We start from the raw sequence: 112,629 nt of genomic DNA on the forward strand, positions 1-112,629 counted from the left end.
GGCACGCCAGCTGGTCGAACATGGTGATGCCCCACATGTCGGCGCCGGTCAGCGGCTTCGGATTGAAGGACAGGTCCGAGGCCGGTTGCGTCGGCGAGGCGTGATCGCCCTCGAGCGCGCCGCCGGGTGCCGGCACGTCCTTAACCGGAATGATCGGCTCGCCGGTGCGGCGGTCGAGCACGTAGAGATCGCCTTGCTTGGTCGGCCCGACCAGCGCCGGCACGACGCCGTTCGCCGTGGTGATGTCGACCAGCGACGGTTGCGCCGGCACGTCCATATCCCACAGATCGTGATGCACGGTCTGCCGCACCCAGCGCAATTGCCCAGTGTTGAGGTCGAGCGCGGTGATCGAGGAGGAGAATTTCTCGACATTGGCGCTGCGGCCCATGCCGAGCTGGTCCGGCGTCTGGTTCCCGAGCGGCACATAGATGAGCCCGAGCTTCTCGTCGGCGCTCGCGGTCGACCACATGTTGGGCGAGTTGTGGGTGTAGGTCTGCCCGGCGGGCAGCGGCGTCGACACATCCGGATTGCCGGAATCCCAGTTCCACAACAGCGCGCCGGTGTCGACGTCGAAGGCGCGGATGACGCCGGACGGCTCCTCGGTCGAGTAATTGTCGTTGACCGCGCCGCCGACGATGATCTTGCCGCCGACGATCAGCGGCGCCGATGTCGAATAATAATAGCCCGACTTCGGATAGGGCATGTTGGCCATAAGGTTCAGCGTGCCGCCTTCGGCGAAGGACGGACACACCTGCCCGTTCGCGGCGTCGAGCGCGATCAGCCGGGCGTCCGACGTCGGCAGGTAGATGCGCGCGGCGCAAGGCTGGCCGGCAGCGATCTTGGCGTCGGCATAATAGGACACGCCCCGGCAGGTCTGGTGCTGGCGGTTGGGGTCGAGCTTGATCTTCGGGTCGTAGCGCCACTTCTCCTTGCCGCTCGCGGCATCGATGGCGATGGCGAAATTATGCGGCGTGCAGATGAACAGCGCGTCGCCGATCTTCAGCGGGGTCACCTGATAGGTCGTCTCGCCGATATCGTCGGGGCCCTTCACGTCGCCGGTGCGGTAGGTCCAGGCCGGCTGCAGCTTGGCGACATTGTCGGGCGTGATCTGGTCGAGCGGCGAATAGCGCTGGCCGAAAGGGGTGCGGCCGTAGAAGTGCCACTCACCGGCCGGCATGTCGCCGCCGAGATTGGCCGCCGCCGCCACCTTTTCGGTGCCGAGCGTGCCGCCAATGTCGTAAGGATCGGCGGTCATCGAATAGCCGGCGACCGCAAGCGAGGCGAGCACGGCCAGGATCAGCAGCGCGCGTCCGTCCGGCCCGCGCAGACCTTGCCTTGCCCATGGCGTCAAAAGCCACAAGGCGACGAGCACGATGACGCCGCCGCGCGGACCGAGCTGCCACCAGTCGAAGCCGATTTCCCAGACCGCCCAGCATAGCGTGGCCAGCACGAACAGCGCGTAGAGCCAGAGCGAGGTCGACCTGCGCCTGAAAAGCAGCCAGGCGGTGATCAGGAAGACCAGGCCGGCGATCAGGTAATACCAACTGCCGCCCAGCGCGATGAGCCAGACACCGCCGCCGCCGAGAATGAGACCGATGAGGAAGAGGACAAGGGAGGTGATGGTGACAGCCAAGACGGTGCTCCTTCGACTGTTGCGCCTTTGCGGCCGCTCTCAGGCGACGGCGAGCCGTCCCTGCCCTGCCGGCAGCTTTCCCTCACCCGCTCCGGCTGTCAAGTTGGGGCCAGACACGCGAAACTAGAACAAAACGTAGACAGTTCTGGTCTTTCGCTCCCGAATCACTACATTCGGGGTCGATGTCGGGCTTTTCCGAAGACATGCCTTTTTTCGATGAACCGAATGCGCGGCCCGCTGCGGCCCCATCCGGCATAGCCGCGCGCGCCATGGCGGCGCGCAGCGGGCAGAACGGCGTGCCCGATTATCTCAAGGGCCTGAACCCGGAGCAGCGGCTCGCGGTCGAGACGACCGAAGGCCCGGTTCTGGTGCTGGCCGGCGCAGGCACCGGCAAGACGCGGGTGCTCACCACCCGCATCGCCCACATCCTTGCCACCGGCAGGGCCTTCCCCTCGCAGATCCTGGCCGTCACCTTCACCAACAAGGCCGCGCGCGAAATGAAGCAGCGCATCGGCATCCTGATCGGTGAAGGCAATGTCGAGGGCATGCCCTGGCTCGGCACCTTCCACTCGATCGGCGTGAAGTTGCTTCGCCGCCACGCCGAGCTGGCCGGGCTGAAGTCGGATTTCACCATTCTCGACACCGACGACGTGGTGCGGCTGATCAAGCAGCTGATCCAGGCCGAAGGGCTGGACGACAAGCGCTGGCCGGCCAAGACCTTCGCCCAGATGCTCGACAACTGGAAGAACAAGGGCCTTGGCCCCGACGAAATCGCGGAAGGCGATGCGCGCAGCTTCGGCAACGGCAAGGGCCGCCAGCTCTACAAGGCCTACCAGGAACGGCTGCAGACGCTGAACTCCTGCGACTTCGGTGACCTGCTCTACCATCCGATCCGCATCTTCCGCGCCTATCCGGACGTGCTGAAGGAATACCACCGCAAGTTCAAATACATACTGGTCGACGAATACCAGGACACCAACACCGCGCAGTATATGTGGCTGCGGCTTCTGGCGCAGAGGCCGCAATCCTCCCCCCTTGAGGGGGAGGTGCCCGCGAAGCGGGCGGAGGGGGTCGCCGCAGAAGGCACCGCCCAGTCATCGAACTCCACGGCGTCGAGCACTGCCGCGAGGACCCCACCCGACCGGGCTTCGCCCGGCCACCCTCCCCTCAAGGGGGAGGGAAACCGGCGCTCGTCCCCCATCAACATCTGCTGCGTCGGCGACGACGACCAGTCGATCTATGGCTGGCGCGGCGCCGAGGTCGACAACATCCTGCGCTTCGACAAGGATTTCCCCGGGGCCACCATCATTCGGCTGGAACGCAACTATCGCTCCACCGCGCATATATTGGGCGCCGCCTCCCACCTCATCGCCCACAATGAGGGCCGCTTCGGCAAGACGCTGTTCACCGACCGCGATGACCCCGAGGACGACAAGGTTCACGTCCACGCCGCCTGGGACTCGGAGGAAGAGGCCAGGGCCATCGGCGACGCGATCGAGGCTTACCAGCGGCAGAAGCATAATCTCAACGACATGGCGATCCTGGTGCGCGCCTCCTTCCAGATGCGCGCATTCGAAGACCGCTTCATCACGCTGGGCTTGAACTACCGCGTCATCGGCGGCCCGCGCTTCTACGAGCGCCTGGAAATCCGCGACGCGCTTGCCTTCTTCCGTGTCGTCGCCAATGGCGGAGACGACCTCGCCTTCGAACGCATCGTCAACGTGCCGAAGCGCGGGCTTGGCGAAGCCACCATCCGCCAGATCCACGACACGGCGCGGGCCATGCGCATCCCGATGCTGGAAGCGGCCGCGACGCTTGCCGAAAGCGACGAGCTGAAGCCGAAGCCGCGCGCCGCATTGCGTGAGGTCGCGGCCAATTTCGAGCGCTGGCAGAAGGCGCTGGAAAGCACCCCGCACACCGAACTCGCCGAGACCATTCTCGAGGAGAGTGGCTACACTGATATGTGGAAGAACGACCGTTCGGCGGAGGCGCCCGGGCGGCTGGAAAACCTCAAGGAGCTGATCCGCTCCATGGAGGAGTACGAATCGCTGCGCGCCTTCCTCGAGCATGTCGCGCTGGTGATGGAAGCCGAGCAGGGCGAATCGCAAGATGCGGTCTCGATCATGACGCTGCATTCGGCCAAGGGTCTCGAATTCGAGACCGTCTTCCTGCCCGGCTGGGAGGAAGGCCTGTTCCCGCATCAGCGGGCGCTGGACGAAGGCGGCCGTTCCGGCCTAGAGGAAGAGCGCCGGCTCGCCTATGTCGGCCTGACGCGGGCGAAGAAAAACCTGCATATCTGGTTCGTCTCCAACCGCCAGATTCACGGCCTGTGGCAATCGACCATTCCGTCGCGCTTCGTCGACGAATTGCCCGAAACCCATATCGATATCGCCGACAGCGGCAACAGCTACGGCGGCTACGGCAATCCCTATGGCGGCGGATCATTCGCCTCAGGCCGCGGCGGCGGCCGGCAGAACCCCTACGGCGCCTCGCGCTTCGACAATATCGGCGCCAAGGACCAGGGCAGCTTCTCCAACACCTATGCTACGCCCGGCTGGCAGCGCGCGCAGGCGAACCGCACCGAGGCGACCGACCGCAACTGGGGCACGCGTTCGGGCCATCAGGTCGAGCGCATCGGCTATGGCGAGACCGATAGCGGCTATGGGGCCGGCCGCACCAGCGTGAAAGGCCGCACCATCGAGGGCGAGCTGGTCGCCAAATCCGTTGCCGACACGCCATCCGCCTTCAATGTCGGCGACCGCGTCTTCCACCAGAAATTCGGCAACGGCAACATCGCCGCCATCGACGGCAACAAGCTCACCATCGACTTCGACAAGGCCGGCCAGAAACGCGTGCTGGACGGGTTTGTCGCGCCGGTTTAACCGGCCTCCTCACCTGTACCTTGCCTGGTTCCATTTGTGGCCGAGCAGCGACAGGATGATGATCAGCCCGTTGAAGAACTGGACGTAGAAGCCGCTCAGGCCCGCCGCGACAACCCCGGTCTGGATGAACGACACGGTGACCGCACCGATCGCGCCGCCAACCACCGTGCCGATGCCGCCCCAGGTCGGCGTGCCGCCGACGAACACCGAGGCCAGCACCGGCAACAGATAGCCGTCGCCCGCCGTCGGCCACCAGGTGAAATTGATCATCACCGAGAAGGTGCCGGCGATCGCTGCGCCAATCCCGACGAAGACGAACACTTTCACCCGAACCCATTTGACGTCGATGCCCATCTGCCTTGCGCTGTCAGGATTGTCGCCGACCACCTTCACCTGCGCGCCGAAGCGGTGGCGGTTGTAGAGCAGCGCCGAGAAGACGACGAAGGCGATCGCCCAGAAGATCTGCACGGGGATGCCCCAGAGCTGGCTGGAGAAGATCGCGTAGGCCGAGCTGTCGGCAAGACCGGTCAGCGCCGTCGACTTGCCTTCGTTGATGATCTGGATCAGCCCGCGCAGCAGGAAATTCATGCCGAGCGTGGCGATCAGCGACGACAGCCCGCCATAGACGACCAGCGAGCCGACCAGGAAGCCGAGCAGCGTGCCGGTAACGAGCGCCGCCGCAATGCCGAGGAACGGATCGTAGCCGGCCTGCACCACCAGCGCGAAGACCCAGGAGGCGAAGCCCATCGTCGCTGGGAACGACAGGTCGATCTCCCCGCAGGTGACGACGAAGACCAGCGGCACCACCACGAACAGCGCGACGGGAAGCGTCGTCAGCACGGAACTATAGAGGTACCAGGTGGTGAAGACGGTCGGGTTGGCGATGATGAACACCGACATCATGACGATGAACACGGCAAGGGTGCCCAGCGATGCGCGATTGTCAATGACGAAGCCGCGCAGCCAGTGGTTGGACGGATGGCTCCATTCCTTGGCTGGCTTTTTGGCTACCTGGCCGCTTGTTCTTCCCAGAGGAGTCTGCAGATCGGGTTCCATCGCCTTGCTCATCACGCTCTCTGCTCCGCATCGTCGTGCAGCCCCGGCAACCCGCCGGGATGCGCCACGTCTTCCATGAAGTTGATGAGATCCTCGGCCGACTTGACTTCGGTGCGGTCGGCCGTCAGCGCCACCTTGCCGCGGTCGAGCACGACGAAGCGGTCGGCGATATCGAAGACATGGTGGATGTTGTGGCCGATGAACAGGATCGAGCGGCCGCTCGCCCGGACCTGGCGCACGAAATGGAAGACCTTGGCGGTCTCGGTCAGCGACAGCGCCGTCGTCGGCTCGTCGAGGATGATCAGCTCCGCCTGCTTGTAGATGGCGCGCGCGATCGCGACGCCCTGGCGCTCGCCGCCCGAAAGCTGGCCGACAATCGAATGCGGCGTGAACACTTTTGAGGTGAAGCCGATCTCGCGCATCAGCCGGGTCGCCTCCTCGATCTCCTTATTGACCTTCAGCCAGCCCATGAAGCTGGTGAGCTCGCGGCCCATAAAGATGTTGCGCACGATCGTCTGCTGCACGGCCAGCGCCCGGTCCTGGAACACGGTCTCGATGCCGGCGTCGCGCGAGCGCGCCGCGCTCCATCCGCTGACCGGCTTGCCGCGCACCAGGATCTCGCCGCTGGTCGGCTTGACCACGCCGGACAGGATCTTGATCAACGTCGACTTGCCGGCGCCGTTGTCGCCGATCAGGCCGACCACCTCGCCGCGGTCGACGCTGAGGTCGACGCCGCCGAGCGCATAGACCTGGCCATAGGATTTCTTGATGTCGCGCAGTTCGATGATGCGTTCGCTCATGCGATCCTCGCTGGAATTGTCTGTCTGCCGGTCATCTCGCCGGCCGGGCAATAATCCCGGCCGGCGGCTTGGGAGGTCAACGCAATGCCTGCTTGGCCAGCTCGGAGACAATCTCGTAATTCTGCGGCGTGACGAAGCCGGCGCCAGTGTCGACATTCATCGGCGCCAACCCCAGCACCACTTGCTGGCAGAGGCTGAGGATCGGCAGGTAGCCCTGCAGGAATGGCTGCTGGTCGGCCGTCAGCTGGACCCAGCCGCCCTTGAAGCCTTCGACGATCTGCGGACTGGTGTCGAAGCCGAAATTGAAGATCTCGCCCGGCTTCCTGCCTGCCGCCTGCATATAGGTCGCGACATTGCCGAGCATCTGGCCGCCGGGATAGCCGACCGCCTTGACGTCGGGGTGGTTGAGCAGTGCCGCCGTGATCACCGGAATGGCGAGGTTCGGATCGGACGCCCATTCGCCGCTCGGTGGCGAGGACAACTGGATCACCTCGACGCCCGCCTCCTTTAGGGCCGCGACAGTGCCGCGCTCGCGCGCGCCGCGGTTCTCGTTCTCGAACGGACCGATCATGATCGCCTTGTCACCCGCCTTGAGCTTGCCGAGCTTGAACGCCTCGGCGCCGAGCGCGCGGCCCTGCTGCTCCTGCTGCGCGCCGACATAGCCGCCGCCGAACGCCGCCACCACCTTCGGCACCGGAACGTTCTGGTACATCATCTTGATGCCGTCCTTATGCGCCTGTTCGGCCAGCGGCATGATCGCGGCATCGCCCGGATGGCCCATCATGGCGATGCCCTGCGGCTTGACCGCGACCGCCTCGCGCAATTGCTGCACCATCTTCTCGACGTCCCATTGCGAGAAGATGTAGTCGACCTTCGGCCCGAGATCGGCGGCCGCCTGCTTGGCGCCATTATAGACGATGGTGCCGAAGGCATCGCCCTCGGCGCCGCCAACGAAGAAGCGGATATGCACGTCCTTGCACCATTGCGCGTCCAGCGCTTGTGCCGGCAAGGTGGAGATCGAGGCGCAGAGCGCCGTGGCAGCCGCCACGACGGTCGAGCGCAGAACAGTCCTTCTGGTCGTCATGCTCATGCACGTTCCTCCCTTTTGATCCCTCGCATCGGAGGGTTTTCGACAATGGCTCGGCGCGGCGCGCCGCAGTGCTGGCCGGCTCCTCCCGCCGGCCAATCCTCAATTTGGCCTCAAGCCGGATTTGGCAGGTAGCTGGACCCTCCCCGGCATTGCTTCAGATAGTCGAGCGCACGCGCCTGTCCGGTGATCTCAAGGTCGCCGCGATAGACCGGATCGTGCCAGCCCTCGATGTCGATGGCGCCCTTGTAGCCGGCCAGCCGCAACTCGCTGATCACCCGCGTCCAGTCGCTGTCGCCGAAGCCCGGCGTGCGCATCTGCACAAAAGGCAGACGCCCGAACACACCATGCTCGCGGATGACGTCCCAGCGCACGGTCGCGTCCTTGCCGTGGACGTGGAAGATGCGCGGCGCCCATTTGCGGATCTGCGGTATCGGTTCGATGAGATAAACGAGCTGGTGGCAAGGTTCCCATTCAAGGCCGAGATTATCGTCCGGCAACTCGTTGAACATCAGCTCCCAGGCGTCCGGGTTATGCGCGATATTCCAGTCGCCGCTCGCCCAGTTGCCGTCCATGGCGCAGTTCTCGAAGGCGATGCGCACGCCCTTGTCGGCGGCGCGTTTCGCCAACGGCCCCCAGACCTCGCGGAAGCGTGGGAGGCTGTCGGTCAGCTTCTTGCCGCGGATGCGGCCGGTGAAGCCGCTGACCACGGACGTCCCAAACAGATGCGCATTGTCGATCACCGTCTCCCAAGCCGCCAGCACACCGCGATCGACCTCTCCATTCTCGAGCGGATTGCCGAACACGCCGATCGACGACACGGTGACGTCGGCATCGCCGATCGCTTCGCGGATTTCGCCAGCCAGGCGCTTCAGGTCCTTGCCGCCCAGCGTCTGCCAGAAGAAAGGCTGGATGCTTTCGAAGCCGAGCGGCAGGATCTGCCTGACATAGGCGGCCGGGTCGTCGAGATTGGCCCGCACCATGGTGCCGATCCTGATGTCGAGAAGCGGGTTTGGCATCATTGTGCTTCCTTGGCGATTGCCACGCGCCGCCCGCTCTCCGCGCTCTCGATCGCGCCGAAGACCATGGCCAGGCTTTTGATGTTGTCGGCGCCGCGCGTCTCCGGCTCGGCGCCGGTCTCGATCGCGTGCATGAAATCCTGGATGATGCCGAGATGGCCGCCGACGCGGTCGGTCGGATCGAGCGGCGGCACTTCGATCGGCATCGTCTTGTCGATGATGCCGTCGCGGCCGGACGCAACCACCTCCGCCTTGAGCCCCTCATGGCCGTCCCACAGCACGCTGCCGCGCTCGGCGACGATGCGCCAGCTGCCTTCCCAACTGGTGCGAAAACCGTCCGCGCACCAGGAGCCGGCATAGGTGAACACCTTGCCGCCGCCGAGGTCGAAGACCGCGCTCGCCGATGAGCCCTGCCGGTACCAGGAATTGGCCGGCTCCCATTCCTGGCAGTAGACGCTGGCCGGTTCGCCGGCGACCATGTAGCGCGCGGCGTCGAAGGTGTGGATCGCCATGTCGAGCAGCAGCACGTGGCGCATCTCCTCGCGAAAGCCGCCGAAATGCGGCGCGACGAAGAAGTCGGAATGGATGCTGGTCGGCTTGCCGATGGCGCCGGAGTCGAGGAACCGCCTGATGCGCCTGACATCGGCGACATAGCGCCGGTTCTGGACGACGGCATGGACGAGCCTGGCCTTGCGCGCCGCTTCGACGATGGCGCGCGCATTGTCCGGGCTGTCGGCCAGCGGCTTTTCGGTGAGCAAATGGCAATGATGGGCAAAGGCAGAAAGCGCGACCTCGCGGCGGGCCGCCGGGACCACGACATCGAATACGGCATCGGGCTTCGTCTCATCGAGAACGGCGTCGAGGCTGGTGCCGATCACTGCATTGGAGAGCCCGTACTCGCGCGCCCTCGCTTGCGCCCGGTCGGCATCGAGATCGACAAGACCGGCAATGGCAAGCCCGTCGATCCGCCTTGCGGCATCGAGCCAATGCTTGCTCATGGCTCCGCACCCGACCAGGACGACCTTCATCATCCAGCGCTCCTCCTCGGCTCGGCCCCTCCAGGCCGAGTGTCACGGCGTCCACGGCATCACCGTAAACGTATTTCCGTAAACGTTTACGAGAACACACCCGATGGCGTAGAATGTCAATCGGCTGCTTGTCGAAAATTATACCGAAGCCTTGGCCTGAGCGGCAGCCGGTGCTAGCCAAGGCAGGGGAGAATCGTCCTTGGCGTCCAGCATTCACGACCTTGCGCGTCACCTGAACATCTCGATCGGCACCGTGTCGCGGGCGCTGAACGGCCGCGCCGACGTCAATGCCGACACACGCCAGCGCGTGCTGGAAGCCGCAAGAGAGCTGAACTATTCGCCCAACCAGTCCGGCCGAAGCCTCAGGCAAGGCGCCACCCGCTCAATCGCCTTCATGCTGCAGCCGCATCCGGGCGACCAGGAATATGGCGAGCCCTTCTTCATCCCGTTTTTGACCGGCTTGCAGGCGCGGCTCGCCGAAAGCGGGCTCGACCTGATCGTGGTGATGGGCGCGCCTGGCGACTACCAGCAGGAGCGCCTGCGCCGCGTCGTCGAGACCCGCCGCGCCGACGCCGTGGTGCTGGCGTGGACGCGGCGCGAGGACGAACGCATCGACTACCTGACCGAGCGAGGCTTTCCCTTCGCAACGCTCGGCCGCAGTCGCTCGGGCGACAGCTCCTACCCTTCCCTCGATCTCGATTTCGAGAAGGCGGGCAGCGATGCGGTCGACCGGCTGGTCGCGCGCGGCCACCGCCGCATTGCCGCCATCCGCCCTTCGCTTGATCTCAACTTCGGCTACCTGTTCCTCGACGGCTATCGCAAGGCGCTGAAGCGGCACGGCATCGAGGTTGACCCCGGCTTGATCGCCGACGGCTTCATCAATGAGGCCGGCGGCTATCAGGTGACGCCGCGCGTCATGCTGTCGAAGGACAGGCCGACGGCCATCATCTTCAACAATGACGCCATGGCGCTCGGCGGCTGCAAGGCACTGGCCGAGATGGGCATCCGGCCCGGCCACGACATCGCCGTGACCGTCATCGTCGACACGCCGCTCTGCCGCTATTTCTCGCCGGCGCTGACAGCCTTCCGTCCCTCGCTGGAGCCGATGGGCCGGAGGCTGGCCGAGATGCTGCTCGCCTCCCTTCCCGCCTTCGCCGGTCCCGAAGGCACACGCATCATCCACGAGGTTTGGCCGCTGGAGCTGGTCGTTCGGGAGAGCGATTGAGCGGAGGCGCTTTCCCTTCTCCCCTTGCGGGAGAAGGTGTCGCCGAAGGCGACGGATGAGGGGTGTTCCAGATGGCACCCGCGTCACACTCCGCTGGAACACCCCTCATCCGTCTCGGCGCTACGCGCCGATCCACCTTCTCCCACAAGGGGAGAAGGAAACTGTCACGCAACCATCACGTTCACGTCCTAGACCGCTCGACGGCTAGGGCTGGCCGCATCGTCGATGCCGCGCCCTTTTGAGCCAATGGCCGCTCTGCTCGTCAAGAAGGGGATATCGATGAAACACCTCAACCGAACCGTCGCGCTCGGCGCGGCGCTTGCCCTGTTCACCGGCATGACGCCGGCGCTTGCCGACAGCGTCGCCTATGTCAACAAGGGGTTGGTCGGCGTCGGCCGCATTCCGGCGAGCCAGAAGGACAAGTTCGGCGAGACTTTCGGTTCGGGTTCCGGCATGGCGATCGACGCCAAGTCCTGGGCGCGCGACGGCGCGGGCTACAAGGGGTCGCTCTGGCTGCTGCCGGATCGCGGCTACAATGTTGTCGGCACCACCGATTATCGCCCGCGCCTCAACACGGTCTCGATCGAGCTGACCCCGACCGCTCCCGGCGCGGCGCCCGCCGTCGGACAGGAACAGACCGGCGTCAAAGCGACGCTCGCCGACACGATGCTCTTGACCGACGACAAGGGCGCCCATGCCACCGGCCTCGATCCGCTGAACGGCGTGCGCGAAGCTGCCGGCGATATGCCAATCCTGCCGCAGGCCGAAAACGGCAAGCTGGCGCTGGACGACGAAGCGATCGTGCGCCTGCCCGACGGCACGATGTTCATCTCCGACGAATATGGTCCCAACATCTACCGCTTCTCGGCCGAAGGCCGCTTGATGTCGGCGACGCAGCCGCCCGCGGCGCTGGTGCCGATGCGCCACGGCAAGCCGAACTTCGCTTCCGACAATTCCGGCCCGGGCGCCGCCGAACCTGATCCGAAGGATCCCGAGACCGGCCGCCAGAACAACCAGGGCCTCGAAGGCATGTCAATGACGCCGGACGGCAAGTTCCTGATTGCCGTGCTGCAGTCGGCGCCCCGCCAGGACGGCGGCGATTCCGGCTCGACGCGCCAGAACACCCGCGCGCTGGTCTATGACGCCTCCGACCTTGCCCATCTCAAGCTGGCGCATGAATATGTCGTGGCGCTGCCGATCTTCAAGGATGCCAAAGGCAAGACCAAGGTGGCCGCGCAGAGCGAGATCGTCGCGGTGTCCGACAAGAGCTTCCTGATGCTGGCGCGCGACTCTGGCAACGGCCAGGGTCTCAAGGGCGACGAGTCGGTCTACCGCAAGATCGAGATCGTCGATCTCTCCGCAGCTACCGACATCGCCAACGGCCCGTTCGACGCCGCCGACAAGCCGGTCGCGCCGAAGGGCGTGCTCGACCCGTCGGTGACGCCGGCCAAGCTGACCTCCTTCATCGACATCAACGACAAGGGCGAGCTTGGCCGCTTCGGCCTGCACAATGGCGCGCCGAACGACAGGAACAACCTGTCGGAGAAGTGGGAAGCAATGTCGCTGGTTTCCGGGCTCGATCCGAAGCTGCCCGACGACTATTTCCTGTTCGTCGCCAACGACAACGATTTCCTGACTCAGGATGGGTTCCAGGTCGGCGCTTCGTACAAGGCCGACGACGGCGCCGATGTCGACACCACATTCCTGGTCTATCAGGTCACCCTGCCCGGACTGTCTGGGAACAGCCTCGCCGCGAACTAGTTCTGCTTCGGTCATATGCCCGAGCGGCATGCGGCCGAGCGCGGAAGGGATGCATGAGCATCAGGCCTGCGATAGCATCGCGGGCCTGATTCATTTTCGGTGCTGCCATGGATGACGAAAAGCCCGCCCGCCGGCGGACTCACGACCTGACCAGCGGCCCTATCCCGCGCACGCTGCTGTTGTTCGCCCTGCCCGTGCTGGGCTCCAACGTGCTGCAGTCGCTCAACGGTTCCATCAATGCGGTCTGGGTCGGCCGCTTCCTCGGCGAGGCCGCGCTGACGGCGACCTCCAACGCCAATCTGGTGCTGTTCCTCATCCTCGGCACCGTCTTCGGCATCGGCATGGCGGCGACCATCCTGGTGGCGCAATCGGTCGGCGCCCGCGACCTGCCCGAGGCGAAGCGCATTGTCGGCACCAGCGCCACCTTCTTCTTCCTCGTCTCGGTCGTGTTCGCCGTCTGCGGCTGGATCTGGGTCGACGCCATCCTGACCGGGCTCGGCACGCCGGGCGATGCCTTGCCTTTGGCGCGCGCCTATTTGCGCATCATCTTCGTCGCCGTGCCGATGATGAACCTTTTATCCTTCGTCATGACCGTGCTGCGCGGCGCCGGCGACTCGCGGACCCCGTTCGTCTTCATGGCGCTGGCGGTCGTGCTCGACGTCGTGCTCAATCCGCTGCTGATCCGCGGTATCGGCCCCTTCCCCGAGCTCGGCATCGCCGGCTCGGCGACATCGACGCTGATAGGCCAGACGGTCAGCGTGATTGCCATCCTGATCGTGCTTTATGTGCGCAAACACCCGCTGCGGCTGGCGGGCAGCGATCTCGCCTTGCTTCGGCCGGATCCGGCGCTGCTGCGCATCGTCGTCTTCAAGGGCATCCCGATGGGCCTGCAGATGATCGTCATCTCGGCCGCCGCGCTCACCGTGATGGGCATCGTCAACTCCTATGGATCGCAGGTTGCGGCCGCTTACGGCATCGCCGCGCAGCTCTGGACCTATATCCAGATGCCGGCTCTCGCGATCGGCGCCGCCGTCTCCTCGATGGCCGCGCAGAATGTCGGCGCCGGGCGCTGGGACCGCATCGGCAAGGTCGCGGCCTCAGGCATCGGCTTCAACCTGGTGCTGACCGGCGCGCTGGTGGCGCTGCTTTTCGTCTTCGACCGCGCCGTGCTCGGCCTTTTCCTCAGCAACGACAGCACCGCGATCGATATTGCCGCTCATATCAACAGGGTGGCGTCCTGGTCGTTCATCCTGTTCGGCATCACGATCGTGCTCTTCGCCACGGTGCGCGCCACCGGCGCCGTCATGCCGCCGCTCATCATCCTGATCATCTCGGTGTTGATCATTCGCACCGGCTTTGCCTATTCCATGCGCAGCGTCATCGGCCAGGAGGCGCTGTGGTGGAGCTTTCCGGCGGGCTCGATCGCCTCGCTGGTGCTCGCCGCCGCCTATTACCGTTTCGGCCGCTGGCGCACGATGCATATGATCGAGGACCGGCCGGCGGCCGGCGAGCCGCCCGACACCGGCCTCGGCGTGCCCCGCCAGCGCGCGCAGCTCCTGCCGGAGACGCCGAACGGCTAAATCCGTAACGACGGAAAAGGGTGAATACTCCTACCGCGCGTATTTGGCGCCGAAGCCAAGCGCTACCAAGGAGAAGACGACGATCATGCCGGCAAAGGCCAGGCTTGCCACAGTGGCGTTGGCCAAGCTCGACAAGACGCCGATGCCGATCACCGGCAGTGCGTTGCCGCAGAAACAGCAGATGAAGAAGGCCGAGACCATCTCGGCGCGGCGGTCGGCCGGCGCGATCTGATTCACCACCTGCAACCCACCGCGATAGCCGAGCGCCGCCGCTGCGCCGCAGACCGCCGTCGCGGCGATCATCAGCGCCATCGAAGCATAGACCTGCGCGGCGACGACCAACGCCACGGCCGGGATCATCAGCGCCAGCGCCGCAAGCATGGTGGAGCGGGCGGACAGCCATGCGGTGCCGACAATGGTCACTGCTGCGACGATCGACAGCTCGAAGAACAGGCCACCGGCCTCGGCGTGATTGGCGACATGCAGCTGCTGTGCCAGGATGCTGGGCGCCAGCGCCGCGTAGAGACCGACCAACGCCATCGCGCCGAAGCCGGTCACGGCAGGGGCCACGAATTGCGCGCGGATATTGTCGGGCACCGAGAGCCTCGGCCGCAGCGAGACGTCCGAGAAGCGTCCGCGATTGGAGACCGTCTCCTGCGTGCGCCAGATCAGCACGGTGACCAGCGCAAGCAGCGCCAGATAGACCGCAAATGTCAGCCTGAGCGGCCAAGGCGCATATTGGGCGAGCAGCCCTGCCATGAGCGCGCCGACCCCGAGACCGATGAAGTTGGTGCTGGTGGCGATGACGGCGGCGCGCGACTTGTCCTTGCCTTCGATCAGCTCGGCAAGCCAGGCGGTGCCCGCCCCCGCGCCGACGCCGATGCCGAGGCCGCTCAGAATGCGGGCAATGTCGAGCCAGGCGAGGTTTTTGGCGAAGAGGAAAAACAGCGCGCTGACCACGGCAACACCCATCGCGGCGAGCGCGGCAGGGCGGCGGCCGACGACATCGGACACCCGGCCGAAAAACAGCAGCGCCGCCAGATTGCCGACGACGTAGACGGCATAGACCAGCGTCAGCGTGACCTGCGAGAAGCCGAAGGCTTGCTTGTAGATCACGTAAAGCGGGGTCAGCGCGGTGCTGCCGGCAAAAAGTGCTGCGATCATGGCGGCGACGGCGGTCATCGCGGCGCCCCCGCCAAGCTCATGGTCACGCGTCATGGTTTGAGCGTAGCTGGTCATGGCGATCTCCAGGGTTGCAAGCCCAACGCCTATATAATGGCGCTGTTCCAGCTACCGGACGCCCTGCTGACAATCCTGACAGGATGGTCTTGGGCGAAATCCTCGCGTAGCTTTGTCAGCCGACGAGGAGGAACCATGGGGAAGGGACGGGTCGAGGCATTCACCGATGGCGTCGTCGCCATCATCATCACCATCATGGTGCTGGAGCTGAAAGTGCCGCAAGGCGAGGATTTCTCAACGCTTGTGCCGCTGTGGCCGGTCTTCTTCTGCTATGTGCTGTCCTTCATCAATGTCGGCATCTACTGGAACAATCTGCACAACATGTTCCACACCGTGCAGCGCGTCGATGGACGCGTGCTGTGGGCCAATCTGAACCTCTTGTTCTGGCTGTCGCTGATGCCGGTGACCACCGCATTCATGGGAGAGAACCACTTCGCGCCTGCGCCGGTCGCCGTGTATGGCGTGGATCTCGCCCTCTGCGCCGTCGCCTACACCATCCTGGTCGTGAAGCTGCGCCATCTGCACGGCGCCGACACGACTTTTGCCAAAGCTATCGGGCGGGACAGGAAGGGCAAGATCTCGCTGACGCTCTACATCGCCGCAGTCCTGCTCAGCTTCATCAACCAGTGGATCAGCGTGGCGATCTACGTGCTTGTAGCGACCATCTGGTTTGTACCCGATAAACGCTTCGAGAGACTGATCGAAAAATAGAATTTACTTCCGCATCGCCTTCAGCTTTTCCGCCACTGAGGCGGCAAGGTCGGCATAGCGTTCCTCCAGGCGCTCGGCTGCCTTGATGATCGGGAAGTCGTGGCCGAACTTCTCCAGCGCCAGCCGCAGCTTCTCGGCGAAATCCGCCTGCTTCTCCAGCGCCGCAAACAGTGTTTTCACCTGCGCCTCGCTGATGTCGGGATTGGCAAGCATCTCCGGCACCTCGCGACTCATCTGATCGCCGTCGGCGGTTTGCTCCTTCAGAATTTCGATCCAGTCGCTCAAATGTCGAACTCCTTTTCAGGACAACATGCGCGGCAGGCGCCGCCATGGTCAACCCGTTGCGGCTGTCGCCGTCAACCCATTGCGGCCATCACCGTCTCGTTGCGGCTGTCGCGGTGGGCGGACGAACCAGCCTTGCCTCGGCCGCGCCCGGCGTTAAGTTCGACCCTGACCGAACAAGGATGGAAATCATGACCAGCGACACCGAAATCCAGACCGCACTGCCCGCTTTCGCCGCTGGCAATGTCGCCGTCATCACCGGCGGCGCCAGCGGCATCGGCCTTGCCGCCGCGAAACGGTACGCGGCGATGGGCATGAAAGTGGTGCTTGCCGACATCGGCGGCATGCGCCTCGACCAGGCGAAGCAGGCGGTTGCCGCGATCGCCGGCGAGGATGCCGTCCTCCCAATCCCGACAGATGTTTCCAAGGCGGAAGAAGTCGATCGGCTGGCGGACCTCGCTTACGGCGCCTTCGGTGCGGTGTCGGTGCTGATGAACAATGCCGGCGTCGGCAACAATCCGGGCAAGCCCTGGGAGAACCGCGACGCTTGGAAGCGGCTGCTGGACATCAATTTCTGGGGCGTCGTGCACGGCGTCGAGGCCTTCGCCCCGCGCATGCTTGCCGCCGGAAGGCCGGGTCTCATCATCAACACCGGCTCCAAGCAGGGCATCACCACGCCGCCCGGCAATCTCGCCTACAACGTCTCCAAGGCCGGCGTGAAGACTTTTACCGAAGGGCTGGCGCATGCGCTGCGCAACGAGCCTGGCGCGAAAGTGTCGGCGCATCTGCTGATCCCCGGTTTCACCTATACCGGCCTGACCGAAGGCGCGACGGAAAAGCCTGCCGGCGCCTGGACCGGCGAGCAGGTGATCGACTTCATGCTGACATCCCTGATGGACGACGACTTCTACATACTGTGCCCCGACAACGAAGTGACGCGGCCGATCGACGAAAAGCGGATGGCCTGGGCGATGGGAGACATCATCGAAAACCGCCCTGCCCTGTCGCGCTGGCATCCCGATCACAAGGATGCCTTCGCGGCCTTCATGAACCGCTGACGGCCCTCTCAAGCCGCGGCTTTCTTCTTGGAGGCGTTCTTCCCGGCCGCGGTCTTCTTTGTGGCCGCGCCGGCGGTCTTCGGCGCATGCTTGGTACCGTTCTTTCCGGCGACCGCCTTCTTGGCTGCCTTTTCGGCGATCTCGCTGTCATGCCGTTTTGCCGCCGCCTCGCATTTCGAGCGGATCTCCTCGACCTCGGATTCCGTCAGGTGTTCGATGCCGATGAAATGATTATGGGCGCGGCTGACCCTGATCAGTTCGTCCAGCTTGGCCTGGATCGCAGCGCCGTCGCGATTTTGCGTGTTCTGGATCAGGAACACCATCAGGAAGGTGATGATGGTGGTGCCGGTGTTGATGACCAGTTGCCAGGTATCCGAGAATCCGAAGAGCGGTCCACTCAACGCCCATACAACCACGATCGCCACACAGATGGCGAAGGTGGGCGGCAGGCCCGCCAGATGTGCCACCTGGTTGGCTATCCGCGTAAAAACTTTCTCGATCATGCAAGTCCCTCGAACCGTGGATGTGCTGGCATTTGCGAAGAAACAGGCTGCCGCCCGCTCCGGTTCCGCGGGATCGAATTTTCGTGCCGACATGTGCACGCAATCGGCTACACGCAGAAAGCGCAGTTTCGCGAAAAAACACCTTATCCGTTTGTTTGCAATAGTGCCGGTGCAGGCCGAAAGCCTGTTCCTTCCGCTTCACGGCGGTTTACCTCCAGCCCCTTCCGCTGCGCCACCCCCGCATGGCGGAAGGGGCGTTTATTTGCGAGAGTGGAAGGGATCGGTCAGACAGCGCCGGTCATGTGCTCGACGGCGTTCTGCCCGTGTCAATGAGCGTTTCTTCCCATCGGTCGAGAAAGGCTTCGATCGGCATGGCCTGCATGTCGGGGATTGCGCTCGCCAGTTTCTCGGGCGCCCAGTCCCACCAGGCGAGGGCTTCGATGCGCGCCGCGACTGCGGCGGAGAACCGCGCGCGCAGCGGCCTTGCCGGAACGCCTGCGACCATCGTGTAGGGCGCGACGTCATGCGTCACCACGGCATTGGCGCCGATGACGGCGCCGTTGCCGATCGCGACGCCCGGCATGATGACCGCGCCATGGCCGATCCAGACATCGTGGCCGACACTGACCGATTTTGCCTGCCGGCGCGCACGAAATTCGGTGTCGACGCCCAGCCAGCGGAAATACTCGTTCGGCCGGTAGCTGACCTTGTGCTGCGTCAGCCGCTCGATCGGATGCTCGAGCGCATTGATGCGGCTGTTGGCGGCGACCGAGCAGAATTTGCCGATCGTCGTGTAGATCGCCTCGCAATGGCGTTCGAAATAGGAAAAGTCGCCGACGCTCACCTCGCGCAGGATCACCCGCTCGCCGATCGAGGCATAGCGGCCGAGCTTGCATCCCTTCAGTTCCGCGGTCGGATGGATGCGCGGCTCGGCGTCCTTGAGGATGAGGTTTTCAGGACGATCCATGAAGCGGCTTTACGCCGGCGGGGGATTGCCCGCAAGCGTGACCTGTCCCCGGCAAGCCTGTCGGAGCCTATTGCGGCTTGCCTTTGGCCCACACCACGTTCTGGCCGTAAAGCGGCACGGTCGTGACCGACATCTTCGCCGAGCCGTTCTGCACCTGGCGCGAATGCGACAGATAGATCAGCGTCTCGTTCTTCTTGTCGTAGATGCGGTTCACCACCTGCTTCTTCCAGATCAGGCTGAGGCCTTGCTTGAACACCTCCTCGCCGCCCTCGCCCATGTCGATGTCGCCGATGGTGATCGGCCCGGTCTGGCGGCAGGAGATCGAGGAATCGGAGGGGTCCTCGAACCAGTTGCCTTTGTGCAGCCGGTCGATGATGCTGCGGTCGAAATAGGCGACATGGCAAGTGACGCCGTCGACCTTCGGATCCTTGATAGCGTCGACCATGATGTCGTTGCCGACCCAGTCCACACCCACTTTACCCACTTCGTCAGCCATGGCCGCGCCGGCGCTCAGGGCAAGACAGGCGGCGAACAAGCCGATCAGTTTTCGCAAGGAAGCCTCCTCGGTTCAGGTTTGCCGATGTCAGGTGGGACAGGATCGTGGCGTTTGCAAGCCGATCGGCCTGCCTGGCCGCTTGCGGCAACGCGACATCTTTGCGCGCCCGGCGCCGACCCGTTAAGACTGTCGCCAAACTGGCATCTGGCCAAAGCAATGGCGACGGACATTCACTGATGATGCGTTCCATCCTGATCGGCATTCTCGTCCTGATGGCGGCGGGCATCGGCTGGCTGACATTCGACTGGTACCGGGGCCATTATGGCGGCGCGCCCTTCGGCGCGCCCTTCACGCTGGTCGACCAGAAAGGCGCGCCGATCACCGAATCCACCTTCAGGGGCCACCCCAGCGTGGTGTTCTTCGGCTTCACCCACTGCCCGGAAGTCTGCCCGACGACCTTGTTCGAGCTGGCCGGCTGGCTGAAGACGATGGGCGACAGCGGCAAGAACCTCAACGCCTATTTCGTCACCGTCGATCCGGAGCGCGACACGCCGGAGACAATGAACACCTATGTCAGCAACTTCTCCGACCGCATCACCGGCATCACCGGCGATCCGGACAAGGTGCACGCCATGGCCAAGGCCTTCGGCATCTACTGGAAGAAGGTCGACACCGGCGACGGCGACTACACGATGGACCACACGGCCTCGGTGCTGCTGCTCAATGCCAAGGGCGATTTCGCCGGCACCATCGCCTATGGCGAGAGCGCCGACACCGCGATAGCCAAGCTGAAGCGGCTGGCTGCCGGCGGCCAAACATGATCCCGAACCGAAGGTCAGCGAACGCAAAAAGTGGGAACCGATTTTCGGAAAAGATCATGTTCGGACAAGAATCTTTCTGATGGGGCAAACCAGACTCCATCTTACCGCCAACAAGCTCGAGGCCGACCGCATCTTCGCGGCGCTGGACGCAGCGTTCGAGGATGACGGCCTGCCGATCGCCGTGCTGGAGCTCGACGAGGAAAAAGATATCCACGAAGTGTCGCTCTATGCCGATGGCGAGGTCGATCCCGTCGAGGCGCGGGTCAGGGATATCCTCGCCGGTCTCGGCCTGCCGAAGCTTGTCGAGCGCGAGGTCCTTCCCGACGTGGACTGGGTATCGCGCTCGCTGGAAGGCCTGAAGCCGGTCCGCGCCGGCCGCTTCTTCGTCCACGGCTCGCACGACCGGGCCAAGCGCCGCAGCGGCGATCTCGCTATCGAGATCGAGGCGGGTCTGGCATTCGGCACCGGCCATCACGGCACCACTGCCGGCTGCCTCGAAGTGCTGGAACAGGTGGTGCTGCGCGAGCGGCCGCGCAATGCGCTCGACCTCGGCACCGGCAGCGCGGTGCTCGCGATTGCGCTGGCCAAGCTCGCGCATATCCCGGTGCTGGCGACCGACATCGATCCGGTCGCCGTCCGCGTCGCCGCCGCCAATGCCCGCCTCAACCACGTCAAGGCGTTGGTCGAGACGGTGACGGCGCCCGGCTTCCATCATCCGATCTTCGCCAGGCGCGCGCCTTTCGACCTCATCGTCGCCAACATCCTGGCCCGGCCGCTGATGCGGCTGGCGCCCGAAATGGCCAAACACATCAGGCTCGGCGGCTCGCTGGTGCTCTCCGGCATCCTCGACCGCCAGCGCGACGCGGTGATCTCGGCCTATGTCGGCCAAGCCTTCCGCTACGTGCGTACCTTGCATCGCGAGGGCTGGGTGACCATCCACCTCAAGCGCTGAGGCCGGATTGCATCCAGCCGATCTGGCCCTGCCGAAATCGATTCCGGTTTTCAAGATCATGCGCTACGGTCGCCGCAAGCCATTCGAGGGAGCCAGAAATGTTCCAGACCTTTGATTCCGCTGGTGATCCGGCCGTCGGCAAGCCGCGTGTGGCGCTGCTGCGGCAATGGCTGGCCGAGAATGGCCTGGATGGCTTCATGGTGCCGCGCGCGGACGAGCACCAGGGCGAATATGTCGCCGACCGCTCGGCGCGGCTGAAGTGGCTAACCGGCTTTTCCGGTTCGGCCGGGGTCGCGTTCGTGCTGCGTGACCGCGCCTTCATCTTCGTCGATGGCCGCTACACGCTGCAGGTGCGGAGCGAGGTCGATCTTTCGATCTTCGCCGTCGAAAGCCTCATCGACAATCCGCCAGCCTCCTGGATCAAGGACAATCTCGGCAAGGGCGCAAGGCTCGGCTTCGACCCCTGGCTGCACACGATCGGTGAGATCAAGGCGCTGAAGGCATCGGCCGAGCAATCCGGCGCGACATTGGTGCCGCTCGACAAGAATCCCATCGACATCATCTGGAAGGACCAGCCGGAACCGCCGCGCGCGCCCGTCGAGATCCATCCGCAAAATCTTGCCGGAGAGCTGGCGAAGGACAAGCTCAAGCGGCTGGCAGGCGCGATCGAAAAGGATGGCGCCACCCATGCGGTGCTGACCGATCCTTCCTCGATTGCCTGGGCCTTCAACATCCGTGGCGGCGACGTGCCGCATACGCCGCTGGCGCTCGGCTTTGCCATCCTCGCCGCCGACGGCAAGCATCAGCTGTTCATGGACCAACGCAAATTCCCGCGCCAGGTCGCGGCCTATCTCACCCAGCTCGCCGACCTGCATGATCCAGGTGAATTCGAAGCCGCGATCATTGAGCTCGCCAAGGGCGGCGCGAAAATCGCGCTGGATCCGGTTCTGGCGGCGGAGAAGCTCCGCATGCTGGTCGAGGGCAATGGCGGCGCGGTCATCCTGGCCGCCGACCCGGCGCGTATTCCGCGCGCGACCAAGAACCAGGCCGAGATCGCCGGCAGCCGCGCGGCGCATCGCCGCGACGGTGCCGCGGTCGCTAGGCTGCTGTGCTGGCTCGATCGCCAGAAGCCCGGCACGCTGGACGAAATCGTCGTCGTCACCAAGCTTGAGGAGGTGCGCCGCCAGACCGGAGAAGAAACGCAGATGCCGCTGCGCGACGTCTCCTTCGACACGATTTCCGGCGCGGGCCCGAACGGCGCGATCATGCACTACCGCGTATCGCGCGCCACCAGCCGCAAGCTTGAGAGCGGCGAGCTGTTCCTGCTCGATTCCGGCGGGCAGTATCAGGACGGCACGACCGACATCACCCGCACCGTGCCGATCGGCCAGCCGACCGAGGAGATGCGCGAGCGCTTCACCCTGGTGCTGAAGGGCATGATCGCCATCTCGACGCTGCGTTTCCCCGCCGGCACGCGCGGTTCGGAGATCGACGCCGTTGCCCGCGTGGCGCTATGGAAGCATGGCTGCGACTTCGCCCACGGAACCGGCCACGGCGTCGGCTCCTACCTTGCCGTGCATGAAGGGCCGCAGCGCATCGCCCGTACCGGCACCGAAAAGCTGCTGGCCGGCATGATGCTGTCCAACGAGCCGGGCTATTACAAGGAAGGCGCCTACGGCATCCGCATCGAGAACCTGATCCTGGTCACGCCGGCGGAGCAGATCGAAGGCGGCGACATCGCGATGCACGGCTTCGAAACGCTGACGCTGGCGCCGATCGACAAGCGGCTCATCCGCACCGATCTGCTGCACCGGGACGAGTTGCAGTGGCTCGACCGCTATCATGCCCGGGTGCTGACCGAGATCGGCCCGATGGTCGACGGCGAAACGCTGGCCTGGCTGGAAAAAGCTACAGCGCCGCTGCCGCACGATGCCAAGATCTGAGATAAGCATCTTTTTCCCCGTTCACGAGGAGAAATGCCCGGTTCACCCTCCGTAGCCGCAGCGAAGGATGGGCAGGGCAATGAGAGGCAGCGCCGACGATCCGAAACGATCGCGCTGGCAGAGGCCCTACCCAACGAATTGGCGCGCGACGATCAGCACCGCCGCGCCAGCCAAAAATATCGCCATCAGGCCGCTGCGCAGCGATACCAGCACAGTGACGATCAGCGCCGCCCATTCGGCCGGTCCGGCATGCAGCAGTTCCGGCGCGACGAGCGTCGTCAGCACGGCGGCCGGCACGGCGTTGAGGCCGGCCTCGACGCGCGGATGGATCGTCTCGAAGCGCGAGATGACGAGGTGGCCGCCGACCCGGGTCAGATAGGTGGCGACGGCGCCGGCAAGGATGATCCAGAAGGTCGTGCTCATGGCCGCTTGCCCACGCCGCTGTGATGCGGCGGCAGGATCACCGCCAGGAGGATGCCGGCGACCGCGCCGATCGAGACATGCCAGGGCGAGCCGACGGTTCGATAAGCGATGATCGAGGCGACGGCGCTGGCCGCGACGACAGGGCCCCAGAGCGGCCGCTTGCGGAAGCCAAGCACCAGGCCGAGGAAATAAATCGGCAAAAGGAAATCGATGCCCAGCGCATGCGTGTCGGGGATCATCTTGCCGAACACCGCGCCCAATCCGCTTTCGATCACCCAGAACACATAGACCGGCAAGCCGAGCCCCAGGTACCAGACGAAGCCGACGGGACGGCCGGACTCGGCCCTTGCCTCGGCGATGGCGAATTGCGGGTCGGTCAGGATGAAATAGCCGGCGGCCTGCTGCAGCAGCGGCCAATGCGCGATGCGCCTGCCGATGCCGGCCGAATAAAGCACATGGCGGAAATTTACCGCGAAGATCGACAGCACGATCAACCACGGCGCGACATGCTGGCCGAACAGCTCGATGCCGACCATCTGGCTCGCGCCGCCGTAGATCATGGCGCTCATCAGGAACGCCTCGATCACCGAGAAACCATTGTCGACAGCGATCGCGCCGAACAGGATCGCGAACGGCGCCGAGGCGACGACGACCGGCATCGAAAGCCGCACGCCGTCCCAGAAATCGCTGCCGGTCCCGCTCTCAGAGATTGCTTCCGCTGCCATGCGCCGCTCCTCGTGCATGTCGCCCAGAAGTGCGCAGCGGTTCTGGGACAACGAACTGCATCAACAAAAAGACTAAAGCGCGTCGCCTGGATTCGTTCAGCGCGACGCGCTTTAAGAGCGGCTTCATTTAGGGAGCGTCGTCTCCAATGTCACACCAATTCGCTTGACCCAGCGATCAGCGGAACTGATCGCGGGGGTTAGGCCTTGACGGCCGTCCCCTGGATCGCCCTGCCCCAGTCGAGCAGCGGCTTGGCGCCAAGCGTGAAGTCGACGAGATCATCGATCAGCGCCGGCGAATGGATCGTCGCCGGATCGATGTCGTGCCGGACCACGAAATGCCGGCTCCGCACCGCCTGGGCGAGATCCTCGTCACTGACATCCTCGAAACCGCGCGGCGCCCGCTTTAGGCGGTCTTCTGCATCGAGCTCCAGGCCGGCCTTCTTGAGCGATGCGACCATGGCGCGGAACGCGGCCGGCCTGGTCACGATCGCTTTGCGCATCGCCTGCAGCAGTTCAGGCGCCGGCTGCCACCAGGCGACACCGGCAAAGCAGCGCTCAAGTCCGATATGCACATAGAAGACGCCCTGGTCCATCTTGGTGCCGTCGGGCGACAGGATCGCAGACAGATGCCGGTTGTAGGGTCGCTTGTCCTTTGAGAAGCGTACGTCGCGATTGATGCGGAAAAGCGACCTCTTGCGGTCGCCGCGCAAGCCGAGCTTGGCCGCTTCGAAACGCTCTGTGAGCGTCTCGACGAGATCGCAGAACGGCCCATGCAACTCGCTGTCGAAGAGGTCGCGGTTCTCCTGGAACCACTCGCGGCTCTGGTGGAAGTCGAGCGCCTTCAGGAACGGAATGGCCTTCTGCCCGAACCCCTTGAACGCGCCCGCCATCAGCCGCCCCTGCCGATGCGCTGCAGCCAGGTATCCTCGTCGATCACCTCGATGCCGAGATCGCTCGCAACTTTCAGCTTCGCGCCGGCGCCCGGACCCGCCACCACAAGGTCGGTCTTGGCCGAAACCGAGCCCGCCACCTTGGCGCCGAGCCGCTCCGCCATCGCCTTGGCTTCCGAACGCGTCATCTTTTCCAGCGAGCCGGTGAACACAACCGTCTTGCCGGAGACTTCGCTGCCGGCTGAGATTTCCACGACATAGGGTTTCGGATGAACCTGCGCGAGCAAGGCGTCCAGCACGTCGTCATTGCGCTCATTGCCGAAGAAGTCACGCAACGCGTTGATCACCGTGTCGCCGATGCCGTTGATCGATGGGAAGACGCTGTGCGGATCCTCCGCTTTGGCCGTTTCCTTGCCGATGCGGATCAGTTCCTCGATGGTCGAGAACTGGCGGGCAAGCACGGCGGCCGTCGTCTCGCCGATATGGCGGATGCCGAGCGCGAAGATGAAGCGGTCGAGCTCCGGTTCGCGGCGCGCGTCGATGGCGGCGAACAATTTGTCGAGGCCTTCATAGTTGCGCTCCTCGACGCTGCGCACGTTCTTGCGCGCCTTGCCCGAGGCTTCCTCGCGCAGCCTCGCCTGCTCTTCGCGCCGGCCCGCCAGCGCCTTGGTGACGGCCGGGCGGCGATCCTTCAGCGTGAAGATATCGGCGGCGGTCTTCACCAGCCCCGAATTGAAGAATAGGTCGATGTTCTCCGCGCCGAGGCCTTCGATATCGAGCGCACCGCGCGACACGAAGTGGCGCAGTCCTTCGACCGCCTGCGCGGCGCAGATCAGTTCACCGGTGCAGCGCCGCCGCGAATCCTCCTTGCCCGTCTTCTCGTTGATCTCGCGCGTCGCCGGCGAGCCGCAGACCGGGCAGGTATGCGGGAATTCGTAAGGCACGGCATTGGCCGGCCGCTTGTCGATGACGACGCTGACGATCTGCGGGATGACATCCCCTGCCCGCTGGATCACCACCGTGTCGCCGATGCGCACGTCGATGCCGTCCCGGATGGGCTGGCCGTTGCTGTCGAAGCCTTTGATGTAGTCTTCGTTGTGCAGCGTGACGTTCTCGACCACCACGCCCCCGACCGTGACCGGCGCAAGCCGCGCCACCGGGGCCAGCGTGCCGGTGCGGCCGACCTGGATGTCGATCCTCTCGACCGTCGTCATCGCCTGCTCGGCGGGGAATTTGTGGGCGACCGCCCAGCGCGGCTCGCCGGTCACGAAACCCCAGCGGCGCTGCAGCTCAAGCTGGTCGACCTTGTAGACGACGCCGTCTATGTCGTAGCCGAGCGAGGAGCGCTGCTCCTCGATCCGGTGGTAGTGCGCGATAAGTTCGTCGATCGATTTCGCCCGCACCATCAGCGGGCTGACCTTGAAGCCCCATTCCTTGAACTTCTGCACGGAATCGAACTGCGTCGGCGCGGGGTCCGCTGTCGTGTAGCCCCAGGCATAGGCAAAGAACTTCAGATTGCGGCTGGCGGTGACCGACGGATCCTTCTGGCGCAGCGAGCCGGCCGCCGTGTTGCGCGGATTGACGTAATCCTGGCCGCCGACAGCCGCCGAGCGCTGTTTCAGCGCTTCGAATTCGGCATAAGTCATGTACACCTCGCCGCGGATCTCGATGATTTCCGGCCAGCCCGAACCCTGCAACTTCTTCGGAATGTCGGCGATGGTTTTCAGATTGGCGGTGATATCCTCGCCGACGGCGCCGTCGCCGCGCGTCGCGCCCTGCACGAACACGCCGTTCTCGTAGCGCAGCGAAGCCGACAGCCCGTCGATCTTCGGCTCGGCCGTGAAGGCGATGTCGAGGTCCTTGTCGCGGTCGAAGAAACGCCGGCCGCGCTCGATGAAATCGGCGACGTCCTGATCGGTATAGGCCTTGGCCAGGCTGAGCATCGGCACCGCGTGCCGCACCTTGGCAAAGCCTTCTGCCGGCGGAGCGCCGACCCGGCGCGACGGCGAATCCTCGCGTACGAGATCGGGAAAGCGCTCTTCGATAGCGAGGTTGCGTCTTGCCAGCGCGTCATATTCGGCGTCCGAGATCGTCGGCGCGTCCTCGGTGTGATAGCGCCGGTCGTGATCGGCGATCTCCGCCGCGAGCCGCTTCAGCTCCTCCGCGGCCTCGCCTTCGCTCAGCGATTCGACTGGTTTTTCCGACATGAAACGCGGTCCTCGAATTATGGCGGGCCACTATAAATCAGGATTCGCTGCGAGGGAGTCGGATTGCGAAGAAATCATTGCTGAACAGCGGGATGCAGCCATCTGCTGACTCAGCCTGCCAGCGTCCGGAAATCTTAAGCTGCCGCAGTGTTCTCGCGCAGCAACCTCTCGGCAGCGGCGCGCGCTTCATCGGTGATGACGGCGCCGGCCAGCATGCGCGCGATTTCTTCCTGGCGCGCGGCGCGGTCCATTTCGGCGATCCCGGTGGCGACACGGTCCTTGCCGCCGGATTTCGAGATCAGGAAATGCGTCGCGGCGCGTGCCGCAACCTGCGGCGCATGCGTAACCGAAAGCACCTGCACCCGCTTCGACAGCCGCGCCAGCCGCTGGCCGATGGCGTCTGCCACCGCGCCGCCGACGCCGGTATCGATTTCGTCGAAGACCAGGGTCGGCGCCGAGCCGCGATCGGCCAACGCCACCTTCAGCGCCAAAAGGAAGCGCGAAAGCTCGCCGCCCGAGGCGACCTTCATCATCGGGCCCGGCCTGGTGCCTGGATTGGTCCGCACCCAGAATTCGACCTGGTCGATGCCCTCTTCCATGCGGTTTTCGGCATCGCTTTCCATCTCGACGATGAACTCGGCCCGTTCGAGCTTGAGCGCCGGCAGCTCCGCCATCACCGCTTTGGTCAGTCCCGCCGCCGCCGCATGGCGCAGCGATGACAGCTGCGCGGCGGAAATGTCGTAGGCTTCGCGTCCGGCGGCAGCCTGCTTTTCCAGCGCATGCAGCCGCTCCTCGCCGGCATCGAGATCGGCAAGATCGGCCACCATCGTGTCGCGCAGCTGCGCCAGGTCGTCGACCGCGACATTGTGCTTGCGCGAGGCGGCGCGCAGCGCAAACAACCGCTCCTCCGCCTTCTCCAGCCGCTCCGGATCATATTCGGTGGCGCGAAGCGCAGCTTCCACGCCGGATTGGGCCGCATCGAGTGAGATCATCGCCTCGTCGAGCGATTTCACCACGTCGTCGAGCAGCCCGGGCGCTTCGCTGGACTTGCGCTGCAACCGCCGCAGCAGGCTAGCAAGCTGTGGCAGCGGCGAGGATGGTCCCGACAGAACATCCTGTGCATCATGGATCTCGGCGGCGATCTTTTCCACGCGCATCATCGTCGCGCGCAGTTCTGCAAGCTCAGTCTCCTCGCCCGGCTGCGGATCGAGTTTTGCAAGCTCGGCGACGGAAGCGCGCAGATAATCGGCCTCACGCGCCGCAGCCTCGACCCTGGCGCGATGCCGGGAAAGCTCCTGCTCGCAGTTTCGCCAGTAGCGCCAAGCCTCGCCCGCGCCGCGCGCGGCGCCCAGATGACCACCGAAACTGTCCAGCAATTCGCGATGCGCGCCGGGATCAACCAGGGCACGCTCGTCATGCTGGCCGTGGATCTCGACCAGCGCGCGGCCGACATCGCGCATCAGCGTGACGCTGGAAGGCTGGTCGTTAACGAAGACGCGCGTGCGGCCGTCGGCCGTCTGCACGCGGCGCAGGATGATGTCGCCATCGTCCTCGATGTCGTTGTCGGCGAGCAGCGCACGCGCCGGGTGGTTGCGCGGCACGTCGAACACGGCAATGACCTGGCCTTGCGCGGCGCCGTGGCGCACGAGCGATGCATCCCCGCGCGCGCCGAGCGCCAGCGACAACGCGTCGAGCAGGATGGATTTGCCGGCGCCGGTTTCGCCGGTCAGCACCGAAAGTCCAGGCAGGAAATCGATGTCCAGCTTTTCGATCAGGACGATATCGCGGATCGACAGTCTGGACAGCATCGCAAGCTTCAGGCGCCGGTGATCAGTTTCCCGGCCTTGGAGATCCACGATCCGGCATTTTCGCGCGGCTCAAGCCCGTTGCTCTGCAGGAGCTTGTAGGAATCCTTGTACCACGGGCTGTCCGGATAATTGTGACCAAGCACCGCCGCGGCCGTCTGCGCTTCCGAGGTCAGGCCCATCGCATAATAGGACTCGGTCAGGCGCGCGAGCGCCTCCTCGACATGGCGGGTGTTGGAATAGTTTTCGACCACGGTGCGGAACCGCTTTACGCCGGCGATGTATTCGCGGCGCTCGAGATAATAGCGGCCGATCTGCATCTCCTTGCCGGCAAGCTGGTCGTTGGCGAAGCGGATCTTGTCCTTGGCGTCGGCGACATATTCGGAGTTCGGCCAGCGCGTCACCAGATCCTGCATGGTCTGAATGGTCTGGCGCGCTTCCTTCTGGTCCTGCGTGACGTCCTTGATCTGGCGGTAGTAGCTCAAGCCGATGATGTATTGCGCGTAGGCGGCGTCGTCGGTCGAAGGATAAAGCGTCAAATAGCGTTTCGCGGTTCCGATCGCCTCGTCGTAATTGCCGGCGCGATAATCGGCGAAAGCGCCCATCACCATCGATTTGCGCGCGAATTCCGAATAGGGATGCTGGCGGTCGACGGCGTCGAACTTCTTGCTGGCCTCATCGAGGCGGCCGGCATTCATATTGGCCAGGCCCTGATTGTAGAGAACGTCGGCCGGTTCGGTCTGGTCGACATAGGTCGCCAGGTTGACATCCTTCTCGGAGGACATGCAGGCCGACAGCACGAGCGCGGGAGCAACCACCGACAGCGCCAGCAAAACACCCCGACGCGGCGCTACCGATTGACCAACTCGCGAAAAAAACATGTTTGGATTCCGCCCCTTCGGCGTCGTTTCGGTCCGGGCCGAAGCCATAAACCATTATCCCCTTGCCCGGCAACGCTATGTCCGGCCAATCGCACATTTTTGTGGCGGGCTGACGCTACGCCGGAGGTTGTGCAATTTCAGCGATTCGTGATGCAATCATGCAACACAAGCCGCCCTACAAAACCAGAAAACGGTTAAAAATCAGATCACCCAAGGTGCGTAGACCGGCCGGCTGATGGCGATCATCTCGGCGACGCGGCCGCGCTCGCGGCGCCTCGTCTCGACGATCTCGAAGGCCGTGTGGTCGGAAAGCAGCCGGCGCAACGCAGACGCGTTCATCCGGTGGCCGCCGCGATAGGATCGGAAACAGCCGATGAAGCGCGCGCCGGCCAGCGCCAGGTCGCCCATCGCATCGAGCGTCTTGTGGCGGGCGAATTCATTGGGGTAGCGCAGCCCGCCGACATTGATGACGCGGTTGTCGTCGCCGATGACCAGCGAGTTTTCCAGCGACGAGCCGAGCGCGTAGCCGGCGGCCCAAAGCCGTTCGACATCCTTCATGAAACCGAAGGTCCGCGCCCGCGCGATGTCGCGGCGGAAGATGTCGGGATTGATGTCGGAGGCGAATTGCTGGCGGCCGATCGCCGGGCTTTCGAAATCGATCTCGACCTCGAATCGCGTGCCGTCATAGGGGCGGAATTCCGCCCAGGATGCGCCGGCTTCCACGCGCACCGGCTTGACGATGCGGATATAGCGGCGCTTCACCGCCAGCGTCTCGATGCCGGCCTGGTCGATGGCTTCGACGAAAGCCGTGGCGCTGCCGTCGAGTATCGGGACTTCCGAACCGTCGATCTCGATAATGAGATTGTCGATGCCGAGGCCGAACACCGTCGCCATCAGATGCTCGACAGTGCCGATATGCTCGCCCGCCGGATCGCCGAGCATGGTGCAAAGATCGGTGGCGCCGACTTCCGCGACCAGGGCACGGAACTCGCGGGGCTGGCCGCCATTCGAAAGATGGAAGACGATGCCCGTATCGGCGTCGGCCGGCAGGAAATGAACGGTGACGGTTTTGCCGCTATGGACGCCGATGCCAGCCAGCATCGCGCGCGATTTCACTGTCGTCTGATAGTCGTGCAAGAGTAACCCCATAGCCCCAAATGCCTGCGTCCGCTCTATCGGCCTTGGGTATCTTGCAGCCAGGTGATGGCCTGGCGCTCGCATAGGATGCGGCAAAATAAGCAAGAGCGTGCGGCTCTGTGTGATCGGCAGGCTGGGCTACTCCCCGAATCCCGGCAAACCGACTTTAGTCCGTGGCGAAGATAATGGCCCGCCTTGGAGACTCCAAATCACGGTTTCTTACCCTGTGTAACTGCGGGATTTTGTCAAAAGCGGCTCATAAGCCGTTGTTTTTCAACAATTTTACAAAAGCAACAGGCAGACGGTTTCTCGCCTGCCTGTTAATAACCGTTATATATCGTTAACGATCAGCGTTACGCTGTATCGACGATCGGCGGCCGCCGCATCGCGATCGGCGGCCGCCGTATCGATCAGTTGGCCTGGCGGCGCAGGAAGGCCGGGATTTCCAGCTGGTCGTCTTCCTGGACCGTGCGGGCCTGCGGTGTCAGCCGGCCCTGGTCGTCGAGCTGGCCGCGGCGCGGCGCGTAGAGCTGCGGGTCCTGGCTGGCGAGACGGCGCATCTCGGGCGCGGCCTGGCGCAGCTTCGGCTCGCGCGGCTGCGCCGGCTGCAGCCGGGCCGGCTCTTCCTCGCGGCGGGTAAGGCCGTTGGTCAGCCGCTTGATCAGCCCCATCGGACCGCTGTTCTCGTGGTCCGCGGGCCGGCTCTTGGCTTCGACCTCGGCCCTCACCACCGGCGGAAAGTCTTCCACGCGCGGCATGCGCTGCGGGGCCGCGGCCACCGGCTGCGGCATCTCGCGCTGCGGCGCGGGCTGCTGCATGACCTGCTGCGGCACCACGGGCTGCGGCTGCGGCTGGGCTGGCGGGGCCTGGAAGATCTTGCTCTGCGGCCGGAAATCGTCGACCGGCGCGGGGCGCGGCTGCGCCATGGCGGCGGCGTTCGCCTCGGCAAGCTGGATCGCTTCCGCGACCGGATCGACCGCGCGCGGCTCGTAGGCCTGCGGCTGAACCGGAGCGGGGCGGATTTCGGCAACCGGAGCCGCCGCCGGACGGGCGGCCGGCTTCTGCGGCGCGCGGATCGAGATCGGCGCAGCCGCGATGTCGGCCGCCGACTTGTCGATGCCGGTGGCGACGACCGACACGCGGATCACGCCTTCCAGTTCCTCGTCGAAGGTGGCGCCCAGGATGATGTTGGCGTCCTGGTCGACCTCCTCCCGTATGCGGGTGGCTGCCTCGTCCACCTCGAACAGGGTCAGGTCGCGGCCGCCGGTGATCGAGATCAGCAGGCCCTTGGCGCCCTTCATCGAGGTTTCGTCGAGCAGCGGGTTGGCGATGGCGGCTTCAGCGGCGGCCATCGCGCGGCCCTCGCCCGAAGCCTCGCCCGTGCCCATCATCGCCTTGCCCATCTCGCGCATTACCGAACGGACGTCGGCGAAGTCGAGATTGATCAGGCCTTCCTTGACCATCAGGTCGGTGATGCAGGCAACGCCTGAGTAGAGCACCTGGTCGGCCATGGCGAAGGCGTCGGCGAAGGTGGTCTTGTCATTGGCCAGCCGGAACAGGTTCTGGTTGGGGATGACGATCAGCGTGTCGACGCATTTCTGCAGTTCCTCGATGCCCATGTCGGCCGTCTTCATGCGGCGCTGGCCCTCGAAATGGAACGGCTTGGTGACGACGCCGACGGTGAGGATGCCCTTCTCGCGCGCGGCGCGGGCAACGACCGGAGCAGCACCCGTGCCGGTGCCGCCGCCCATGCCGGCGGTGACGAAGCACATATGGGTGTTGGAGAGGTGATCGATGATCTCGTCGATGCACTCTTCCGCCGCCGCGCGGCCGACTTCCGGCTGCGAGCCGGCGCCGAGGCCTTCGGTGACATGCGCGCCGAGCTGGATCAGCCGCTCGGCCTTCGACATCGTCAGCGCCTGCGCGTCGGTGTTCGCCACCACGAACTCGACGCCGCGCAGGCCGGCTGTGATCATGTTGTTCACGGCATTGCCGCCGCCGCCGCCGACACCGAACACGGTGATGCGGGGCTTGAGCTCGGTGATGTCCGGCTTCTGCAGATTGATGGTCATTGTCTCCGTCCTTTGCCTTTCCCGCCGCCTCGCCGCTGCGGCCGCCTATGGGGCTGTCCCCGTCAAATTTAAAAACTGTCTCTCAACCACTGACTCATGCGATGCAGTTTTCCGCCTGTTCCGGTCATCCTGAAACCGGAAAGTCCTTTCGCCGAATGGCTCTCGAAGCTCGCCATCTGCGGATAGATCATCAGTCCGACCGAGGTCGAGAACGCCGGTCCCTTGGCCGCTTCCGGCAGGCCTGCGACGCCGAGCGGCCGGCCGATACGCACATTGCGCCCGAGAATGCGGCGCGCCGCTTCCGGCAGGCCGGCGAGCTGGCTGGCGCCGCCGGTGAGCACGACCCGCTTGCCGACGGCATTGCCGTAGCCGGACCTGTTCAGCCGGTCGCGCAGAAGCTCCAGCGTCTCGTCGATGCGAGCGCGGATGATGCGCGTCATCACCGAACGCGGGATCTGCAGCGGTATATCGCCTTCCTCGCCGATCGGCTGGATCGAGACGAGGTCGCGGTCGTCGGCGCTGCCGGGCAGCGCCGAGCCATGCATCACCTTCAGCCGCTCCGCGGCGTCGAGCGAGGTCGACAGGCCCTTGGCCATATCGAGCGTCACATGGTTGCCGCCGATGGCGATGGCGTCGCCATGCACGAACTTGCCTTCCGCGAAGACCGAAATGGTCGTCGTGCCGCCGCCCATGTCGATGCAGGCGGCGCCCATCTCGAGCTCGTCATCGACCAGCGAGGCAAGCCCGCTGGCATAGGGCGTCGCCACCATGCGTTCGACCGACAGATGCGAGCGGTTGATGCAAAGCTCGAGGTTGCGCATCGGTGCTGCGTCGCCCGTCAGCACATGCATGTCGACGCCAAGCGCATCGCCCACCATGCCGCGCGGATCGCGCATGCCGCGCTCGGCGTCGAGCGAGAAGCCGACCGGCAGCGAATGGACCACCTCGCGCTCGGCCCGCAGCGCCTGCTTGGCGCCGGCGGCGAGAACGCGCTTGATGTCGACTTCCTCGACCTGATGACCGCCGAGATTGATCGTCGCCGAGAAGGCTTCGCTCTTCAGCCGGCCGGCCGTCATGTTGACGATGAGGGAGTCGACCGTGAGCCCTGCCATGCGCTCGGCCGCATCAACGGCAAGCCGGATGGCATGCTCGGCGCGGTCGAGATCCACCACCACGCCCGACTTCACGCCTTGCGATTTCTGGTGGCCGATGCCGATCACCTGGATGCGGTGCGAGCGTCCGCGCAGGAGCTTGCCGTCCTCGTTCGGCTTGAGCTTCGCCACAACGCAGCAAACCTTGCTGGAGCCGATATCGAGCACCGTGAGCGTGCCCGACCGGCGCGAAGATGCGTCACCGCTGCCGCCAAGCCAGCTCATATCTTCGTCTCCGCCTTGCGCTTGGCCAGGTTCTTCGGCTTGTCGCTGAGCGCGGCTTCGCGCTGCGTCGCCGCTTCCGGCGAGAGCTCCACGACCAGCCGGTCGGAGAGCCGCATGTCGACGGCGGCGATGTCGCGCGTCAGCAACCCGTTGTCATGGTCGATCTTGACGAGTTCGGCGATCGCCTGGTCCTCGTCGTCTTCCGGCAGCTTGACTGTGATGCCGTTCTCAAGCCTCAGGTCCCAGCGCCGCTCGCCGACACGGATGTAACCTTTGACCCGCGCCGCGAGCTCGGGATAGCGCTTGATCTTGTCGAGAAAGGCCGGCGCCATCGCCGGCGCGCCCGCGCCGATGATCAGAGGAAGCAGCGCCTGCCTGCCGCCCGAGAACGGCGCGATCACCTCGCCCGACCGCTCGATGACCGAGACCGAAGCGCCCTGCTGCCAGAGCGCGAAGGGCTCGCGTTCCTCGATGCGCACTTCCAGCGTATGCGGGTAGATCTTGCGCACCGCCGCGCCCTCGACCCAGGGCAGCGTCGCGATGCGCTCGCGCGCGGCCTCGGCATCGAAGCCGATCAGCGAGGTCCAGCCGTCGAGGCCGAGCCGGTCCAGCACATCGATCTCGGAGGTCTGGCGGTTGCCGACCACCTTGATCTGGTCGACGGCAAAGCCGGTGCGGGCCGTGATGCCCTGCACGATGCTGTCGCCATAGCCGCCGAGATAGGCGCCATAGGCGCTGCTCGATGCGATCAGCGCGGCAGAAAGGATCGCCGCCGAAAAGCGCGGCGCCTCATACTCGCCGCCGCACAGGCGCGCCAGCACGCGCATCGGTCGACGGAGCTGACGCGGCAGCACGAAACGGTCGAATGACAGCGAGATGCCGAACAGCGCGAAACCAGCCGCACCGCCACCATGACCCTGTCCCCACCTCAACGCAGACACGAAGCGTCCTCCACCATCCAACTCAACAAATCGCCGAACGAGTGTCCCGCTTGCGCGGCGATTTCAGGCACCAAAGACGTCGGCGTCATGCCCGGCTGAGTGTTGACCTCGAGCCAGACAACCTCGCCGTTTTCGGAGTGACGGTCGTCGTAACGGAAGTCCGATCGGGAAACGCCCCGACAACCAATGGCAAGATGAGCCTTGAGGGCCAGTGTCTGTATTTTTTGGTAAATATTCGGTGAAATTTTAGCAGGGATTTCGTGTTTTGATCCGCCGGGAACATATTTTGAATCGTAATCGTAGAAGGAATGCCCGGTCGGGATGATCTCGCAGACGCCAAGCGCCACATCGCCCATCACCGCGCAGGTCAATTCGCGCCCATGGATGTAGCGCTCGACCATGACGATCTCGCCATATTGCCATTCGGTCGAGCCGATCACCTGCGGCGGATGCGACTGCCCCTCATGCACGATGACCACGCCGAAGCTCGACCCCTCATTGACTGGCTTGACCACGTAAGGCGGCTTCATCGGATGCTTGTTCTGGACGGCGAAGCGGTTGACCACCTTCGATTCCGCGACCGGAATGCCGGACGCCTTGGCAATCTTCTTGGCCTGTTCCTTGTTCATGGCGAGCGCCGAAGCGAGCACACCCGAATGGGTGTAGGGAATTGCGAGATATTCGAGAATTCCCTGGATGGTGCCGTCCTCGCCGAACGGACCGTGCAGCGCATTGAAGGCGACATCGGGCTTGAGCTCGGCAAGCACAGCCCCGACATCGCGCGAAACATCGACACGGGTGACCTGATAGCCTTCACTCTCGAGCGCATCCGCACACGCCTTCCCCGAGGACAGAGACACGGGCCGCTCCGAGGAGAATCCACCCAGGAGGACAGCCACATGCTTCTTCTTCATTCCCGTCATCCCCTCTCACGCCGGGCCTGCAACCGATATTCCCACATCGCATTTCCGTACATTGAGTCCGAGTCTTCCGGCAGGTTGCCCCCCCAGATGGAAAACGCGGCTGAACGCGTCGAACGACTCAAATCAGGAAACGCTTTAGAGCAGAGAATCAGAGAGTTGATTCGCTGGCAAGTACCTATGATTCCGAGAGATTCACTTTCCGCGAAAACAGCCGCAAAAAGTGAATTGTGAGTCTTTAAGGCAACGGTTTCGCGGCCGATTCAGATCGCTGGAAGTTCAAGCATCACATGAACTTAAGCCCAAGCTAAAGAAGCTGGCCAAGAAACTCTTGCACCGCATGGCCAGGCCTGAAATTGCCGAGGCGCTTGATCTCCCAGTGCAGCCGGATGCCGGAATTCTCGAGCACGCGCGCCCGCACCGTTTCGCCGAGATATTCGAGGTCGTAGCCGGTGGCCGTGCCGGTGTTGATCATGAAGTTGCAGTGCATCGGCGACATCTGCGCGCCGCCGATCATCAGCCCGCGGCAGCCCGCCTTGTCGATTTCCTTCCAGGCCGAGGTGCCTTCCGGATTCTTGAAGGTCGAGCCGCCGGTCTTCTCCCTGATTGGCTGCACCGTCTCGCGATGGTTCTGCACGGCATCCATCGCCGTCTTGATCGCCGCCTTGTCTTCCGCAAACCCTTCGAAAATGGCCGAGGTGAAGATCAGTCCGGCGGGCGCCGACGAATGGCGATAGGCATAGCCCATATCGGCGTTGCTCAGCGTATGGAGATTGCCCTTGCGGTCCAGCGCCCTCACCTCGACGACCCGCTCGCGCGTTTCGACGCCGTTGGCCCCGGCATTCATCCTGAGCGCGCCGCCAATGGCGCCGGGAATGCCGTGGTAGAAATGGAAGCCGCCGATGCCGGCTTCGTAAGCCACCGCGGCGACCCGCTTGTCCGGCGTCGCCGCTCCTGCCTTGATCGTGGTTGGCCCGGTGGCCTCGGCCTCGCCAAAACCCTTGGCCGAGAGCCTGACGACGAAACCAAGAATGCCGCCGTCGCGCACCAGAAGGTTGGAGCCGACACCGACCACAGTGACCGGTATCTCTTCCGGCACGGCGCGCAGGAAGGCGGCGAGGTCTTCCTCGTCGGCCGGCTGGAACAGCGCCTCCGCCAGGCCACCGGCCCGGAACCAGGTGATCTTGTCCATCTCGCCGTTCGGCGTGATGCGGCCGCGCAGGCCGGAAAGCTTGTCGCCGAATTTATCGATCAGGTCCTGGCCGCGCATCATGACGGCGTCCCACCAAGTTCCTTGGGCAGCGAATAGGCCCATTGCGTGATGTTGCCGGCGCCGAGGAAGACGACGAAATCGCCGGGCTTGGCAAGCTCGCGAATGGCGGGCGCGATTGCTGCCTGGCCATCGATATAGCGTGCGTCGCGGTGCCCGCCGGAGCGGATGCGCGACACCAACGCATCTGAAGTCACGCCTTCGATGGGTTCCTCGCCGGCCGCGTAGACCGGCGCCACCATGACCGTGTCGGCGTCGTTGAAGCAGACCGAGAATTCCTCGAAGAGGTCGTGCAGCCGGGTGAAACGATGCGGCTGCGCAATGGCGATCACCCGCCCCTTGGTCGCGCTGCGCGCGGCCTTCAGCACCGCCGCTATCTCGACCGGGTGGTGGCCGTAGTCGTCGAATACCTCCACGCCGTTCCACGAGCCCGTACGGGTGAAACGCCGCTTGACGCCGGCGAAGGACGAAAGGCCCTTTTTGATCGCCTCGGCCGAGAGGCCAAGCTCATGCGCCACCGCGATCGCCGCCGTCGCGTTGGAGACGTTATGCCGGCCGGGCATCGGCAGGCGCAGGTCATTTATCGAAGTCGTGCCCCGCCCCTTGCGATCGCGGATGACGATATCGAATTCGGAAATCGCGCCTTGCATGCGATGATTGGTGAAGCGCACGTCGGCCTGCGCGTTCTCGCCATAGGTGATGACGCGCCGGTCCTCGATACGGCCGACCAGCGCCTGCACTTCCGGATGGTCGGTGCACATCACGCCGAAGCCGTAGAACGGTACGTTCTCGACGAACTGACGGAACGCTTCGCGCACCTTGTCGAAGCTGCCATAGTGGTCGAGATGCTCGGGATCGATGTTGGTAACGACGGCGATGTCGGCCGGCAGTTTCAGGAAGGTGCCGTCGCTCTCGTCGGCTTCGACCACCATCCACTCGCCATCGCCCATGCGCGCATTGGTGCCGTAGGCGTTGATGATGCCGCCATTGATGACGGTCGGGTCGAGCCCGCCGGCCTCGAGCAGCGTCGCCACCATCGAGGTGGTCGTCGTCTTGCCATGCGTGCCGCCGATGGCGACCGCCTGGCGGAAACGCATCAGTTCGGCCAGCATCTCGGCCCGGCGCACGATCGGCAAAAGCTTCTCGCGCGCGGCCTTGAGCTCGGGGTTGGACTTCTTGATCGCGGTCGAAACGACCACGACTTCGGCATCGCCGACATTCTCGGCCTTGTGGCCGACGAAGCATTCGATGCCCTTGTCGCGCAGCCGCTGCACATTGGCGCCGTCGGCCTGGTCGGATCCCTGCACCTTGTAGCCCAGATTGTGCAGCACCTCGGCGATGCCGCTCATGCCGATGCCGCCGATGCCGATGAAATGCACAAGGCCGATCGTCTGCGGCATCTTCATGGGCGCGTCCTCCTGTAGTCCGAAACCGTTTTGCCGGACGCAATAGCCTCTGTCAGATCGGCGAGCAACCGCGCCGCGTTCGGTTTCCCGGCCGAGCGGGCGGCTGCGGCCATGGTCGCCAGCCGGTTCGGGTCCTTGACCAGCCCGCCGACGAGTTCGGCGATCCGCTCCGCCGACAGCGTCGACTGCGGATGGAGCTCTGCCCCGCCGGCGGCGGCAAGGGCTGCCGCATTCGCCGCCTGGTCGTGGTCGAGGGCGTGCGGATAAGGCACCAGCAATGCTGGCCGCCCGATGACAGCGATTTCCGAAACCGTCGAGGCCCCGGAACGCGACATCACCAGATGTGCCGCCCCGATGCGCGCCGCCATGTCGGTGAAGAAGGGTGAAACCTGGACGTCGACGCCGAGATCGGCATAGGCCGCCTTCACCCGCGCCACATCCTCGGCGCGCGCCTGCTGGGTGATCACCAGCCGCTTGCGCAGGTCTTGCGGCAGCAGCGCGATCGCCGCAGGCACGGCATCGGAAAAGAACTGCGCGCCCTGGCTGCCGCCAAACACCAGGAAGCGGAACGGTTCGCCCTCGTTAGATGCCAGATACTGCGTCTTCGCTGCTTCGAGTATCTGCGGCCTGACCGGATTGCCGGTGATCACGGTCTTTGCGCCGACGGCGCTCGCCCCTTCCGGCAGGAAGCCGCCGGCTATCGCGTCGACGCGGCCGGCGAGCGCCTTGTTGGCGCGGCCCATGACGGCGTTCTGCTCATGGATCAGCGTCGGCACTCTTCGCCTTGTCGCCGCATAGAGCGGCGGCAGCGTCGGATAGCCGCCGAAGCCGACGACCGCCTCCGGCTTGATCCTGGCGATCACCCGGCTGGTCTCCCGCACGCCCTGCCAGATTTTCCAGAAGGCCGAGAGCATGGCGACCGGGTTCTTCGAACCCAGCGTGGCCGAGGGGATCGTGTGAATGTCGGCTGCCGGGAAATGACGGGAATAGCGCTCGGCGCGATGGTCGGTGGCAAGATGCACCTTCCAGCCGCGGTCGATCAACTCATGCGCCAGCGCCTCGGCCGGAAACAGATGTCCGCCCGTTCCACCGGCCGCAAGCAGTATGACACCCTTCGCCATCCTGCCTCATTCCGCCGGCATTGCGCGCTGCGACAGGACGAAGCCCATCTGCTTGCGCTTTTCCGGACGCTTGCGCGTCAATGCGAGCACCATGCCCATCGAGACGGCGATGGCGATCTGCGAGGAGCCGCCATAGGAGATGAAGGGCAGCGTCATGCCCTTGGCCGGCATCAGCTGCAGGTTCACGCACATGTTGATGGCCGATTGCAGACCGAAGACGGTGACGAGGCCGCCGACCGCATAGCGGGTGAAATCATCGTGTTCCTTGAGCGCGATGCTCAAGCCGCGCAGCACGATGAAGGCAAAGATCGACATGATGAAGAAGCACATGATCAGCCCGAACTCCTCGCCCGCGACCGAGAAGACGAAGTCGGTATGAGCATCCGGAACAATGCGCTTGACGGTTCCTTCGCCCGGCCCAACACCGAACCAACTGCCGTTGATCAGCGCCTCGCGACCCATGTCGACTTGGAACGTATCGCCTTCGCCGGTCAGAAATTTGTCGATGCGCAAGGCAACATGCGGGAACACGGAATAGGCGGCGAACAGGCCGCTTGCCCCGACCATGCCGAGAGCCACGATCCACAGCCACGGCAGGCCGGCCATGAAGAACATCACGCCCCAGGTGCCGGTCACCAGCATGGTCTGGCCGAGGTCGGGCTGCGCCACCAGAAGCGAGATGACCAGCGCAAGCAAAAGCATGGCGAACAGATTGCCGGGAATGTCGGGCTGGCGCTTGTGCTCGGCAAATAGCCACGCGCAGATGATGACGAAGGCGGGTTTCAGGAATTCGGAAGGCTGGATGGAAAGCCCGGCGAGCGACACCCAGCGCCGCGCGCCCTTCACCTCGACGCCGATGTAGAGCACAGCCACCATCAGCACCAGCATGATGCAGAGCATCACCAGCGACATGCGCCTTATCTGCCGCGCCTCCAGGAAGGACACCGCAAGCATGACGATGAGCGCCGGGATGGTGAAGATGACCTGCCTGGTGGCGAAGTGAAAGCTGTCGAGGCCGATACGCTCGGCCACTGCGGGGCTGGCCGCGAAGGACAAAATGATGCCTAGCCCCATGAGCGACAGGAACGCGGCCAGGAACCAGCGATCGATCGTCCACCACCAGGTGGCAACAGGACTTTTGTCGAGACGGCTTTGCATCAACGTGGCCCTCCGATGGGTTTGACCCCATCAATAGCAGTCGCAGCTTGCCTGAAGGCTTCGCCGCGAACCTCGAAATTCTTGAACTGGTCGAAACTGGCGCAGGCTGGCGAAAGCAACACCACGGCTTCGCCGCCGGTGTCGTTTGCCGCGTCATGGGCGGCATGCTCGACCGCCGCCGCAAGCGTTCCCGATATCTCGTATGGCACTGCCTCGCCTAGCGTCGCCGCGAAGGCGGGCGCCGCCTCGCCGATCAGATAGGCCTTGGCAATGCGCGGGAAGAAGCCGCGCAGCGGCTCGATGCCGCCTTCCTTCGGCAGGCCGCCGGCGATCCAGTAGATGCGGTTGGCGAAGCTCGACAGCGCGGGTGCGGCCGCGTCGGCATTGGTCGCCTTGGAATCGTTGACGAACAGCACATGGTCCTTGCGGCCGACCTGCTCCATGCGGTGCGCAAGCCCGGGAAAGCTTTCCAGCCCGGCCTGGATCTCGCCGAGCTCGAGCCCGACTTTCAGACATGCGACTACGGCGGCCAGCGCATTCTGCGCATTGTGCTGGCCGCGCAGCGAACCGATGCCTTCGAGGAAGGCGACGCGGCTGTAACGGCCATGCACCGCTTCCATCAGATTGGTGCCGTCGGCGAAATAGCCGTCGGTCAAAGGCAGGCGCTTGGAAATACGAACGACCGGCCGGCCGGCCCTCTCCAGACGGTCGGCGATCTGGGCGCACCAGGAATCGTCGACTCCGATGATCGCGGTGTCGCTGCCGGCGACCAGCCGCTCCTTGATCGAGGCGTAATGCGCCATCGTGCCGTGCCGGTCGAGATGGTCGGGCGTGAGATTAAGCAGGATGCCGGCGGTCGGGTTGATCGAGGGCGCAAGGTCGATCTGATATGACGAGCACTCGACCACATAGTGCCGCTGAGGCTCGGGCGGATCGAGTGTCATGATGGCGCGGCCGATATTGCCGCCCATCTGCATGTCGCGTCCCGCCGACTTCAAGATATGCGCCGTCAGCGCCGTCGTCGTGGACTTGCCGTTGGTGCCGGTGATCGCAATGAAGGGTGCTGCGGGCGCGCGGCTGTTGCGCTCGCGACAGAACAGCTCGATGTCGCCAATCACCTCGACGCCGGCGCCGCGTGCGAGCTCCACCGTCCAATGCGGCTTCGGATGCGTCAGCGGCACCCCTGGCGACAGCACGAAGGCAGCGAAACGCGGCCAGTCGGCTCCACGCAGGTCGCCGGTCTCAATGCCCGCGGCGGCGGCCTTGGCGACGCTGTCCGGATTGTCGTCCCAGGCCAGCACCTCGGCGCCCCCTGCGATCAGCGCATGCGCGGTGGCGATCCCCGAGCCGCCAAGCCCGAAGAGCGAAACGCGTTTGCCGGAAAAGGAAGCGGCGGGGATCAAGCAGCAAGTCCTATCTGAGCTTGAGGGTGGAGAGGCCGACCAGCGCCAGGATGACGGCGATGATCCAGAAGCGGATCACCACCTGACTCTCGGTCCAGCCGAGCTTTTCGAAATGGTGATGGATCGGCGCCATCAGGAAGACGCGCTTGCCGGTCATTTTGAAATAGCCGACCTGGATGATGACCGACAGGATCTCGACCACGAACAGGCCCCCGACGATGACCAGCACGATCTCGTGCTTGGTGGCGACCGCGATGGTGCCGATCAGCCCGCCCATCGCCAGTGAGCCGGTGTCGCCCATGAAGATCGCGGCCGGTGGCGCGTTGAACCAGAGGAAGCCCAGGCCCGCGCCGATCACTGCGCCGAGCACGACGGCGAGCTCACCGGTGCCAGGCACGAAATGGATCTGCAGATATTCGGCGAAGACCGCGTTACCCGACAGATAGGCGATGACGCCGAAGGACGCCGCCGCGATCATGATCGGCACGATCGCCAGGCCGTCGAGACCGTCGGTCAGGTTCACCGCATTGCCTGCGCCGACGATGACGAAGCAGGAGAACGGCACGAAGAACCAGCCGAGATTGATCAGGAATTCCTTGGCAAAGGGGAAAGTCAGCGACGATGAGAACGGCGCCTGGCCATTATGCATGATCACCCACGCTGCGATGGCGGCGATGATGAACTCGATTGCAAGCCTCGCCTTGCCGGAGAAGCCCAGATGCGACTGCTTGGTGACCTTGAGATAGTCGTCGTAAAAGCCGATCGAGCCGAAGCCGACGGTGACCAAAAGCACCACCCAGACATAGATGCTGGACAGGTTCGCCCATAAGAGCGACGAACCGATGATGCCGGACAGGATCATCAGCCCGCCCATGGTCGGCGTACCCGCTTTCTTGAAATGCGTCTGCGGGCCGTCGGCGCGGATCGGCTGGCCCTTGCCTTGCCGCAGACGCAGCGAATTGATGATCGTCGGCCCGAAGATGAAGACGATCAGCGCCGCGGTGATCAGCGCGCCGCCGGTGCGAAAAGTGATGTAGCGGAAGACGTTGAAGAGCGATATCTTGTCCGCGAAATCGACGAGCAGTGTGAACATGGTCCTTCCGTCCCCCGGAACCCGACCTAGGCCGGCTTAATGTTTGTGGCTTCCGCCGGAAATTTGCCGAGCAACGCCTCGACCAGCTTTGAAAACCCGATGCCTTTCGACGATTTGATCATCACCACGTCGCCAGGCCTGAGCGCGGAGATCACGATCGGCTTCAGCTCATCGGCTCCCGCCCGATATTCCGTCTGGATATCGGCCGGCAAAACCTCGGCCAGCGCCTGCATTTCCGGCCCGCCGAGAAAGACGTTGCGCGTGCCCGTGCCGACGATCAGTTCGGCGAGCGCCGCGTGGAGCTTGGCCGAATGGCTGCCGAGCTCCAGCATGTCGCCGAGCACCGCGATGCGCCGGCCCTCGCCCGAGACCGGCGTGGCGTTGAGCAGCGCCATCGCCGCCGCCATCGACGCCGGATTGGCGTTGTAGCTCTCGTCGATCAGCGTGATCGGCCCGTTGGGATGATGCAGGACGTGGCGCCGGCCGCGCCCGCGTTCGGCCGAAAGGTCTGCAAGCGCGGCCGCGACCTTGTCGACATCGGCTCCGACCAGCTGCGTAGCGCCAAGCACCGCCAGAACGTTCTGCACGATATGGCGGCCGGGCGCCCCGACACGGGCCGTCAGGTCCCTTTTGCCGATCTTGACGGCGATGTCGGAATGGTCGGCATGAAGCTCGCAGCCGACAAGGCGGAAGGCCGAGCGGACATTTTCGCCGAAGCCGAACACATGCTCGACGCCCGCCTCTTTCGCAATTTTCCCGAGCAGCTTCCAACGTGGATCGTCGCGGTTGAGCAGCGCGGCGCCACCGGGCTCGATCCCCTCGAAAATCTCCGCCTTGGCCATGGCGATCTCGTCGAGGTTCTTGAAGAAGCCGAGATGGGCGGCGGCAATGATCGTCACGATGGCGACATGCGGCCTGACCATCTTAACCAGCGGCCTGATCTCGCCCGGATGGTTCATGCCGATCTCGAAGACCGCGTAGTCGCAGTCCTGCGGCATGCGCGCCAGCGTCAGGGGCACGCCCCAATGGTTGTTGAACGACTGCGCCGAGGCGTGCACCTTGCCGACCGCCGACAGCACATGGCGCAGCGCTTCCTTGGTGGTCGTCTTGCCGGCCGAGCCCGTGACCGCGATGATCCTGGCCTTCGAGCGGGCACGGGCCGCAACACCAAGTTTCTCAAGCGCCGCAAGGACATCCTGCACGACGATCATCGGCGCCGTCAGCCGGCCGAGCGAGGGCAGCTTGCCCTCGGCGACGACCAGCACGGCCGCTCCGGCCTTGACCGCCGCTGTCGCGAAATCATGGCCGTCCATCGCCTCGCCCTTGATGGCGAAGAAGGCGTCTCCGGGCTCCAGGCTGCGGCTGTCGATCGAAATGCCGGTGATGCCCTCCGGCAACGAGCCGATCGGCCTGCCGCCCATGGCTTCGATGAGCGCTTCCGACGTCCACAGCAGGTTCATGCGGCGCGCTCCTTCAGCGCCTCGCGCACTTCCTCATGGTCGGAGAAGTGGAAGGTTTCTGCGCCGATGGTCTGGCCTTCCTCATGCCCCTTGCCGGCGACGATGAGCGTGTCGCCGGCGCGAAGCATCGCCACCGCGTCGTGGATCGCCTTGCGGCGGTCGCCGATCTCGATGGCGCCGGGCGCGGCGGCAAGGATCGCGGCGCGGATGGTCTCGGGCAATTCGGTGCGCGGATTGTCGTCTGTGACGATAACGATATCGGCGAGCCGGGTCGCGATCTCGCCCATGATCGGCCTTTTCCCCCGGTCACGGTCGCCGCCGCAGCCGAACACCACCACGACGCGGCCAGTGGTGAAAGGCCGCACCGAGGTCAGCACATTTTCCAGCGCATCGGGCTTGTGGGCATAGTCGACATAGACGGGGGCGCCGGCCGCGGTGGTGCCGACGAGATCGAGCCGGCCCGGCGCGCCCTTTAATTTCTCCAATGCCGCCAAGGCCTTGGCCGCGATTGTTCCAGTCGCGATGGCAAGCCCGGCCGAGACCAGCGCGTTGGCGATCTGGAAATCGCCGGCCAAAGGCAGGTCCACCTCATGCAGCACACCGTCCGCCACGATTTCGGCGCGCTGGCGACGGCGTTCGTGCTCGACCCGCTTGAGCGTCAGGAAATCGCCATGGCGGCCTACGGTCAGCACTTTCAGCCCCGCCGCCTTCGCTGCTTTGATGGTCGGCTCCGACCACGGGTCGTCGGCAAAGACGATCGCCGGCGCACCCTTCGGCAGCAGCGTGTCGAACAGGCGCAGCTTGGCGCGGTGATAATCCTCGACCGTCGGATGGTAATCCATGTGGTCGCGGCCGAGATTGGTGAAGGCGCCGGCGGCCAGCTTCACGCCGTCGAGGCGACGCTGGTCGAGACCGTGGCTCGAGGCTTCCATGGAGGCGTGGGTGACGCCGGCATCCGCCAGTTCCTTGAGCAATCGGTGCAGCGCCACCGGATCGGGCGTCGTCAGTGAGCCATATTCGTTGCGGCCGGGCGCCACGACACCGGTCGTGCCGATCGAGGCGGCGGCAAAACCCGCCTGCTCCCAGATCTGGCGGGTGAAGGCGGCGACGGATGTCTTGCCGGCGGTGCCGGTGACGGCGACCATGGTTTCCGGCTGGCGGCCGAAGAAGCGCGCTGCACTGAGCGCCAGCGCCAGGCGCGGATCATCGACGGCGAGAACCGGGATTGACAGGCCGGAGACGGTCGTGCCCCTGCCGGTGACGATCGCCGAGGCGCCGCGGGCCGCGGCATCGGCCGCATAGGCCGAGCCGTCGGCCTTGCTGCCGGCAAGCGCGAAGAAGACGACGCCGGTCTTTACCGCGCGGGAATCGGAGGAAAGTCCGGTCACCTCCAGATCGGGGGAAGCTGTTCCCTCGACAGGCAGGATGCCGGCTAGATCTTTTAGATGCATTGAGTCCCGTTCACCGCAACAAAATAGCGCGCAGTTGCCGGCGCGCCCCAAGAATCACTGATAGGAAACCAGCGTTGCACCATTTTCATGGCTGAAATCTGGCTTCACGCCAAGCATGGCGGCCGCGCGTCTGATAATGTTGCCGGCCATGACCCCCGCATTGTTGGCGGCAACGTCCGTCATACCGGGCTTTTCAGGATGCGGGGCGTCGGCGATCGTGAACACCAGATATTGCGGATCGTCCATCGGGAAGGCGGCGACGAAAGTGTTGAAATTCAAGTCCTTGGAGTAGCGGCCGTTGATGACCTTCTCGGCCGTTCCGGTCTTGCCGCCAACGCGGTAGCCGGGGACCCTGGCGTTTCTGGCCGAGCCCTTCTCGGCATTGAGCGTATAGAGGTAGCGCATGCCTTCGACCGTTTTGTCGCTGACAACTTTCTTGGCCACCGCCATTGCATCCTCCTCGCTGCGCACAAGGAATGTCGGCTCGATCAGATAGCCCTGCATCAGCGCCGCGCAGCCGACAGCGGCCTGCAGCGGCGTCGTCGAGACGCCATGGCCGAAGGCGATGGTGAACGAATTGACCTGTTTCCAGACCTTCGGTTCGGTCGGGCGCGCGACCTCCGGCAGTTCGGTCTGCATCCTGTCCAGAATGCCGAGGCGGTGCAGGAATTCGCGGTGCCCCTCTATGCCGACCAGCTCGGCCTCCCTGGCCGACCCGATGTTGGACGAATAGAGGAACACCTCCGGCAACGACAGCACACGGTTCTTGCCGTGAAAATCGTGGATGGCCTGATGGCCGACCCGGATCGGATGCGAAGCGTCGAAGCGGCTGTTCATTGTCGCCTTGCCGGAATCAAGCGCCATGGCCGAGGTGAAGCTCTTGAAGGTCGATCCCATCTCGTAGAGACCCGCCGACATGCGGTTCAGCCGATCCTTTTCCTGCGCATTATACGGATTGTTAGGATCGAAGTCCGGCACCGAGGCCATGGCCATCACTTCGCCCGTCTTGATGTTCAGCACGACGGCGCCGGCGCCCAATGCGCGATAGCGCTCCAGGCCGGCGGCGATCTCGTCGCGCACCACATGCTGGACGCGCAGATCGATCGACAGCTTGACCGGCTTGAGATCCTTGGCCACGGCGAGCCCCGACGCCTGCAGATCGCTCAGCCCCTGCTCGTCGATATATTTCTCCATGCCGGAGATGCCCTGGTTGTCAATGTTGGTGAGGCCGACGATATAGGACGAGGTCTCGCCGCTCGGATAAAAGCGCCGCTTTTCGGTGCGGAAGCCGAGGCCGGGGACGCCCAGCGCCAGGATGTCGGCCTGCTGCTTCGGCGTCAGCTGGCGCTGCAGCCAGACGAAGCCGGCCCCGCTCTTGAGCTTGCGATAGGTCTGCTCGTAGTCGATCTCCGGCAGCACGGTCGACAATTTCTCGATCGCTTCGTCGGCGTCGACGATGCGGCGCGGCTCGGCGAACAGCGACGCGGTCTTGATGTCGGTTGCCAGCACCTCGCCGTTGCGATCGACGATGTCCGGACGTGACGCCGTGACCCGGTTCTCCGGGCCGCCCGAAAGATCCGGATTCTGCATGCCGAGATAGACGAGCCGGCCGGCAATGGTCGAATAGATGGTGAAGAACACCGCCATAGTCATGACGATGCGTGTCTTTGCCTTGCCGCCCGTCGCCTTGCGAGCGGCGTCGACGACGATCGAGCCGTCCTCAGCCTGCTTCTTTCGGCGCTTCAGCAGGTCACCGATCCTTGGAAGCCTGCTGATCATTGAACGGTGCTCCCGGTGACCACTGGATCCTTGCCGTCCGCAGGCTCCTTCCCCGAATTGTCGGCCATGCCGCCAAGGCGCTGCGAGGAGAGGTCCTCGATGGTCAAGGGTTTCACGGGAATGTCGTCGAGGCTGCCGATCTGGTGCGCGCTGACCGGTTCGAGTCCGAGTTGGCTCTTATAGACATCGGCAAGCTTCTGCAGTCGCGACGGCTGCGTGAGCAGGCTCCAGTCCGCCTTGAGGAGGTCGATCGTTTCTTCCTCGTAGTGGATCTGCGCCTGGATCTTCTGCACCGCCGCCAGTTGCTGTTCGGCTTCGCGCTTCGTCTTGTAGGTCAGGGCCGCAGCCGAGACCATGACGGCGATCAGGACTATGTCGCTGGTACGAAACACGTGCTCACCTCTCCCCCGGCCGCTCGACGGCGGGAAGCTTTGGAAGGCCGAAAATCGAAAAATCGTCGGCGCGCGCCGGGGCATCTGTGCGGATCGCCGCGCGCAGCCTGGCCGAGCGCGCGCGCGGATTGGCGTCCAGCTCGGCCTCTCCGGGCGTCACGCCGCCGCCGGCCTTGCGGAAAGTCGCAACGCGCGCCGGCGCATCGGGCATATGCCGAGAGCCGCCGCCGGCTTCGGAACGGTCGGCGATGAAGCGCTTGACGATGCGGTCTTCCAGGGAATGGAACGTCACCACGGCAAGCCGACCGCCAGGTTTCAGCACACGCTCGGCGGCCAATAGAGCCCTTGCGAGTTCGCCAAGTTCGTCATTGACGAAGATGCGCAGCGCCTGGAAGACGCGCGTGGCCGGATGGATGTTGTCCTTCGGCCCCCGTCCGATATGCGTTTGGATGGCGTCGGCGAGATCGAGCGTGCGCTCGAAAGGCTTCTTCTCCCGTCGGCTCTCGATCATGCGCGCGATGCGGCCGGCATGACGTTCCTCGCCGAGAAAACCGAAGATGCGGGCAAGGTCGCCGGCCTTGAAGGTGTTGACGACGTCGGCGGCGGAGAGACCCGCCTGCGCCATGCGCATGTCGAGCGGCCCGTCGGCGCGAAACGAAAATCCGCGCTCCGCCTGGTCGAGCTGCATGGACGAGACGCCGATATCGAGCACCACGCCATCGGCGCTTTCGACATGCTCATCCAGCGTCGAGAACGGCGCCTGGACCAGCCTCAGCCGGCCGCCGGCCTGCCCTTCGAGCGCCCTGCCCGCGGCGATCGCCTCCGGGTCGCGGTCGATGGCGACGACCCAAGCGCCGCGCTTGAGGATGGCGCTGGTGTAGCCGCCGGCGCCGAATGTCCCATCGACAATCGTTTCGCCGGCCTTGGGCGCGAGCGCGTCGAGCACCTCGGCAAGGAGGACCGGAATGTGACGGGCCAGTCCGCCAACGGCGTGAGGGTCATCGCCGTGGCCAACCATCATTCCGATCGCTCCCCGGGCTTCGTCCCCTGCCGAAGCTGCAAAAGCCTGGCCCGCGCCTGCGCCCCATAGGCGGCAAGCCGTCCCGGTTCCCATACTTGAAAGAAATTGCCGCGACCGACAAAGGCCACCTCGTTCGAGATGCCCGTATGTTCGCGGATGAAATCGGTCATGGTGATGCGGCCGTCCTGGTCCAACTTCAGAAATGTCCCGTCTCCATGGCAGAAGAACGACATGTCGTCCGTCGTCTGCAGGAATGGATCTTCCAGCGCGATCCGCTGCTCGTAGCGGTCGAGCAGGTCGAGGCCGCCGACATCCATGGCCGGCAGGTCCAGGCAGCGCAGCGCGTAGAGTTCCGCATAGCCGCGTTTCTGCACCACGGCGCGGAAATGCGCCGGAACGGACACCCGCCCCTTCGCATCGATCCTGCTCACCGTGTTTGACAGAAACCGGTCCAATAAACGCTACAGCCGCTGTTGCCGCTGCACCCCTCATGTTGTTCTCCGCGCCCTCGCCGCATTCGCGGCAAATCGCTTCATTCACCGAGGCAAAAACCGGCAAACGCACAGCCGCCGCGGCTGCCCGATTGGCGTACGCTTCACCCTGACGCGGAACGAAAGCTTGATTTAAATGGGATATCATGGGGCACTATGGGCGTCAACGGGAACAGGCATCACAAACATGCACGCCACAACCAGAAAGCGCAGGTTGAAGACACGTCTCGTCTTTATCGTCTATTAAGCCTAACGAAGCGTTTAGAGCCCTCTGGCCTAAAAAGACGCAGCTTGCTGCGCACAGCCGGCGCGCATAGCGTCGGTGGAAGTTTTCTGCCCGAAGGATCGAGCCGATGTCCGACACTGCGAAGTCCCGCGCCGCGACACTTGCCCATCTGCGCAGCGCCGATTTCGCCAAGGGCGATCCTATCCCCTTGCCGCTGACCATGGCCTCGATTTTCCATGCGCCTGGCGACGCAACGGGCTTCGACCAATATGGCCGCTTCAGCAACCCGACCTGGCATGCCGTCGAGCATGCGCTCGGCCATCTGGAAGACGCGCAATGCGTTATTTTTCCGTCGGGAATGGCCGCTATTTCCGCTGCTTTTTTCGCGCTCGTCAAATCGGGCGACCGCATCCTCTTGCCGTCGGACGGCTATCACACGACGCGGGCCTTGGCCGAGCGTTTCCTGAAACCATTCGGCGTCGCCTATGACGTGCGGCCGACGGCAAGCATGCTCGACGGCGGTTTTGCCGGCTACCGGGCGGTTTTCGTCGAAAGTCCGTCGAACCCGCGGCTCGATATTTGCGACATCGCCGCCGTCGCCAAGGCCGTCCATGCGCAAGGCGGAACCCTGATCGTCGACAACACGACGATGACGCCCTTCGGCCAGCGCCCGCTCGATCTTGGCGCCGACATCGTGGTCTCGGCCGACACCAAAGCGATCAACGGCCATTCCGACGTTCTCTTCGGCCATGTCGCGAGCCGCGATCCGGACATTGTCGCCAGGGTGAAGGATTGGCGCGAGACGGTCGGCGGCATCCCCGGACCGTTCGAGGCATGGCTGGTGCATCGCGGCCTGGAAACGCTGGAAGTGCGCTTCGACCGCATGTGCTCGTCGGCCGAAACCATCGCGCGGCGGCTGAAGGACCATCGCGCCGTCAGCGGCCTGCGCTTTCCCGGGCTCGAGGGCGATGCCTCGCACAATCTGGCGCGTGCCCAGATGGAGCGCTTCGGCTTCCTGATTTCCTTCGAGCTCGCTTCCGAAGAACAGGTCGAGGCGTTCATCGACGGTTGCGCGCTGATTGAATCGGCAACCTCCTTCGGCGGCGTGCACACATCGGCCGAGCGGCGCTCGAAACGCGGCGACGCTGTGCCGCCGGGCTTCGTTCGTCTCGCGATCGGCTGCGAACCGGTCGAGGAACTCTGGAAGGCGATCGAGGCGTCGCTGGACAAGCTCGGCGCCTAGTCCGCTATATCAGATCGTCAGCCTCGATTTTGCGCCGGCCATGCAGGACGCGAAGGATTTCGATCGCGTCGTTGCCAATCCGATAAAACGTAAGATACTCCCCGACAACGAGGTGGCGGACGCCCGGCAAGATATCATCGCGCGGTGCGCCTGATCGGGGATGAAGGATCAGCAAATCCCATCGCCTCTGAAGATTTTCCACAAAACGGACTGCGGCGTTTGGGTTCCGAGCAGCGATGTAGTCGCCGATAGCTTCGAGGTCGACCAATGCCTGTGGAAGCAGGCGGTACTTCACTCGTCAGCGCCTTTGGCTTCCGCCATCTTCGCATATTTAGCGCGCAATCGCTCCATTAAGGGGGGGCCGTCCAGCGCGGGTCCGCTGTCGATGCCTTCCTGCACCAATTCCCGCAATTCCTCGAGGGTATAGCCGAGCAGGTCGCGCCGCTCCTTCCATTGCCTGAGTGCATCGCGGATCACTTCACTGGCCGAGGCGTATTCGCCGGCAGCGACGACATCGTCGACCGCAGCCGCCAGTTCCGGTGAAAGGGTGATACTGCGTTTATCGACCTGGCCCATGATGCACTCCTGCTCTTCTCCCAATGGTACGATTTAATCGCACCAGCTTCAAGGACAGGTTTGACCATGCCGCGGAGGCTGTATTGCGGAATGCCTGAATCAGAAGATTCGCCTGTCGGCCTAACCTCCTGATCCCATTCAGCTATCGCTGCGAAAAAATGCCAGCTGGCCTGTAAGCCGGGTTCTGTATGGCCCTCGCCTCGCGGCGAGAACGTGGCGGCCATTCATCTTGGGCGCATGTTGCCACGCGCCTCACGCAACCTACCCGGACGGTGGGCCGGAAACAGCCCTCGAAGGTTTCCCCTCGTACCGCCCCTATTCGGTTTTGCTCCCGGTGGGGTTTGCCCTGCCGCTCCTGTTGCCAGTCGCGCGGTGGGCTCTTACCCCACCCTTTCACCCTTGCCGTGGCAATGCCGCGGCGGTTTGCTTTCTGTGGCACTTTCCCTGGGGTCGCCCCCGCCGGCCGTTAGCCGGCACCGTGTCTCCATGGAGCCCGGACTTTCCTCACCCGCAACCTTTCGGTTCTCGCGGGCGCGGCCGCCCGGCCAGCTGACAAGCGGGTATAAAGGGATTCCCGCCTGAAAACGCAAACGAAAAAGCTAGGGAGGCACCCAAGGCAGTGAATCTGGGCAACGACATGCCTGGACGACACGCGTTGCCCAACAAATCCACTTCGGCTTAAGCCGGCGAGCCCAAGGCCGCCATCTGCACCTTCACCTTGCTGCAATAGGCGGCCGAAATCGGATTCATCCGCGTCGCGCCATGGCCGGCATTATATTTGAGGATCGTGCCGCAGGTGGTGCCGCCGCCGAGACCTTGCGCCATGGCAAGATATTTCATGCCGTATTTGATGTTGGTGTCCGGATCGAACAGTCCCTTGGCCGAGCCGGTGTAACCCATCATGCGCGCCGTGGCCGGCTTGATCTGCATCAGGCCGATCTCGCCGGCGCTGCCGACCATGTTCGGCCTGTAGTTGCTTTCGATCTTAATGACGGCCGTGGCCAACGAGACCGGCACGCCATAGCTTGCGGCATAACGGGCAACGATCGCCGAATACTGGCGGTCGCCCGTCGCAGAGGACAACAACGCCGGTTTCTCAGGATGGATGGAAGCTGTCGCGGTCAGGTCGATGGTCTGCCTGTTGCGCTTGGCTCGTTTGGCTGTCGATTGTGTCACCCTGGTTGCGGCGGCCTTCTGTATCTTGGCCGGAACAGCCTTCGCGGTTTTGGGTGTTTTGACGCTTACGGCGCTCTTGGGCGTCGCAGGAGCGGCTGTGAAGCCATTATCTGCCCTGGGGCTTAGCGGGGAACTGTTGGCCTGGTTGAACGCAAAGCTTATCACTCCGGCAGCAACAGCTGCCGCTACGACGGTCAATTTTTGCATGTAGTCCTGTTCTGTTAGAACCGCGCGAAGAACTTCACGCAGCTATGCCAATTCAACATCGGACCATCCGGGGGGATAGACGCCCGACGACTTGCGGGAGAGGCATTTGGAGGCGGAATTGGCGGCAATAAAGGCGGCGCAATTCACTTTAAGTGACAGGTTGTAATTTAAGCAACTTGTCGTTGCTATTCGAGCGGGGCTGCCTCTACGGAAGCCAGGAGCCTTTCCAGCGTGCGGATCGTCGATTTATCCGCCACGCCATCCACCAGCCGCCGCCGGAAATGTCGCTGGAACGCCGCCACCACGATTTCCGTCTGCCGGTCGTAGACACAAGATATCTCAACGCCATAGCCATAGAGCGCCAGCATCGACTGCAACGCCTCGACATCGGCGCCGGTGTCGCCGGCCTTCAGCGCGGCGCCGGGCTTTATCGCCGCCGCGGGTACCAGATGGCCGACACCGGCCGCGAACAGCGCCTTCCAAGGAAATTTTTCGCCAGGATCGATCTTGCGACCCGGAGCAACGTCCGAATGCGCGAGCACCCTTGCCGCGGGGATCGAATAACGGCCCACAATACCCGCGCACAACTCGATCACGGCACCGATCTGCCGCCTCGGGAAAGCCTTGTAGCCCAGCGAATGCCCGGGATTGACGATCTCGATGCCAATCGAACAGGAGTTGATGTCGGTACATCCGAGCCAGGAACTCTTGCCGGCATGCCAGGCGCGGTCGCTCTCGCGCACCATCTGGACGATGCGGCCATCTTCATGAACAAGATAATGCGAGGAGACTTCGCTCGCCGGATCGCACAGCCATGCCTCGGCGCCGGGGCCGCTTGCCATGCCGGTATAATGCAGCACGATCATGTCGGGCCGGAGCGTCGCGCGGCGCGGACCGAAATTCGGCGACACCCGGACCTCGGCACCCGGCTGGTCGGGCAGGAAACCGCTCATACGTGCCTGAGGCCCCGCTCGATCATCTCATAGGCGGCATTGATCGCCGCGACCCTGGTCGTGGCGATCTTGATGAATTCCTGCGGCAGGCCGCGCGCGATCAATCTGTCCGGGTGATTGTCGGAAATCAGCTTGCGATAGCGTTTCCTGACCTCCTCGAACGGCTTGCCGCGTTCGATGCCCAGAACGACGTAAGGATCGGCGGCGCCGAGATTGACGTGCCTGGACAGGATCGCCTCGTAATGCGCCTCGTCGATCCGGAAGATCTCGGCGATGCGATGCAGGAATTGGCCCTCATGCTCATGAATGAGGCCGTCCGCTTTGGCGATATGGAAGAGACCGTCGAGGATATCTTCCAGCATCATGCAGTTGGCATGGCCGGAACCGCAGAGCTGCGCCATGCGCTGGGCATAGATCTCGAAGCCGGCGACATCCTGCTTGGCGATGTCGTAAAGCCGCGCCACGTTACGTGTCTCGTTCGGCGGCACTTCGAAGATTTCCTGGAAGGCGCGCACCTCGTCCTGCGTGACGATGCCGTCGGCCTTGGCCATCTTGGCCGAAAGCGCGATCATCGCCACCGAGAAGGCAACGCGCCGGCGCAGATCCGGATCGCCGGAAAACACGGTGCGCACGGCTTCCACGACATCCGCGACGCCCGAGGACGCCGACGACGAAACACGAGCGATGAAGTCGCCAAGGCGGTCCCAAATCGACATGCCGGCTTCATAGTGCGAACCGGGCGGTTCTATCAAGCCGGGACGATGCCGCAGGTGACTGGCGATGTGCCGACCGGCGGCGCAAAAAGAAGGCCGGCAGCGCCGGCCTTCTTCGAGACTGTGGTCGGTCCTTACTGCGCGGGCGCGGCAGGTGCCGGATTTGTTGCCGGAGCCGGTTCGGCGGGCTTCGAAGCGTCGGGCGAAGCCGGCTTCATGGGCTGCTCGTTGGCCGGCGGATTGGTGCTCTGGGTTGTGGTCTTGTCGGTACCATTGTCGCTGCAAGCCGCGACCCCCAGCAGGGCGAGCGCCGAGACCGACGCCAGAATGAGCTTCTTCATGCTATCTCTCCTTCAGCAGACGCTCACATTTCGGTGAGCGGTCGCAGGGGAAATGCATCAGCAAGCTGCCGGTTTCGTAACGTTGCATTTCGATGTGTAACATCAACTTACGATTGCTGGCGCTGAAAATCCCAAACCAGCAGAACATGCGCTCGAAGACATGAATGGATAAGCAGAATGCCGGCAGCCGCAGGAACTGAGAAATGGGACTTCTGGATCGACCGCGGCGGCACGTTTACCGACATCATCGGCCGTGATCCGCAGGGCCGGTTGCACCCCCGAAAGCTCCTGTCCGAAAATCCCGAGGCCTATGCGGACGCCGCTATCCAGGGCATCCGCGACCTGTTGGGTCTGAAAGCGGGCGCCGCCATTTCCGCCGACGCGATCGGCGACGTCAAAATGGGCACGACCGTTGCCACCAATGCGCTGCTCGAGCGCAAGGGCGACCGCGTGCTGCTGCTGATCACCCAGGGGTTTCGCGATGCATTGCGCATCGCCTATCAGGCGAGGCCGGACATCTTCGCCAAGGAGATCATCCTGCCGGAGCAGCTCTATGAGCGCGTCATCGAGATCGACGAGCGCGTGCGCGCCGACGGCTGCGTCGAACGCCTGCTCGACATCGCGGCCTGCCGCTCGGCGATCGAACAGGCCAAGGCCGACGGCATCGACGCGGTCGCTATTGTCTTCATGCATGCCTGGAAATATCCGGACCACGAAAAGGCCGTCGCGAAGGTCTGCCGCAACATCGGCTTCAGCCAGATTTCCGTCTCCCACGAGGTCTCGCCGCTCATCAAGCTGGTCGGCCGCGGCGACACCACCGTGGTGGACGCTTATCTGTCGCCGATCCTGTCGCGCTATGTGCAGCGGGTGGCCGGCGAGTTGGGCGCCGGCCCGCGCCTGATGTTCATGATGTCGTCGGGCGGACTGACCGCTGCCGACCTGTTCCAGGGCAAGGACGCACTGCTGTCCGGCCCGGCTGGCGGGGTCGTCGGCATGGTCGAGACGGCGAAGCTCGCCGGCTTCGAAAAAGTCATCGGCTTCGATATGGGCGGCACCTCGACCGACGTCGCCCATTACGATGGGGAATATGAGCGCGCCTTCGACACCGAGGTCGCCGGCGTGCGCATCCGCGCGCCGATGATGCGCATCCACACCGTCGCCGCCGGCGGCGGCTCGATCCTGCATTACGAAGCAGGCCGCTTCCGCGTCGGCCCGGATTCCGCCGGCGCCAATCCCGGCCCGGCCGCCTACCGGCGCGGCGGCCCCCTCGCCGTCACCGATGCCAATGTCATGCTCGGCAAATTGCAGCCCGATTTCTTCCCGGCGATTTTTGGGCCCGGCCAGGACCAGGCGCTCGACATCGGCACGGTTGGCGAAAAATTCGCGGCACTTGCCGCCGAAATCGGCGACGGCCGGACGCCCGAGGCGGTCGCCGAAGGCTTTGTCACCATCGCCGTCGAGAACATGGCTAACGCCATCAAGAAGATCTCGGTGCAGCGCGGCTATGACGTCACCGAGTATCTCTTGAACTGTTTTGGCGGCGCCGGCGGCCAGCACGCCTGCCTGGTCGCCGATGCACTCGGCATGGAGGCGGTGCTGATCCATCCCTTCTCCGGCCTGCTTTCGGCTTACGGCATCGGCCTCTCGTCGGTCTTCGCCACGCGCCAACAGGGTCTGCTGCAGCCGCTTGCCGAAGAATCCCGCGCGGCGATCGAGGCACTCATCACGGCACTGCGCGGCGACGTCATCGCCGAGCTTGGCGAGCAAGGCATTGCGGAGGACGCGGTTTCAACGAGACCAGTCCTGCACATCCGCTATGACGGTACCGACACGGCGCTGCCGGTGAATTTCGAGCATGGCTCGATCTTCCGCGCCAGGAGCGATTTCGAGACGGCGCACAAGGCGCAGTTCGGTTTCGTCTATGACGACAAGCCGATCGTCGTCGAGACGGTCGCCGTCGAAGGCATGGAAGCCGCTCGACAGGACAAGGCTGAGGCCTGCGCCCCTGTCGGACCGGCAGGAGTTGAGGCCAAGCCTTCGGAAAATCGGCGCTTCTACACCGAAGGCCGCTGGCACGAGGCCGGCGTCTACCGCCGTGAAAACCTGCGGCCGTCCCACACTGTCGCCGGGCCCGCACTGATCATCGAGCCGAACCAGACCATCGTCGTCGAGCCGGGCTGGCGCGCCGAAATCACCAGTCTCAATCACGTCGTGATACGCCGGACAGAAAGAAAGGCGCGTGCCGCGGCGCTCGGCACCGAAGCCGATCCGGTGATGCTGGAAGTCTTCAACAACCTCTTCATGTCGATCGCCGAACAGATGGGCGTGACGCTGCAGAACACCGCCTATTCGGTCAATATCAAGGAACGCCTCGATTTTTCCTGCGCCGTGTTCGACCGCCACGGCGCGCTGGTTGCCAACGCGCCGCATATGCCGGTGCATCTGGGCTCCATGGACCGTTCCGTCGAAACCATCATTCGCCTGAATTCCGGCGACATCCATCCCGGCGACGTGTTTGCGCTCAATGCCCCTTACAATGGCGGCACGCATCTGCCCGACATAACCGTGGTGACGCCTGTCTTCGACGATGCGCTAAACGAGATCCTATTCTGGGCGGCATCGCGCGGCCATCACGCCGATGTCGGCGGCACCGCGCCGGGCTCGATGACGCCGCTGGCGACAACGGTCGACGAGGAAGGCGTGCTGTTCGACAATTTCCGCATCGTCGACCGCGGCCGCTTCCGTGAGAAGGAGCTGGAGACGCTGCTTACCGACCATCCCTACCCTGCACGCAATCCGGCCCAGAACATCGCCGACTTGAAGGCGCAGATCGCCGCCAATGAAAAGGGCGTGGCGGAGCTGCGCAAGATGGTCGCGCATTTCGGCCTCGATGTGGTCGAAGCCTATATGGGCCATGTCCAGGACAATGCCGCCGAAAGCGTGCGCCGCGTGATCGAGCGGCTCCCCGACAGCGCGGCTTACGAATATCCAACCGACACCGGCCAGGTGATCAAGGTGAAGATCACCGTCGACCGGCAAAAGCGCGAGGCGACGGTCGATTTCACCGGCACCTCGCCTGTCATGAAGAACAACTTCAACGCGCCGGAGCCGGTCGCCCGCGCCGCGGTGCTTTATGCCTTCCGCGTCATGGTCGAGGACATGATCCCGATGAATGCCGGATGCCTCAGGCCGATCAACATCGTTATTCCGGATGGCTGCATGCTCAAACCGTCCTATCCGGCGGCGGTCGTTGCCGGCAATGTCGAGACCTCGCAGCATGTCACCAACGCGCTGTTCGGTGCGATGAGCGCGATGGCCAACGCCCAAGGCACGATGAACAATCTCACCTTCGGCAACAGGAAATATCAGTATTACGAGACGATCTGCTCCGGCTCGCCGGCCGGCCGGATGAATTCCGGGCGCGGCTTCGCCGGCACGTCCGGCGTCCATACCCACATGACCAATTCGCGCCTTACCGACCCTGAGGTGCTGGAACTGCGCTTCCCGGTCGTGCTGGAAGACTTCCATATCCGCAAGGATTCCGGCGGCAAGGGCAAGTGGAACGCCGGCGACGGCACCAGGCGCACCATCCGCTTCCTCGAAAAGATGGAATGCGCGATCCTGTCCTCGCACCGCAATCGCCCGCCCCAGGGCCTCGAAGGCGGCGGCGACGGCGAGGCCGGCTCGACCAAGGTCAGGCGCAATGACGGATCGGTCGACGTTCTGAAGGCCTGCGACCAGACCACGCTCAATGCCGGCGAGGCCGTCATCGTCACCACGCCGACACCCGGAGCGTTCGGAAAGGCGTAAGAACAGCGTCAACAGGCTGTCACCTCCCTGTCATGCCGCTGCGCTACCCGCTTGCGCCAACGCAAACGGGGAATCACCTTTCCATGTCGGACGTATCCGGAGAACTCGTTTATCGTCGAGGCAAGGAAGTCGGAAAGGCGGTCTACCAGAACCGGGCATTGTCGAAGGACGGCATTTCCGAGCGGCTCTTCGCCTTCCTGTTCTCCGGCCTCGTCTATCCGCAGATCTGGGAAGATCCCGATGTCGACATGGAGGCCATGCAGCTTGGCGCCGGGCACCGGGTCGTCACGATCGCCTCGGGCGGCTGCAACATTCTGGCTTACCTCACCCGCACGCCGGCCAGGATCGACGCCGTCGATCTCAATGCCGCGCACATCGCGCTGAACCGCATGAAGCTGGAGGCGGTGCGCCACCTGCCGTCGCAGGGCGACCTGTTCCGCTTCTTCGGCGCCGCCGGCACCAGCCACAATTCGGATGCCTATGATCGCTTCATCGCGCCGCATCTCGATCCGGTCAGCCGCCACTACTGGGAGCGCCGCAATTGGCGCGGCCGCCGCCGCATCTCGGTCTTCGACCGCAACTTCTACCAGACCGGACTGCTCGGCCTCTTCATCGCCATGGGTCATCGCGTCGGCAAGCTGTTCGGTGTTGATCCGGCCGGCATCATGAAGGCGGAGAACATCGGCGAGCAGCGCCGCTTCTTTAACGAGGAGTTGGCGCCGGTCTTCGACAAGAAGCTCCTGCGCTGGGCGACCTCGCGCAAGGCATCGCTGTTTGGCCTGGGTATCCCGCCGGCGCAGTATGACTCGCTGATCACCTCCGGCGATGGCACCATGGCGAGCGTGCTCAAGGCGCGGCTGGAAAAGCTCGCTTGCGACTTCCCACTCAAGAACAATTACTTCGCCTGGCAGGCCTTTGCCCGCCGCTATCCGCAGCCCCGCGAGGCGGCGCTGCCTGCTTATCTGGAAGAGCGCAATTACAAGACGATCCGCGACAACATCGATCGCGTCGCCATCCACCACGCCAATCTGATCAAATTCCTGGCCGCCAAGGATGCGGGCAGCGTCGACCGCTTCGTCCTGCTCGACGCGCAGGACTGGATGACCGACGACCTGCTCAACGCGCTGTGGACCGAGATCACCCGCACCGCTTCGGCCGGCGCGCGCGTCATCTTCCGCACCGCGGCCGAACCGAGCCTCCTGCCCGGCCGTGTCTCCAGTTCGCTGCTCGACCAATGGACCTACGAGGCCGACGCCTCGCGCGAATTCTCGGCAAAAGACCGCTCGGCGATCTATGGCGGCTTCCACCTCTATGTAAAGCGCGCCGCATGAGCACGACGGAGCTGCCGGCCAGCCATGCCGAACTGATGGACGGCGTCTACCGCTGGCAGCGCCATATCTATGACCTGACCCGCAAATACTATCTGCTCGGCCGTGACCGTCTGATCGACGGGCTGGACGTGCCGCAAGGCGGCACCGTGCTGGAGCTTGGCTGCGGCACCGGCCGCAACATCGCCCTTGCCGCCCGCCGCTATCCGGAGGCCCGTTTCTTCGGCCTCGACATCTCGGCCGAGATGCTGGAGACGGCAAACGCGGCCATCGCTCGCGAAGGTCTCTCCGGCAAAGTCAGCCTGGCGCGCGGCGACGCCACCGATTTCGACGCCAAGGCTCTCTTCGGCATCGAGTGCTTCGACCGCGTCTTCATCTCCTATTCGCTGTCGATGATCCCCGGCTGGGAAAAGACCGTATCGGCCGCCCTTGCCGCGCTCGCCTCTGGTGGTTCGCTGCATGTCGTCGACTTCGGCCAGCAGGAAGGCCTGCCGCGCTGGTTCCGCGCCCTGCTGCGCGGCTGGCTGCGGAAGTTCCATGTCGCGCCGCGCGCCTCGCTGCGCGACGTGCTTGAATCGGAATCGCAGCGCACCGGCGCAACCTTCCGTTTCAGAACGCTCTATCGCGGCTATGCTTATCTTGGCGTGATCGGATCCCGCAAATAGCAAACGCGATCAGTGCAGCGCCTTCACCAGCGCCCCAACCATCCTCTGTGGCCGATAGCCGAACTTGCCCGGCGTCAATCCAAGCCGAACCACCACCAACTGCTCCGACGGAATGATCGCCGCCGTCTGGCCGTCATGGCCCTCCATCCAATAGGTGTCCTTGGGCAGGCCTGCAGCGACGCCCGCGCCGGGATTTTCCTCATCGCCCGGCCCCTCGATCCAGACCTGGCCCTTGCCGTACACCTTCGAGGCGGGTGCCGGCCCGCGCATCCAGTCGACGAAACCGGCAGGCAGGATCTGGTTTCCGTTCCAGGCGCCGCCCTGCAGCAGGAACTGGCCGAAGCGCGCCCAGTCATGTGCCGTGGCATAGAGATAGGACGAGCCGACGAACGTGCCTTGCTCGTCGGTTTCGAGCACCGCGCTGTGCATACCGAGCGGCTCGAACAGCGCCGTGCGCGGCCATGCCAGCGCCTTCGCCTTGTCGCCGACCGCATCCTGCCACAGCCGCGACAGCATCACCGCTGTGCCGCTCGAATAGGAAAACACTTTTCCCACCTCGCCGGCCAGCGGTTGGGCCTCGGCGAAGCGAGCCATGTCCGGCTCGAGATAAAGCATGCGCGTCACGTCGGCGACGTCGCCATAATCCTCGTTGAACGCCAGCCCGCTCGACATCGCCATCATGTCGGCAAGGCTGATGGCCGCGCGGCCATCGGCCTTCCACGGCTTGAACAGGCCCTTGTTGTCAAGCGCCAGCTTGCCCTCCTTGATCAGGGTGCCGACGATCGCGGCATTCACCGTCTTGGTCATCGACCAGCCGAGCAGCGGCGTCTTGGCCGAAAAGCCCTCGCCATAACGCTCGGCGACGACGCGGCCGTTCTTCACGACCACGATGGCGCGCATGCCGATGCCGGCCATGGCGGCATCGTCGACGATCTTCGCGACTTCGGGGTGCTGCGAAGCATTCACACGCTCGCTATCGGGCCAGAGCGCGTCGGGCTGCGCCGCCGCCGGCGGCGCGGCACGCAGCGATATCTGCCTTGCCTTGCCGGTATCGCCGTCCGGAACCGAGGCGCAGCCGACGCCATCGCGCTCGACGGCAACGCTCTTGCCGAGAACCCAAAGCAAGCCCGCCGAAACCAGTCCTCTTTCCTTGTCGACGGAGACCTTCATCAGCTTGAGCAACGGATGGCCGGGCGCCTGCACGTCGACGGCCAGGACCTCTTTGGCGTTGCGGCCGGCGATGAAGACATTCGAGCAGACGATCTTGGCCGAATAGCCGGAGCCGACGCGGATCAGCTCCGGTGGCGCGAAATAGAGCCAGGCGAAGAGTGCCGCCACCGCCAGGATCACGAGCCCAAGCAGCCATTTGATGAACTTCACGACAGCCCGCATCTTTCCCCGCCTTTTGAATTCGCCGGCTCGATTTATGTCATCGATTTGCCGCCATTGCTTCCGCAAAATCGCCGGCATCGTCGAGCGCCGTCAATGGATTATCAACCATGTTCGGCGATCAAATGAGCGACTAGGACGGTCCTGTGGGGCGATCGTCCGGAGGGGCCCGCGAAAGCGACCGCCATCAATGAAGGACCCATCAGCGGCCGGCTGATCCCGGCTCGGGGGATATCATGCGCCGTCTTGCGGCCATCCTGATGCTTACGCTGCTGTGCGCCTGCTCGACCGTGGAGGACCTCTCACCATTGTCGCCGTCGTCGCAGACGGTTGCCGTGCGCGCGCCCAAATTCGAGGACTCCAAGCCGCATGAGTGGGACAGCGGCGCGCCATGGACCTACGCCATCCACGGCACGGACGTCTCCAAATACCAGAGCTCGATCGACTGGCCGACCGCCAGGGCCAGCGGCATCTCCTTCGCTTTCATCAAGGCGACGGAGGGCGGCGATCGTTTCGACGACTATTTCAACGAGCACTGGGCGCGTACAAAAGCGGCCGGAGTTCCGCGCGCCGCCTACCATTTCTTCTATTTCTGCACCCCGGCGGAAACCCAGGCGCGCTGGTTTATCGCCAATGTCCCGCGAGACCCGTCGGCGCTGCCGCCGGTGCTCGACATGGAATGGAACCCGAAATCGCCGACCTGCAGGCTGCGTCCCGATCCGGCCACCGTGCGCAGCGAAATGACCGTCTTCCTCCAAATGGTCGAGCGCTACTACGGCAAGAAGCCGATCATCTACACCTCGATCGACTTCTTCGACGACAACCAGCTGGCGACCTTCCGCGGCTATCCCTATTGGCTGCGCTCGGTCGCCGGCCATCCGCGCGAAAAATACGGCAGTCATCCCTTCACCTTCTGGCAGTACACCGGAACCGGCATCGTGCCCGGCATGACCGGCAAGTCCGACATCAACGTCTTCAACGGCTCGGAAGCCGCCTGGAAGAAGTGGCTGCGGCAGAACACCCGTTGACATCGGCCGTCCCGCCTGCTTTTCGACACGGCGGGCGGCGAAACATGCAACCGCTGGTAATCCGGAGCGGCGCACTCGTATGAGTGCCTGGCGCGGCTCCCGAACTTTGAAATCCTCGCATGCGCCTGTCCGATCCCGGTCCGGATCTCGACGGGGTCATGCGCCGGTCTCGAAAGGAAAGCGATGCGATTGCGCGTTGAAATCCTGGCGGCGCTCTTTGTCGGCGCGTTTGCGCTCCCGGCCGCGGCACAGGAATGCGGCGGCGATTTCGAGGCCTGGAAGCAGGGCGTCGCGGCCGAAGCCAAGGCGGCCGGCGTCGGCGCCGTCGGGCTCGACGCGCTGGAGGACGCCACCATCGACCAGCGGGCGCTGGCGCGCGACCGCGCCCAGGGCGTCTTCACCCAGACCTTCACCGAATTCGCCAACCGCATGATCTCGGCCTACCGCCTAAAGCAGGGCGCGGCCAATCTGAAGAAATATGCCGACGTCTTCGACCGCGCCGACAAGGAGTTCGGCGTCCAGCCGGCCATCATCGCTGCTTTCTGGGGACTGGAGACCGACTTCGGTGCCGTCCAAGGCGACTTCCACACGCTGAATGCGCTGGTGACGCTTTCGCATGATTGCCGCCGCCCTCAGCTCTTCCGGCAGCAATTGGTGCCGCTACTCACCTTGATCGACCGCGGCGTGCTGCCGGCCGACGTCAAGGGCGCCTGGGCCGGCGAGATCGGCCAGACGCAGATCCTGCCAACCGACTATCTGGCGCGCGGCGTCGACGGCGACGGCGACGGCAAGGTCGATCTGAGGAACAGCGTGCCGGACGTCATCATGACCACGGCCGACAAGATCATGTGGCGCGGCTGGAAGCGCGACCAGCCCTGGGTCCAGGAAGTGCGCGTTCCCGACGAGATGCCATGGGACCAGACCGGCCGCACCAACAAGCTGCCGCTGTCGCAATGGGCGCAATGGGGTGTCACCGAACCCAACGGCAACCCGCTCATCGACAATGGTCTCAAGGCTGGTCTGGCGCTGCCGATGGGCCGCAAGGGTCCCGCCTTCCTGACCTACGACAATTTCGATGTCTATCTGGAATGGAACCAGTCCTTCACCTACGCGCTGACGGCGGCCGTGCTTGCCACGCGCCTTGCCGGCGCGCCGCAATTCGATCCGCGCACGCCCGAGCAAGGCCTGAGCGGCGACCAGATGAAGGCCCTGCAAACCAAGCTCGAAGCCAAGGGCTACGACGTCGGCACGGTCGACGGCATTCTCGGCACCAACACGCGCGAAGCGGTCCGCAAGGAGCAGACGCGGCTCGGGTTGCCGGTAGATGGCTGGCCGACGCCCGAGCTTTTGGCCAAGCTGTGAGAGCGAATAGAGATTAGCGAATAGGGTTGGCCGGCGCTTCTTTCGCTTACCCACCATTCGCTATTCGCTAATCCGCCATCGTCTCCAGGCTGGCGAACCCCTGCGGCGCGTCGCCCTCGTCGAAGGGCGTCGTCACCTCGACAAATGTGTCGGGGAAGAAGCCGTTGAAGCGGGTCCTCAGCGACAGCGAGTAGGCGCCGATATGGCCGATCTCGATCCAGTCGCCGGTGTCGACCGTTTCCGGCAGCCAGAATGGTCTGGACAGGATATCGACGGAATCGCAGGTCGCGCCGCAGACCTTGAACGGCACGATGGTTTTCTCGTCGCCGTTGCGCGTGCGGATCGCGGGATCGGGGATGAAGCGGGCCGGCAGCGTGATCTTGCCGGTCCATGAATCCGATAGCGAGGCCCAGATGCCGTCATTGATGTAGAGCCGCTTGCCTTTGCGCAGCAGCACCCGCACGATCAGCGACAGGCACCGCGCCACGATCACCCGGCCGGGCTCGGCCACCAGCGGCATCTGGTCGAACTGATATTCTTTCAGGTCGCCGGCCAGCCGCGACATAAGCTGGCCGAGCGAAGGCATCTCGACCTGCCTGCGGTTGGGATCGTGGCCGTATTCGGCGGGAAAGCCGCCGCCGACATCCAGCCCGGCAATGTCGAAGGTCAGGCGGTTGCGCACCCAGTCGGCCGAGGCCAGCGCCCGCTCATAAGTGTCGGGATCCTCGATCTGGCTGCCGACATGGAAGCAAAGCCCTACCTTGTAACCGGTGCGGTTCAGGCGTTCGGCAAGCTCGACGGCATTGGCCGGCCCGGCGCCGAATTTCTTCGACAATTCGTAAGCCGCATGGCCCTTGGTCTGGATGCGCACGAAGACGGTGATGGCGCCCGGGTCGATATCGAGCGCCTTCACCACCCGCGTCAGCTTGGTGATCTCGTCCTCATGGTCGAGCGAGATCACCCGGATGCCGTATTTCTCGAGGCCCAGCTTGATGTCCGACTGTGCCTTGACCGGATGCATGTAGAGCATCTCGGCATCCGCCGAGACCGCGCGCACGGCGGCGAACTCGCCGGGCGACGCGACGTCGAAGGTGCCGACGCCGGCCTCGACCAGCGTCTTCAGCACGATCTGCTCGCCATTGGTCTTGACCGCATAAGCGGTCTTGCCGGGAAACATGCCCATGAACTGCAGGGCATCCTCCGTCAGCACCTGCGGGCGGAAACAATAGACCGGATCGTCGGGACGAAGCGCCAGTGCCGCATCACGGGCATTTTCGAATCGCTGCATCGACGAATCCTCAGGTCTGGAGCGCGCACAATTAATCCTAGCTAGCCGCTAAAGAAAACAGTTCTGTGTCTGGCGACCCGGAGCGGCCTGCTGCACATTTTGGCGACGCTAAACCACCAGTCAGGTTTCGGGTGGCCCTTGCCTGCGGACGCGATATCGGTTGTGAGGTGTGACGGCTGAGATTGCGATTGCCCGGGAGGAACAGGACATGTCCATTACGGCCGCCGCCGCGCCGACGCGCGGACCGATGACGCTCAAGGATTGGGTGCAGCTTCTCTTGCTCGGCGCGATCTGGGGCGGCTCGTTCTTCTTTGCCCGCATTGCCGTTTCCGAAATCCACCCGCTGGCGCTGGTGCTGTTTCGCGTCGCCATCGCCGCGATCGCACTCCAGCTCTATCTGGCGGTCCGCGGCCCCTCGTTCCGGCTCGCCTTCCCGCATGCCGGCCTGTTCTTCCTGCTGGCGCTCACCAACAACGTCGTGCCCTTCTCGCTGATCTTCGCCGGCCAGACGCAGCTCGGCGCCGGCGTCGCCTCGGTGCTCAACGCCACGACGCCGTTCTGGACGCTTGTCCTGGCCAACGCGCTCACGACCGACGAAAAGCTGTCTTGGAATAAGCTGGCCGGCATCGCGCTCGGTGTCGCGGGAACAGCGGTAATGATCGGCCCGGGCCTTATTGCCGGCCTCGGCGGCCCTGTCTGGGCCAAGTTCGCCCTGATCGGCGCCTCAGTGTCCTACGCGATCGCCCTGATGATCGCGCGCCGCTTCAAGGGCGTGCCGTCGCCCGTCATCGCCACCGGGCAACTGACGGCATCGAGCATCATCATGATCCCCATCGTGCTCATTGCCTATGGACCGGCGGGCTTGTTTTCGGCCTCGCCTCCGGCCTGGGCCGCGGTGCTGGGACTGGCGCTGCTGTCGACCGCCTTCGCCTATATCCTCTATTTCAACCTCGTCGCCTCGGCCGGCGCCACCAATACCTCGCTGGTCACCTTGATCGTGCCGGTCAGCGCAGTGCTGCTCGGCTTCCTCTTCCTCGGCGAGCGCCTGGCGCTGTTCGAGATGGGCGGCATGACGCTGATCGGACTCGGCCTGATCACCATCGACGGGCGATTGTTCGGCAAATAGTAGCGGTGTCATGCCACAGCGCCGCCACAATTTATTCACAACCGCGAAGCCGGCTTTTGCCGAAGAGTTTCAACGGCTAACGGCAAATTCCAGGTCGCAAATTCCACAGTCATGTCGCATTGCAGCACGTTTTCCGCTTGCCTGTGACCCAAATGACTCTAGATTCCGGCCATAGCTCTGAAGAGGAGGCTATGGCATGGGACTGACGAGGCCGATCAACGCTTTGATGATTTGTGCCGCATTTGCATTCATCGGTGCCCTTATCATAGGTGTTCTTCCCTGACCCGCCAAAGCCGGGAAGACTAAGTACCGAGAATAGTCCAACAGTTCGAAAAGGCCGGGTTCTACCCGGCCTTTTCCATTGCAAACCCTGACTTCCGTTACGGCTTTGGCTCAAGCCGCGGCGGATCCGGCTGCCTCCGCCTCATGCGAGCGGATGCCGATCATGTGGCAGACGGCAAAGACGAGGTCGGCGCGGTTCATCGTGTAGAAATGGAAGTCGCCGACGCCGCGCTCGACAAGGTCGAGCACCTGCTCGGCCGCCACCGCCGAGGCCACCAGCGCATGCGTCTGCGGGTCGTTCTCCAGTCCTTCGAAGCGCTCGGCCAGCCAGGCCGGCACCAGCGCCCCGCAGCGCGACGAGAAATTGGCGACCTGGGTGAAATTATGCACCGGCAGGATGCCCGGTACGATCGGGATGTAGATGCCGGCGCGGCGCGCCCGCTCGACATAGCGCTCGTAGAGATCATTGTCGAAGAAGAACTGGGTGATCGCCCGCGTCGCGCCATTGTCGGCCTTGCGCTTCAGCATATCGATGTCGGTGGCGAAATCCGGGCTTTCCGGATGCTTTTCCGGATAGGCGGAGACCGAGATATCGAAATCGCCGGCGTTCTTCAGCGCGCCCACCAGTTCGGCGCCATTGGCGTAGCCGTCGGGGTGCGGACGATAGCTTGTGCCGACACCTGCCGCCGGATCGCCGCGCAGCGCCACGAAGCGTTTAACACCCATATCCGCGAATTCGCGGATGACCATGTCGACCTGATCGCGCGCGGCATCGACGCAAGTCATGTGCGCCGCAGGCGTCAGCGATGTCTCGTTGAGGATGCGCTTGACTGTGCGCGCCGTGCGCTCACGGGTCGAGCCGCCGGCGCCATAGGTCACCGAGACGAATTTCGGCTTCAGCGGCTCCAGCCTTGTGACCGTGTCCCACAGCCTCGCTTCCATTTCGTCGGTCTTTGGCGGGAAGAATTCGAACGAGACACGGACCTTGTCGCCGATGTCGGGGCGGCGGGAAAAGCGGAACTGGTTCATCAGGCTGTTTCCCTTACTGGCAAGGAATCGTTGGACGGATCAGCGATCAAAAGGCGACGGTCGCGGCCGAGCCAAAGCTTCACCGTGAGCCCTGCCTCGTTGCCGCCGCGCGGCTCGAATTCCTGGCTGTCCTCGACATCGAGTCCGGCCTCCTCGAACCAGTCGGACATCTGACGGTCGGAGAAGCCCAGCCGCATATGGGCGTGCTGGTCGCGCAGGAATTCGAGATTATGCGGCGCGAAGTCGACGACGATCAGCCGGCCCGATGGCCTGAGCAGCCGCGCCGCTTCGGCGATGGCGCGGGCGGGATCGTCGAGATAGTGCAGCACTTGGTGGATGGTGACGAGATCGAAGGCGTTGCGCTCGACCGGCGGCGAGAAAATATCGCCCTGGCGCACCTGCGCATTGGCGATGCCGGCCTTGTCGAGATTGGCGCGCGCCACGGTCAGCATCTCGCGCGACATGTCGATGCCGACGCCGCGCCGGTAGAGCGGCGCGAAGATTTCGAGCAGCCTGCCCGTGCCGGTGCCGAGGTCGAGCATCGACTGGAACGGCCGCTTGCCCACGAGCCTGATGAGTGCCGCCTCCACCGCGCGGTCCGGCACATGCAGCGAGCGGATGTGATCCCAGCTCGCGGCATTCTCGGAGAAATATTCAGCGGCCCGGTCCTGCCGCTTGCGCTTCACCGCCGCCAGCCGCTCGAGATCGCGCACCACCTGCGGATCGGCTTCGCTTATTCCCGACACCAGACGCTGGACGAAATCGCGCGAATTATCGATGTCGGTCAGCCTGAAAAAAGCCCAGGACCCTTCCTGATAGCGGCCGATCAGCCCGGCATCGAGCAGCAGCTTCAGATGACGCGAGACGCGCGGCTGCGACTGGCCGAGAATCTCGGTGAGGTCGGAGACTGTGAGGTCCCCGCGCGCCAGCAGCACCAGGATGCGCAGCCGGCTGGATTCGGCCGCCGCCTTCAATGTATCTACCATTGTGTCGAGCGAGATATGCATGAGCGGGGTCTCGTTGAAAGATATAAAGATATGTTTATGTCGATTTTGAAATCCTGGCAAGCGCTATGTCGCTTCCGGACAAGAAAATGGCGCAGCCGTGATCCGCACCTGGCGGATGGTTCTTGTGTGGGGTGAAGAAGATGTTTGAGACGCGCGAAGGTGAGACGCTTCTTGCAGCCGATCCGGCGGGGTTGCGGCCGGACGGCCATGTCGTCTTCATCGGCCACATCATCTCGCCGTGGGCCAGTCGCGAGCATTGTCCCAAGAACATGCGCGCCGCCCGGGAATCCGGGCGAGCCGCTTCAGTCAGGATCGACGAGCCCTATCGCCCGGGGCTGCGAACCCTGGAACGCGCCAGCCATGTCGTCATCCTGTCCTGGCTCCACCACGCGCCGCGGAATCTGATTGTGCAGAAACCGCGCCATGCGGTTGAACCGAAAGGCGTTTTCTCGCTGCGTTCCCCTGCCCGGCCGAACCCTGTCGGCCTGCATGTGGCGAGGCTCGTCGCACTCGACATCGAGGCCGGCCGGATCGGGATCGACGCCATCGATGTGCTCGACGGCACACCGGTCATCGACATCAAGCCTTATTACGCTTCCACGGATGCCTTCCCGGAAGCAACGATTGCCGGGCGAGACGAGAAATGAGCGCCCCCACCGGCCGCCGCCGCGCCATCGCCAAGGCGCTGACCGCGCTGTTGCCGCTTGCGCCCTATGCCGACATGGAAAAGATCCGCGCCGACGCCGGTTCCGTGCACATGAAGACCCTGCCCCCGACGATCGCGGTATGGCTGGCCACCATCGCCCATGTCCGCCATGTCCACACCGACTACGAGAAATTGCTCGCCGAGGGCTATGACCGGGATTCGGCGCGCTTCTTCGTCATCGGGAGGACCAATGAGGTGCTCACCCGTTGGCGCGCTACACGCCTGCTTCAGGAAGATGACGAGGATGAATAGGTGTCTGCGCCCTCTATGCCGCATCCCGCCAATTAATTCGGGTGCCGCCTCTGGAAAAACGGCGGCCGCGCCGTACATGGGATAAACGGAGATTCCTCCGTTTATCCCTCCGAATTCATCGCCCTCTGGGCAAGGACAGCAGATCATGACTGATAAGGTTTGGTTCATCACCGGCTCGTCGAAGGGCTTTGGCCGCGTCTGGGCCGAGGCCGCGCTCGCCCGCGGCGATCGCGTCGCCGCAACCGCGCGCGATGCCCGCACGCTTGCCGATCTCGTCGAGAAATATGGCGGCAAGGTCGCTGCCATGCAGCTCGACGTCACCGACAAACAGGCGGTCGACGCCGCGATCACCGAGGCGCAGAAGCGCTTCGGCCGGCTGGACGTCGTCATCAACAATGCCGGCTACGGCCATTTCGGCGCCATCGAGGAAGTCACCGAACAGGAAGCGCGCGACCAGATCGAGACCAACGTCTTCGGAGCGCTTTGGGTGACCCAGGCCGCGCTGCCCATCATGCGGGCGCAACGCTCCGGCCACATCATCCAGATCTCCTCGATCGGCGGCGTCAACGCCTTTGCCTCGCTCGGCCTCTACCACGCCTCGAAATGGGCGCTGGAAGCCTTCAGCCAGTCGCTCAGCCTTGAGGTCGCCGGCTTCGGCGTCCACGTCACCCTTGTCGAGCCGGGTGGCTTCTCCACGGATTGGGCCGGGCCGTCGGCCAAGGTCTCCAAGCCGTTGGACGCCTATGAGCCGGTCCGCGCGGCGATGGCCGAGCGCCGCAGCCGTTCGGTCGCCGGCGATCCGCAAGCGACTGGACCAGCGATGCTGGCGATCGTCGATGCTGCCGAGCCGCCGCTCAGGGTCTTCTTCGGCGATGGCGGCCTGCCGATGATCAGGCAGGAATATGCCAACCGTATCGCCACCTGGGAAAAGTGGGACCATGTCTCGGTAATGGCGCAGGGCGCCAACAAGAACCGCAAAGCCTGACACTGCCTTGGCCGGACGTAGTCTAGACCGGCCGAGCCATGTTGAGGTTCAGGTCAGGGCGAGTCGAGAACGGTGGTTTCCGAGAACCGGCCTACGCCGGCCGTAGCCTTCATAGAGCGGAAATACTTATGAGGGCTTCGGCCGGTGAAGGCCGGAACGGAGCGTGCGTTTGGGCACGTGAGTACCGGAAGCGCAGGAAATCGCCGCTCGCAGGCCGACTCACCTGAATATCAGCATGCCTCACCGATAGATCCACTGCTCCGGCACCCGCACGGAAATCTCCTCGCCGGCCCTGATGACGCCCGGCTTTTCGACCCAGGCGACGAGGCCGCGCAGCCGCTTCGCCTCCTTGGGGAAGAGCAGGGCGGTGGCATTGTGATCCGCGGCGCCGACATGATCGGCGATCGACTGTCCAGCAACGCGGCACGGCTTGTTCTGGCCGTCGACCTTGAGCGTCACGCCGCCTTTGAAGAACATCAGCGAACCGGCCGACAGCATCGAAAGATGCGGCACGCCTTCGATCACAAGATTGGCGCCGATCCACTCCGGCTTGATCTCCTCAAGACCCATGCGTTGGGCGACGATGGCGAGCTCGTCCGCCGCGACAAGCGACAATTGCCGCTCGTTGCGCATCTCGGTGCCGCGCGGATACCAGGGCTCGCGCCCGCCGGAACGCCGCGTTGTTCCGCCATGGAAGTCGCCGGCGATACCGTCGAAGCCAAGCCGCAGTTCCTCGACCGCCCTCGTCTCGAAATGATCGTGCGGAGCGGCATAGAGCGCCGCTGCCCTTGCCGTCAGCTTGCGGCCGGGCACGATGTCGATTGTCGGCTCCGCCGCTGGAAAAAGCTCTAGGTTCGTTTCCTGCATGCCGCTGGTCTAAAGGCCGCTGAGAAGGCGGTCCAGTCGAAAGCTCTGATGATCCGATCACACCGTTTGATGGCGATCACGACGTTATTACCAGAAACGCCGCCCACGCCGCACCACACGTCGTATTGCCGCCGCGACGCCAGCATAAACGATGGCGGCAAATCGGGAGGAGGCTCGATCATGCAGGTTGGACACGCTGTCGCAGCGCTTTGGCTGTTCTGGGTGGTATCCTGGATTCTTGCCGCCGCCTGGGCCGATCCGGCGCAGACGCGCGCGGACTTCAAGTCAGAGGCACGCTACCGCGTCCTTTGGGTGGCCGGCACCGCGCTGCTGTTCGTGCCGGCGCACAGCCATGGCGGCCGGCTGCGGCTTTGGACGCCGACGCTTGCCGAAGCCTGGATCTGCGTTGCGTTGATCGCCATCGGCATCGCCTTCGCCTGGTGGGCGCGCCTGCATCTCGGCCGGCTGTGGTCCGCCACTGTCACGGCCAAGGCGGATCATCGCGTGGTCGATACCGGCCCCTATGGCCTGGTCCGCCATCCGATCTACATGGGACTGCTGCTGTCCGTCCTCGCCACCATGGCGGTCAAGGGCACCGTATGGGGTATTGCCGGCGCCGCCCTGCTGCTCGTCGGCGTCGTCGTCAAGGCGAGGTTGGAAGAAAACTTCCTGCGCAGCGAGCTCGGCCCGGCCTATGACGAGTACGCCAGGCGCGTGCCGATACTGGTGCCCTTCGCGCCGGCCTGATTGCCGGCTTAGAGCATCCTGAGCAGCGCGCCGCCGATCGAATAGCCGGCGCCGAAGGCGCAGATCAGGCCGAAATCGCCGGCCTTCATGTCGGCATGGTTCTCCGACAGCGCCACGATCGCGCCGGCGCCGGCGGTGTTGCCGAGCCGCTCCAGCACCATCGGCGCGCGGTCATGGTCGACATCATGGCCGAAGGACAGTTTCAGGATCATCGCATTCATGCGCGCATTGGCCTGATGCAGCCAGAAGCGGCGGATGCCTTCCGGCGTCAGTCCGTGTTCGGCGAGGAATTCGACGATGAATTTCTGGCCGGCGACGGTGACTTCCTTGAATACCTTGTTGCCGACCTGCTTGATGAGATTGCCGTCCAGATCGATCATGTAGGGATCGTCCTGGGCGGTGCGCGTGTAGTAGCCGAGATTGGTGCGGATGTTGTTCGACATCTGCGTCCAGGTGCGCGTGTCAAGCACCTCGAAGCGTCCCGGCCGCTTCTCGCCTTGCGCCAGTCCCTCGACAACCATGGCGACCGAGGCGTCGCCGAAGATGAAATGCGTCTGCCGGTCGCGGAAGTTGAGATGGCCGGTGATGATCTCCGGCGTCGACACCAGGATGCGCTTATGCGCCCCTGCCCTCACCAGGTTGACGGCGACATGCAGCGCTGCCGCGGCGGAAGAGCAGCCAAGCCCCATATCGAAGCCGGCGCCCTTGGTGCCCAGCGCCTCCTGCATCTCGATGGCGATGGCCGGATAGGGCCGCTGATGGTGCGAGGCAGAGCAGATCACCAGGTCGATCTCCGATCCATCGACCCCGGCATGGGCAAGCGCCTTCCTGGCCGAAGCGAGGCCGAACTCCGCCTCCAGCGACAGCGCGTCGTCCGGCCGCGCGGGAATGCGCGGCGACATGCGGGTCGGGTCGAGGATGCCCTCGCGCTCGATCACATGGCGGCTTCTCACGCCGGAGGCATGCACGATGAAGTCGCTATCCGATTTCTGCAAAAGCGGCTCGCCGGTGTCGGCGCGGCGCGCATTCTCGGTATCGACCCAGCTGTTGAAGCTTGCGACCAGCTCTTCATTGGTGATGACCGGCTCAGGGATTTCGGCGCCGATGCCGCTGATGATGACGCGATGCATGTCCAATCCGTCCGAGGGGCGGCAAGTTGTGCCGAGGCGAGGCGCTACACTTGTCGCATTTGCCCGGTTTATTCCAGCTTAATTCGACAACCACCGCTGGCATTCAGGTGGTGGATGCTCAAGCGCGCTTGGCGACGATGAAGATGCGCGGGAAGCGCAGCAGCACCTTGCCGTTCGCCGTTTTCGGATAGGCCTTGGCGATCTTCGCCGTGTAGCTGTCGAGGAACACCTTCTTCTCATCCGCATCGAGCGGATCGACGAACGGCTTCAGCCCCGTCGCCTTGACCCATTCGACGATGGCTTCGGCATCGGCCAGCGGATGGTTGTAGATGGTGTGCCAGATGTCGAGCCGGTCGACGAGCGGCGACAGAAGATCGTAGTAGAAGGACACCGGCGGCAGCGGCGCGCGCGCCGCGCCCTCGAGCTTCGCCGAGAACCGCATCTCGGCCGCGGTTTCGCGCATCAGTTGGTGCGAAGGCTCGCCGAGATTATCGGGCATCTGGATGGCCAGGGCGCCGCCGGGCGCCAGCAATCCAGTCAGCCGCTGGAACACCACCGGATGCTCCGGCAGCCACTGGAAAACGGCGTTGGCGAAGATGACGTCGACGGGATGCTCGGGCTGCCATCCGGCGGCATCCGCCAGCTCGAAATTGACATTCGGCAGCCGCGCCCGCGCCTTCTCGATCATGTCCGGCGAGGTGTCCAAGCCGCTCACCTGGGCATCCGGCCAGCGCTCGACCAGAAGCTCGGTCGAGTTGCCGGGACCGCAGCCGATATCAACGACGCGACGCGGGAAATCGACCGGCACCTGCGCAACCAGGTCCCGCGCCGGCCGCGTGCGCTCATCCTCGAATTTGAGATATTGGGCGGCGGACCAGTCAGCCATGTGAGAACCTGCTTTGTTCACCGCCCTTTGGACTGATCTTACCGCGTCAGCCGCTTGTGCGTCATGCGGTGCGGGGTCGCCGCTTCGGCGCCCAGGCGGCGCAGCTTGTCCTTCTCATATTCCTCGAAATTGCCTTCGAACCATTCGACATGCGCGTCGCCTTCGAAGGCGAGCATGTGGGTGGCCATGCGGTCGAGGAACATTCGATCGTGGCTGATGATGACGGCGCAGCCGGCATAGGCTTCCAGCGCGTCTTCCAGCGCGCTCAACGTTTCGGTGTCGAGGTCGTTGGTCGGTTCGTCGAGCAGAAGCACATTGCCGCCGCCCTTCAGCATCTTGGCCAGATGGACGCGGTTGCGCTGGCCGCCCGACAGGTTGCCGACCTTCTGCTGCTGGTCGCCGCCGCGGAAGTTGAACGACGAGCAATAGGCGCGGCTGTTGACCTCGTGCTTGCCGAGCTTGATGACCTCGGCGCCGCCGGAGATCTCTTCCCACACCGTCTTGTTCGGGTCGAGCGCGTCGCGGCTCTGGTCGACATAGCCGAGCCGCACGGTATCGCCCTTGCGGATCGAGCCGGCATCCGGCGTTTCCTGGCCGGTGATCATCTTGAACAGCGTCGTCTTGCCGGCGCCGTTCGGGCCGATGACGCCGACGATGCCGCCTGGCGGCAGCTTGAACGACAGGTTCTCGATCAGGAGCTCGTCGCCGAAGCCCTTGTTGAGGCCTTCGACCTCGATGACGAGGTTGCCGAGGCGCTCGCTCGACGGGATGACGATCTGCGTGTCGGTCGGCTTGCGGTTCTGCGACTGCTCGACCAGTTCTTCATAGGCCTTGATACGCGCCTTGGACTTGGTCTGGCGCGCCTTGGGCGAGGACTGGATCCACTCGCGCTCGCGCCAGATCGACTTCTGGCGGGCGTCGTCCTCGCGGCCTTCCTGGATCAGGCGCTTGGCCTTGGCGTCGAGATATTTGGTGTAATTGCCCTCGTAAGGGATGCCGCGGCCGCGGTCGAGCTCGAGGATCCAGCCGGTGACGTTGTCGAGGAAGTAGCGGTCGTGGGTGATGATCAGCACCGAGCCGGGATAATCGCGCAGATGCTTTTCCAGCCATTGCGTGGTCTCGGCGTCGAGATGGTTGGTCGGCTCGTCGAGCAGCAAGAGGTCGGGCTGTTCGAGCAGCAGCCTGCACAGCGCCACGCGGCGGCGCTCGCCGCCCGACAGGTTGGTCACTTCGGAGTCAGGCGGCGGACACTGCAGCGCGTCCATCGCCATTTCGACCTGCTGCTCCAGGTCCCAGAGATTGAGGCGGTCCATCTCGTCCTGGAGCTTGGCCGACTCGTCGGCCGTCTCGTCGGAATAGTTCATCATCAGCTCGTTGTAACGCTCGATGATGGCGGTCTTCCTGGCGACGCCGTCCATGACGTTTTCGCGCACGGTTTTGGTGTTGTCGAGCTGCGGCTCCTGCGCCAGGTAGCCGACGGTGGCACCCTCGGCCAGCCACGCCTCGCCCTGGAACTCCTTATCGAGCCCGGCCATGATGCGCAGGATCGTCGACTTGCCCGAGCCGTTGGGGCCGAGAATGCCGATCTTGGCATCCGGATAGAAGGACAGGTGAACGTTATCGAGCACCTTCTTGGTGCCGTAGGCCTTCGACAGGCCGGACATGTGATAGATGAACTGGCGAGCCACGCGCGCTTTCCCTGGAAACTGAAGTGTCGAGGTTGATGGGGGTTGGGCGCTATGTAGGCGATGAAGCGCCGAACGGCAATCGCTTTCGGCGCAAACCAGCCAATCCGCGCGGATTTCGCCGGTTTGCGGCACCCAAATTCGGTCCGGGCTTTTTCGCCGCTCTCGCGATCGTGCGAAATCGGGGGTTAACCATTTGCCTTCAAAACGATGCTAGGTTGGGAAATCGCGGCCATGCCGCGATCTCAGGGGAAGGATCGGATCAACGACGTGCTGAACGGTGCCCTGCTCCTTGCCGAAGCGGTTCTCTATTTCGGCGCCATGGTCACGCTTTTCCGCTTCCGGCGCCGTATCGGGCTTGGCGTGTTCGTCTGCGCGCTCGGCGTCATGCATTTCCTCGAAACCTACCTTGCCAGTGTCTTCTATGTCGCGCTGCCGTTCGGGCTGGTGTCGCCGGGGTCCGCCGTGCTCTTCTCCGGCAAGCTCGTCATGCTGCTGCTGCTCTACATGAAGGAGGATGCGGCGACCGTTCGCCAGCCGATCTATGGCTTGCTGCTTGGCAACGCCGTGATGATCGGGCTGGTGCTGGTCTTGCGCCTGCACGCGATCGCTCCACTTCCAAGCGGCAAGGTTCCCGATATCGCCTTCATCGACGAGATGGGCTGGCTGATGGTCTGGGGCACCACGCTACTCTTCATGGACGCAATCCTGATCATCCTGCTTTACGAGAAGCTCGGCGCCTATCTGCGCGCAAGGCCGTTCCTACGCATCCTCATATCGGTCGCCTGCGTGCTCACCTTCGACCAGGCTGGCTTCTTCACCGCGCTGCATTTCGTTGCCGGCGCGCCGATCGAGGTCTTCTTCGGCGGCTGGTTCGCCAAGATGGGCGCCGCACTTGCCTATAGCGGGATGCTCGTCGCCTATCTGAAATGGGTCGAAGACCACGATGTCGCCGTGCCGCGCGGCCTCTCCGACATCTTCGATACCCTCACCTATCGCGAGCGCTACGAAGCCCTGATCAAATATGTGGGCCGCGACGGCCTCACCGGCCTGCTGCATCGCGGCAGTTTCGATGCCGACGGCGAGTCCGCAGTCTCGACCGCCATCAGGATCGGCAAGCCGCTCAGCCTGCTCGTCGTCGACGTCGACCACTTCAAGTCGATCAACGACCGCTTCGGCCATGCCGAGGGCGACAAGGTGCTGAAATCGATAGCTGCCCTGCTGGCCGAGACGGTCGGCAGCAATGATCAGGTGTTCCGCATCGGCGGCGAGGAATTCGCCGTGCTGACGCAGCAGCCGCACGGGCCCGCAAGGCTGCTCGGCGAGACTATCAGGAACGCCGCCAAGACCTCGGCGCATACCGGCCGTTTCAACATCACGGTGAGCGCCGGCGTCTCCACCGTCAGCGAGACGACGCGCTGCCTCGGCGATATTTTCGCGCTGGCCGATCAGCGCCTCTACAAGGCCAAGTTGAGCGGCCGCGACCGCGTGGTCGGCGAACCCGGCAGTGAGGCGCTGCAGGCGGCCCCCAGATCAGCCTGACAAAGAACGGGCTGACCAAAATTCTCGCCTACTGGAAACCGATCGCGTCGACCGTGCCCTTCGGGCAACCGGCCTTTGCTGTCGGCGCCGAGGCCATCAGGAGATCGGCGAGCTTGCTGTCCGGGCCGATTGGACCGGACAGGCCGAGCGTGATCTCGCCTATCATACGCCTACCGCTCGACGGGTCGACCAGACAGGACACGCGCACCCGGTCGCCTGCGCCGGTGCCGAAGGCCTCGTTGAAGGCGCCGCGGATCTGGTCCGAGGTCAATTGCTTGCCGATGTTCTTGTTGAAAAGATCGCGCACCGCCGAGCCGTTCACCGCCCGCATCAGGTTCAGCGCGTCGGAGAAATACTCCTGCTGGTTCTTGCCGTAGCAGGTGCCGTGCTTGATCCATTCGTGGCGCTCCAGTTTGGAGGCGGTGCCTGGCATCACCTGGTCGAGCTCGGCGCGCGTATTGGCATCGAGATCGACCGGCGGCAGATCTCCCCAATGCGCCGGATTGTCATTGGCCTTGTCGCTTGCCGACACCTGACAATAGAAATTGCCGTTCGGCTGCGGCCACAGCCCATGCAGCGTAAAATGCGAGGCGTCGAACTCGCTGGGGCTCTGCGCCTTGCATTCGGGCTTGCTTGCCTTGGTCTCGCAGAAAGCCGGCTGCCAGCTCAGCGCAAAGACATACTCGGGTTTTCCAGAGGTTGACAACGGCTTGGTCTGACCGGAAGGCGCCGGAGCAGGAGCGGCGCTGCCGCCGCTGACATGGCCGCAGCTGATCTTCACCCAGCGCCGCTCGGGATCGGCGCCCGGCACTTGGATAAGGTAGTGGGTGGGCTCTTCCTTGTTGCCGGCAAGGAGCTCGTAGCTCTGCCCGGCCTGCGTCGAGATATTGCCGGGGTTCTTGCCGCTCTTGATGGCCTGCGTCGCCGGACAGGCACTGTCGGCGACGAAAGTGCCGCTCATCTTCACGTCGGCATGCGCCGCGCCGGCCCCGGCCACAGCCAGCACCATCGAACCCCACAATGCCCAAACCCGCATCCCGCTCTCCCGGCGATCATTGAACCGTATTGGATTCGTCACACTAGAACAGCCGACGTGTCAGAATTGCGATCTTTTTCGCCGCTCGAAAAAACAATCCCCAGGTGAGCACTCCCTATAGGCGGATTCGCAAGCGCGCTCCTCCACTTGACGCCGGCAGAACCCTCGCCCCACAGTCGCCGAGGGAGCGAAACATGCCATTCGACAGAAAGACCAGCCTGGCCTCACCGAGCGGGGCCGAGCTCAACCTCTATGTAAAACACGCGGAGACGAAGCCACGCGCCGTGGTCCAGATCAACCACGGCCTGGCCGAGCATGCCGCGCGCTACGCCCGCTTTGCCGATTTCCTGAGCGGGCGCGGTTTCCACGTCTACGCACACGACCATCGCGGTCATGGCGCGACAAAGGCGGCCGACGCGCCGCCCGGCAAGTTCGCGGACAGCGACGGCATCGCTAAGGTCATCGCCGACGTCGACGCCGTTCACGACTTGATTGCGGCCGAGCATCCGGGCTTGCCAGTCATCATCTTCGGACATTCGCTGGGCGCCTCGGTCGCCCTGAACTTTGTCTTGCGCCGCTCCCAGCGCATCCATGCCGCCGCGATCTGGAACGGCAATTTCTCGCAAGGCCTGCTCGGCGAGTTGGCGCTGCTCATCCTCGGCTGGGAGCGGATGCGGCTCGGCTCCGACGTGCCGTCGCGCCTTCTGCCCAAGCTCACTTTCCAGGCCTGGGGCAAGGCGGTGCCCGGCCACCGGACCTTATTCGACTGGCTGTCGCGCGACTCTGCCGAGGTCGACAAATACATCGCCGATCCGCTCTGCGGCTGGGACGCGTCCATCTCGATGTGGCGCGACGTGGTCAACATGGCGCAGCACGCCGGCAAGGATTCGAACTTCACCGGCGTCCGCCGCGACCTTCCTTTCAATCTCATCGGCGGCGAGAGGGACCCCGCATCGGATTACGGCAAGGCGGTCAACCACCTCGCCAGACGGATGCAGGCAATGGGCTTTTCGAATCTTGTTTCAAAGGTTTACCCGCAAACCCGCCATGAAAGCCTGAACGAGATCAACCGCGACGCCGTCATGAACGATTTTGCCGCCTGGGCCGACAGTGTGCTCAAATCCTGACCTCGCGTGGCCCACTGCAGGGGCCGTGACAGGGGCGGCCGCTGTTGATAGAGGCTGCGCTTTCGACCCATTACGGTGATCCATGGCCGAACCTCCGCTGAAAGGCATCCGCGTTATCGAACTCGCCCGCATCCTGGCCGGTCCCTGGGCCGGGCAGTTGCTCGCCGATCTCGGCGCCGATGTCATCAAGGTCGAGAGCCCCGATGGCGGCGACGACACCCGCAAATGGGGTCCGCCCTTCGTCATGAGCCATGACGGCGAGAACCTCTCGGCCGCCTATTACCATTCCTGCAACCGCGGCAAGCGTTCCATCGCCGTCGATTTCTCCAAGCCCGAGGGCGCCGAGACGCTGCGCAGGCTGGTCGCCACCGCCGACGTGCTGATCGAGAACTTCAAGCTTGGCGGCCTGAAAAAATACGGCCTCGACTATGACAGCCTGAAGGCGGTCAACCCGCGCCTCGTCTATTGCTCGATCACCGGCTTCGGCCAGGACGGCCCCTATGCGCCGCGCGCGGGCTATGATTTCATCATCCAGGCCATGGCCGGCATGATGTCGATCACCGGCGAGCCGGGCCGCGAGCCGCAGAAGGCCGGCGTCGCCATCTCGGATCTCTTCACCGGCCTCTATTCGGTGATCGCTATCCAGGCGGCACTGCGCCATGCCGAAAAGACCGGCGAGGGCCAGCATATCGACATGGCGCTCTACGACAGCCAGATCTCGGCGCTCGGCAACCAGAACCTCAACTATCTTGTCTCCGGCAAGTCGCCGGTACAGATGGGAAACGCGCATATGAACATCGCCCCTTACGAGGTGCTGCCTGTCAGGGACGGCCACATCATCCTGGCGGTCGGCAATGACGGCCAGTTCGGCAAGTTCTGCGCCGTAGTCGGCCTGGCCGATCTGCCCGCCAATCCCGACTTTGCCACCAATCCCGCCCGTGTCGCCAATCGCGCCAAGCTCCGCGAACTGATTATCGCGACGCTGAGCACCTGGGATCGCGATCCGCTGCTGGCGAAACTCGAGGCGGCCGGCGTGCCGGCAAGCCCGATCAACACGATCGGCCAGATGTTCGACGATCCGCAGACCATCGCGCGCGGCATGCGGCTCGACCTCGACGACGGCCACGGCAATCGTCTGCCTTCGGTGCGCGCACCGATGGTGATGTCGGGCACGCCGCTCGTCTATGAGCGCCCCTCGCCGCGCCTTGGTGAGCACACACAAGAAATCCTTGCCGAACTGGAGAGAGCAGCAAAATGAAAACCGGCGGACAACTGATCGTCGAGGCGCTGGAAGCGAACGGCACTGACCGCATCTTCTGCGTTCCGGGCGAATCCTATCTCGCAGTGCTCGACGCGCTGCACGACTCTTCGATCCGCACCATCGTCTGCCGCCAGGAAGGCGGTGCTGCGATGATGGCCGACTGCCAGGGAAGGCTGACCGGCAAGTCCGGCATCTGCTTCGTCACTCGCGGCCCCGGCGCCACCAACGCTTCGGCCGGCGTCCATATCGCCATGCAGGATTCGGTGCCGATGATCCTGTTCATCGGCCAGGTCGCCAGCCACGCCAAGGAGCGAGAGGCCTTCCAGGAGGTCGACTACAAGCGCTTCTTCGGCGACATCGCCAAATGGGTGGTCGAGATCGACGATGCCGCGCGCATCCCGGAATTCGTCACGCGCGCTTTCGCGGTCGCGACTTCCGGCCGTCCCGGCCCGGTGGTCATCTCGCTGCCGGAAGACATGCTGACCAGCGAGGTCGAGGCTCCGGAAGCGCTGCCGCACACGCCGGTCGAGACGCGTCCCGGTGAAGCCGAGCTCGACGCACTGGAGATGTTGCTGAGCGACGCCAAGCGGCCGTTCGTCATCCTCGGCGGCACACGCTGGAACGAGGAAGCGGTGGCGCATATGCGCCAGATTGCCGAGACCTGGTCACTGCCGGTCGGCTGCTCTTTCCGCCGCCAGATGCTGTTCGACCATTTGCATCCGAATTATGCCGGCGATGTCGGCATCGGCATCAATCCTAAGCTGGCGGAGCGGATCAAGCAGGCCGACGTGGTGCTTTTGGTCGGCGGCCGCCTGGGCGAGATGCCGTCTTCCGACTACACGCTGCTGAAGAGCCCCTATCCCGACCAGGCGCTGGCGCATGTCCATGCCGATGCCGGCGAGCTCGGCCGCGTCTATCGGCCGACGCTAGCCATCAATGCTTCGCCCGCCGCCTTCGTCGAGGCTTTCGCCAGGCGCAGGCCAACGGCCAAGCACGCCTGGGCGGGCGAGGCGGAAAAGGCGCATGCCGCCTATCTGGAATGGTCGACGCCGCCGCAGACCGGCCCCGGCGCCGTCCAGATGGGCCCGATCATGGACTATCTCGGAAAGGTTCTGCCCGAGGATGCCATCCTCACCAATGGCGCCGGCAACTACGCCACCTGGGTGCATCGCTTCTACCGCAACCGCCGCTTCGGCACGCAGGCGGCCCCGACTTCCGGATCGATGGGCTACGGCACGCCCGCCGCGGTCGCCGCCAAGTCACTGTTCCCGGATCGCACGGTCGTCGCCTTTGCCGGCGACGGCTGCTTCCTGATGAATGGCCAGGAGTTCGCAACGGCTGTCCAGTATGACCTGGCGATCGTCGTGATCGTCGTCAACAACGGCATTTACGGCACGATCCGCATGCATCAGGAGCGGGAATATCCGAGCCGCGTGGTCGCCACCGACCTTAAAAACCCGGATTTCGCGGCGCTTGCCCGCGCCTATGGCGGGCATGGCGAGACGGTGGAAAAAACCGCCGACTTCGCGCCGGCCTTCGAACGCGCGCGCGCCAGCGGCAAGCCGGCGATCGTCGAGATCAAGCTCGATCCCGAAGCGATCACGCCGACCCGCACGCTGACGCAGATCCGCGACAAGGCCTGAGCGCCTACAAAGGCGTAGGCAAAGTTCCTTCGCGCCGACGTCCGAATTGATCGCGATCCTATCGGGCGCTACATCGCCTTCTCGATCTGGCCGCGGATCTCGCCGTCCTTGTTCTTGGCTGTGTGGACGTTGACGTAATATTTGCCGGCCTCCAGATCGGCTGCCTGCGCGTCCGTCAACGTCGCCGATCCCTTGATCGGGCTCTTCAGCTTCTTGAACGGGATGACCGGGTCCGCGTTTGCGCCCCTGTCCGCCGGCCCGTGTATGTGGGCGGCCACGGCTGGCCCGCTGAGGCCGGAATATTTGACGTTCCAGCTGAGCTTCTTGCTTGTGGTGTCGAAGGTGAGTGTGGCGGTTCCCTTGCCCTTGGTGGTGACGGGCGGGCTCTGCTGGCTGCCGTCGAGCGTCGCCTTGTACTTCACCATCTCGGCCATGGCCGGCGATGCGAGAAGGAACGCGGTCGAAACGGCCAAGGCCGAAAGCATCGGCACGGATAGGATGCGCATGAAGAACCTCCGTTGATTGCAGCATCCTCCGCGGCTCCCCGGCGCGCGGATGCGCCAATTAACGACCGAGCGGCTGAATGTATCCCGGCACACAGCTATTTTTTTACCGCAAGCAACGAAAAAGGGGCGGTCGCCCGCCCCTTCTATCTTCCGCGCTAAGAGCGGAGCTTACTTGATCGCCTTGTCGGTAATCGCAGTCGTATAGGCGCCGCTCGCCTCCTTGCTGATGATCTTCTGGTCGAGCAGCGCCTTGGCGGTGCGCTCGTAAGCGGCCGGGATCAGCTTGCCGTCGGCATTGTCGACCAGCTTGGCCACTTCCTTCATCATGAACTTCTGGTGGTTCTCGTCCTGGCCGCCGGCGTCGACGACGATCTCGGCCGCCTCGTCGGTGTTCTCGGTGGCGTATTTCCAACCCTTCATCGAGGCGCGCACGAAGCGCACCATCTTGTCCTCGAAGGCCGGATCCTTGAGTTTATCCTCAAGCGTGTAGAGCCCGTCCTCCAGAAGGTCGTTGCCCATGGCCGAGTAGTTGAACACGACCAAATCTTCCGGCTTGTAGCCGGCGTCCAGCACCTGACCGTATTCGTTATAGGTCATCACCGAGATGCAGTCGGCCTGCTTCTGGATCAGCGGCTGCACGTCAAAGCTCTGCTTGAGCACGGTGACGCCGTCCGGGCCGCCATCGGTCTTGAGGCCGATCTTGTTCATCCAGGCGTAGAACGGATATTCGTTGCCGAAGAACCAGACGCCGAGCGTGTGGCCCTTGAAGTCGGCTTCCGTCTTGATCGGTCCATTCTTGGGGCAGACCAGTTCCATGCCGGCCTTCTTGAACGGCTGGGCAATGTTGACCAGCATCACGCCCTTGTCGCGGGCCGCGAGCGCGCCGCCCATCCAGTCGACGATGACGTCGGCGCCGCCGCCGGCGATCACCTGCTCGGGCGCGATGTCCGGGCCGCCCGGTTTGATGTCGACGTCGAGGCCTTCGGCGTCATAGAAACCCTTGGCCTTGGCGACATAATAGCCGGCGAACTGGGCCTGCGTGACCCATTTCAGTTGCAGTGTCACCTTGTCGGCGGCCATCGCCTGGAAGGCGGCCAGCGACATGGCGCCGGCCAGAGCAGAAATCAGCAGTCTTTTCATTTTATTACCCTCTGAAGTTAGCACCCAAACCCACCGCCCCTATCCACCACGGACAGAGGGATGCCAAAATGTGACGGCTCTCTCGACGAGAGCGACCACGCCATAAAAGACCGAACCCGCAAGTGCTGCAACTGCGATTTCGGCCCACACCATGTCGATGTTCATCCGCCCGACTTCCGTCGAGATGCGGAATCCCATGCCGACCACGGGCGTACCGAAGAACTCCGCGACGATGGCGCCGATCAGCGCCAGCGTCGAGTTGATCTTCAGCGCGTTGAAGATGAAGGGCATTGCCGCCGGCAGCCTGAGCTTGAGCAGCGTCGGCCAATAGCCCGATGCATAAGTGCGCATCAGGTCGCGCTCCATATGCCCGGATGCGGCAAGCCCCGCCACCGTGTTCACCAGCATCGGGAAGAAGGTCATGATGATGACCACCGCGGCCTTGGACGGCCAGTCGAAGCCGAACCACATGACCATGATCGGCGCGACACCAATAATCGGCAGCGCCGAAACCATATTGCCGATCGGCAGCAGCCCGCGCCGCAGGAACGGCACGCGGTCGGCGAGGATGGCGACGGTGAAGCCGGCGAGATTGCCGACGACGTAGCCGATCAGCACCGCCTTGAAGATCGTCTGCCGCACATCCGACCCCAGGATCGGCAGCGAGTTGGCGATGCGCGCGCCGATGGCGCTCGGCGGCGGCAAAAGAATGAAGGGGATGCCGGCGCCGCGCGTCACCGCCTCCCAGATGATCAGGATCCAGGCGCCGAAGATCGCCGGGATGATCAGGCGCAGCGCGTTCCTTGCGACGCTCTCGCTCGGACGCAACCAGGAGAGCAAGGCAACGCAGCGCCAGGCAAGCAGCCAGGCAGCGGCAAGCAGCAGGAAATATGGCGCCAGCGCCGTGCCCTCGAAACCGGCTATGCCTTTGACCAAGAGCCAGGCTGCGGCATGGGCACCGACGAAGAGCACGATGGCCTCAACGACCTGCGTCAGCCTCAAGATCGAGACCAGCGCCGCAATGAGCAACAGCCCGATGATCAGCGCCTTCGCGCCCATATAGGGATAGGCCAGCGTTGCGGCCGGATCCGCCAGCGCGGCTGCCTCCGGCTTCGTCATTGCGCCAAGCGCAAAGGCGATGAGACAAAGCAGGATTGCCAGCACTGCTTGCCATGAGGGCTTCAGCCAATTCATGCCGGCCTCCCCCCCATGGCGCGATCGACCAGGCGTCCGGCGATGCCCACGACCATCACCAGCAGCGCCGCGACGACGGACCCCGCGACCAGCGCCGACCAGATATCGATGGTCTGGCTGTAATAGGCGCCAGCAAGCAGCTTCGCGCCGATGCCGGCGACCGCACCCGTCGGCAATTCGCCGACGATGGCGCCGACGAGGCTTGCCGCCACCGCCACCTTCATCGAGGTGAACAGGAACGGCACCGAGGCCGGCACCCTCAGTTTCCAGAAGGTCTGCGAGGCGCTGGCATTGTAGGTGTGCATGAGATCGAGATGCATGAGCTCGGGCGAGCGCAGGCCTTTCACCATACCGACGGCGACCGGGAAGAACGACAGATAGGTCGAGATCAGCGCCTTGGGGATCAGGCCGGTGATGCCGATCGCCGCCAGCACCACGATGATCATCGGCGCCACCGCCAGGATCGGAATGGTCTGCGAGGCGATGATCCACGGCATCAGGCTGCGGTCGAGCGTCGCCACATGCACGATGCCCACCGCAATGACGATGCCGAGCGCCGTGCCGAAGGCGAAGCCGAGCAGCGTCGAGGACAGTGTCACCCAGGCGTTGTAGACGAGGCTGCGGTTCGACGTGACGGACCGCAGAAAGGTGTTTTGGAAGAAATTCACCGCCACCTGATGCGGCGCCGGTAGCGTCGGCTTCGGCTGCGACAGCGTTTTGCCGATGAACTCGACCGCGCCGGGCGTTTCGTTGGCCCTGGCGTCGAGATCGCGCTGGAACGGCGCGTTGAGGATGACGGCGAAGACGTACCAGAGCACCACCACGCCGGCGAGGATGGTGGTGACGGGGAAGATCTTGGAGCGGAAGCTATCCATGGGCCCCCCTTCCTCTCCCCACCGGGGAGAGGGTGGCCGGAGCGAAGCGAAGGCCGGGTGAGGGTGAGTGTATCCGCCCTTCAAGCACGGCCAGGATCGTATCCAGCACCGCCCTCCGTTCGGCCAAGACCTCTTGGTTCCAGAACCGAAGAACAGAGTAGCCCTGGCGATTCAGCCAAGCGGTCCTGGCTGCGTCCGTTGGAGAATCTGCATGCTGGCTACCGTCTATTTCGACAATCAACGCTTTCTCGCGACAGACAAAGTCTGCGAAGAAAGGACCAAGCGGCACTTGCCTCACGAACTTGTAGCCGTTGAGGTGGCGCCCCCGTAACTCGCCCCAAAGCCTGTATTCGGCTTCGGTCTCATCAGTCCGGAGTTCCCGGGCTCGGGTCGTTGCCCCAACCTTTCTTTTGGTCGGGTCCGTAGACGTCCCCTCACCCGACCTCCGCTTCGCTCCGGCCACCCTCTCCCCGGTGGGGAGAGGAGAGAGCTCATCCTCCCGCCCCTCAATCATCATAGCTGTGCCCAGCCCTCAGCCCATCCCTCACGCGCGCGGCGATCGCCAAAAACTCCGGCGTCTCGCGGATGTCGAGCGGCCGCTCCCTCGGCAGCGTCGATTCGATGATGTCGGTGACGCGGCCGGGCCGCGGCGACATCACCACGATGCGCGTCGACAGATAGACCGCTTCGGGGATCGAATGGGTGACGAAGCAGATCGTCTTGTTGGTGCGCGCCCAGAGGTCGAGAAGCTGCTCGTTCAGATGGTCGCGCACGATCTCGTCCAGCGCGCCGAACGGTTCGTCCATCAAGAGCAGGTCCGCATCGAAGGCGAGAGCACGCGCGATCGAGGCGCGCTGCTGCATGCCGCCGGAAAGCTGCCAGGGATATTTCTTCTCGAAGCCCGAGAGGTTGACGAGTTCCAGCGTGCGCTTGATGCGCTCCGCCTGCTCGGCCTGGCTGAGCCCCATGACCTCCAGCGGCAACGCCACATTGCGCTCGATCGTGCGCCACGGAAACAAGGCGGCAGCCTGGAAGACGTAGCCATAGGCGCGTTTTTCGCGCGCCTGCTCCGGCGTCATCCCATTGACGGAGATCGTCCCGGAGGTCGCCTTCTCCAGATCGGCGATGACGCGCAGCAAGGTCGTCTTGCCGCAGCCGGACGGGCCGATGAAGGAGACGAATTCGCCCTTGCCGATGGTCAGATCGACATTGGACAGCGCCTGCACCGGACCGTCATTGGTCTGGAAGGTGAGGCCGAGCTTGCTTGCCGAAACGACGGCTGGCTGCTGTTCGGTCATTGGCTGCAGCCTGCCTTTCGCAGCCGCTGCCGCGCTGTCCGCAATCCGGTTGATTTTATGATAGCGTTGCTTTCCACTCGTCCTGTCCCACCCGATCGACGCCGCCCGGAGCCTTGCCGATGTCGCCTAAACCCACCTGTCGTCTCGTTCGCCCCGAAAGCACCTATCAGGGCAAGCAGGGGCTGAGCTATTTCGCCGGTATCGCCGCCGAAACCGTCGGCTCCTCCGGCATCTGCATGCATCCTCTCACCATGCCGCCCGGCGCGCGCGCCAAGGCGCATATGCATGAAAGCCACGAGACGGCGATCTACGTGCTCTCCGGCGAAGTCCACACCTGGTACGGCGACCGGCTCGAGCACCACATCGTCGTCAAGGCCGGCGATCTCTTCTACATTCCGGCGGGCGTGCCGCATCTGCCCGCCAATCTGAGCGACGCCCCCTCTTCGGCGGTGATCGCCCGCACCGATCCCAACGAGCAGGAAAGCGTCGTCCTGCTGCCGGAGCTGGATGGCCTCGTCGCTTGACCCTGACGGGATCGCCGTCATTTGCATCGCGCGACTTCGCCCATCACATTGCCGTCCTCGTCGGCCACCACCAGCTTCTTCGCATTCTTCGCGCTGCGCTTGATGGTGAACTTGGCCGGCGCCTGCCCCTCTTCGCCCTCCGCCTCGCACTTTGCCGTCACCACCAGCGATCCGTCGGCCTGCGCTTGGCGGTCGCTGAAAGTGCAGGCGCTGGCCGCCGTGATCAGTTCCTTGTCGGTCAGAAGCAGCATCTTGTCGGCGGCCACTTGCTGGCCATTCCTGTTGATGCAGCCATATTTGTCGCCATAAGGCTTGCTGAGGTCGATGCCGGCGGCAAGAACCTGACCGGCGGCAAGCATCGCGGCCGCCGCAATCGCAAGATGAAGAGCCCGCATGGTCAGACCCCGGTGGCAGGAATGCCGGTACGCTCCACCTTGCGCGGCGCGGAAATCTCCTTCCAGGTCGACAGCGCCCGGTTGACCGCGGCGTTCGGCTCGCGGGCGACGAACTCGCCATGGCCGGCCTTGGCCTTCACGTCCGCCTCCTCGATCGAGAGTTCGCCGCGCGAGAACACGAAGCGCGGCAGGCCGGTCACCTCAAACCCTTCGAAGACATTGTAGTCGATCACCGACTGCTGGTTTTTGGCCGAGATCGTCTTCTTGCGCTTCGGATCCCAGACGACGATGTCGGCGTCAGCGCCTTCGACGATCGCGCCCTTCTTCGGGTACATGTTGAGGATCTTGGCGATGTTGGTCGAGGTCACCGCGACGAACTCGTTCATCGTCAGCCGTCCGGTGTTGACGCCTCTCGTCCACAGAACCGGCAGGCGATCCTCGAGGCCGCCCGTGCCGTTCGGGATCTTGGTGAAGTCGCCGATGCCGTTGCGCTTTTGGCTTGTCGTGAAGGAGCAATGGTCGGTCGCCACCACCTGCAGCGAGCCGGCCTGCAGGCCTGCCCACAGCGAATCCTGGTGCCACTTGCTGCGGAAGGGCGGGCTCATCACGCGGCGCGCCGCATGGTCCCAGTCCTTGTTGAAATATTCGCTCTCGTCGAGCGTCAGATGCTGGATCAGCGGCTCGCCGTAGACGCGCATGCCCTTCTGGCGGGCGCGGCGGATTGCTTCATGGCTCTGTTCGCAGGAGACATGCACGACATAGAGCGGCACGCCGGCCATGTCGGCGATCATGATGGCGCGGTTTGTCGCCTCGCCCTCCACTTCCGGCGGCCGCGAATAGGCATGGCCTTCCGGGCCGTTGTTGCCGGCGGCTAAAAGCTTTTGCGACAGTGCCGCGACCACGTCGCCATTCTCGGCATGGACCAGCGGCAGCGCGCCGAGATCGGCGCAACGCTGGAACGACGAGTACATCTCGTCGTCGTCGACCATCAGCGCGCCCTTATAGGCCATGAAGTGCTTGAACGAGGTGATGCCCCGGTCGACGACTTGAGCCATCTCGTCGAACACCTGCTTGCCCCACCAGGTAATCGCCATGTGGAAGGAATAGTCGCAGGAGGTTTTCGAGGTCTTGTTGTCCCACATCTGCAGGGCTTCCAGCAGCGACTGCTGCGGCGCCGGCAGGCAGAAATCGACCACCATGGTCGTGCCGCCGGAGAGCGCCGCGCGCGTGCCGGATTCGAAATCGTCGGCCGAATAAGTGCCCATGAAGGGCATTTCGAGATGGGTGTGCGGATCGATGCCGCCCGGCATGACATAGCACCCCGTGGCGTCGAACTCATGGTCGCCGTGCAGGTTCGAGCCGATGGCGACGATCTTGCCGTGCTGCATCAGCACGTCCGCCTTCCACGTGCGGTCGGCGGTCACGACGGTGCCGTTCCGGATGACTTTGGTCATTCTCTGTTCCCCTGTTCTTTCGCGCTTCTTTACGAGCGGCGTTGCGAGGCAATTGGTCTAGTCGGTCATTCCACTATCCCCGCCGTCTCGACCACCGCGTGGAACAGCACGTCGGCGCCTGCCGCCGCCCATTCCTTGGAGATCTCCTCGGCCTCGTTGTGGCTGAGGCCGCCGACGCAGGGGCACATGACCATGGTCGCCGGTGCCACCTTGGCCGCCCAGCAGGCGTCGTGGCCGGCGCCGGAGATGATATTCATATGGCTGTAACCGAGCTTTTCGGCGGCTGTGCGCACGCGGCCGACCAGCGTCGGATCGAAGGTCACCGGATCAAAATGGCCGACCGCCTCGACCGAGCATTTCACGCCGAGCGCCTCGCAGATCTTCGGTGCTTCCTTTTCGATGCGGGCGCGCATGCCGTCGAGCTTGGCCTGGTCCGGCGAGCGGATGTCGACGGTGAAGACCACCGTACCCGGCAGCACGTTGCGGGAATTGGGCGAGAACTTCACCTGGCCCACCCCGCCGACGGCGCCGGGCTGGTTCTCCATGGCGACCGTCTGCACCATCTCCAGGATGCGCGCCATGGCAAGGCCCGCATTGACGCGCATGTTCATCGGCGTCGAGCCGGTATGCGCTTCCCTGCCGGTCAGCGTGAACTCCAGCCACCACAGGCCCTGGCAGTGGGTCACCACACCGATCTGCTTGTTCTCGGCTTCGAGGATCGGGCCCTGCTCGATATGGTATTCGAAATAGGCGTGCATCTTGCGCGCCCCGACCGTCTCGTCGCCCACCCAGCCGATCCGCTTCAGTTCGTCGCCGAAGGTCAGGCCGTCGAGATCCTTGCGGGCATAGGCGTATTCCTGGGTGTGCACGCCGGCGAACACGCCCGAGGCGAGCATCGCCGGCGCGAAACGAGCGCCCTCTTCGTTCGTCCAGTTGGTGACGACGATCGGATGCCTGGTCTTGATGCCGAGATCGTTGAGCGAGCGCACCACCTCCAGGCCGGAAAGTACGCCGAGCACGCCGTCATATTTGCCGCCGGTCGGCTGGGTGTCGAGATGGGAGCCGACATAGACCGGCAGCGCGTCCGGATCGGTGCCGGCCCGCGTCATGAACATGGTGCCCATCTGGTCCACGCCCATGGTGAGCCCGGCCTCATCGCACCAGGACTTGAACAGCTCGCGGCCTTGCTTGTCGGAATCGGTCAGTGTCTGGCGATTGTTGCCGCCGGCAATGCCGGGGCCGATCTTCGCCATCTCCATGATGGAATCCCACAAGCGGTCTGAATTCACGCGCAGATTTTCGCCGGGTGCGGCCATTTGCGGTTCCCATTTTCACCAGGGGTCTTGTCGCCCCTTGAGTGGTTTGCATCCTGACCGTATGGTCAGCTTTCAGACTACACAAGCTGACCAAGCGGTCAACGAGAATCTTGGGGGAGACATGACCGAACCCACCCGTCCCATGCGACGCCAGGATATAAGGCGGGAGAATGAAAAAGCCATCCTGCTCGCCGCCGAAAAGGTGTTTGCGGAAGCCGGGTTCGGCGGCGCCACGATGCAGCTGATCGCCGATCTGGCGGGGCTGCCGAAGGCAAATCTCCACTATTATTTCGCCACCAAGGAAGAGCTCTACCGATCCGTCGTCCAGAACATTTTCGAGATCTGGCTGCAGGCCGCCAATTGCTTCGACGCGGCGCGCGGCCCAGTTGACGGCATCAGCGCCTATATCGACGCCAAAATGGAAATATCGCGTCGCCACCCCGACGGCTCGAAGGTCTGGGCCTCGGAAGTCATGCACGGCGCGCCCGTGCTTCAGGACTATATGGAATCGACGCTGCGCGAATGGACCGACGGTCGCGTCGAGATCATCAGGCGTTGGATCGAGGAGGGCAAGATGGACCCGGTCGACCCGCGTCATCTCCTCTACATGCTCTGGGCCACGACCCAGCATTACGCCGATTTCGGCCACCAGATCGAGACGCTGAACGGCGGCAAGTCGCTCTCCGACCGGCAATGGCGGGAAGCCAAGGAAAACATCAAGCGGGTGATCCTGACGGGCATCGGCGCGCAGCCCGCCTGAATCTCACCGAGGTCGGCGCTGCGGCGTCGACCTCAGCCAGCGGCTTCGCGGACAACCTCCCTCCACGGCAGGGTCTCCGCGTCGGCTTGTCAGTCGATCGACCTCAGCACGTCCCTGACATGGTCGATCAGTTCGTTGATCTGGCCCTTGGTGATGATCAGCGGCGGCGACAGCGCGATGATGTCGCCTGTGGTGCGTATAAGCGCGCCGCGTTCGAACGCCTTCACGAAGGCCGAGAAGGCCCGCTTGGTCGGGCTGCCGGCGATCGGCGCCAGCTCGATCGCGCCGATCAGGCCGATGTTGCGGATGTCGATGACATGCGGCTCGCCCTTCAGTGAATGCAGCGCGTCTTCCCAGTAGGGCGCCAGCTCCTCGCCGCGGGTCAGCAGGCCCTCTTCCTTGTAGGTGTCCAGCGTGCCGAGCGCCGCGGCGCAGGCGATCGGGTTGCCCGAATAGGTGTAGCCGTGGAAGAACTCGATCATGTGCTCCGGGCCGGTCATGAAGTCGTCGTGGATCTCTTTCCTGACGAACACCGCGCCCATCGGGATGACGCCGTTGGAGACGCCCTTGGCGGTGGTCATGATGTCCGGCGTGACGCCGAAATAGTCAGCCGCGAACGGCGCGCCGAGGCGGCCGAAGCCGGTGATCACTTCATCGAAGATCAACAATATGCCGTGCTTCGTGCAGATTTCCCGAAGTTTCTGCAGATAGCCCTTCGGCGGCAGGATGACGCCGGTGGAACCGGCGACCGGCTCGACGATGACCGCAGCGATGGTCGAAGCATCATGCAGCGCGATGAGCCGCTCGAGATCGTTCGCCAGCTCCGCGCCATGTTCCGGAACGCCCTTCGAGAAGGCGTTCTTCTCCGGCAGATGCGTATGCGGCAGATGGTCGACGCCGCCGAGCAGCGTGCCGAACATCTTGCGGTTGGAGACGATGCCGCCGACCGAGATGCCGCCGAAATTCACGCCGTGATAGCCGCGTTCGCGGCCGATCAGGCGGGTGCGCGAGCCCTCGCCGCGAACGCGGTGATAGGCGATCGCCATCTTCAGCGCGGTCTCCACCGATTCCGATCCGGAGTTGGTGAAGAAGACATGGTCCATGCCCTTGGGCGCGATATCGACCAGCCGGTTCGCCAGCTCGAACACGATCGGATGGCCCATCTGGAAAGCCGGCGCGTAGTCGAGCTCGGCAGCCTGGTTCTGGATCGCCTCGGTGATCTTCGGCCGGCAGTGGCCGGCGTTCACGCACCACAGGCCCGCGGTGCCGTCCAGCACCTTGCGGCCGTCGCTGGTGGTGTAGTGCATGTCCTTGGCGGACACGAACATGCGCGGCGCCTGCTTGAACTGCCGGTTTGCCGTGAACGGCATCCAGAATGCGCTGAGATCGTTCGGCGTGACTTTCAGCCGGTTGGACATGACCAGGACTTCCCCTTGTAAGCGTGTTTCGGTGCGGCCAATGCTTGGTCATTGCTGCGTTTTCGTGCTACGCAAATTTTTGACCGGTTGGACAAACGTTAGCACCGCCTGTCGGCGGTCAGGGGATTACTAGCGGAAATGCGGCATAAAAAGCGCGCTCCAGAGCCCAAGGAAAAACTGGTCCAGACAATTGGTCCAGAGAGCCGGCGCGAAGACGGCCGGCCAGGATGACGGCGGCGATGGAAGGCTCCGCTCCCCGCCGCACCCGCATCCAGCAGGAAAAGCGCGAGCTGATCCTGGAAGCCGCGCTCGAAGTCTTCTCCGCCAACGGGTTTCGCGGCTCGACCATCGACCAGATCGCCGAAGCCGCCGGCATGTCGAAGCCCAACCTTCTCTATTACTTCCGCCGCAAGGAAGACATTCACGAGACGTTGATGCAGCGCCTGCTCGACACCTGGCTGGCGCCGCTGCGCGAGCTGGACGACACCGGCGATCCGCTGACGGAGCTCAGAAGCTACATCCGCAGGAAGCTGGAGATGGCGCGTGATTTCCCGCGCGAAAGCCGGCTGTTCGCTAATGAGATCCTGCAGGGCGCGCCGCGCATCAAGCCGATGCTGGAGGGCGAGCTGAAGACGCTGGTCGACGAGAAGGCCGCCGTCATCAAGGGCTGGATGCGCGCCGGCAAGATCGCCCGCACCGATCCCTGGCACCTGATCTTCTCGATATGGGCGACGACGCAGCATTATGCCGATTTCGACGTTCAGGTCCGCGCCGTGCTCGGCGCCGACCGCGGCGGCGACGGCCGCTTCGAGGACGCAGCAAGGTTCCTGGAGCAGCTGTTTCTCGATGGGCTGAAGCCGAAGGGCTGACGCAGCCGCGCTCGCTCACGCCCTGCGCCGCTCGGTCGGAAGCCCTTCGAGCAGCTTCTTGAGCTTCACCACCGAGTTCTGCTCCGCCAACGGCGTGTAGACGATCAGCCGCATGTCCGAGCCGTCATCGATCGACAGGCTCATATGCTCGAACGTCATCGCGCCGGCGATCGGATGCCGCAGACGCTTCAGGCCGGAGAGCCGGTGCACCACATCGCGCTGCGGCCACCATTCGCGGAACTCGGGGCTTGAGCGCATCATCAACTCGATCAGCCGTTCGAAATCCGGATCGCCGGTGTATTTCGCGCTCTCGGCGCGGAAGGCTGCAAGGGTCGCGCGCGCCAGCTGTTCCCAATCCACCAGCAAATGCCGCCGGTGCGGATCGGTGAACACGCCATGGATGATGTTGCGGGTATCGCCCTCCAGCAGGCCGTAATCACCGAAGATGGCGACGGCCGCGTCATTCCATGCCAGCACGTCCCAGCGCGGGCCGACGACATAGGCGGGCTGCAGGACCAGGCTCTGCAGCATGTGCAGCAACGGCCCCTCGACCTTGCCCTGCACGATGCGGCGCCGCTCCGGCTGCTGGCGGCCAGCGAGCGTGAACAGATGCCGCTGCTCGGCAGCGTCGAGCCGCAGCGCCTGGCAGAGCGCCGACAGCACCTCGATCGAAGGCCGCACGTCCCTGCCCTGCTCCAGCCAGGTGTACCAGGTCGTGCCGACGCCGGCGATCATGGCCACTTCCTCACGCCTCAGTCCGGGCGTGCGCCGCCGCGCGCCGCAGGCGATGCCGGCGGTATCAGGCGAAAGCCTCTCGCGACGGGAACGCAGGAAGGCGCCGAGTTCGCGCCGGCGATGATCTTCGGGAGAATGGGCGATGGCATCCATGCGCCTACTATAGCAGTACCGATACCAGGATAAAGTTTGAACTGTTTGAGATAGGCGCCGTGTCCCATCTTTCCGTTCAGAGCAGCGCAAGGAGGCTCTGAACATGGAACTCAAGGACAAGACAATTCTCGTCACCGGCTCGACCGATGGCGTCGGCCGCGTGGTCGCCGAGCGGCTCGGCGCCAGCGGCGCCCACGTGCTGGTGCATGGCCGCGACGAAAGCCGCGGCAAGACGACCGTGGCCGCCATAGAGGCAAAAGGCGGCAAGGCGGAATTTCTCGCCGCCGACCTCGCTTCGCTTGCCGAAGTGCGCCGGCTCGCCGAAGCCGTGCGCGCAAGGACCGATCGGCTCGACGTCCTGATCAACAATGCCGGCGTCGGCACCGGCGGCCAGGCCGCCAGCCGGCAGGTCAGCGCCGACGGCTATGAGCTGCGCTTCGCCGTCAATTATCTCGCAGGCTTCCTGCTGACGTCGGAGCTCTTGCCGCTCATCACGGCAAGCGCGCCGGCGCGCATCGTCAACGTCGCCTCGGCCGGCCAGCAGGCGATCGATTTCGACGACGTCATGCTGACGCGAGGCTATAGCGGCGTGCGCGCCTACTGCCAGAGCAAGCTGGCGCAGATCCTGTTCACCGTCGATCTGGCGGAGCAGCTCGACGGCACCGGCATCACGGTCAATGCTCTGCACCCCGCAAGCTACATGGACACAACGATGGTGCGGCAGGCCGGGGTCACGCCATGGAGCTCGGTCGAGACCGGCGCCGACGCCATTCTCAACCTGGCAACATCGCCGGCGCTCGAAGGCCGCAGCGGCCGTTACTTCGACGGCCAGCGGGAGTCGCGCGCCGACGCCCAGGCCTATGACGAGAAAGCCCGCCGCCGGTTGCGCGCGCTTAGCCTCGAGCTGATCGGACAATCTTCCGCAACATCCAGGGAAAAGCATTCATGAACGAGACTATCGAACATTGCGTCATCATCGGCGGCTCGTCCGGCATCGGCCTTGCCACGGCCAAAAGGCTGGTCAGCCCCACGATGAAAGTCACGATCACCGGCCGTAACGAGGAGAAATTGAAGAGCGCCTGGAAGAGCCTCGACGGCACCGTCGGCAAGGCCGCCTTCGACGCCACCAAGCCGGACGAGGTCCGGAATTTCTTCGAGCGCCTCGGACCCTTCGATCACCTGGTTCTCGCCGCCAGCGGCGGCAAGGGCCTGGGACCGTTCGCGACGCTCGACCTCGCCGATATCGGCAGCGGCGTCGACGAAAAGATCCGGCCGCAACTCTCCTGCCTGCAGGCGGCCCTGCCGACCTTGAACAAAGCCGGATCGGTGACTTTCATCTCGGCCGTGTCGGCGCAGATTGCCGCGCCCGGCGTGGCCGGCATCGGCGCCATCAACGGCATGCTTTTGACCGTCGCGCCGATCCTCGCCGTCGAGCTGAAGCCTTTGCGCGTCAATGTCGTGGCGCCCGGCGTCATCGACACGCCCTGGTGGGACTTTTTACCGGACGACCAACGGCAGGCGGTGTTTGCCGAATATGCCGGCAAGACGCCAGTCGGCCGCATCGGCCGCGCCGAGGACGTCGCCGAAGCAATCGCCTTCCTGGTCTCGAACAGCTTCATGACCGGTCAGGTGCTGACCTGCGACGGCGGTCTGCGCTTTGCTGCGTGAACAATGAGGCGCGCGGATCTCTCATCCGCGCGCCAGGCCGTCCGATCAGGCGGCCCTGGCTGCCGGCATCGGATGAATCGCATGGAAGGGAATGCACAGCCGGTTCCAGGTGTTGATCATGCCGAGCGCGACCGAGAGCTTGACCAGTTCCTCTTCCGAGAAATGCGCGAGCGTGCGGGCGTAGAGCTCGTCCGATACGCCATTGTCGGCGATCAGCGTCACGGCCTCGGTCCAGGCCAAGGCGGCGCGCTCGCGCTCGGAAAACAGCGGCGATTCCTTCCAGGCCGCGACGAGATAAAGCCGGGTTTCGGTCTCGCCGTCGCGCCTCGCCTCACGGCTGTGCATCTCGACGCAGTATGAGCAGCCATTGATCTGCGACGCCCTGAGCTTGATCAGGTGCAGCAGGCTCACTTCCAACCCGCATTCGTCGACGGCCTTGTTGAGCGCTGACACCGCCTTCATGATTTCCGGCGCCTTGGCAAAGAACTGCAGTCTCGGTTTCATCGTCTTTTTCCTTTCTCGCTTGGGGTGGTTTAGAGGTTCAAATCTGCTTCGGTGAAGCGGATTTCTGGGGCCGCTGGTGGCGCTCGACGAAGGCGCAACTCGCGGCATAGGATCGCGGATCGCCTTCGGCCGCGTACTCCGCCACGATGTCGGACAGCTTCACTTCGGCGAGTGCCGCCCGATAGGCGCGCTCGGCCTTGAGCATCGCGACATTGATACCGCAGGGCTTCACATAGGCGGAGGGATCGATCTTGACCGGGCCGCGCTGGCGGATCTCGCCGCAGCGGAACGCCGGCTCCCGCCCCTCGATGGCCAGCACGATATCGAGCAGCGTGATCTGTTCCGCCGCCCGCGCAAGCCGGTAACCGCCCGCCGGCCCCGGCACCGATTCAAAAATGCGCGCCGCCGTCAGTTGATTGAGATGTTTCAGGAGATAGCTCGGCGACAACCCGAAGCACTCGGCGAGCGCGGCGCCAGGCATGGTGCTGTTGCCATCGACGCTGGCCAGCGTCGCCGCGCAATGGATGGCCGCCTCAACGCCTTCTCCGAGCTTCATCGTGCCGATCTCCAATTCATGGATATTCCATATCGTGGATAATTGTTATCCGCAATAGGGAAATCAAATTGCCCGCCAATTCGCAATGGCAATATGAAAGCGGCGCTTCGCACGACTTGGGTCCCTCGCACCCCGCAAAGCGGGGGAGAGGTGGCCCGGCGAAGCCGGGACGGAGAGGGGGACGACCTTTGCGACGTCAGAATCGATGAAAGAAGAGACCCGAGCGGGATGGAAGACGACCAGAAACCGTCCAGGCAATTCCCAGCGGTTCCAAACCATCTGGGCAATTCCCAGCGGTTCCGAAGGCCCCTCTCCGTCCCGGCTTCGCCGGGCCAACTCTCCCCACTACGTGGGGCGAGGAACCAAGCTTACTCCGCAGCGACCTTGGCCATCGGATTGTTGGGGTGCGTCGTCCAGTTGGCATAGATCGGCGACACCGGCAAACCGGTGCGCTGGTCGAGCACGCCGGCGGCCAGTGGCTGCATGGTGATGCAGCCCTCCACCGGGCAGACATTGACGCAGAGATTACAGCCGACGCATTCGGCTTCGATCACCTCGAAATGCCTCACACCGTCAACCATGCTGGTGATCGCCTGGTGCGAGGTGTCCTCGCAGGCGATGTGACAGCGGCCGCATTTGATGCAGGCGTCCTGGTCGATATGGGCCTTGGCGACATAGTTGAGGTTGAGATACTGCCAGTCGGTGACGTTGGGCGTGGCGCGGCCGATGATGTCGGAGAGCGAGGCGTGGCCCTTCTCGTCCATCCAGTTTTCCAGCCCTGCGATCATCTCCTGTACGATCTTGAAGCCATACGTCATCGCCGCCGTGCAGACCTGCACATTGCCGGCGCCGAGCGCCATGAATTCGGCGGCGTCGCGCCAGGTGGTGATGCCGCCGATGCCGGAGATCGGCAGGCCGTGCGTTTCCGGATCGCGCGCGATCTCGGCCACCATGTTCATGGCGATCGGCTTCACCGCCGGGCCGCAATAGCCGCCATGCGAGCCCTTGCCGTCGATGGTCGGCTGCGGCGCAAAATTGTCGAGATCGACGCCGGTGATCGAATTGATCGTGTTGATCAGCGACACCGCGTCGGTGCCGCCGGCATGCGCCGCCCGGGCCGGCTTGCGGATGTCGGTGATGTTGGGCGTCAGCTTGGTGATGACGGGCATGCGCGTGTATTGTTTGCACCAGCGCACGACCATCTCGATATATTCCGGCACCTGGCCAACCGCCGAGCCCATGCCGCGCTCGCTCATGCCATGCGGGCAGCCGAAATTGAGCTCGATGCCGTCGGCGCCGGTCTCCTCGACCAGCGGCAGGATCGCCTTCCAGCTCTCCTCCACGCAAGGCACCATGATCGAGGCGATCAGCGCCCGGTCCGGCCAGTTCATCTTCACCTGCTTCATCTCGCGCAGGTTGGTCTGCAGGTCGCGGTCGGTGATCAGCTCGATATTGTTGAGGCCAAGCAGGCGGCGGTCGGCGCCCCAGATCGCGCCGTAGCGCGGACCGTTGACGTTGACGACCGGCGGGCCTTCCTCGCCCAGCGTCTTCCACACCACGCCGCCCCAGCCGGCTTTGAAGGCGCGCTCGACATTGTAGGCCTTGTCGGTGGGCGGCGCCGAGGCCAGCCAGAACGGATTGGGCGACTTGATGCCGATGAAGGTGTTGCGGATGTCTGCCATGCTCATGCCCTCCCGTTAGAGGTCAGTGCCCGGTGGATGCTCTCGGCCGCGTCGCGCCCTTGCGCCACTGCCGAAACAGTCAAATCGTCGCCGCCGAAGATGCAGTCGCCGCCCGCCCAGACTTTTGAGAGCGAGGTGCGGCCTTCGGCATCGACCTTGATGCGGCCGCCTTCGAGCTCGATCTGTTCCGCGCTGCCGTTGAGATGCGCCGGCACGAAGCTCTGGCCGATCGCCTTGAACACCTGATCGGCATTGAGCCGCAGCGTTTCGCCGGTGCCGGCGAGCCTGTCGCCGCTCATCGCAGTGTATTCGAGCTCGATAGCCGACACCTTGCCGTTCTCGGCAATGACGCGCTTCGGCTGCAGCCAATGGCGGATGGTGACGCCGTTGGCGGCGGCCAGATCCTGCTCGAACTCCGACGCGTTCATGTGTTCCTGGCCGCGCCGGTAGCAGATCGTCACCTCTTCGGCGCCGAGCAGCTTCGACTGTACCGCGGCGTCGATCGCCGTCATGCCGCCGCCGATGACGACGACGCGCCGGCCGACCGGCAGGCCGGAGAGATCGCTCGCCTGGCGCAGTTCGGCGATGAATTCCACCGCATTGGCAACGCCGTCAGCATCCTCGCCTTCGGCGCGCAACGCGTTGACGCCGCCAAGGCCCATGCCGAGGAAAACTGCATCGTAGTTACGCATCAGGTCAGCAAGCTGGAAGTCGCGACCGAGCGCCTTGCCGTTCTGGATGTCGATGCCGCCGATCGCGGTGACATAGTCCACTTCCGCCTGGGCGAAATCGTCGACGCTCTTATAGGCGGCGATGCCGTATTCGTTGAGGCCGCCGGCCTTCGGCCGCGCCTCGAGGATGGTCACATCATGGCCGTGGCGGGCGAGGCGATGCGCCGCCGCCAACCCCGCCGGTCCGGCGCCGACCACGGCGATGCTCTTCCCGGTCGGTTCGGCGCGCTTGTAGAACTGCTTGCCCTCGCTCATGGCGACATCGGTGGCATAGCGCTGCAGGCGGCCGATCTGCACGGGCTTGCCTTCGGCCACCTCGCGCACGCAGGCCTCTTCGCACAGCGTCTCGGTCGGGCAAACGCGAGCGCACATGCCGCCAAGGATGTTCTGGTCGAAGATCGTCTTGGCCGAACCCAGCGGATTGCCCGTCGCGATCTGCCGGATGAACAGCGGGATGTCGATCGAAGTCGGGCATGCGTTCATGCACGGCGCGTCGTAGCAGAAATAGCAGCGATCGGATTCGACCAGCGCCTCGTGGTGATCGAGCGGCGGGTGCAGGTCGGAAAAATTGTCGGCATATTGATCGGAAGACAGCCGGCCGCCGGCAATGCCTTCGATGAAATGACCAGTCGCCATTCCAGTTCCCCTTGTTGTCGTTTTGGGGAAGGCTAGCACGTTTTATTTTTTTATCAATTGGTCAATTTTCTCCCAAGTAACTGTATTGCTTGCACAAACATGATAATTATAGTCATGTTATAGCCATCGCCACTCCATCAGACGGCTTGGCATTTTCAAACCTCGCAGGATGAATCGACCGGATCTCGTCCGCCACCAGTTCCTGCAGACGCCACAGATTGCGGTCATGGATGCCGAAGGTCTCGAGATGGCTGACGGTGTTGTAGAGATATTCGGCACCGGAGCCGACATGGCCGCACGCCCGTGCCAGTATCTTTGCTACCCTTTCGAGCGGCTGCCGAAGCGACGTGCCCCTGCCGGTCACGCCGACCCAGAAGCCCAGCGCCCGCAGCCGACCTTGCGCCGTGCGCACCGGAACCCACCTGACGGAGGCAACGGCTTCGTGATCGTCGATCTCGCGTCGCAACAGCCTTTCGATCTGGGCGGCCTTGTCACCGTCCGGCAGGCGATAGATCACGCCGTCGCAGCGTCCGCCGCGTTCGAGCGCCATCATCAGTCCGGGCTGCTCGGCGCTGCCTCTCCAGCGCACGAGATCCAGGCAGAAGGAGCGATGCCAGCCATGCGCCGAAGCGCGCTGCTGCTCGACCGACTCGAAGGCTGGTTTCCAGATCAGCGAGCCGTAGGCGAACACCCAAAGCGGTCCCGCGTCGGCTTCGCCGGCGAGGCGCGTGGCAAGCGCGCGGAAATCGTCGTCGCTGAGCTGGGTCCAGTCCCCGCTGGGACCGGGGTCGACCTCCTCCCGGTGGCACAGAGCGACAAGCTCGGGCGTGAGCGACATCTGGCGCATGGAAAATACAGCCCCTCTTTGACGGCAGCAAAGTCGAAAAGCGCCGGCCACGCAAGATCGTGGGCCTGATGCATTTCACCGAGAAGTGTGCTGCGGTTCTGGGACAACGACCTGCATCAAAACAAAGACTTAAAGCGCGCCGCTTAAATCCGTTTCAGCGCGATGAGCTTTAAGCCGCTTGCCGTCCTCGAATTCCGGTCCAGATGTCGGATTTCTGTCGCCAAGATCGTCCTAGGGTGTGTTGAGATTCAGGTCAGGCCGCGCCGAAAACGGCGGTTTTCGAGAACCGGAGCGGAGCGTACTTAAGTACGTGAGCACCGGAAGCGCAGGAAACCGCCGTTTGCAGGCCGGCATCACCTGAACATCAACATACCTTAGGATGGATCGAACAACGATCGCTGCCCGAACCGTGAGGAGACCGACCATGCCGAAATCCCCGCAACCTTTCTTCTGGTACGAGTTGATGACCACCGACCTTGACGCCGCCGAGGCTTTCTACACCGCCGTTGTTGGCTGGAAAGCCGAGCCCTTCGACAAGGCGCCCGGCATGCCCCGCTACATCGTGGTGAATTCCAGCGTGCGCGGCGTCGGCGGGCTGATGACGATGCCGGAAGAACCCGCCAAGATGGGCATGGCGCCGGCTTGGATGGGCTACATTTACACCAAGGACGTCGACGTCTCGACGCAAGCGCTAAAGAACGCCGGCGGTGCCGTCCATCGCGCGCCGGACGACATTCCGGGCGTTGGCCGCTTCGCCGTCGTCGCCGACCCGCAAGGGGCTTCCTTCATGTTCTTGCAGCCCAACCAGCCGGAGCAGCCGCCGGTGCCGGCGACCACGCCCGGCCATGTCGGTTGGCATGAGCTCTACACCTCGGACTGGAAAGCGGCTTTCGATTTCTATTCCAGCCAGTTCGGCTGGGAGAGCGCCGGCCAGTTCGACATGGGCGAGATGGGTATCTACCAGACTTTTGGCGCCGGCCCCGAATCCGGCGGCGGCATCATGAACAAGCCGCCGCAGATCCCGGTCCCCGTCTGGCAGTTCTATTTCAACGTCGATGCCATCGACGCCGCCGCCAAGCGCGTCACCGACAATGGCGGCAAAGTCATCATGGGTCCGATGGACGTGCCGAGCGGCCAGTGGATCATCCAGTGCCAGGACCCGCAAGGCGCGCATTTCGCGCTGCTGGCGCCGGTGCGGTAGCAGTGCCTACGTGACATACTGGCGCCGGATCACTCCGGCGTCAGCACCGCAAGCTTCAGATCGGCCTTCCTGGCGCCGCTGAGCTGGACGACGGCCGCTCCGCCCTGGAGCTTGAAACGCACGCTTTTACGAATGCCCGGGCAGGCCTTCACGCCGCTGAAAGCTGCCGATTTCACGATCTTGCCATCCTGCACGACATCGATCCAAGCCTCGTCGGACAAGCTGAACTGCAGCTCGCCTTCAGGCGGCACCGTCACATTTGCCGTCGCGCCGAAGGTGCCGGCTTTCGGTGCACGGTCAGGCGGCACTTCAAAGCTGACCGTGTCGACGGCCGCGAGCGAGAAATCCACCGCTTGGCCGACCGTCAAGGTAGCGCCGGACTGGGCGGCGGGTGCGGCGGCAAACAGGGCCTGCTCACGTTCAACCGGCCATTTGAAGGCGTCGCAGCCGGTGTCTGCGGCTGCGGCGAAGCTGGTGCCCGCAAGGATTGCGAATAGGCTGATGACGACTTTTCTCATGGTTAAGGGACCTGCCTGGTTTGATGCGTCACCCCATACTAATACAACCATAAGGATATTTATGCAACCACAGAGAGAGAAATATGGGGATTGAAGCCATTTCCACTCACCGATTGTTGATGGCAGGCCACGGGATGTGAGTGGTCCGTCGCCGGGCGATAATTTAAGGCCCGAGCGGCGTACAATGGAGTTTTAGATGAAGCTTTTCGAAAGCCTTGCTCAGTACCGGCCGCAAGCGCTGGGCGCGCTGCGGATCATGACCGCCTTGCAATTCATCGAACATGGATCGCAGAAGCTGTTCAACTTCCCGGCCGCTGCCGAGCTACATGCCCTCACCGGGTTGACGACGGCTGCCGGCATTCTCGAATTCGCCGGCGGTATCCTGCTGGCGCTCGGCCTCTTCACCCGCCCGGTGGCCTTCCTGCTGGCCGGCGAAATGGCCATCGCCTATTTCATGGCGCACATGCCGCGCGACTTCTTCCCCGTCAACAACGGCGGCGACTCGGCGATCTCCTTCTGTTTCATCTTCCTTTATCTGGTATTCGCCGGCTCCGGCGCCTTTGCGCTGGACAACCGCCGCAGCGCCTGAGGGATCGAAGGATGCGCGCCTGGAGGCTTTTTGTTTTGACGCAATTCCGGACGGAAAACCGCTTCGCACTTTTCCTGGAATTGCTCTAGCCGCGCATCCGCTCGAAGTTGGCGTCGAACAGCGGCGCCGCCTGGATGCGCGCTGCATGGCGCTTGCCGAGGATCTCGATCTCGAATCCGTCCGGTCTGTCGGCGATCTCCTTCGGCACATAGCCCATGGCGACCGACGTCTTGGAATTGTGCGCGAAGCCGCCGGAAGTGATCCAGCCGCGCACTACGCCGTCATGCCAGATCGCCTCGTCGCCGATCACATCGGCATCGGCGGCCTCGACGAGAAAGGCGCGCAGCCTGAGCTTGCCGCCTTGCTTGCGCTCGGCGAGCGCCGCTTGCTTGCCTATGAAATCGGCGTCCTTGCCATAGGCGACGAAGCGATCGAGCCCGGCCTCGACCGGCCCGTAGATCGGCCGGTACTCGCGCGCCCATGAGCCGTAATTCTTTTCCAGCCTCAGCGCGTTGAGCGCGCGCGAGCCGAACAGGCCGATCGAAAATTCCTCTCCCGCAGCCAGCAGCGTCTGGTAGGCGGCGCGCTGGTATTCCGGCGCCACCCAGATCTCGTAACCGAGATCGCCGGTGTAGCTGACGCGGCCGACGAGGCATGGCACCATGCCGATATCCATTCGCGCAACCGCCATGAAGGGGAAGGCCGCGTTGGAAACGTCAGCGCGGGTGACTTTGGCGAGCACCGCCCTCGCCTTCGGCCCGGCGATCGCAAGACCGGTGAGCTTCTGCCCCAGCGCCTCGATCCGCACCGAGCCGTCCTTGGGCAGATGCGCCTCGAACCAGCGCATGTGGTACTGCTCGGCGATGCCGGAGCCGGCGATGAACCACTCTGCGTCGTCGATATTGGCTAAAGTGAAATCGCCGATCAGCCTGCCGTCCTCCTTCAGCATCGGCGCCAGGGTCATGCGACCACGCTTGGGCAGCTTGCAGGCAAGTATCCGGTCGAGCCAGGCGGCCGCTCCCTCGCCCATCACCTTGTATTTGGCGAAGTTCGAGATCTCCGACAGGCCGACGCCGTCGCGCACCGCCGCGACTTCCTTGCCGACATGCTCGAAGTCGGTCGAGCGCCGCCACGAGAACTCGTCCTTGACGCCGTCCGGCGCATACCAGAGCGGCACTTCGAGCCCGTAGGACACGCCCCATTGCGCGCCTCTGGCGGCAAGCGTGTCGTAGAGGGGCGTCGTCTTCAGCGGCCGCCCGGCCGGTAGTTCCTCATTGGGGAAGCGGATCGAGAAACGGCGCGAATAATTCTCGCGCACCTTGGCGTTGGTGTAGGCCATCGTCGCCCAGTCGCCATAGCGCGCCACGTCCATCGCCCAGATGTCGGCGCCCGGATCGCCCTCGATCATCCAGTTGGAGAGCGCGAGCCCGACGCCGCCGCCCTGGCTGAAGCCTGCCATGACGCCACAGGCGACCCAGAAGCCCGGCAGGCCGAGCACCGGGCCGACCAGCGGATTCCCGTCCGGCGCAAACGTGAAGGGGCCGTTGATGATCTGCTTGATGCCGGTTTTCTGGAAGGCCGGAAAGTGGCGGAAGCCGACTTCCAGCGACGGCGCGATGCGGTCGATGTCCGGCTCCAGGAGCTCATGGCCGAAATTCCAAGGTGTGGAAAATTCGGACCAGACCTTATTGGCCTTCTCATAGGTGCCCATGAGCATGCCGCCGCGCTCCTGGCGCAGATAGAGCTCGCCGTCGAAATCGACCGCGTGGATGATCTCGGTGCCGGTCTTCTTGTTCCAGTCAGCGACCTCCGGCATGTCCTCGGTGATCAGGTACATGTGCTCCATGGCTAAAGCCGGCAGCTCCAACCCGACCATGCGGCCGACCTCGCGCGCCCAGAGCCCGCCGGCATTGACGACATGCTCTGCGATGATGTCGCCCTTGTTGGTGATGACCCGCCAGAGCCCGTCGGGACGGCGCACGATGTCCTCGACCTTGGTGAAGCGCTCGATCTCCGCGCCGAGCTTGCGCGCCGCCTTGGCATAGGCATGCGTCACGCCGGACGGGTCGAGGTGGCCATCCTCCTTGTTGCGCACGGCGCCGACAAACTGGCTGGGGTCGATGAGCGGCATCAATTCCGCCGCTTCCTTGGCCGAGATCACTTCGAGGTCAATGCCGAGATAGCGGCCCTTGGACACCACGCCGCGCAGCCAGTCGAGCCGCGCCTCGGTCGCCGCCAGAAGCACGCCGCCTGTGAGATGCACGCCCGTGGCTTGGCCGGAAAGCTCCTCGATCTCCTTGTAAAGCGAGATCGTGTATTTCTGCAGCTTGGCAACGTTGGGATCGCCGTTGATGGTGTGCATGCCGCCAGCCGCGTGCCAGGTCGAGCCGGAAGTCAGCTCGTCGCGTTCCAAAGCACGACATCGGTCCAGCCATGACGGGCAAGATGGAACAGCACCGAGCATCCGACGACACCACCACCGATGACCACGACCTTTGCATGCGACTTCATGGACTTTTCTCGTTGGTTCGGTGACGTGAGAAATTGAAATGAGTTAGGACGGGAAGCTGTTCCCTCACGGCTCACCCTGCCCGATCGCTTCCTTGCGGCGCGCCATATAGGCTTCGAGCGCCTCGCGCACGGCGGGATCCATGGCCGGCTGGACATATTCCTCCAGCGCCTTCTTCCACAGCCGCGTCGCGCGCGCCGTCGTATCGAGTCCCCCGGCCTCCTGCCAGGCCTCATAATTCTGCCAGTTGGAAAGCATCGGCTGGTAGAAGGCGGTGGCGTAGCGCTCCAGCGTGTGCGGCTCGCCGAAGAAATGGCCGCCGGTCGGCACCGCGCCCAGCGCCTCGACCGCAAGCTCCGCCTCGTCGACCGCGATCGGCCGCAGGAATTCCATCATGTGCTGGATCATCTCGACATCGATGATGAGCTTTTCGAACGAGGCCGTCAGCCCGCCCTCCTGCCAGCCGGCGGCATGATAGACGAGATTGCCGTGGCCGAGCACCGCGCCCCACAGCGCCATCATCGTCTCATAGGCGCCCTGCGCATCGGCGGCGTTGGAGGCCGAGCCAGGCGTCGTGCGGTAAGGCAATTTGTAGCGCCGCGCCAGCTGTCCCGAAGCGATGTTGGCCTTGGTGTTTTCGGGCGTGCCGAAGGCCGGCGCGCCCGACTTCATGTCGACATTGGAGGTGAAGGCGCCATACATCACCGGCGCGCCCGGACGCACGAGCTGCGTCAGCACGATGCCGAACAGCGCCTCGGCATTCTGCTGCGCCAGCGCGCCCGCCAGCGTCACAGGGCTCATCGCCCCCATCAGCGTGAACGGCGTCACCGCCACCGACTGGCCGTATTCGGCCATCGTCATCAGCCCTTCGGCCATCATCTCGTCGAAGCGGCGCGGGGAGTTGACCGAAATGATGGTGGTGACGCCGGGATCCTCTCCCATCTGCTCCAGCGTCAGCCCGCGCGCGATCGCCATCATCTCGATGCCGTCCAGCGCCCTGCCCCGTCCGATCGCCGAGACATGAAAACATTTGTCGGTCAGCGTCAGGTTGGCGAAATAGGTGTCCATGTGCCTTGTGTTCGCGGGCAGCTCGATCGGCGCGCAGACCTGGTTGCCCAGCATGTGGATGCAGTTGAAATGCTGCGCCAGCCGCACAAGGTCCGAATAATCCGCAAGGTTGCCGGCGCGACGGCCGCGCTCCATGTCATGCACATTGGGCGGGCCAGCAACGAGCGTGAAATTGATGATGCTGCCGCCAAGATGGATGGCCCGAGCGGGATTGCGCGGAGTAAGCGTGTAGTTGCTGCGCGTCGACTTCAGCGCCTCCTCGACCATGCCGCGATCGATGCGCACATTCATCGAGCCATGGTCGACCCTGGCGCCGGCGCGCTCGAACAGCGACAGGGCGCGTGCGCTCATCACCTCGATGCCGAAATTCTCCAGGATGTGCATCGATGCCTGGTGGATGGCCTCGATCTGGTCGGCCGACAACAGCTCCATCGGCGCATAGGGATTCTCCACCCGCCGCGCCGGCAGTTGCGGGATGGCGGCTGGTCCCCGGTTGCTGGTGCGCTCGGCGCCGCGCTTGCGTCTTGGTTCGCTCATGCGCGCATCAGAGCGCCGGCATCACATGCGAGCTGTCAGGAATTCGCCATTTGCCGGCGTGATTTTAGCCACGGCGGCATTTTTCAAAATCGAGGAAAAGAATAGCGACACGAGCAGTCGTGATATCGATGCTCAGCTTTTCGCACCTCCCACGCCCGCGTTAAGGAAGCGCGCAACACTCCTTTTATGATTTCGACCTATTCGTCTTCCAATGCGTAGGTCGAGTTTTAGTAAAATTGTCGCTGTTTCCGTGCTGCTGGCGCTTTCGGCCTGCGCGACGGCGCCCAGCCACATCAACAATGTCTGCGCCGTCTTCGACCAGAATGACGGCTGGTTCGACAACTGGCAATCCGCCGCCGAGCGGACCGAACAGAAATACGGCATTCCCGTTCCCGTGCTGATGGCGACGGTGCGCAAGGAATCCGGCTTCAAGAGCAATGCCCGCCCGCCGCGCACCAAGCTGCTCGGCTTCATCCCGTGGAAGCACGTCTCGAGCGCCACCGGCTACTCGCAGGCGCTCGACGGCACATGGTCGCAATATCAAAGCGAGACCGGCAACTGGGCGGCGCGCCGCACGCGCTTTGCCGACGCCATCGATTTCGTCGGCTGGTACCACTCCAAGACCGCCGACACTTTCGGTATCGCCCGCAACGACACCTACAACCTCTATCTGGCCTATTATCTCGGCTGGACCGCCTATGGCCGCGGCAACCGCGGCGATGCCGGCGTCCAAAGCTACGCGCGCGCCACCGACCAGATGGCCCGCGACTATCAGGCGCAGCTACGGCAATGCGGAAACTAACACCCTTCTGGGGTTAGTGCCGCCTTGTCGTGTCCTTCGGCCTTGAGTCACCGGTTTCCGAATCCTCATCGGGCACTTCGTGGCGACGGGCTTTGAGCACCGCGTCGTTGTCCTCGACGCCTTCTCCGATCGCGTCGGCCTCCGCGCTGGCGTTTTTGCCGTCGGGACGCTGCGGCGGCGCACCCGCAAAGCCCGGCCCTTCGCCGTGCGGCGCGTCGTCCGGCACGCCTTCACGCGCGGCATGTTCCTTATCGAACTTGATGACCGGCTCCATCCTGGCCAGCACGTCGTCCGAAAGCCAGCACAGGCTCGTATGGCCGCCGCCGAGATTCTTCACCGGCGGCACCTTGGTCTCGCATAGATTGTCCGGCACCAGCTTCTTGTAGCCGCATCGCGTCTGGAACGGGCAGCCGGTCGGCGGGTTCATCGCCGAGGGAATGTCGCCTTCGAGCACGATGTGCTTCTTGACCACGCTGGTATCGGCGATCGGGATCGCCGACAGCAGCGCCTCGGTATAGGGATGGTATGGCGGCGAGAAGATCTGGTCGGTCGTGCCCTGCTCGACGATGTAGCCGAGATACATGACGACGACGCGGTCGGCGATGTAGCGCACCACCGACAGATCGTGACTGATGAACAGCATCGTCGTCTTGTTCTTGCGCTGGATATCCATCAACAGCTCGGTCACCGCCGCCTGCACTGACACGTCGAGCGCCGAGACCGGCTCGTCGGCCACCACCACCTTGGCGTCGCCGGCAAAGGCGCGCGCGACGCCGATGCGCTGCTTCTGGCCGCCCGATAGCTGGCGCGGCTTGCGGGTCTCGAAGGCGCGCGGCAGCTTCACCAGGTCGAGCAGTTCCAGCATGCGCTGGCGCCGCTCGGCGACATTCTTGCCGACATTGAACTTCTCCAGCGTGCGGATGATCTGCGATCCGACCGTGTGGCTGGGGTTCAGCGTGTCGAACGGGTTCTGGAACACCATCTGGATCGACGACACCGTATCGACGCCGCGTTTCTCGATCCCTGTCGATTGGATCTCCTTATTGGCTAAAGTCACCGTGCCGGAGCTGGCGGTCTCGAGGCCCAGCAGCACCTTGGCCAGCGTCGACTTTCCGCAGCCGGACTCGCCGACGATCGCCACCGTCTCGGATTCGCGCGCGGTGAACGAGATCGTCTCGTTGGCCTTGACGACGCGGCCTTCGCTGGAGCCGAACACCTCGCTGCCGCCGACCTTGTAGTACTTCTTGAGATCCTGGATCTTCAGCACCGGCGCGCCGGGCTCGACCTTTTCCTTGACCTTCTTGGCGCCGGGCGGCAGCGCCTCCCAGTCGATCTCGTTGAAGCGCACGCAGCGGGAGAAATGCCCCTCATGGCCCTCGACCGGGATCATCGGGATTTCCGCCGCATTGCAGACGCCCTCGACGAAATGGTGGCAGCGCGGCCCGAAATTGCAGCCCTTCGGCCGCTCATGCGGCAGCGGCAGCTGGCCGGGAATGGAGATCAGCGGCCGTGAATTCTTGTCGGCGCCCGGCAGCGGGATCGAACGGAACAGCCCTTGGGTGTAGGGGTGGCGCATCCGGTCGAACACGTCCTCGATCTTGCCGGTCTCGACCGCTTCGCCGGAATACATCACCGTGATCTTGTCGCAGGTCTCGAGGATGAGGCCGAGATTGTGCGACACGAAGATCATCGAGGTGCCGAACTTCTCGCCCAGACCCTTAACCAATTCGACGATGCCGGCCTCGACGGTTACGTCGAGCGCGGTGGTCGGCTCGTCGAGCAGAAGCAGCGCAGGTTTCGACAGCAGTGCCATGGCGATCACGATGCGCTGCTGCTGGCCTCCGGAAAGCTGGTGCGGATAGGAGCGCATCATGCGCTCCGGGTCGGGCAGCTTCACCGCCCGCACCATCTCCAGGGCGCGGTTGTACGCCTCTTCCTTCGACACCTTGTCGTGGATCAGCGGCACTTCCATCAACTGCTGGCCGATCTTCATCGCCGGGTTAAGGCTCGCCATCGGCTCCTGGTAGATCATGGCGATCTTGTTGCCGCGGATCGAGCGCAGC

Annotated in this window: 100 protein-coding genes, 1 other RNA gene and 1 pseudogene (2 of these 102 running past the window's edge); 32 read left to right on the top strand and 70 right to left on the bottom strand. The window is 64.1% G+C overall.

What is annotated here, in order from left to right; all coding sequences use genetic code 11:
• On the bottom strand, positions 1-1,633 hold the 5' portion of the coding sequence (locus O7A05_RS04825) for a glucose/quinate/shikimate family membrane-bound PQQ-dependent dehydrogenase (protein WP_337091827.1). 680 nt of this gene lie to the left of the window's left edge; the window shows 1,633 of its 2,313 coding nt (coding positions 1-1,633); it begins with the start codon at positions 1,631-1,633; the stop codon falls past the left edge of the window.
• Positions 1,634-1,815: 182 nt separating this feature from the next.
• Between O7A05_RS04825 and O7A05_RS04830 the strand changes: the two genes are divergently transcribed.
• Positions 1,816-4,515: an ATP-dependent helicase gene (locus O7A05_RS04830; RefSeq protein WP_337091829.1), complete on the top strand. Its 2,700-nt coding sequence runs from the start codon at positions 1,816-1,818 to the stop codon at positions 4,513-4,515.
• Between the two features lie 9 nt (positions 4,516-4,524).
• On the opposite strand, the gene O7A05_RS04835 is transcribed toward O7A05_RS04830, so the two are convergent.
• The 5 genes from O7A05_RS04835 to O7A05_RS04855 form a co-directional block, all read right to left on the bottom strand.
• Entirely contained in the window at positions 4,525-5,583 is a 1,059-nt protein-coding gene (locus O7A05_RS04835) for an ABC transporter permease (protein WP_337091830.1), read from the bottom strand.
• Complete coding sequence (locus O7A05_RS04840; RefSeq protein WP_337091832.1) at positions 5,583-6,371, bottom strand: ATP-binding cassette domain-containing protein; 789 nt, start codon at positions 6,369-6,371, stop codon at positions 5,583-5,585. The genes O7A05_RS04835 and O7A05_RS04840 overlap by 1 nt, the downstream gene beginning before the upstream one ends.
• A 76-nt stretch (positions 6,372-6,447) precedes the next feature.
• Positions 6,448-7,461 carry a substrate-binding domain-containing protein gene (locus O7A05_RS04845; RefSeq protein ID WP_337091833.1) on the bottom strand — a complete coding sequence of 338 codons (1,014 nt, stop codon included), beginning with the start codon at positions 7,459-7,461 and terminating at the stop codon, positions 6,448-6,450.
• 110 nt (positions 7,462-7,571) lie between these two features.
• Positions 7,572-8,480: a sugar phosphate isomerase/epimerase family protein gene (locus O7A05_RS04850; protein ID WP_337091834.1), complete on the bottom strand. Its 909-nt coding sequence runs from the start codon at positions 8,478-8,480 to the stop codon at positions 7,572-7,574.
• Positions 8,477-9,508 carry a Gfo/Idh/MocA family protein gene (locus O7A05_RS04855; RefSeq protein ID WP_337091835.1) on the bottom strand — a complete coding sequence of 344 codons (1,032 nt, stop codon included), beginning with the start codon at positions 9,506-9,508 and terminating at the stop codon, positions 8,477-8,479. The genes O7A05_RS04850 and O7A05_RS04855 overlap by 4 nt, the downstream gene beginning before the upstream one ends.
• Positions 9,509-9,704: 196 nt before the next feature.
• Between O7A05_RS04855 and O7A05_RS04860 the strand changes: the two genes are divergently transcribed.
• From O7A05_RS04860 to O7A05_RS04870, 3 genes are all read left to right on the top strand, one after another.
• Positions 9,705-10,730 (top strand): LacI family DNA-binding transcriptional regulator, encoded by a 1,026-nt coding sequence (locus O7A05_RS04860; RefSeq protein ID WP_337091836.1) that lies wholly within the window; start codon positions 9,705-9,707, stop codon positions 10,728-10,730.
• A 279-nt stretch (positions 10,731-11,009) separates the two neighbouring features.
• The gene (locus O7A05_RS04865) at positions 11,010-12,491 is read left to right on the top strand and encodes an esterase-like activity of phytase family protein (protein WP_337091837.1); all 1,482 of its coding nucleotides are present in this window, start codon (positions 11,010-11,012) and stop codon (positions 12,489-12,491) included.
• Between the two features lie 107 nt (positions 12,492-12,598).
• Entirely contained in the window at positions 12,599-14,071 is a 1,473-nt protein-coding gene (locus O7A05_RS04870) for an MATE family efflux transporter (protein WP_337091838.1), read from the top strand.
• A 30-nt stretch (positions 14,072-14,101) separates the two neighbouring features.
• On the opposite strand, the gene O7A05_RS04875 is transcribed toward O7A05_RS04870, so the two are convergent.
• Positions 14,102-15,310 (bottom strand): MFS transporter, encoded by a 1,209-nt coding sequence (locus O7A05_RS04875; RefSeq protein ID WP_337091839.1) that lies wholly within the window; start codon positions 15,308-15,310, stop codon positions 14,102-14,104.
• A gap of 135 nt (positions 15,311-15,445) precedes the next feature.
• Here O7A05_RS04875 and O7A05_RS04880 point away from each other — a divergent pair, with 135 nt between their 5' ends.
• Complete coding sequence (locus tag O7A05_RS04880) at positions 15,446-16,021, top strand: TMEM175 family protein (RefSeq protein ID WP_337091840.1); 576 nt, start codon at positions 15,446-15,448, stop codon at positions 16,019-16,021.
• Positions 16,022-16,024: 3 nt separating this feature from the next.
• On the opposite strand, the gene O7A05_RS04885 is transcribed toward O7A05_RS04880, so the two are convergent.
• Entirely contained in the window at positions 16,025-16,306 is a 282-nt protein-coding gene (locus O7A05_RS04885; RefSeq protein ID WP_224516465.1) for a hypothetical protein, read from the bottom strand.
• A gap of 188 nt (positions 16,307-16,494) precedes the next feature.
• Between O7A05_RS04885 and O7A05_RS04890 the strand changes: the two genes are divergently transcribed.
• Positions 16,495-17,361, top strand: a complete 867-nt coding sequence (locus tag O7A05_RS04890; protein WP_337091841.1) for an SDR family NAD(P)-dependent oxidoreductase — start codon at positions 16,495-16,497, stop codon at positions 17,359-17,361.
• 8 nt (positions 17,362-17,369) lie between these two features.
• On the opposite strand, the gene O7A05_RS04895 is transcribed toward O7A05_RS04890, so the two are convergent.
• The 3 genes from O7A05_RS04895 to O7A05_RS04905 form a co-directional block, all read right to left on the bottom strand.
• On the bottom strand, positions 17,370-17,864 hold the full coding sequence (locus tag O7A05_RS04895; protein ID WP_181174725.1) for a low affinity iron permease family protein: 495 nt from the start codon (positions 17,862-17,864) through the stop codon (positions 17,370-17,372).
• Between the two features lie 298 nt (positions 17,865-18,162).
• A complete protein-coding gene (locus tag O7A05_RS04900) occupies positions 18,163-18,831 on the bottom strand; it encodes a DapH/DapD/GlmU-related protein (RefSeq protein WP_337091842.1) in 669 nt (222 codons plus the stop codon).
• A gap of 67 nt (positions 18,832-18,898) precedes the next feature.
• On the bottom strand, positions 18,899-19,327 hold the full coding sequence (locus O7A05_RS04905; RefSeq protein ID WP_224549666.1) for a CreA family protein: 429 nt from the start codon (positions 19,325-19,327) through the stop codon (positions 18,899-18,901).
• Positions 19,328-19,563: 236 nt separating this feature from the next.
• Here O7A05_RS04905 and O7A05_RS04910 point away from each other — a divergent pair, with 236 nt between their 5' ends.
• The 3 genes from O7A05_RS04910 (at position 19,564) to O7A05_RS04920 (ending at position 23,043) form a co-directional block, all read left to right on the top strand.
• Positions 19,564-20,148 carry an SCO family protein gene (locus O7A05_RS04910; protein WP_337091843.1) on the top strand — a complete coding sequence of 195 codons (585 nt, stop codon included), beginning with the start codon at positions 19,564-19,566 and terminating at the stop codon, positions 20,146-20,148.
• Positions 20,149-20,227: 79 nt separating this feature from the next.
• Positions 20,228-21,100, top strand: a complete 873-nt coding sequence (locus tag O7A05_RS04915; protein ID WP_337091844.1) for a 50S ribosomal protein L11 methyltransferase — start codon at positions 20,228-20,230, stop codon at positions 21,098-21,100.
• A 98-nt stretch (positions 21,101-21,198) separates the two neighbouring features.
• On the top strand, positions 21,199-23,043 hold the full coding sequence (locus tag O7A05_RS04920; protein WP_337091845.1) for an aminopeptidase P family protein: 1,845 nt from the start codon (positions 21,199-21,201) through the stop codon (positions 23,041-23,043).
• A 126-nt stretch (positions 23,044-23,169) separates the two neighbouring features.
• Here O7A05_RS04920 and O7A05_RS04925 read toward each other — a convergent pair whose 3' ends face one another.
• From O7A05_RS04925 to mraZ, 23 genes are all read right to left on the bottom strand, one after another.
• Entirely contained in the window at positions 23,170-23,466 is a 297-nt protein-coding gene (locus tag O7A05_RS04925) for an AzlD family protein (RefSeq protein ID WP_337091847.1), read from the bottom strand.
• Positions 23,463-24,191, bottom strand: coding sequence for an AzlC family ABC transporter permease (locus O7A05_RS04930; protein WP_337091848.1), 729 nt, complete (start codon positions 24,189-24,191; stop codon positions 23,463-23,465). The genes O7A05_RS04925 and O7A05_RS04930 overlap by 4 nt, the downstream gene beginning before the upstream one ends.
• Positions 24,192-24,388: 197 nt before the next feature.
• Entirely contained in the window at positions 24,389-25,081 is a 693-nt protein-coding gene (locus O7A05_RS04935; protein ID WP_337091849.1) for a DUF2461 domain-containing protein, read from the bottom strand.
• The gene (gene ligA, locus O7A05_RS04940) at positions 25,081-27,288 is read right to left on the bottom strand and encodes an NAD-dependent DNA ligase LigA (protein WP_337091850.1); all 2,208 of its coding nucleotides are present in this window, start codon (positions 27,286-27,288) and stop codon (positions 25,081-25,083) included. Before ligA ends, O7A05_RS04935 begins: the two co-directional genes overlap by 1 nt.
• 134 nt (positions 27,289-27,422) lie before the next feature.
• The gene (gene recN, locus O7A05_RS04945; protein ID WP_337091851.1) at positions 27,423-29,096 is read right to left on the bottom strand and encodes a DNA repair protein RecN; all 1,674 of its coding nucleotides are present in this window, start codon (positions 29,094-29,096) and stop codon (positions 27,423-27,425) included.
• Between the two features lie 8 nt (positions 29,097-29,104).
• A complete protein-coding gene (locus tag O7A05_RS04950) occupies positions 29,105-29,974 on the bottom strand; it encodes an outer membrane protein assembly factor BamD (RefSeq protein ID WP_337091852.1) in 870 nt (289 codons plus the stop codon).
• A gap of 201 nt (positions 29,975-30,175) precedes the next feature.
• Positions 30,176-31,123, bottom strand: a complete 948-nt coding sequence (lpxC, locus tag O7A05_RS04955) for a UDP-3-O-acyl-N-acetylglucosamine deacetylase (RefSeq protein ID WP_337091853.1) — start codon at positions 31,121-31,123, stop codon at positions 30,176-30,178.
• Between the two features lie 398 nt (positions 31,124-31,521).
• Positions 31,522-33,183 carry a cell division protein FtsZ gene (gene ftsZ, locus O7A05_RS04960; RefSeq protein ID WP_337091854.1) on the bottom strand — a complete coding sequence of 554 codons (1,662 nt, stop codon included), beginning with the start codon at positions 33,181-33,183 and terminating at the stop codon, positions 31,522-31,524.
• 68 nt (positions 33,184-33,251) lie between these two features.
• Positions 33,252-34,559, bottom strand: a complete 1,308-nt coding sequence (gene ftsA / locus O7A05_RS04965) for a cell division protein FtsA (RefSeq protein WP_337091855.1) — start codon at positions 34,557-34,559, stop codon at positions 33,252-33,254.
• Complete coding sequence (locus O7A05_RS04970) at positions 34,556-35,500, bottom strand: cell division protein FtsQ/DivIB (RefSeq protein WP_337091856.1); 945 nt, start codon at positions 35,498-35,500, stop codon at positions 34,556-34,558. Before O7A05_RS04970 ends, ftsA begins: the two co-directional genes overlap by 4 nt.
• Entirely contained in the window at positions 35,488-36,414 is a 927-nt protein-coding gene (locus tag O7A05_RS04975) for a D-alanine--D-alanine ligase (protein WP_320252598.1), read from the bottom strand. The genes O7A05_RS04970 and O7A05_RS04975 overlap by 13 nt, the downstream gene beginning before the upstream one ends.
• 313 nt (positions 36,415-36,727) lie before the next feature.
• Positions 36,728-37,693 carry a UDP-N-acetylmuramate dehydrogenase gene (murB, locus tag O7A05_RS04980; RefSeq protein WP_337091857.1) on the bottom strand — a complete coding sequence of 322 codons (966 nt, stop codon included), beginning with the start codon at positions 37,691-37,693 and terminating at the stop codon, positions 36,728-36,730.
• A complete protein-coding gene (gene murC / locus O7A05_RS04985) occupies positions 37,690-39,096 on the bottom strand; it encodes a UDP-N-acetylmuramate--L-alanine ligase (RefSeq protein WP_337091858.1) in 1,407 nt (468 codons plus the stop codon). Before murC ends, murB begins: the two co-directional genes overlap by 4 nt.
• The gene (gene murG, locus O7A05_RS04990; protein WP_337091860.1) at positions 39,093-40,217 is read right to left on the bottom strand and encodes an undecaprenyldiphospho-muramoylpentapeptide beta-N-acetylglucosaminyltransferase; all 1,125 of its coding nucleotides are present in this window, start codon (positions 40,215-40,217) and stop codon (positions 39,093-39,095) included. The genes murC and murG overlap by 4 nt, the downstream gene beginning before the upstream one ends.
• A gap of 6 nt (positions 40,218-40,223) precedes the next feature.
• The gene (ftsW, locus tag O7A05_RS04995; RefSeq protein WP_224581480.1) at positions 40,224-41,375 is read right to left on the bottom strand and encodes a putative lipid II flippase FtsW; all 1,152 of its coding nucleotides are present in this window, start codon (positions 41,373-41,375) and stop codon (positions 40,224-40,226) included.
• Positions 41,375-42,778: a UDP-N-acetylmuramoyl-L-alanine--D-glutamate ligase gene (murD, locus tag O7A05_RS05000; protein WP_337091861.1), complete on the bottom strand. Its 1,404-nt coding sequence runs from the start codon at positions 42,776-42,778 to the stop codon at positions 41,375-41,377. Before murD ends, ftsW begins: the two co-directional genes overlap by 1 nt.
• A 10-nt stretch (positions 42,779-42,788) precedes the next feature.
• Positions 42,789-43,871 (bottom strand): phospho-N-acetylmuramoyl-pentapeptide-transferase, encoded by a 1,083-nt coding sequence (gene mraY / locus O7A05_RS05005; protein ID WP_337091862.1) that lies wholly within the window; start codon positions 43,869-43,871, stop codon positions 42,789-42,791.
• Positions 43,872-43,897: 26 nt separating this feature from the next.
• Positions 43,898-45,331 (bottom strand): UDP-N-acetylmuramoylalanyl-D-glutamyl-2,6-diaminopimelate--D-alanyl-D-alanine ligase, encoded by a 1,434-nt coding sequence (locus O7A05_RS05010; protein WP_337091863.1) that lies wholly within the window; start codon positions 45,329-45,331, stop codon positions 43,898-43,900.
• Complete coding sequence (locus O7A05_RS05015) at positions 45,328-46,782, bottom strand: UDP-N-acetylmuramoyl-L-alanyl-D-glutamate--2,6-diaminopimelate ligase (protein WP_337091864.1); 1,455 nt, start codon at positions 46,780-46,782, stop codon at positions 45,328-45,330. The genes O7A05_RS05010 and O7A05_RS05015 overlap by 4 nt, the downstream gene beginning before the upstream one ends.
• 54 nt (positions 46,783-46,836) lie before the next feature.
• Positions 46,837-48,561: a peptidoglycan D,D-transpeptidase FtsI family protein gene (locus O7A05_RS05020; protein ID WP_337091865.1), complete on the bottom strand. Its 1,725-nt coding sequence runs from the start codon at positions 48,559-48,561 to the stop codon at positions 46,837-46,839.
• Complete coding sequence (gene ftsL / locus O7A05_RS05025; protein WP_337091866.1) at positions 48,558-48,953, bottom strand: cell division protein FtsL; 396 nt, start codon at positions 48,951-48,953, stop codon at positions 48,558-48,560. Before ftsL ends, O7A05_RS05020 begins: the two co-directional genes overlap by 4 nt.
• A gap of 4 nt (positions 48,954-48,957) precedes the next feature.
• Positions 48,958-49,974: a 16S rRNA (cytosine(1402)-N(4))-methyltransferase RsmH gene (gene rsmH, locus O7A05_RS05030; protein WP_337091867.1), complete on the bottom strand. Its 1,017-nt coding sequence runs from the start codon at positions 49,972-49,974 to the stop codon at positions 48,958-48,960.
• The gene (gene mraZ / locus O7A05_RS05035; RefSeq protein ID WP_337091868.1) at positions 49,971-50,429 is read right to left on the bottom strand and encodes a division/cell wall cluster transcriptional repressor MraZ; all 459 of its coding nucleotides are present in this window, start codon (positions 50,427-50,429) and stop codon (positions 49,971-49,973) included. The genes rsmH and mraZ overlap by 4 nt, the downstream gene beginning before the upstream one ends.
• A gap of 389 nt (positions 50,430-50,818) precedes the next feature.
• On the opposite strand from mraZ, the gene O7A05_RS05040 reads away from it, so the two are divergent.
• Entirely contained in the window at positions 50,819-51,934 is a 1,116-nt protein-coding gene (locus tag O7A05_RS05040) for a cystathionine gamma-lyase (RefSeq protein ID WP_337091869.1), read from the top strand.
• A gap of 4 nt (positions 51,935-51,938) precedes the next feature.
• Here the strand turns inward: O7A05_RS05040 and O7A05_RS05045 are convergent, their stop codons facing one another.
• From O7A05_RS05045 to O7A05_RS05075, 7 genes are all read right to left on the bottom strand, one after another.
• Positions 51,939-52,229 (bottom strand): type II toxin-antitoxin system RelE/ParE family toxin, encoded by a 291-nt coding sequence (locus tag O7A05_RS05045; RefSeq protein ID WP_337091870.1) that lies wholly within the window; start codon positions 52,227-52,229, stop codon positions 51,939-51,941.
• On the bottom strand, positions 52,226-52,510 hold the full coding sequence (locus O7A05_RS05050; protein ID WP_337091872.1) for a type II toxin-antitoxin system ParD family antitoxin: 285 nt from the start codon (positions 52,508-52,510) through the stop codon (positions 52,226-52,228). Before O7A05_RS05050 ends, O7A05_RS05045 begins: the two co-directional genes overlap by 4 nt.
• Positions 52,511-52,667: 157 nt before the next feature.
• Positions 52,668-53,063: RNase P RNA component class A (rnpB, locus tag O7A05_RS05055), an RNA gene on the bottom strand.
• A gap of 125 nt (positions 53,064-53,188) precedes the next feature.
• Positions 53,189-53,893 carry a lytic transglycosylase domain-containing protein gene (locus O7A05_RS05060; RefSeq protein ID WP_337091873.1) on the bottom strand — a complete coding sequence of 235 codons (705 nt, stop codon included), beginning with the start codon at positions 53,891-53,893 and terminating at the stop codon, positions 53,189-53,191.
• A gap of 185 nt (positions 53,894-54,078) precedes the next feature.
• Entirely contained in the window at positions 54,079-54,846 is a 768-nt protein-coding gene (locus O7A05_RS05065; RefSeq protein WP_337091874.1) for an N-acetylmuramoyl-L-alanine amidase, read from the bottom strand.
• Entirely contained in the window at positions 54,843-55,562 is a 720-nt protein-coding gene (locus O7A05_RS05070) for a DnaJ family molecular chaperone (RefSeq protein ID WP_337091875.1), read from the bottom strand. The genes O7A05_RS05065 and O7A05_RS05070 overlap by 4 nt, the downstream gene beginning before the upstream one ends.
• Before the next feature lie 131 nt (positions 55,563-55,693).
• Positions 55,694-55,900 carry a hypothetical protein gene (locus tag O7A05_RS05075; protein WP_337091876.1) on the bottom strand — a complete coding sequence of 69 codons (207 nt, stop codon included), beginning with the start codon at positions 55,898-55,900 and terminating at the stop codon, positions 55,694-55,696.
• Between the two features lie 177 nt (positions 55,901-56,077).
• Between O7A05_RS05075 and O7A05_RS05080 the strand changes: the two genes are divergently transcribed.
• The 3 genes from O7A05_RS05080 to O7A05_RS05090 are packed head-to-tail and all read left to right on the top strand — an operon-like array spanning position 56,078 to position 61,703.
• Entirely contained in the window at positions 56,078-59,710 is a 3,633-nt protein-coding gene (locus O7A05_RS05080) for a hydantoinase B/oxoprolinase family protein (RefSeq protein WP_337091877.1), read from the top strand.
• Positions 59,711-59,742: 32 nt separating this feature from the next.
• Positions 59,743-61,041: a BtaA family protein gene (locus O7A05_RS05085; protein ID WP_337091878.1), complete on the top strand. Its 1,299-nt coding sequence runs from the start codon at positions 59,743-59,745 to the stop codon at positions 61,039-61,041.
• A complete protein-coding gene (locus O7A05_RS05090) occupies positions 61,038-61,703 on the top strand; it encodes an SAM-dependent methyltransferase (protein ID WP_337091879.1) in 666 nt (221 codons plus the stop codon). Before O7A05_RS05085 ends, O7A05_RS05090 begins: the two co-directional genes overlap by 4 nt.
• Before the next feature lie 9 nt (positions 61,704-61,712).
• Here the strand turns inward: O7A05_RS05090 and O7A05_RS05095 are convergent, their stop codons facing one another.
• Positions 61,713-63,095 carry a serine hydrolase domain-containing protein gene (locus O7A05_RS05095; protein WP_337091880.1) on the bottom strand — a complete coding sequence of 461 codons (1,383 nt, stop codon included), beginning with the start codon at positions 63,093-63,095 and terminating at the stop codon, positions 61,713-61,715.
• A 233-nt stretch (positions 63,096-63,328) separates the two neighbouring features.
• Between O7A05_RS05095 and O7A05_RS05100 the strand changes: the two genes are divergently transcribed.
• Both O7A05_RS05100 and O7A05_RS05105 read left to right on the top strand, forming a co-directional pair.
• A complete protein-coding gene (locus tag O7A05_RS05100; RefSeq protein WP_337091881.1) occupies positions 63,329-64,120 on the top strand; it encodes a glycoside hydrolase family 25 protein in 792 nt (263 codons plus the stop codon).
• A 183-nt stretch (positions 64,121-64,303) separates the two neighbouring features.
• Positions 64,304-65,482, top strand: a complete 1,179-nt coding sequence (locus O7A05_RS05105; RefSeq protein WP_337091882.1) for a lytic murein transglycosylase — start codon at positions 64,304-64,306, stop codon at positions 65,480-65,482.
• Between the two features lie 67 nt (positions 65,483-65,549).
• Here O7A05_RS05105 and O7A05_RS05110 read toward each other — a convergent pair whose 3' ends face one another.
• On the bottom strand, positions 65,550-66,770 hold the full coding sequence (locus O7A05_RS05110; RefSeq protein ID WP_337091883.1) for an alanine racemase: 1,221 nt from the start codon (positions 66,768-66,770) through the stop codon (positions 65,550-65,552).
• A 208-nt stretch (positions 66,771-66,978) separates the two neighbouring features.
• Here O7A05_RS05110 and O7A05_RS05115 point away from each other — a divergent pair, with 208 nt between their 5' ends.
• Positions 66,979-67,896, top strand: coding sequence for a DMT family transporter (locus O7A05_RS05115; protein WP_337091884.1), 918 nt, complete (start codon positions 66,979-66,981; stop codon positions 67,894-67,896).
• 393 nt (positions 67,897-68,289) lie between these two features.
• Here O7A05_RS05115 and metF read toward each other — a convergent pair whose 3' ends face one another.
• Positions 68,290-69,207 (bottom strand): methylenetetrahydrofolate reductase [NAD(P)H], encoded by a 918-nt coding sequence (gene metF, locus O7A05_RS05120; protein ID WP_337091885.1) that lies wholly within the window; start codon positions 69,205-69,207, stop codon positions 68,290-68,292.
• Entirely contained in the window at positions 69,207-70,214 is a 1,008-nt protein-coding gene (locus O7A05_RS05125) for an ArsR/SmtB family transcription factor (protein WP_337091886.1), read from the bottom strand. The genes metF and O7A05_RS05125 overlap by 1 nt, the downstream gene beginning before the upstream one ends.
• 140 nt (positions 70,215-70,354) lie before the next feature.
• Between O7A05_RS05125 and tsaA the strand changes: the two genes are divergently transcribed.
• From tsaA to O7A05_RS05140, 3 genes are all read left to right on the top strand, one after another.
• Positions 70,355-70,861, top strand: coding sequence for a tRNA (N6-threonylcarbamoyladenosine(37)-N6)-methyltransferase TrmO (gene tsaA / locus O7A05_RS05130; protein WP_337091887.1), 507 nt, complete (start codon positions 70,355-70,357; stop codon positions 70,859-70,861).
• On the top strand, positions 70,858-71,172 hold the full coding sequence (locus O7A05_RS05135) for a DUF2293 domain-containing protein (RefSeq protein ID WP_224544847.1): 315 nt from the start codon (positions 70,858-70,860) through the stop codon (positions 71,170-71,172). Before tsaA ends, O7A05_RS05135 begins: the two co-directional genes overlap by 4 nt.
• Before the next feature lie 145 nt (positions 71,173-71,317).
• Complete coding sequence (locus O7A05_RS05140; protein ID WP_337091888.1) at positions 71,318-72,157, top strand: SDR family oxidoreductase; 840 nt, start codon at positions 71,318-71,320, stop codon at positions 72,155-72,157.
• 240 nt (positions 72,158-72,397) lie between these two features.
• Here O7A05_RS05140 and O7A05_RS05145 read toward each other — a convergent pair whose 3' ends face one another.
• Entirely contained in the window at positions 72,398-73,024 is a 627-nt protein-coding gene (locus O7A05_RS05145; protein WP_337091889.1) for an MOSC domain-containing protein, read from the bottom strand.
• A gap of 180 nt (positions 73,025-73,204) precedes the next feature.
• On the opposite strand from O7A05_RS05145, the gene O7A05_RS05150 reads away from it, so the two are divergent.
• A complete protein-coding gene (locus O7A05_RS05150; protein WP_337091890.1) occupies positions 73,205-73,771 on the top strand; it encodes a methyltransferase family protein in 567 nt (188 codons plus the stop codon).
• A gap of 8 nt (positions 73,772-73,779) precedes the next feature.
• Here O7A05_RS05150 and O7A05_RS05155 read toward each other — a convergent pair whose 3' ends face one another.
• From O7A05_RS05155 to ettA, 3 genes are all read right to left on the bottom strand, one after another.
• Positions 73,780-74,901, bottom strand: coding sequence for a beta-ketoacyl-ACP synthase III (locus O7A05_RS05155; RefSeq protein WP_337091891.1), 1,122 nt, complete (start codon positions 74,899-74,901; stop codon positions 73,780-73,782).
• 118 nt (positions 74,902-75,019) lie between these two features.
• Complete coding sequence (tam, locus tag O7A05_RS05160) at positions 75,020-75,787, bottom strand: trans-aconitate 2-methyltransferase (RefSeq protein WP_337091892.1); 768 nt, start codon at positions 75,785-75,787, stop codon at positions 75,020-75,022.
• A 38-nt stretch (positions 75,788-75,825) separates the two neighbouring features.
• The gene (ettA, locus tag O7A05_RS05165) at positions 75,826-77,475 is read right to left on the bottom strand and encodes an energy-dependent translational throttle protein EttA (RefSeq protein WP_337091893.1); all 1,650 of its coding nucleotides are present in this window, start codon (positions 77,473-77,475) and stop codon (positions 75,826-75,828) included.
• Between the two features lie 231 nt (positions 77,476-77,706).
• Between ettA and O7A05_RS05170 the strand changes: the two genes are divergently transcribed.
• A complete protein-coding gene (locus O7A05_RS05170; RefSeq protein WP_337091894.1) occupies positions 77,707-79,014 on the top strand; it encodes a GGDEF domain-containing protein in 1,308 nt (435 codons plus the stop codon).
• A gap of 28 nt (positions 79,015-79,042) precedes the next feature.
• Here O7A05_RS05170 and O7A05_RS05175 read toward each other — a convergent pair whose 3' ends face one another.
• Positions 79,043-80,050, bottom strand: coding sequence for a ribonuclease T2 family protein (locus O7A05_RS05175; RefSeq protein ID WP_337091895.1), 1,008 nt, complete (start codon positions 80,048-80,050; stop codon positions 79,043-79,045).
• A gap of 194 nt (positions 80,051-80,244) precedes the next feature.
• Between O7A05_RS05175 and O7A05_RS05180 the strand changes: the two genes are divergently transcribed.
• The 3 genes from O7A05_RS05180 to O7A05_RS05190 all read left to right on the top strand — a co-directional run bounded on the left by O7A05_RS05180 (position 80,245) and on the right by O7A05_RS05190 (position 84,081).
• Positions 80,245-81,177: an alpha/beta hydrolase gene (locus O7A05_RS05180; RefSeq protein WP_337091896.1), complete on the top strand. Its 933-nt coding sequence runs from the start codon at positions 80,245-80,247 to the stop codon at positions 81,175-81,177.
• An 82-nt stretch (positions 81,178-81,259) separates the two neighbouring features.
• Positions 81,260-82,435 carry a CaiB/BaiF CoA transferase family protein gene (locus tag O7A05_RS05185; RefSeq protein WP_337091897.1) on the top strand — a complete coding sequence of 392 codons (1,176 nt, stop codon included), beginning with the start codon at positions 81,260-81,262 and terminating at the stop codon, positions 82,433-82,435.
• Positions 82,432-84,081, top strand: a complete 1,650-nt coding sequence (locus O7A05_RS05190) for a thiamine pyrophosphate-binding protein (protein WP_337091898.1) — start codon at positions 82,432-82,434, stop codon at positions 84,079-84,081. Before O7A05_RS05185 ends, O7A05_RS05190 begins: the two co-directional genes overlap by 4 nt.
• Before the next feature lie 68 nt (positions 84,082-84,149).
• Here O7A05_RS05190 and O7A05_RS05195 read toward each other — a convergent pair whose 3' ends face one another.
• From O7A05_RS05195 to O7A05_RS05220, 6 genes are all read right to left on the bottom strand, one after another.
• Positions 84,150-84,587, bottom strand: a complete 438-nt coding sequence (locus O7A05_RS05195; RefSeq protein WP_224516404.1) for a CHRD domain-containing protein — start codon at positions 84,585-84,587, stop codon at positions 84,150-84,152.
• A gap of 168 nt (positions 84,588-84,755) precedes the next feature.
• On the bottom strand, positions 84,756-85,727 hold the full coding sequence (locus O7A05_RS05200) for an ABC transporter substrate-binding protein (protein WP_095768959.1): 972 nt from the start codon (positions 85,725-85,727) through the stop codon (positions 84,756-84,758).
• 39 nt (positions 85,728-85,766) lie between these two features.
• Positions 85,767-86,921, bottom strand: coding sequence for an ABC transporter permease (locus tag O7A05_RS05205; RefSeq protein ID WP_337091899.1), 1,155 nt, complete (start codon positions 86,919-86,921; stop codon positions 85,767-85,769).
• Positions 86,918-87,796, bottom strand: coding sequence for an ABC transporter permease (locus O7A05_RS05210; protein WP_337091900.1), 879 nt, complete (start codon positions 87,794-87,796; stop codon positions 86,918-86,920). The genes O7A05_RS05205 and O7A05_RS05210 overlap by 4 nt, the downstream gene beginning before the upstream one ends.
• On the bottom strand, positions 87,789-88,313 hold the full coding sequence (locus O7A05_RS05215; protein WP_415926954.1) for an endonuclease domain-containing protein: 525 nt from the start codon (positions 88,311-88,313) through the stop codon (positions 87,789-87,791). Before O7A05_RS05215 ends, O7A05_RS05210 begins: the two co-directional genes overlap by 8 nt.
• Positions 88,303-89,094 carry an ABC transporter ATP-binding protein gene (locus O7A05_RS05220; RefSeq protein ID WP_337091901.1) on the bottom strand — a complete coding sequence of 264 codons (792 nt, stop codon included), beginning with the start codon at positions 89,092-89,094 and terminating at the stop codon, positions 88,303-88,305. Before O7A05_RS05220 ends, O7A05_RS05215 begins: the two co-directional genes overlap by 11 nt.
• 119 nt (positions 89,095-89,213) lie before the next feature.
• Here O7A05_RS05220 and O7A05_RS05225 point away from each other — a divergent pair, with 119 nt between their 5' ends.
• Positions 89,214-89,618 (top strand): cupin domain-containing protein, encoded by a 405-nt coding sequence (locus tag O7A05_RS05225; protein ID WP_415926955.1) that lies wholly within the window; start codon positions 89,214-89,216, stop codon positions 89,616-89,618.
• A gap of 17 nt (positions 89,619-89,635) precedes the next feature.
• On the opposite strand, the gene O7A05_RS05230 is transcribed toward O7A05_RS05225, so the two are convergent.
• The 3 genes from O7A05_RS05230 to O7A05_RS05240 form a co-directional block, all read right to left on the bottom strand.
• Positions 89,636-90,013, bottom strand: coding sequence for a hypothetical protein (locus O7A05_RS05230; RefSeq protein WP_337091903.1), 378 nt, complete (start codon positions 90,011-90,013; stop codon positions 89,636-89,638).
• 2 nt (positions 90,014-90,015) lie between these two features.
• A complete protein-coding gene (hydA, locus tag O7A05_RS05235; protein ID WP_337091904.1) occupies positions 90,016-91,467 on the bottom strand; it encodes a dihydropyrimidinase in 1,452 nt (483 codons plus the stop codon).
• 65 nt (positions 91,468-91,532) lie between these two features.
• Positions 91,533-92,783: a Zn-dependent hydrolase gene (locus tag O7A05_RS05240; protein ID WP_224544860.1), complete on the bottom strand. Its 1,251-nt coding sequence runs from the start codon at positions 92,781-92,783 to the stop codon at positions 91,533-91,535.
• 121 nt (positions 92,784-92,904) lie between these two features.
• On the opposite strand from O7A05_RS05240, the gene O7A05_RS05245 reads away from it, so the two are divergent.
• The gene (locus O7A05_RS05245) at positions 92,905-93,543 is read left to right on the top strand and encodes a TetR/AcrR family transcriptional regulator (RefSeq protein ID WP_040995887.1); all 639 of its coding nucleotides are present in this window, start codon (positions 92,905-92,907) and stop codon (positions 93,541-93,543) included.
• Positions 93,544-93,632: 89 nt separating this feature from the next.
• Here the strand turns inward: O7A05_RS05245 and aptA are convergent, their stop codons facing one another.
• On the bottom strand, positions 93,633-94,961 hold the full coding sequence (gene aptA / locus O7A05_RS05250) for an omega-aminotransferase AptA (protein ID WP_337091906.1): 1,329 nt from the start codon (positions 94,959-94,961) through the stop codon (positions 93,633-93,635).
• A gap of 239 nt (positions 94,962-95,200) precedes the next feature.
• On the opposite strand from aptA, the gene O7A05_RS05255 reads away from it, so the two are divergent.
• Positions 95,201-95,830, top strand: a complete 630-nt coding sequence (locus O7A05_RS05255; RefSeq protein ID WP_337091907.1) for a TetR family transcriptional regulator C-terminal domain-containing protein — start codon at positions 95,201-95,203, stop codon at positions 95,828-95,830.
• Positions 95,831-95,845: 15 nt separating this feature from the next.
• Here the strand turns inward: O7A05_RS05255 and O7A05_RS05260 are convergent, their stop codons facing one another.
• Entirely contained in the window at positions 95,846-96,718 is an 873-nt protein-coding gene (locus O7A05_RS05260) for a helix-turn-helix transcriptional regulator (RefSeq protein WP_337091908.1), read from the bottom strand.
• Positions 96,719-96,821: 103 nt separating this feature from the next.
• Here O7A05_RS05260 and O7A05_RS05265 point away from each other — a divergent pair, with 103 nt between their 5' ends.
• Both O7A05_RS05265 and O7A05_RS05270 read left to right on the top strand, forming a co-directional pair.
• Positions 96,822-97,667 (top strand): SDR family oxidoreductase, encoded by an 846-nt coding sequence (locus O7A05_RS05265; protein ID WP_337091909.1) that lies wholly within the window; start codon positions 96,822-96,824, stop codon positions 97,665-97,667.
• A complete protein-coding gene (locus O7A05_RS05270; protein ID WP_337091910.1) occupies positions 97,664-98,386 on the top strand; it encodes an SDR family oxidoreductase in 723 nt (240 codons plus the stop codon). The genes O7A05_RS05265 and O7A05_RS05270 overlap by 4 nt, the downstream gene beginning before the upstream one ends.
• Before the next feature lie 45 nt (positions 98,387-98,431).
• Here O7A05_RS05270 and O7A05_RS05275 read toward each other — a convergent pair whose 3' ends face one another.
• The 5 genes from O7A05_RS05275 to O7A05_RS05295 all read right to left on the bottom strand — a co-directional run bounded on the left by O7A05_RS05275 (position 98,432) and on the right by O7A05_RS05295 (position 103,342).
• Positions 98,432-98,890, bottom strand: a complete 459-nt coding sequence (locus tag O7A05_RS05275) for a carboxymuconolactone decarboxylase family protein (RefSeq protein WP_337091911.1) — start codon at positions 98,888-98,890, stop codon at positions 98,432-98,434.
• A gap of 37 nt (positions 98,891-98,927) precedes the next feature.
• Positions 98,928-99,446, bottom strand: a complete 519-nt coding sequence (locus O7A05_RS05280) for an RrF2 family transcriptional regulator (protein WP_337091980.1) — start codon at positions 99,444-99,446, stop codon at positions 98,928-98,930.
• A 368-nt stretch (positions 99,447-99,814) separates the two neighbouring features.
• On the bottom strand, positions 99,815-101,128 hold the full coding sequence (gene preA / locus O7A05_RS05285) for an NAD-dependent dihydropyrimidine dehydrogenase subunit PreA (protein ID WP_337091981.1): 1,314 nt from the start codon (positions 101,126-101,128) through the stop codon (positions 99,815-99,817).
• Positions 101,129-101,130: 2 nt separating this feature from the next.
• Positions 101,131-102,495 carry an NAD(P)-dependent oxidoreductase gene (locus O7A05_RS05290; RefSeq protein ID WP_337091912.1) on the bottom strand — a complete coding sequence of 455 codons (1,365 nt, stop codon included), beginning with the start codon at positions 102,493-102,495 and terminating at the stop codon, positions 101,131-101,133.
• Positions 102,496-102,607: 112 nt separating this feature from the next.
• Complete coding sequence (locus tag O7A05_RS05295; protein WP_337091913.1) at positions 102,608-103,342, bottom strand: gamma-glutamylcyclotransferase; 735 nt, start codon at positions 103,340-103,342, stop codon at positions 102,608-102,610.
• A gap of 424 nt (positions 103,343-103,766) precedes the next feature.
• On the opposite strand from O7A05_RS05295, the gene O7A05_RS05300 reads away from it, so the two are divergent.
• A complete protein-coding gene (locus tag O7A05_RS05300) occupies positions 103,767-104,543 on the top strand; it encodes a VOC family protein (RefSeq protein WP_337091914.1) in 777 nt (258 codons plus the stop codon).
• Positions 104,544-104,572: 29 nt separating this feature from the next.
• On the opposite strand, the gene O7A05_RS05305 is transcribed toward O7A05_RS05300, so the two are convergent.
• The gene (locus O7A05_RS05305; RefSeq protein WP_337091916.1) at positions 104,573-105,061 is read right to left on the bottom strand and encodes a hypothetical protein; all 489 of its coding nucleotides are present in this window, start codon (positions 105,059-105,061) and stop codon (positions 104,573-104,575) included.
• A gap of 196 nt (positions 105,062-105,257) precedes the next feature.
• Between O7A05_RS05305 and O7A05_RS05310 the strand changes: the two genes are divergently transcribed.
• Positions 105,258-105,650 (top strand): DoxX family protein, encoded by a 393-nt coding sequence (locus O7A05_RS05310; protein ID WP_337091917.1) that lies wholly within the window; start codon positions 105,258-105,260, stop codon positions 105,648-105,650.
• 85 nt (positions 105,651-105,735) lie between these two features.
• Here the strand turns inward: O7A05_RS05310 and O7A05_RS05315 are convergent.
• Positions 105,736-108,161, bottom strand: a pseudogene (locus O7A05_RS05315) (GcvT family protein).
• 64 nt (positions 108,162-108,225) lie between these two features.
• The gene (locus tag O7A05_RS05320; protein WP_337091918.1) at positions 108,226-109,764 is read right to left on the bottom strand and encodes a trimethylamine methyltransferase family protein; all 1,539 of its coding nucleotides are present in this window, start codon (positions 109,762-109,764) and stop codon (positions 108,226-108,228) included.
• Between the two features lie 211 nt (positions 109,765-109,975).
• Between O7A05_RS05320 and O7A05_RS05325 the strand changes: the two genes are divergently transcribed.
• On the top strand, positions 109,976-110,566 hold the full coding sequence (locus O7A05_RS05325) for a transglycosylase SLT domain-containing protein (RefSeq protein WP_337091919.1): 591 nt from the start codon (positions 109,976-109,978) through the stop codon (positions 110,564-110,566).
• A 13-nt stretch (positions 110,567-110,579) separates the two neighbouring features.
• Here the strand turns inward: O7A05_RS05325 and O7A05_RS05330 are convergent, their stop codons facing one another.
• A protein-coding gene (locus tag O7A05_RS05330; RefSeq protein ID WP_337091920.1) for an ABC transporter ATP-binding protein crosses the window boundary here: on the bottom strand, positions 110,580-112,629 show its 3' portion. It continues 272 nt past the right edge of the window; the window shows 2,050 of its 2,322 coding nt (coding positions 273-2,322); its start codon lies beyond the right edge, outside the window — the gene reads right to left on this strand; its stop codon occupies positions 110,580-110,582.

The sequence above is a fragment of the Mesorhizobium argentiipisi (SeqCode) genome (genome assembly GCF_037179585.1).
GTDB classification, from domain to species: Bacteria; Pseudomonadota; Alphaproteobacteria; order Rhizobiales; family Rhizobiaceae; genus Mesorhizobium; species Mesorhizobium argentiipisi.

Excerpts from the sequence above, each read along its gene's own strand:
- O7A05_RS04830 (WP_337091829.1), top strand. The coding sequence starts at position 1,816 with ATGTCGGGCTTTTCCGAAGACATGCCTTTTTTCGATGAACCGAATGCG.
- O7A05_RS04835 (WP_337091830.1), bottom strand. The coding sequence starts at position 5,583 with ATGAGCAAGGCGATGGAACCCGATCTGCAGACTCCTCTGGGAAGAACA.
- O7A05_RS04840 (WP_337091832.1), bottom strand. The coding sequence starts at position 6,371 with ATGAGCGAACGCATCATCGAACTGCGCGACATCAAGAAATCCTATGGC.
- O7A05_RS04845 (WP_337091833.1), bottom strand. The coding sequence starts at position 7,461 with ATGAGCATGACGACCAGAAGGACTGTTCTGCGCTCGACCGTCGTGGCG.
- O7A05_RS04850 (WP_337091834.1), bottom strand. The coding sequence starts at position 8,480 with ATGATGCCAAACCCGCTTCTCGACATCAGGATCGGCACCATGGTGCGG.
- O7A05_RS04855 (WP_337091835.1), bottom strand. The coding sequence starts at position 9,508 with ATGATGAAGGTCGTCCTGGTCGGGTGCGGAGCCATGAGCAAGCATTGG.
- O7A05_RS04865 (WP_337091837.1), top strand. The coding sequence starts at position 11,010 with ATGAAACACCTCAACCGAACCGTCGCGCTCGGCGCGGCGCTTGCCCTG.
- O7A05_RS04870 (WP_337091838.1), top strand. The coding sequence starts at position 12,599 with ATGGATGACGAAAAGCCCGCCCGCCGGCGGACTCACGACCTGACCAGC.
- O7A05_RS04875 (WP_337091839.1), bottom strand. The coding sequence starts at position 15,310 with ATGACCAGCTACGCTCAAACCATGACGCGTGACCATGAGCTTGGCGGG.
- O7A05_RS04880 (WP_337091840.1), top strand. The coding sequence starts at position 15,446 with ATGGGGAAGGGACGGGTCGAGGCATTCACCGATGGCGTCGTCGCCATC.
- O7A05_RS04890 (WP_337091841.1), top strand. The coding sequence starts at position 16,495 with ATGACCAGCGACACCGAAATCCAGACCGCACTGCCCGCTTTCGCCGCT.
- O7A05_RS04895 (WP_181174725.1), bottom strand. The coding sequence starts at position 17,864 with ATGATCGAGAAAGTTTTTACGCGGATAGCCAACCAGGTGGCACATCTG.
- O7A05_RS04900 (WP_337091842.1), bottom strand. The coding sequence starts at position 18,831 with ATGGATCGTCCTGAAAACCTCATCCTCAAGGACGCCGAGCCGCGCATC.
- O7A05_RS04905 (WP_224549666.1), bottom strand. The coding sequence starts at position 19,327 with ATGGCTGACGAAGTGGGTAAAGTGGGTGTGGACTGGGTCGGCAACGAC.
- O7A05_RS04910 (WP_337091843.1), top strand. The coding sequence starts at position 19,564 with ATGATGCGTTCCATCCTGATCGGCATTCTCGTCCTGATGGCGGCGGGC.
- O7A05_RS04915 (WP_337091844.1), top strand. The coding sequence starts at position 20,228 with ATGGGGCAAACCAGACTCCATCTTACCGCCAACAAGCTCGAGGCCGAC.
- O7A05_RS04920 (WP_337091845.1), top strand. The coding sequence starts at position 21,199 with ATGTTCCAGACCTTTGATTCCGCTGGTGATCCGGCCGTCGGCAAGCCG.
- O7A05_RS04925 (WP_337091847.1), bottom strand. The coding sequence starts at position 23,466 with ATGAGCACGACCTTCTGGATCATCCTTGCCGGCGCCGTCGCCACCTAT.
- O7A05_RS04930 (WP_337091848.1), bottom strand. The coding sequence starts at position 24,191 with ATGGCAGCGGAAGCAATCTCTGAGAGCGGGACCGGCAGCGATTTCTGG.
- O7A05_RS04935 (WP_337091849.1), bottom strand. The coding sequence starts at position 25,081 with ATGGCGGGCGCGTTCAAGGGGTTCGGGCAGAAGGCCATTCCGTTCCTG.
- ligA (WP_337091850.1), bottom strand. The coding sequence starts at position 27,288 with ATGTCGGAAAAACCAGTCGAATCGCTGAGCGAAGGCGAGGCCGCGGAG.
- recN (WP_337091851.1), bottom strand. The coding sequence starts at position 29,096 with ATGCTGTCCAGACTGTCGATCCGCGATATCGTCCTGATCGAAAAGCTG.
- O7A05_RS04950 (WP_337091852.1), bottom strand. The coding sequence starts at position 29,974 with ATGTTTTTTTCGCGAGTTGGTCAATCGGTAGCGCCGCGTCGGGGTGTT.
- lpxC (WP_337091853.1), bottom strand. The coding sequence starts at position 31,123 with ATGGGGTTACTCTTGCACGACTATCAGACGACAGTGAAATCGCGCGCG.
- ftsZ (WP_337091854.1), bottom strand. The coding sequence starts at position 33,183 with ATGACCATCAATCTGCAGAAGCCGGACATCACCGAGCTCAAGCCCCGC.
- ftsA (WP_337091855.1), bottom strand. The coding sequence starts at position 34,559 with ATGAGCTGGCTTGGCGGCAGCGGTGACGCATCTTCGCGCCGGTCGGGC.
- O7A05_RS04975 (WP_320252598.1), bottom strand. The coding sequence starts at position 36,414 with ATGAAGAAGAAGCATGTGGCTGTCCTCCTGGGTGGATTCTCCTCGGAG.
- murB (WP_337091857.1), bottom strand. The coding sequence starts at position 37,693 with ATGATGCGCGGCCAGGACCTGATCGATAAATTCGGCGACAAGCTTTCC.
- murC (WP_337091858.1), bottom strand. The coding sequence starts at position 39,096 with ATGAAGATGCCGCAGACGATCGGCCTTGTGCATTTCATCGGCATCGGC.
- murG (WP_337091860.1), bottom strand. The coding sequence starts at position 40,217 with ATGGCGAAGGGTGTCATACTGCTTGCGGCCGGTGGAACGGGCGGACAT.
- ftsW (WP_224581480.1), bottom strand. The coding sequence starts at position 41,375 with ATGCAAAGCCGTCTCGACAAAAGTCCTGTTGCCACCTGGTGGTGGACG.
- mraY (WP_337091862.1), bottom strand. The coding sequence starts at position 43,871 with ATGTTCACACTGCTCGTCGATTTCGCGGACAAGATATCGCTCTTCAAC.
- O7A05_RS05010 (WP_337091863.1), bottom strand. The coding sequence starts at position 45,331 with ATGAACCTGCTGTGGACGTCGGAAGCGCTCATCGAAGCCATGGGCGGC.
- O7A05_RS05015 (WP_337091864.1), bottom strand. The coding sequence starts at position 46,782 with ATGCATCTAAAAGATCTAGCCGGCATCCTGCCTGTCGAGGGAACAGCT.
- O7A05_RS05020 (WP_337091865.1), bottom strand. The coding sequence starts at position 48,561 with ATGATCAGCAGGCTTCCAAGGATCGGTGACCTGCTGAAGCGCCGAAAG.
- rsmH (WP_337091867.1), bottom strand. The coding sequence starts at position 49,974 with ATGATGGTTGGCCACGGCGATGACCCTCACGCCGTTGGCGGACTGGCC.
- O7A05_RS05040 (WP_337091869.1), top strand. The coding sequence starts at position 50,819 with ATGTCCGACACTGCGAAGTCCCGCGCCGCGACACTTGCCCATCTGCGC.
- O7A05_RS05050 (WP_337091872.1), bottom strand. The coding sequence starts at position 52,510 with ATGGGCCAGGTCGATAAACGCAGTATCACCCTTTCACCGGAACTGGCG.
- O7A05_RS05060 (WP_337091873.1), bottom strand. The coding sequence starts at position 53,893 with ATGCAAAAATTGACCGTCGTAGCGGCAGCTGTTGCTGCCGGAGTGATA.
- O7A05_RS05065 (WP_337091874.1), bottom strand. The coding sequence starts at position 54,846 with ATGAGCGGTTTCCTGCCCGACCAGCCGGGTGCCGAGGTCCGGGTGTCG.
- O7A05_RS05070 (WP_337091875.1), bottom strand. The coding sequence starts at position 55,562 with ATGTCGATTTGGGACCGCCTTGGCGACTTCATCGCTCGTGTTTCGTCG.
- O7A05_RS05075 (WP_337091876.1), bottom strand. The coding sequence starts at position 55,900 with ATGAAGAAGCTCATTCTGGCGTCGGTCTCGGCGCTCGCCCTGCTGGGG.
- O7A05_RS05080 (WP_337091877.1), top strand. The coding sequence starts at position 56,078 with ATGCCGGCAGCCGCAGGAACTGAGAAATGGGACTTCTGGATCGACCGC.
- O7A05_RS05085 (WP_337091878.1), top strand. The coding sequence starts at position 59,743 with ATGCCGCTGCGCTACCCGCTTGCGCCAACGCAAACGGGGAATCACCTT.
- O7A05_RS05090 (WP_337091879.1), top strand. The coding sequence starts at position 61,038 with ATGAGCACGACGGAGCTGCCGGCCAGCCATGCCGAACTGATGGACGGC.
- O7A05_RS05095 (WP_337091880.1), bottom strand. The coding sequence starts at position 63,095 with ATGCGGGCTGTCGTGAAGTTCATCAAATGGCTGCTTGGGCTCGTGATC.
- O7A05_RS05100 (WP_337091881.1), top strand. The coding sequence starts at position 63,329 with ATGCGCCGTCTTGCGGCCATCCTGATGCTTACGCTGCTGTGCGCCTGC.
- O7A05_RS05105 (WP_337091882.1), top strand. The coding sequence starts at position 64,304 with ATGCGATTGCGCGTTGAAATCCTGGCGGCGCTCTTTGTCGGCGCGTTT.
- O7A05_RS05110 (WP_337091883.1), bottom strand. The coding sequence starts at position 66,770 with ATGCAGCGATTCGAAAATGCCCGTGATGCGGCACTGGCGCTTCGTCCC.
- O7A05_RS05115 (WP_337091884.1), top strand. The coding sequence starts at position 66,979 with ATGTCCATTACGGCCGCCGCCGCGCCGACGCGCGGACCGATGACGCTC.
- metF (WP_337091885.1), bottom strand. The coding sequence starts at position 69,207 with ATGAACCAGTTCCGCTTTTCCCGCCGCCCCGACATCGGCGACAAGGTC.
- O7A05_RS05125 (WP_337091886.1), bottom strand. The coding sequence starts at position 70,214 with ATGCATATCTCGCTCGACACAATGGTAGATACATTGAAGGCGGCGGCC.
- tsaA (WP_337091887.1), top strand. The coding sequence starts at position 70,355 with ATGTTTGAGACGCGCGAAGGTGAGACGCTTCTTGCAGCCGATCCGGCG.
- O7A05_RS05135 (WP_224544847.1), top strand. The coding sequence starts at position 70,858 with ATGAGCGCCCCCACCGGCCGCCGCCGCGCCATCGCCAAGGCGCTGACC.
- O7A05_RS05140 (WP_337091888.1), top strand. The coding sequence starts at position 71,318 with ATGACTGATAAGGTTTGGTTCATCACCGGCTCGTCGAAGGGCTTTGGC.
- O7A05_RS05145 (WP_337091889.1), bottom strand. The coding sequence starts at position 73,024 with ATGCAGGAAACGAACCTAGAGCTTTTTCCAGCGGCGGAGCCGACAATC.
- O7A05_RS05150 (WP_337091890.1), top strand. The coding sequence starts at position 73,205 with ATGCAGGTTGGACACGCTGTCGCAGCGCTTTGGCTGTTCTGGGTGGTA.
- O7A05_RS05155 (WP_337091891.1), bottom strand. The coding sequence starts at position 74,901 with ATGCATCGCGTCATCATCAGCGGCATCGGCGCCGAAATCCCTGAGCCG.
- tam (WP_337091892.1), bottom strand. The coding sequence starts at position 75,787 with ATGGCTGACTGGTCCGCCGCCCAATATCTCAAATTCGAGGATGAGCGC.
- O7A05_RS05170 (WP_337091894.1), top strand. The coding sequence starts at position 77,707 with ATGCCGCGATCTCAGGGGAAGGATCGGATCAACGACGTGCTGAACGGT.
- O7A05_RS05175 (WP_337091895.1), bottom strand. The coding sequence starts at position 80,050 with ATGCGGGTTTGGGCATTGTGGGGTTCGATGGTGCTGGCTGTGGCCGGG.
- O7A05_RS05180 (WP_337091896.1), top strand. The coding sequence starts at position 80,245 with ATGCCATTCGACAGAAAGACCAGCCTGGCCTCACCGAGCGGGGCCGAG.
- O7A05_RS05185 (WP_337091897.1), top strand. The coding sequence starts at position 81,260 with ATGGCCGAACCTCCGCTGAAAGGCATCCGCGTTATCGAACTCGCCCGC.
- O7A05_RS05190 (WP_337091898.1), top strand. The coding sequence starts at position 82,432 with ATGAAAACCGGCGGACAACTGATCGTCGAGGCGCTGGAAGCGAACGGC.
- O7A05_RS05195 (WP_224516404.1), bottom strand. The coding sequence starts at position 84,587 with ATGCGCATCCTATCCGTGCCGATGCTTTCGGCCTTGGCCGTTTCGACC.
- O7A05_RS05200 (WP_095768959.1), bottom strand. The coding sequence starts at position 85,727 with ATGAAAAGACTGCTGATTTCTGCTCTGGCCGGCGCCATGTCGCTGGCC.
- O7A05_RS05205 (WP_337091899.1), bottom strand. The coding sequence starts at position 86,921 with ATGAATTGGCTGAAGCCCTCATGGCAAGCAGTGCTGGCAATCCTGCTT.
- O7A05_RS05210 (WP_337091900.1), bottom strand. The coding sequence starts at position 87,796 with ATGGATAGCTTCCGCTCCAAGATCTTCCCCGTCACCACCATCCTCGCC.
- O7A05_RS05215 (WP_415926954.1), bottom strand. The coding sequence starts at position 88,313 with ATGATGATTGAGGGGCGGGAGGATGAGCTCTCTCCTCTCCCCACCGGG.
- O7A05_RS05220 (WP_337091901.1), bottom strand. The coding sequence starts at position 89,094 with ATGACCGAACAGCAGCCAGCCGTCGTTTCGGCAAGCAAGCTCGGCCTC.
- O7A05_RS05225 (WP_415926955.1), top strand. The coding sequence starts at position 89,214 with ATGTCGCCTAAACCCACCTGTCGTCTCGTTCGCCCCGAAAGCACCTAT.
- O7A05_RS05230 (WP_337091903.1), bottom strand. The coding sequence starts at position 90,013 with ATGCGGGCTCTTCATCTTGCGATTGCGGCGGCCGCGATGCTTGCCGCC.
- hydA (WP_337091904.1), bottom strand. The coding sequence starts at position 91,467 with ATGACCAAAGTCATCCGGAACGGCACCGTCGTGACCGCCGACCGCACG.
- O7A05_RS05240 (WP_224544860.1), bottom strand. The coding sequence starts at position 92,783 with ATGGCCGCACCCGGCGAAAATCTGCGCGTGAATTCAGACCGCTTGTGG.
- O7A05_RS05245 (WP_040995887.1), top strand. The coding sequence starts at position 92,905 with ATGACCGAACCCACCCGTCCCATGCGACGCCAGGATATAAGGCGGGAG.
- aptA (WP_337091906.1), bottom strand. The coding sequence starts at position 94,961 with ATGTCCAACCGGCTGAAAGTCACGCCGAACGATCTCAGCGCATTCTGG.
- O7A05_RS05255 (WP_337091907.1), top strand. The coding sequence starts at position 95,201 with ATGGAAGGCTCCGCTCCCCGCCGCACCCGCATCCAGCAGGAAAAGCGC.
- O7A05_RS05260 (WP_337091908.1), bottom strand. The coding sequence starts at position 96,718 with ATGGATGCCATCGCCCATTCTCCCGAAGATCATCGCCGGCGCGAACTC.
- O7A05_RS05265 (WP_337091909.1), top strand. The coding sequence starts at position 96,822 with ATGGAACTCAAGGACAAGACAATTCTCGTCACCGGCTCGACCGATGGC.
- O7A05_RS05270 (WP_337091910.1), top strand. The coding sequence starts at position 97,664 with ATGAACGAGACTATCGAACATTGCGTCATCATCGGCGGCTCGTCCGGC.
- O7A05_RS05275 (WP_337091911.1), bottom strand. The coding sequence starts at position 98,890 with ATGAAACCGAGACTGCAGTTCTTTGCCAAGGCGCCGGAAATCATGAAG.
- O7A05_RS05280 (WP_337091980.1), bottom strand. The coding sequence starts at position 99,446 with ATGAAGCTCGGAGAAGGCGTTGAGGCGGCCATCCATTGCGCGGCGACG.
- preA (WP_337091981.1), bottom strand. The coding sequence starts at position 101,128 with ATGGCAGACATCCGCAACACCTTCATCGGCATCAAGTCGCCCAATCCG.
- O7A05_RS05290 (WP_337091912.1), bottom strand. The coding sequence starts at position 102,495 with ATGGCGACTGGTCATTTCATCGAAGGCATTGCCGGCGGCCGGCTGTCT.
- O7A05_RS05295 (WP_337091913.1), bottom strand. The coding sequence starts at position 103,342 with ATGCGCCAGATGTCGCTCACGCCCGAGCTTGTCGCTCTGTGCCACCGG.
- O7A05_RS05300 (WP_337091914.1), top strand. The coding sequence starts at position 103,767 with ATGCCGAAATCCCCGCAACCTTTCTTCTGGTACGAGTTGATGACCACC.
- O7A05_RS05305 (WP_337091916.1), bottom strand. The coding sequence starts at position 105,061 with ATGAGAAAAGTCGTCATCAGCCTATTCGCAATCCTTGCGGGCACCAGC.
- O7A05_RS05310 (WP_337091917.1), top strand. The coding sequence starts at position 105,258 with ATGAAGCTTTTCGAAAGCCTTGCTCAGTACCGGCCGCAAGCGCTGGGC.
- O7A05_RS05320 (WP_337091918.1), bottom strand. The coding sequence starts at position 109,764 with ATGAGCGAACCAAGACGCAAGCGCGGCGCCGAGCGCACCAGCAACCGG.
- O7A05_RS05325 (WP_337091919.1), top strand. The coding sequence starts at position 109,976 with ATGCGTAGGTCGAGTTTTAGTAAAATTGTCGCTGTTTCCGTGCTGCTG.